Raw genomic sequence first — 115,343 nt, 5'->3', positions numbered from 1 at the left:
AAGGGAAGATAGTTTTTTTGTTGTATTATTCATTCTTACCAAAACTTCTATATCTTTCTATTCTAATATATACTATGGGAAGTAATTTTTCTTTTTAAGAACTTTTTCATTATTTTAGTTTTAGTAACTCTCTTTATTATAGCTGAGTTGGTAGTATAGTATTAACTGTGTAACGTATAAAAATATGGTGTGTTGATATGGGAAAGTTAATGATAAATACAATATTTCTTTGTTTACTTTTTTATTTTCATAAAGTAGCTTAAATTTTAAAAAAAATTGAACTTAGTATAAATTTTATTAGTAAAGTGTTTGTATTGTGTTATTTTTATACTATATTTATAAAGTAAATAATATAGCAGTGATAAATTGCATTGTTATTTTCAGTGTTTGAGGTTGGGGTATGAAAAAAATACTGAAAGGTATTATTATTTTTTCCTATGTTTTTTATCACTATTGTTAACTACTGTAATGGCATATGTACATAATTCTGGAAAGGGTATTCCATTTTCTTTTGATAATTTATGCAGTTTTTGCAGACTTTCTTTTATTTTAGTAGGAATATTGCCTCCACGTTCCTTTATGAGCCAGGAATCTTGGTGGTGAATCGGATGAGTGTCATTTTTGGGGTTTCCTATGTATATAACAAAAGATGAAATTTCTCCTCTAAAATTACATTGTACGGTAAATTTTTTTATGGAGTTAGCCATCTAAAATCCTTTTTTTGGAGGTGATTTTATGATAGGTGTAGGAGATGGTTTCCTGATATAATCTTTTTGTCTACTGATATTTTTTTTTTTGCTTTCGAGAAATCGAAGAACATCGACTCTGCTTAATTCTGATTCCTTTGCTACTTTCATTCCATGTTTTACCATAATATTAGCATGTGTTAGCACTTTTTTTACTAGTTCTAAATCACTATTCAGCATTTGAATTAGTGCTTGAAATACTTCTACTAAAGTTAGTCCATCAGTATTGATAACTTTATTTTTTGTAAAATTGATAGTTTTGTTGAGTTTGTGTTTAATACTGTTATTTGAACTTGTAGAGTTAATATTATTGGTATTTTGATCATTCATAATTAAAGTGTTATCAATAGGCTCTTAGGTTTATATTATATATATAAATATTCTACTAATTTATATATTATAATATTAGACATTTATTAACAATATGCTTTCTTATTTATATAAATTGATTGATAAAAATCAAGGGTCAATATCTATTAGTGACTTTATGAATGTTGTTTTATATCATAAAAAGTATGGTTATTATATGAATAAATCACCACTTGGTAAAGATGGTGATTTTATTACTGCACCTGAAATCAGTCAATTATTTGGCGAAGTAATTGCAGTTTGGATTATGTATACATGGGAAAAGTTAGGAAAGCCACCAAAATTTTCTTTAGTTGAACTTGGACCAGGTAGAGGAACACTTATTTATGATATATTGAGAGTTACTAAAAAATACAGCGATTTTTTTAGGTCAGTGAATGTTTACTTAATTGAGATTAGTCCTATTTTGCGAAAAATACAAGAGGAAAAATTAAAAGAATTAAGTATTAATTGGCATGTTGATATTAGTAACTTACCAGAGCAACCAACTATTTTTATAGCAAATGAATTTTTTGATGCTCTCCCTATGGATCAGTTTATATATTATAGTGGAAAGTGGTATGAAAAAAGAATAGCAAAGCAGAATAATGAGATGTTTTTTCAAAGCTTGATAACTAAGATTCAGAAAAAGAAATTGTATATTTTAATGTCAGCTGCTCAAGTAATAAATGGAAAATTTTTTGATGGTGCTGTAGTAGAGGTATGTTTAGCTGGGATTGAAGTGTTAAAAAAACTTGAAAAAAAAATAGTTAGTAATAAAGGTGCTGCCATAATTATAGATTATGGCTATGTATATCCTACATATAAAAGTACTTTACAATCTGTAGGACAACATAACTATAGTGGTTTTCTTGAGAATGTTGGTAATAATGATATTACTGCACTCGTAAATTTTCAAGCATTGAAGAGCTCATTAAGGTATGTAAATTGTGAAATTTTAACTCAAAGGGAATTTTTATATCTTTTTGGTATAAAGGAAAGGGTGCAAGCTTTAATAAATAATGTAAATGGTAAACAGAGGAATAAGATTTTTAATGAATTTTTAAGGTTAACTGAAAATATGGGTACTCTCTTTAAAGTAATGTTAATTAATAGTTAATATTGGTGTTACTTAAATGTTAGTAACGTGTTGTAATCTTCTTATACATTCATCTTTGCCAAGAATTATCATTATGTTAATGATTCCAGGTGCATCCATTATTCCGGTTATAGGGGCACGTAATGAGTGGTATATATTACTTGTTTTAATATTGTATAATTTCTCAAATTTTTTAATTTGAGAGGATAAAAATTTATTATTCCAGTTCTCACTACCAATTTTTGAGAGAAATGAAACAAGTAACTTGATTATATTGAGATTAAATTTAACAATTTGCTTAGCATCATTATTTAAATTAAGTGGAGGATCTTGAATGTAAAACTGTGCTAAGTCTAATAATTCAGTTAAATAACTTGCTCTTTTTTTTAATTCTGTTAGTCCTTGTAGTAAATAGTTCTTTTTTTTGTTAGTTAGAGTATTTTCTTTAAAAATTAGATTCATGATATCTTCATTATTCATGTTATTGATGTAGTAATGATTTAAATATTTTAGTTTTTTAAAATCTAGGTGTGCGGGTGAACGACCAATATTTTCTAAATTAAACCACTTTATTGCCTGCTCATCATTAATAATTTCATCATTTTTATGACTCCAGCCAAGTCTTAATAAGTAATTACGCATTGCCTTTGGTAATATTCCCATTTTTTTATAATCATGAATGTTTGTTGCACCATGTCTTTTGGATAGCTTATTTCCATCTTCCAGATGAATGAGTGGTATATGTGCAAAACGTGGAATATTAAAATCAAGAGCTTGGTATATTAGTAATTGTTTAAAAGTGTTAGTGAGGTGATCAGAACCACGTATTATATCAGTTATTCCGGCATCATGGTCATCAACTACTACAGCAAAGATATATGTTGGAGTAGTGTCAGAGCGTAAAATTACTATGTCATCAAATTGGCTACTATTTACTTTAATTTGGCCGTATACTTGATCATTAACAACAATATCTTGTATATTTGGTACTTTAAATCGAATAACTGGCTTCGCATTTGATGATATATTGACACATTTATGCTTATATACTTTGCCTTTTTTTTTAACTTGCTTTTCTGTAATTTTATTTTCAGGACAATAGCAGTGGTATGCTTTGTTTTTTTTAATTAGAAGATTTGCAACTTCAATGTACCTTTTTATTCTTTTTGATTGGTATACTATTTCCTCATCATAATTTATATTAAGCCATTTTAATCCATCTATTATCGCATCAATTGATTTTTGTGTTGAGCGTTTTTTATCAGTATCTTCAATTCTTAGTAAGAATTTGCCGTTGTGGTGCTTTGCATAGAGCCAATTGAATAATGCAGTGCGAGCTCCGCCAATGTGTAAAAAACCTGTTGGTGATGGGGCGAACCTAGTGATTATTCTTGTCATATTTATCTATATATAATGATGTAAATTATGATAGCTAGAATTCACACTTTTAACAATTTAGAATTTATTTTTCTGAAGAGTAAATTGCATTTGTTTTTAAAAATTATGGCTTAGATTTAATCTGATTGAGATAAGGTGTGTTATAGTTTAGTCTAATAATTTATTCTTTATTGTAAAAAAAAGAAATCAAGATAAATTTTTAAAAATTTATAAGAAAGGTATTACTTATATAGCTAGTATGGGCTTGATCAAGATGGAGTCAGTTCTTTCCTATAGATATAGGATAAAAAAGTAATTTGCTGTTTTGTTTCAAAAAAATTGAACGGAAAAAAATTTTTGAAAATTATATTAGAGAATAAAAAGGCAGAAAAAATTAGAAAGAAAAAAAAGATAAAGAGGTATTTTACCGTTCTATAATAAAAATTGTATTAAATGGATGATAGAGAATTTGATATTGTTATCTTCTTATTTTTTGTTCTCTCACAATATTTAGAAAGAATAAAATAAAGTGAGAGTGTAGGTATGAAGAGTCATTTTGTCTATGAGAAAAATTGTGTTTATCTCAGTTTTTTTATTTTTTGTATTGACTTTAGTAACTGATAGGATAGTTCTTGGGTTTATATTTTTATATATCGTTATTTAACTACAATGGATGGTAATTTGCGTTCTGTAAATAAATATAATGGCCATATTTGTTGTTATGTATTCTAAAAGGTTGGTAGATATATGTATGGGGTGAAATTGTTTGTAGGTAATAATATAAAAATTTGCTTTCGCAATTTGAGGGAGAGAATTTAGTAATTATGAGAAAAAAGTACTGTAAAATTTTAATAGCAAATAGGGGGGAGATTGCCTGTAGGATTATTAGAACTGCACGTAAGGTAGGTATATCTTGTGTATGTGTATATTCAGATGCAGATATAAATTCTGTGCATGTAAGACAAGCAGATGAGTCAAAATATATTGGTCCCTCACCTTCTTATTTAAGTTATTTAAATATTGAAAAAATATGTGAAGTAGCGGTTGAAACAGGTGTGCAAGCAGTACATCCTGGTTATGGTTTTTTAGCAGAAAATCCAGATTTTCCACGTGCTCTGCAAAAATATAATATAGATTTTATTGGTCCAAGTGCAGAAACGATGGAAGTGGCAGCTAATAAAGTAACAGCAAAGGAAGCGGCAAAGAAAGCTGGAGTTAATGCAATACCAGGATATATAGGTAAGGTCAGCAATGCTGCTCATGCAGCTAGTGTTGCTGAAAAGATTGGGTTTCCTATTATGTTAAAAGCTGTTTCAGGTGGTGGAGGTAAGGGTATACGAATTGTGAATTCAAAAGAAGAAATTGAACTAGCATTTACATTGGCAACAAATGAAGCAGAAAAAAGTTTTAAGGATGGAAGTATTTTTGTGGAAAAGTATATAGAGTTATCACGACACATTGAAATACAAATTATAGCAGATAAATATGGAGGTGTAGTATGTCTTGGAGAAAGGGAGTGCTCAATACAAAGAAATAATCAAAAAATAATAGAAGAAACTCCAAGTCCATTTATTAGTGAGAGAGTAAGAAAAGAAATGTATACCCAATGTATTTCTTTAGCAAAGCAAGTAGGTTACTTTTCAGCAGGTACTGTTGAGTTTGTTGTGGATAAGGATCAAAAATTTTATTTTCTTGAGATGAATACAAGGTTGCAAGTTGAGCACCCAGTAACAGAGTTTGTAACAGGAGTGGACATAGTAGAAGAAATGATTAGAGTTTCATGTGGGGAAAAATTGAGGTTTAGTCAAGATGATATTAAGCTTAATGGCTCTGCAATAGAGAGCAGAATTTATGCTGAGGACCCATCAAAAAAGTTTTTTCCTTCTAGTGGAAGAATAAAGTATTACAGTAAGCCAGATGAAAATGTTTTTATACAATCTTCTATGACTTCAATATCAAATACCACAATTAAAGAAAGAAATGAGTGGATTCCACCAGCATCATGTGCAGTTGTAACTGATGATGTTAATTTTTCATCAAAACGGTTGCTGTGTAAAGAGTTCAATAGTTGTATTAGAGTAGATGATGGAATTGTTGCAGGTTCAGAAATTAGTATATTTTATGATTCAATGGTTACAAAAATTATAACATATGGACAAGATAGAATAGAAGCAATTAATAAAATGCAAAAAGCATTATCTGAGTGTTATATAGAAGGAGTAATAAATAATGTAGAATTTCTTGAATCTATCTTCCATCATCCAAATTTTATTGCAGCAAAACTTTACACAAGATTCATTTCGGACCATTATCCAAATGGATTTCATGGTGACTTTATTACAGAAGAGTACATTAAGATATTTATTTTTGCTGCACTATATATACATTTAGAGAATGAGGAAAGGTGCTATTGTAAAGTAGGTAATATTAATATTGGGGCAATATCTACTACAGATAGTAGTATAAGAGATTTGTTTATAGTGAGAATAAATGATAACGAGTATTCCATAAACGCGAAGTATCAAAACAATGCGTTGATAACAGTATATAATCATAATATATATTCTATACTTGGTAAGTGGAAATTAAGTTGTAGGTTGCTATGTATTACAATCAATGATGATACAAGTCTAACTCTTAGAATAGGAAGAGAGGGTAGTAAACTTTTTATTAAACATGCTGGAATGCAAGCTGAGTGTTGTGTGTTGAAGCCTCATGTAGCTGAGTTAAATAAGTTTATATTAAACAATGAAACAGAAAGAGTTATGCTAGATGCAGTAAGGTCTCCAATATCTGGTTTGTTAGTTAAATTACATGTAGAGGTTGGAGATCGAGTGAGGGTAGGACAACCTTTATTTGTTGTGGAATCGATGAAAATGGAGAATATTATATGTGCTGAGTCAGAGATGGTAATAAAGAATATTCCCATTCAAGAAGGAAGAAATGTGCGGGTTGGTGATGTGGTTTGCTTTCTTAAATAACATAAAAAATATATACCTGATCCAAATAAGATAAATGAAAATATTTGATGGGCTATAGCGACAGCTATTGGTATATGTAATAGCAGAGTAGCTATCCCTAAAATTATTTGAACGATAACGGAAAGTAGCATAATATATGCAGATTTTATATTGGTATTTTTCATTGTGAGTATTATTGTCAGAACTAATATTATTAATGCTAGTGCTCTATGTATGAATTGTACTGTTGTTTTGTTTTCAAAGATATTAATCCATATAGGTTGTAAAGAAAATAAATCTTCTGGAATAATTCGTTCATTCATTAGTGGAAAGGTATTATAAGTTAAACCAGCATTTAGTCCTGCGACAAAAGCACCGAAGATTATTTGTATAGTCACTAAAGTCAGAGTAAGTGTTATATAGTATATGTTATAATTAGTATAATGTATGGCAAGTGGTATAATTTTTGTGTTTGGCATTGAAGTCTGGTTTTTATTGTGTGTCTGCTTGACATATTTGTTTAAGGTTAAATTTTTCTGATTTTGATATTTAGGAACTGAAATATTGTTTTTGTTAGTGAAGATTGTTTTTATATTGTAATATTTATGTAATGGTGTATATAATACTGGAGTTTGTATCTGGTAATCAAAAAATTGATATAATAATAATGCAAAAATGGCTAATGTTAATAGTAAGTGAAGTGCTAGTCTATAGTGACTAACGTAAGGTTCAGATACTAAGCCGCTTTTAACCATGTACCAACCGGTGAGTGCTTGTAATGTTCCAAGTAATAGTACTATAGATAATCTTATTGCTACTTTTTTAGATATTTTTCTATTCAGTAAGAAGTATATAAATGGTAAAATAAAAGCTAAACCTATTAACCTTGCAGCTAATCTGTGTATATATTCTATTAAGTATAGAATACGAAATTCTTCTGTGCTAATGCTATAATTAAATATTTTATATTCAGGTGTAGCTTCGTACCTTAATTTTTCTTGTAGCCAATCTTGTTCATTTAATGGTGGTAATGTTCCAGTAAATGGTTTCCATTCCGTAATTGATAGTCCTGCTTTTGAAAGTCTGGTGAATCCACCAATCCCTACCATGATAATTATCATAGTAGAACAGAGAAAGAGCCAAATAATTACAGGTTTTGATATTTTTTGTTTCATTGTTCTTGTTAATACTGAAAATGAATAGTAAGTTTTGTAAAGTGAGGAAAACTTAATACTGTGCAGCTGATTATAAACAGGAAGTATTATATAAAAAAAGTATAAAGGCATCTTTATTGATTAATAGAGTTCTTATTAAAAGAGTTAGTATGAATATAATATTATAGAATAGTATGAAATAGTTCATTAAAAAATAAGTTATTTTTAATAAAGGTAATAGTATAGATAGAAAAGTAAAAAATGTAAAGCTGTGATAGCAAAAAGGCTCAATAGCAAAATTTTTTTGATTTGAGTTCAGTCAGTATATTTGAAAAAATGATTTTGTGTTTTTTGAATGGATAATATAGTCTTGTATATAATTCCTAATTTACTATATGTTTACTAATCTAAACAAGTACGATTATTAATAATTTCTTAGTATTTCATTTAAAATTGATAATTATGTTGTATGTCATAGTTATAAAGTCTTAGATTTAGATTATGATTTTGTAGATTACTATAGCATTATAGAAAGTACTTTTTTTAAAATTTTTAATAAGAATGGTTTTCTATTATCTAGAGAGAGGTGTATGATATTCATTTTTTTGATTTTAATATAAGTATTAAAATCAGTTCATATATTTTAGAGTAAAAGGTTTTATAAAACCAACTATAATCATAATAATTAGTAATTTATCTTGTTATATATAACTAATTTATTATTATTTTATTAAATTGTTTTTATTCAGTGAGTTGAGTTCATATTATATATGATATACAATTTTTTTATTAGGTCATAAATATTGTGATTACGACTTAGTTGTTGTTATGGTTGAAGAATGAAGTACTTATTATTTTTTAAAATATTACGAAATATATTTTCCTCTTTCTCAAAAGCTTTAAATCTAATTTTGATTCTGAATAACTAAATTCAATACTCCATTGTTTTATCATTAACTGTTTTTAAGAAAAAAAGAAATAATAAAATACTGCAATAAAATATGTATAGGTAAATTTTTCATTTCGCTTGTTAAAGCATTTTGCAGTTAAAACTCTATATTAGTTAGAATTTTAGTTATAAGTTTAAATAAGTATAAATATTTAGCTATAAGTGAGAATGTTAAAATAAGGTGTAATACGTTTTTTTATTAGTGTTAAATTAAGATTTTAATAAAATTGATATATATTTTGTTGTATGCAGTTATATAGATAAGTGAATTTTGATCTAAAGATTTTTGTCTTAGCTTGCACTATTTTTAATAAGAAAAATATTATTTAATCTTGTTAAGAAACTGTATTAGGTTTACGGTAAAAAGCTTTTTTATTTTTTGTTCACTAAAATAAAGTTAATTCTTTTATATATTAAGTAGGAAATTATTATAAAATCTAATGTAATTTTTTGTTTAAATTGCGTGAAAGTGTGGATATAATTTTACTATTGTTATTGTCTTGATGCATTTGCATTGCTTTTTTTACGGCGTTAGCGGCTATATTTACTGTGTTAGCTTGTAAATTATCAATAGCTTTTTCAACATGATTAGTTACTTTTTTAAAGTGGAAGTAAGCATTTTCATTTAATGTTTGGTCTAGTTGTTGTCTATTGTATTTGATGATTCTATTGGCTTTATTCAGTACTTCATTCATTATTTTATTAATTTCCTCATCTAATTGAGTATATTTTTCAGAAGACTTTTTGTAATGTTCTAATACATCTTTTTTAAATTTTTCAATCTCTTTACTTATAAGCTTGCTATTATTGCGTTTTTTGTTAAGAGTATTTTTTATTGTTTTTTTTAGTGCCCTATATGAAAAGATAAAAGTTGCTAAAAAAGCAAGAGCAACAATTATTGATGGAGACATAAAAACCTCTAAAATTCTTTAGATATTAAGTTAGCAATAAACTCCTCTTCAATTTTAGAACTAGTTAGTTTATTATAGTAAATTGAAGCAATGTTAATAGCCATTTGTTTTAATTCATCAGTGTATTCAGATTTAAATTTGGCTATTTTTTCTTCTATGAGCTTATTCATTTTTTTATCTTTTTCTTTTATCGTATTTTTTACATTTGCTTTCATTTCTTCTACTTGGATAAATGTGTTATCTATGATTTTTTTGGCTTGTATTTTAGCTTTGTTTAAAGCTAAATTGTATTTGATAGTTTGACTTTCTATAAGTTGAAGAAGACGAATAGAATTGTTGAAAGAGTCTAATATTCTTTTATTTCTCATTTTTATTATTTCATCTAATTTTGGCAGAAATGAACTGCTGACTATAAAAAAGAGCAAGAAGAAAAAGATTGAAAACCAGAAAATTTGAGAGAAGAAAGTTGAAGTATCTAGTTGTGGCATATTAAACAGCAAATATTAGTAATAATGCAAGTAAAAATGCAAATAATCCCATTGCTTCAACTAAAGCTGCTCCTGTATAAACATATTTTTTCATCTTATCTTCTGATTCAGGGTTTCTTGCGAGTCCACTTAACATGGTAGCAAATATGTTTGCTACACCAATACCAGCTCCAAGCATGCCAAGTACACTTAATCCAATTGCTATAAACTTTAAAGCTATTAAATCCATATGTTACCTTTACAATTTTCTTTATTATATTGTTCATTATAAAATACCTACAAATGAAGTCAATTATTTTACTGCATCTGACAGGTATACACATGTTAAGGAAGTAAATATGTAAGCTTGTAAAATTGCAACAAACACTTCAAATCCTATTAAGGCAATTATAAATAAAAATGGTATAGGAGTTAGGATGAAATGCATATTCATAATGAATTCTGCTATTACTTTAATAATCGTATGCCCTGCAATCATATTTGCAGCAAGTCTAATTGATAAACTGATGGGTCTTGCGAGGTAGGCAAATAGCTTAATAAAAATCATCATTAAAGCAAGCCATGATGGCGTTCCTTCTGGCAGTAATATACGGAGAAATTTTATTCCTTTTTCTTTAAACCCAATAACAGTTGTATAAGTAAAAGTTACCATAGATAAGGCAAAAGTAACTACCACATGACTTGTGACTGTAAAGCTGTATGGAAGAATACCAACTAAATTACATGATAAAGTAAAAATAAATACTGTGAATATTAGCGAAGTGTACTTTAAGCCTTTGCTTCCAGTATTATTTTCTATTATTGAAATAACAAAATCATATATATATTCAACTGCGACTTGTAAATATTCTGGTGTTGCTGATTTATGTTTTACTCCTGAGAATAAGAAAAGTATAATTGAGACTGTTGAAATCAGCATGAAGAGAGATGAATTAGTAAAGTTTATGTTGTACCCAAATAACATGGGTAACTCTATTATTGTATATATTTTGAATTGTTCTAGTGGATTTAATATCATTTTTATGATAAAAGTTTAAGCTATACTAGCAGATAAAGTATATATTTTATGAGATGAAGTCAAGATTATATATGCTCTGTAAATATATAATCTCTAGTACAGCTTATTTTATTTATTTTAATTTACAATTTTATTAATATTTTTTGTATTTTTGATAAAATATATAGAGGTTATTTAAGTTTATAAGTAAATTAAGTTTTTTTAAGGATAGATTTTTTAGAAATAGTATATATTTCATCTTAAAAATTTGTGAGACTTTTAAATTTGTTTTAAATCTTTTTGAGGGTATAAATTTATTGTATCATTGAGTCCTATTTTTTTAGGAGTAATGCTTTAAGTTTTATATTAAAAATTCTTTTTGTATCGTGCGGTTGCAGAGTTGGCTGATATCAATAAAGGGGTAATCTTTAAAGTTTAGAATTTGTTTGTTATTTATAATGTAACTATTAATAATAAACTTAATAAAAAAAATTTTTATGTTATTTTGCTCACTGCTTTGAAAGCAGTACCTCTGTAAAGTAGTTTAAATAAATTGACAGTATTTATAAGAGAGTGTTTGTTAGCTGTTTTTTATGCAATAAAAATTTGAATTATATATTCAACAGTTTTCTTGTTAAGGTGCTCTCTTAAGTAGAGTATCTATAGTATCAAGTTAGATGCTTTTAATTAGGGTTGCTAGGCAAAATAACTATTTTTATATTTTTTGTCGATAAGATGGGATTTTATCTGTTTTTTTGTTTTGTAGTATTGATAATTTGAAAAATTGGTTGACGAAAATTTGTTGGTAATTGTATATATACTAGATGCCGGTTTAGCTCAATTGGTAGAGCAACTGACTTGTAATCAGTAGGTTGTCAGTTCAAGTCCGACAGCCGGCACTTTAATAAGTTAGATAGGAAATTAGATAAGTAATAAAGATCGTGTAATATAAAATTTTCTTTTTCTATATATATTTTAGAGTGTAAATTGTTTTGAAAAAGTTTTTGTTATAGCTAAGTTCTCTGTTTGAGAGGGTAAACGATTATGATCTTTATCTTGAAGGTTGATATTGAAGCTTTATATAAGTGTGAAAATTAAGTTGTTTTTTTATGGCTATTCTTGAAAAAGACATAATTTGAGATATCTATTTGAGTTTGTACTTAGATTATAGATTTATATTAAGATTGAGAAAATAGTGGTTTATTAATAAATTAGTTCATGTTTTTTATTCTATAGAGGATATCATTGATATATTAGTAAATCTTAATTGGACTTTAGAATCTTGTTATGATGATAATCAAAATAATGATAAGTTTATGATTAAGATACTTTACTGGCAGAAGTAAAGTTTCAATCTGTTGAGTATGGATTTCTAATTAGTATTAGTTATTAGTAAGTATTATTAAAGTAGTAGTATGTAGAATATACTTTTTTTATTAACTTGTATGTAATTTTTATATGAAAAATAAATGTATTGAGTATATGCATACTTTTATATAAATAAATTTAACTTTATTTTCTTAAAAGGGAAGTATAATTATGAAATTATACTACTTAAATTTTTTACACCACTATGTTTACTATTTTATTTGGTACAGTATATATAGCTTGAATTTTATTTTGATCAATTTTATTAGATACAGAGCTTATCGCTATTTTTTTTAATTCTTTTTCAGGTAAGTCAATTGCTACCTCAATTGTTGCACTTAATTTTCCATTAATTTGTACTGCTATAATTACCATTTCATCAATTAGTAGTGACTTGGCAGCTTCTGGCCAAGGTTGTAGATATAGCATACCTTTGCCTCCTATTTCTTGCCATAGGCTTTCTGCTAAGTGGGGTATAAACGGTTCAATTACTCTAATTAGTATACAGATGCCTTCATCAATTAGCGATTTTCCATCTTTTACATCTATTTTGGTTATTAAGTTTGTCATTTCACGAAATTTTGCTATTGCACAATTTAATCTATAGTTTTTTAAATCATCAGTAAGTCCATATAAGAGTTTATGCATTTTTTTTCTATGTTTTAGAAGTTTATTTGTAGTATTTTTACCTGGTGTTGTTTCAATATATGATAATATGTCTTCTTTTTGGTTTTTAATGTTGATTGCTTGAATTGTTGAGGGTTGATTTGTGATGACGATAGGTTTGAATTGCATTATCATACACCATAATTTATTTATATAGTGAGAACAGCCTTTTATACCTTCGTCTGACCATTTTATATCTTTTTCTGGGGGTGTATCGGATAGTACAAATAAGCGGGCAGTGTCTGCACCGTATTTTTCTATAATAAAGTTGGGGTCGATTATATTTTTTTTTGATTTACTCATTTTTTCAATCTTGCCAACTTGGATTTTATAACCTAGGGCTTCTAATTTTTTTGCTTCTTCAGGAAATAGCCATTTACCATTTTCATTTTTATAAGTTGTATGACAAACCATTCCTTGGATGATTAAAGTAGAAAAAGGTTCTTTGATATTAAAATAACCACATTTAGTTAAAGCACGACAGAAAAATCGTGAGTAAAGCAGGTGCAAGGTGGCATGTTCTATTCCACCTATGTAGTAATCTACAGGCATAAAATGATTACATGCATTTTCGTTAATGGATTTGTCTTCACTACAAAATGCAGCAAAGTACCAGGAAGATTCAAAGAAGGTATCGAGTGTGTCAGTTTCACGTTCCATTTGTTTTCCGCATTTTGGACAATCAGCAAATTTCCATGTTGGATGTTTGTCAAGTGGATTGCCACCGCTTGTAAATTCTATATCTGTTGGCAGAGCTATAGGAAGGTCTTTTTCTGGTACTGGGACAATACCACAATCTTTGCAATGTATAATAGGTATAGGACATCCCCAGTAACGTTGTCTTGAAATTCCCCAATCGTGTAAACGATAGTTTACAGTTTTTTTGCCTATTCCTTTTTCTTCAAGTTTTTGAATGATTATTTCTTTTGCTTTACTGGCCGTTAACCCATTTAAGAATTCAGAATTAAACATTACTCCATCACTACTACCGATATATGCTCCTTTTAAAGTTTCTATACTTTGTCCTTCTTCATGAATTACAGGAATAATTGGCAAGTTGTATTTCTGTGCAAACTCAAAATCACGCTGATTATGTGCAGGGCACCCTAAAATTGCATTTTCTCCATATTCCATCGATATAAAATTGACTACATAGAGTGGCAATTCTTTATTAAGAAATGGATGTTTTATATGTAATTCAGTAAAAATTCCAATTTTTTTATCATTTTCTCCCTTGATTTTTATACTTTTAATAAAGTCTTGTATTTTTTTGTTTTTTAAATTATCCATAATAGGATGTTCTGTTGTTATTGCACAAAAGGAAGCTCCAAATAAAGTATGAGGGTAAGTTGTGAAAATTCTTAACTTTTTATTCAAATTAATTATTTCAACTTCTATAGTAATTCCTTCAGATTTTCCTATCCAGCTTTCTTGCATTGCTTTAACTTTTTCTGGCCAATTTTTTAGTTTTTGTAGGCATTGAAGCAAATCTTCTGCAAAGTCAGTAATCTTTAAAAACCACTGGCATAATTTACGTTTTTCAACAGTTGCACCTGAACGCCAGCCTTTTCCGTCGATTACCTGTTCATTTGCAAGTACTGTTTGGTCTACTGGATCCCAATTAATCCATGACTCTTTTCTATAGATAAGGCCATGTTTTAAAAGATCCAAAAAAATTTTTTGTTCATGTTTGCAATAATTAGGATCGCATGTAGAAAGTTCACGCTCCCAATTGTAAGAAAGCCCTATAGACTTTAGCTGCATGCGCATGTTATTTATATTCTCTCTTGTCCAAGTTGCGGGATTGATATTATTTTCTCTTGCTGCATTTTCAGCTGGTAATCCAAATGCATCCCAGCCGATTGGATGTAAAACTTCAAATCCACACGCTCTTTTATAGCGTGCTATTACATCTCCTATTGTATAATTACGCAAGTGTCCCATATGAATTTTGCCAGATGGATATGGAAACATTTCTAATACATAGCATTTATCTTGTTTGCTATGCTTGTTTATAGAAAAATTCCACTTGTTTTGGAAAGATTTTTCACTTTTTTTGAAGTCATATTTCATATAAATTTAAACTTAATTACAGTTGATATGCATCAAAGGATCAACTGCTTGACCGTTACGTCGTATTGTGAAGCACATTTGTAAGTTTTTATCTTGTGTACTTAATTTTCCTGCAGATCCAATAATTTGACCCTGTTTTACTTTATCACCAATTTCAACATTTATATTTTTCAAATAGGAATATGTAGTCATGTAATTATCTTTATGTTCCAGTATAATTAAATTTCCATACCACCTAAGTCCTTTTCCTACGTATATTACTTTACCAGGTGCAGAAGCAACCACATTTATTCCACTTTGAGCAACGATTTTTATTCCATCTTTACATGTTTTATCAGAAGAAATAGCTGTACCTTTTACTGGCATTATAAATTTACAATTTTCTAAATTAATTTTTATATTTTGTGTATCTTTTTTATTTTTTCTGTCTATTTTATTTAGAGCTTTTTTATTTTCTTTTCTTATTAAAGAGTCAATCTCTTCCTTGATTAAATAGTATTCTCTTATATACTCTAGATCTCTTTTTCCATAAAATTCTTCTCCTTTTAATAGGACAGGTGCAGGTTTTTGTAGACTACAGCTTACTAGTGTTAATTGTAATATTAAGAACGAGATTATGCGTCTCATAAGTTTATTCAAAATAGTTTTAATTATCTTAATTAACATACTTTTTAAGACAGTGAGACTTTTTTTATTTTAGCATGTAGTTTTGTGTTTTTTGTATAATAGAGATAGGCTACCTACTTATTTTTTTGCAGTCTCTCATGGCTCTAATAACTGTTTTGCTTTTATATACTTTCACTTTGATAAAAGTTTTTAAATTATGAAAAAAAATTATTCTTTTTTTTGCTTTTTCTCACAGTAAGATTGGCTTGGAGTCTACTTACTAACTGTAGCATCTTTAGGTTTCTTTGTTTCTTCCCAAATATATTTTTCTCAATAGAAGCAGGGCTGCTATAAGGTAAATAAAATTCCATGTTGCTAAAGAAGCACCTAGAATATAATGAGGCCTATCACAAGATGGAGAATAATTAGGATTTAATAGCTTATTTTTGAGCTCTTCCATATTAATGTTACTACCACTTATTATTTCTTCTGTACAACCTAAAATATCATGAAATAAATGTAATTCAAGGCCTATATGATAAAAAGATATTACTGTACCTATCAGGTAATTACAAAACATTGTATAGATTAGGATTTTGCTATCCTTAAGCATATACAATGTTACAAGTAATCCTGTGATATAGTAAATTACCCGTTCATATATACATAGTTTGCATGGCAGCATATTAAAAAAATGCTCTAGCGAGTATGCAAAAATTAGAGCAAAGATACTTGATAATAAAAAGGCTACAGAAACTCTAGAGTGATTAGACATAATGTAAAGTAATTATTATAAAGACCTTTGGAAGAATAAAGTAAAATATTTATTTTACATAAGGGTTTTTATTCTTTTTTAAGAGAAATCTTACTGGTATGCCTTTAGTAAAGAAATTCTTTCTAAGATCGTTGATTAAGTAGCGTTTATAACTTTTATCAACACTTTCAGGTATGTTGCATATTAAAGAAAAAGCAGGAGGGTTAGTACCGGTTTGAGCGATGTACTTTATTTTAATTATTCTACCTTTTACAAGTGGGTGAGAATGGTTATTCAAAGCATTAATTAGCCATTTATTCAATTTTGAAGTGCTGATTTTTTTGTTTAAGAATTGGTTTACTTCAAGACATTTGTTTAGCACCTTGTTACAATGTATACTTTTTAATGCGGAGATTGTTATAATTGGTACATCCAATAGTAGTTGAGTTCTTTCTTGTTGTTCTATTAATTTTATTAGTTTATTTTTTTCGTTTTTATTTATTAAATCCCATTTATTTAAAACAATGATAATGCCTTTTCCTTCTTTTATTGCAATTTTACCCAGTGACAAATTTTGTTGCTCCATATCGATAATGGAATCGAGCATTAAAATTGCTACATGAGAGCGTTTTATTGATTCTATGCTTTTCTTAATGAATTTTGATTCTAGGTTGTCTACGATATTTTCTTTTTTGTAGATGCCTGCAGTATCTATGAAAGTAATTAATTCTCCATTATAGTTATATTTAATATCTATGGAATTACGTGTAGTTCCTGGTTCTGGGTTTGTTATTAGTCTTTTTTTTGCGAGTAAAGTGTTTAAGAAGGTTGATTTTCCAACATTAGGGCGACCAATTATTGCAATTCGAAGCTTGCTGGACTTATTGATTAGTAGTTCGGTATCTAGATTTAAATTTTTAATAGTATCAGATAGTGCATCGTAAAGGTCAATCATACCTAGATTGTGTTCTGCTGAAATATATATTGGACCTATAAAATCAAAAAATTGTAGGTAGTCAATATTTTTAGATTTATGACTTTCACATTTGTTTGCTATGAGTAATATAGGGTTGTTGGTTTTTCTTTTTAGCCATTTTGCAAATTTTTTATTTTGTTCATTTTGCACTTTTGCATCAACAAGAAAGAAGATTATGTTTGAATCAGATAAAGAAGATTCAATTTGTTCAATAATTTGTGATGAGAGATGACTTTGGTTGTCCCATCCTCCTGTATCTATAACTTTAAATTTTAGATCGCTAATTTTTCCAGTTTCTTCATGTCTGTCTCTTGTTACTCCTGAAATATTACTAACTATTGCTGCTTTTTTTCCTACTAACCTATTAAATAGAGTAGACTTGCCAACATTTGACAGGCCTACTATAGCAATTTTTAGCATAAATTAATAAAATATTAAAGTAAATTATAGTTGGAATTTTAAATTTAGCTATTGGCTTTATAAGTTTATGTTACTTTATAGGTAAAGTTTTTTATTTTAATTCTATAATATGAAAAGTGAAATAATTTTTATGTGAGTAGTAGGTAAGATATCAAGGTTTAGAGGTAGTTTTTGGAGCAGTGTAGGAAAATGTATTATGAGGGGGGACCTTAAAAAATTATGAATCTTGCACAATTAGGAATTAATGATATTTTGGTTCTGATTGGTTTAGCATATATTAAAGATTATTAATAAAGCAAAGTTGCTTATTGATAATTAAGGAGATATAAAATTTAAAGAAAGTGAATTGTTTTGGTATCTTAGAAGAAGTCAGCATACTTTCAGTAAGTACGCTAGCTATTATGGTCATTGCTTTTTTTAGATATCAATCTTAAGTTTTATACATATATCATTTTGTGTGGTGATATTATGTATACACCTCTTTATTTTTCTTAAAGAGAGGTATTTTTTCTTACTTTAATTTAAAGCTTAGCTGCATCTTTTGATTTTTACTAGTGATATAATTACTTGTTTTGCTCATAATTAGGATTTTAGAATTTTTTCACCAAGGTGCTATATATATAGCTTTATAAAAAGCTATAATAGCAACTAAATCTTCTCGAAGATGCAATAACCTTAAGGCAAGTTTTAAGAAAGAGGATCAGGAGGCAACTATGAACTTGTTTGTTTAATATATATAACTTTGTTAATCTCTTTTTATATTTATGGTTAACTGATTTTTTGTTGTAGTCTACTTTATTGATTGCTTCTTTCTATTCTGAATTGTTTTTTACTAATTTGATATTTTTTTAACTTTTGGTTTAAATGATATCAGCAAGCTTGTATTTAATACTTGGTGAAGTTATGTCGTAGTTTTCATTATTTTATACTGTAATATATTTGTTTTTTTATTTTAAGATTATGATGAATACTGTATAATACTTTTATGCGTTCTGTAAGTTCTATACTTATACTAATCTTCTATATATAGGTTAGCTATTATCTTTGGTAGTATGAATATTGTGACGGTTTTTGGGGAGATAATGCTGTGTATATATAAATTTATCTCTCTTTTTTTAAAAATTTCAACTGGAGTATATATCTCTCTTGTGTTAGTGATAGCAGGGTAATTTCAGTTTTTTTTTATTTTAACTTAACATGGGTGGGCTTTAGAGTATGTAGAAGTAATGTAACCAGCCATGCTTATACCTAAACATTATTGATTATACAATTTTTAGTATTAGCAAGGTTGGATGAGGAGTGGGACAATGATTTAGATCAGTAGGTAATCTTTTATTTTATATACATTACAATCTCTTTAAAATATAGGTCATGTTATCAGATGGTATTTTAGTAATATATTGTGAATGATATTTTTTTGCAAAATATTCTAAATGTTAAGAAAACTATATATTTATATCTTGGTCAGAAATTTCATGATTAGTGTAATAATTTCATTGTATGTCGTTGAGAAATTAAATACTATTCATCAGCGTGCGCACATTGTATGTATATTTTGGTTACCTATTTTTTCTGGTGCTTGTTTAGTAAGAAATTTCTAATAGTTGGAGAAATGGAGTGATTTGTGATGTTTTATATCAGTTACTGATTATTTTATACCTTAGGCAGTTTTGTGCATTCCTATTATTTTATAGTTTAGTTGTACTTGATTTTATGATTAAGTAAATATTTCTTTCTACTATATCTAATAATAAAAAATGTTTTTAGCTTTACTATTCTGCAGAGTATATTGATTGGCTTTAATATTACATTTATTTAAATTGAATTCACTTTAATAATTTTTATTCTATTGTATAGAATACAGTAATATTTTAATGTATTTTTTAAATATTGGCAAAGGGAAAGTAGAACAAAAAAATTATAAATTTATGTCTAAATTATCAATTATAATTGCACCAGATGAAAGATTAACTACATGTGCTAGTGAAGTAAGAGATATAGATAATGAAGTTAGAGAATTAGTATATAATATGTTTGAAACCATGTATGATGCGGAAGGTTTTGGTCTTGCTGCAGTGCAAGTTGGAGTGTTAAAGAGAATTTGTGTTATGGATGTTCAATTAGAAGACGTTGAAAAAAGTGAGTTAGTAGAGTATGAATTGGTTGGTAAATTTTGTATGATTAATCCTGAAATTATAGGATTGTTTGATGAACAAGTAATTCTTAGGGAAGGATGCCTTTCAATTCCTAAGCAAAATTATGAAATTAAACGTTCAAAATATTTGACTGTAAGATTTAAAAATTTGAATGATGAAATACAAATATTAAAAGCTGGTGGTTGGCTTGCGAGATGTATTCAACATGAGATAGATCATTTAAATGGTATATTATATATTAGACATTTGTCTAAATTAAAGTATGATATGGCTGTTAAGAAAGCACGAAAAGTTAAAAGACAGCTATGAGTGATGAAGATTTAGAATTGTTAAAATTTTATCATGAAGAGGGTATTGATTGTATTTTAACAGAAGGGGAAGAGGAAAAGAAAATGAAGGATAGAAAAAAGGATAGACTCATACGATCTGCTATTATTCAGGTTGAGAGGGGTCATCAAAAAAAAGAACAGCAATTCATGTTTTCAAGCGACTGGATAATTAAAGCGAGGAATCTTGCAAGCAGTTGTAATAGGGTGGATGAATTAAGAAATGCCGTTATGTCGTTTGAAGGTTGTGAAATTAAGAAAACCTCTACTAATACTGTTTTTTCTGATGGTAATCCAAATGCAAAAATTATGTTAATTGGTGAAGCTCCAGGTGTGAATGAAGATCTACAGGGTATACCATTTTGTGGTGCAAGTGGAATGTTACTTGATAAAATGTTGAGTGCGATAAATCTTGATCGTACTAAAGTATATATAAGTAATGTTGTATTTTGGCGTCCACCAGGTAATAGAAGACCTACTGACTTAGAACTTGATATATGTAGGCCGTTTGTTGAAAAACATATTATGTTAATTTCACCTCAGATTTTAATTTTAGTCGGGGGAATTGCATGTTATAGTCTTCTTGATAACACAAAAACTATATCAACCCTACGTGGTAAGTTTCATATTTATACTAACCAGTATCTATTTCGTTCAATTACTACAGTTGCTATATTTCATCCAGCTTATTTACTTCGTCAACCAGCTCAAAAACGTTTGGCTTGGGAGGATTTGAAGAGGATCAGAGAGTATCTTGATAGTAACTATATCAGTAGGTAGTATAGATAGGTTATTGGTGTAGAAAATGTAAATTATAATATAAAAGATTATGAATGAATTTTATGGGCTTTTCTTTCAAAGTGAAAAGTGCTTCCAATTCTAAATTTCTGTGAATTAAGTTCTAAAATTTGATAGAAAATTGAGATATTATTTTTAATGAAGATTATATAAAATATATAGTAAGCACATTATTTCAAAGATTTTTCTATATTTAGTTAAGCTATGCTAGTTTAAGAAGTTCAGCAAAGGATTGTAGCATTAATTTAAAATTTAAAAGTTAAAAAAATATGTGTTTTTCTCTATTTGATAGATTCTTTATACTAATGCTAGTGTTAACTAAATGAAAAAGTATTTAATTAAATTAATAATTATATAGCTATATAAATTTTACTCTGAGTTTACTGATGAATTGGATGTTTGGTAGACGTAATTTGGAGCTTCTTGTGTGATAATGATATCATGAACATGACTTTCTCTTAGTCCTGATGCAGTGATAGCAACAAATTTGCAATTTTTTCTCATTTCTTCTATATTCTTATTGCCAGTATACCCCATTGCAGCTTGTAGTCCGCCAATTAATTGATTAATTACTCCTGAAGCTGGACCTTTAAATGGTACTCTTCCTTCTACTCCTTGTGGAATTAATTTTAATTTTGAGTTTTTACTTTGGAAGTAACGGCTAGCTGAGCCTTTTTTCATTGCGCTAATGGATCCCATTCCTCGATAGTTTTTGTATGTCCTCCCCTTGTATGTAATAATCTTACCTGGACTTTCGTTAGTGCCTGCAAAGAGTGAACCAATCATTACAGAATCAGCACCGGCTGCAATAGCTTTTGCAATATCTCCTGAATATTTTATGCCACCATCTGCAATTAATCTTACTTTTCTTGCTTTACATACCTCTGCAATGTTTTGAATTGCGGAAAATTGTGGTACACCAACACCTGTAACTATTCTAGTTGTGCAAATTGATCCAGGTCCTATACCAACCTTTACTGCATCGACACCGACATCGATTAATGCTTCAGCAGCTTCTTTTGTGGCAATATTTCCACCTACTAATTGTATGTTGGGATACATGGTTTTTATTTCTTTTATTGTATTAATAACATTTTCGGAATGACCATGAGCGGTATCTATAATAATTACGTCAATTTCTTTTCCAATCAAAGCTTCGCATCTTTCAATACCATCTTTTTTGCCAGTTCCAATTGCAGCAGCAACCCTTAGTCGTCCTTTGCTATCTTTACATGAGTTAGGATATCTATTGTATTTTTTAATATCTTTAACTGTAATTAATCCTATGCAGCAAGAATTTTCATCTGTGACTAAAAGTTTTTTTATCCTATTTTCATGTAATAATCTCATTGCTAAAACACTATCAACTTCTTGCTCTCGCACTGTAATTAGCTTATCTTTTGTCATTACTTCAGAAACTTTTATATTTATGTTTTTATTTTCAATAAACTTTACATCTTTATTAGTAAGAATGCCGACCAATTTGTGTTGGTCTACTACAGGAATACCGGAATAGTTATGTTCTTTCATTAACAAAATTGCTTCTGCAACTGTTTTATCTGGGGAAATTGTAATTGGGTTATATACAATCCAGCTTTCATATTTTTTTACTCTTTTCACTTCTGAGACTTGTTTGTCTATTGACAAATTTTTGTGTATACAACCTATTCCACCATGTTGGGCAATGGTTATTGCAAAATCTGATTCAGTAACGGTATCCATTGCAGAAGATATAAGAGGAATATTGAGCTCTATATTATTTGTTAAATAGGTTTTTGTATCCACCTCACAAGGTAATATACTAGAGTGAGCTGGCAAGAGAAGTATATCGTCAAACGAATAACAAACTTCCATTTTTTTCATAGGCTTTATTTAAAGCTTATACGTCAATTAATTGAATTGCAATAGGGGGAAAAGGCTTTATAAATTGGCTTATAGTGTAAGGTGATTTAGTAAGGTGTATTTTATTATGTTTGTGTGTTATTTATTATAGTTTGTATTTAGTTTCTATTGATATAGTAAAGTGACTGTGATAGGTAAAATATTGATATATTATACATTATTTATCAATATTATGCTAGTATCTTTTTAGTATATTGGACTTAATAGTAAATTTGTTTCATATGATTTGTTTCATATGAAATGATAAGCAAGTAAATTATATCTTTAAAGAAAGATAAGAATTTCAACAATTATTTAAGATTTTTATGTTTTTATATTTAAATTTATATACTGTACTTTGAGATAATTGTCGTATGATTAATATATGAATATGTATTTTAATGATATTAATACAACGAGAATTTTTATTTCTAGAAGAATTACTATGAAACTTTATGTGGTGCATGAATGTTTAGATTATGTATGATTTTTTGTTTTATTTATTTTACTATATTTTTTAAAGTAAAGTGTCTTTGAATAGTAAGTAGTACTAATCATAACTTTATATTCTTTAAATAAGATACTTAATTTTATGTAAGCTACTTTTATTCTTGATAAAGTTGTAAAAGCTTTGGTGATAATTAAGATCGGCAATTATTTTTTTAGTTACTAATAATTCTTATTAGTTTAACTTTTAAAGTTATTTAGTATTGACATTATATATTTGGATGTTAAAGTGGGAGTAAGAAATTTTTTTGGGGGTTCATGATAACAGGAGGGAAAGAGAAGGTAGCTAGTAAAAATAATCCTACTCAACGTAAGAAGATTGAACAAAAAATGTATAAAGGTAAACCTGTAAGACCAGTTAGGTATATAGATCGTGATTTACATGTAAATTATATGTCTGCACAGTATAATGATGGTCATTTAGTTGAAGATGAGATAAGTGGTAATCCTATGAGATGGGAAGCTATGTAGTGGGTTTAAGTTTGTGGTTAAGATTACTATTAATTCTAAGGAGTATGAAGTAGAGTCTGGGTTTACTATAATTCAAGCTTGTGAAGTGGTAGGTATTGAAGTCCCACGTTTTTGTTATCATGAGCGTTTAGCAGTTTCTGGTAACTGTAGAATGTGTTTGGTTGAAGTTGAGGGAAGTCTAAAACCAGTTGCTTCTTGCGTAATGCCAGTTGTAGAAGGTATGGTTATCCGTACTGATAGCTCAAAAGTTAAGAGAGCTCGTGAAGGTGTACTTGAATTTTTGCTAATTAATCATCCGCTTGACTGTCCTATTTGTGATCAAGGAGGTGAATGTGATCTACAGGATATAACAATGGCCTATGGAAAAGGAATAAGTAGATTTAATGAATATAAAAGAGTTGTACCAAAAAAATATTTTGGTCCATTGATTGAAACTGCAATGAATAGATGTATTCATTGTACTCGGTGTATTAGGTTTCTTTCTGAAGTAGCAGGTACAAATGAACTTGGAGGAATTGGTAGAGGAGAAAATATGGAAGTTAGTACTTATGTAGAAAGGTATATTAAATCTGAATTGTCTGGAAATATTATAGATCTCTGCCCTGTAGGAGCTTTAACTTCAAAGCCTTATTTGTTTAGGGCCCGTTCATGGGAATTATCTCATTGTGAAACCATAGATGTACTTGATGCTGTGGGAAGTGCAATAAGAATTGACTATCGTGGTCTTGAGATTATGCGAATATTACCAAGACTCAATGAAGAAGTTAATGAAGAGTGGATATCAGATAAAACTCGTTTTGCTTATGATGGATTAAGAGTACAGCGTCTTGATCGACCTTACATAAAAAAAGGTAATAAGTTAGTTTCTGTTGATTGGAGTGAAGCTTTTGCTGCTGCTGCAAAAAAGTTAAAGAGTACGAAACCGAAAAAAATAGCTGCAATTGCAGGTGATTTAGTAGATTGTGAATCTATGCTTTTATTAAAGGAAATGATGTGTAAGCTTGGTTCATTAAATTTAGATTGCAGACAAGATGGGGCAAAACTTATGTCGAATAATCGTGGATTATATGTGTTTAACACTACTATTGAAAATATAGAAAATGCAGATTTATGTTTGTTTATAGATACGAATCCTAAAGTGGAGGCACCTATTATTAATGCACGTATAAGAAAAAGATATTTGCGAGGGAATTTTCCTATTGCAAGCATTGGTCCTGACATTGAGTATTTGTACTATGTTGAGAAATTGGGTGATAATCCTCATGTCTTAAATGAAATAATGGAGGGGAATCATAGATTTTGCAAATTGTTAAATGCTGCTCAAAATCCTATGCTGATTATAGGGCAAGATGCATTAACAAGAAGTGATTCTGAATCAGTTTTTGCTTTAGTTAGTTTAATTGCAGAAAAATTTAATGTGGTAAGAAATGATTGGAATGGTTTTAACGTTCTGCATAAAGCTGCAGCAAGAGTAGGTGGATTAGATATTGGGTTTGTTCCTAAAGAAGGTGGAAAAGATGTTAATCAAATACTTAAGCAAGCAGAGAGTGGTGAGATAGAGGTTGTTTATCTTCTTGGTGCCGATGAAATTGATACATCAAAGTTAGAAAATACATTTGTTATCTATCAAGGCCATCATGGTGATAAAGGAGCACATATAGCAGATATAATTTTACCTGGGGCGGCCTATACAGAGAAATATGCAACTTACGTGAATACTGAAGGTCGGGTCCAGAGAGCAAATTTAGCTATACTTCCTCCTGGGGAAGCAAAAGAGGATTGGTTGATTATTAAGAATTTGTCTCAATACTTGGATTTTTCCTTGCCATATGATAGTTTATTTGATGTGAGAAAAAAATTGGATACTATTGGCCAACAGTTTAAAAATATTGATCAAGTGATAAAAAATGAATGGGTTTTGATTGATTGTAGTCAAATTAGCTTAAGTAATCAGCCTTTTACTTTAAAGGAAAGTAATTTTTATATGACAGATCCTATAAGTCGTGCTTCAAAAATTATGGCAGATTGTACTAAGGCCTTCTATGAATATACTAGTTAATATTTTATTTATTTTAGTTCTGCTTCTTTCAATTTCATATTTAGTGTATTTTGAGCGTAAAATTATTGCTGCAATTCAATTAAGACATGGTCCAAGTGTTGTTGGACCTTTTGGGTTACTACAGCCATTTGCAGATGCTATTAAGTTGCTGGTTAAAGAGCCGATAATACCGTTTAGAGCAAATACTGTATTATTTATTATGGCTCCAATTCTTACTTTTTCTCTAGCACTTATTGCATGGGCAGTAATACCATTTGGTGCTAAAGTTGTTATAGAAAATGGACAGGAAATAGTAGTTCCTAAGGTAATAGCAAATATTAATGTTGGAGTTCTTTATGTATTGGCTGTGTCTTCTTTGGGAGTATATGGTATAGTTATTGCAGGATGGTCTAGTAATTCTAACTATGCCTTTTTAGGTAGTATAAGATCAGTTGCTCAAATGATTTCATATGAGATTTCAATAGGTCTTATAGTTGTTATAGTTGTTATTATGACTGGCACACTGAATCTAGGAAAAATGGTGGTAGTAAAGCATAATATGCCATTTTGGATTGATGTGTTACTTATGCCTATAGCAGTAGTATTCTTTATTGCGTTTCTTGCAGAAACTAATCGTCATCCTTTTGATTTACCAGAAGCTGAAGCAGAGCTTGTTTCTGGGTATAATGTTGAGTATTCATCAATACCTTTTGCTCTTTTTTTTTTAGGGGAGTATGCTAATATGATTTTGGCAAGTGCTATGATGACGATATTTTTTTTAGGAGGATGGTATCCTCCTATAGAGTTTACTTTACTATATAAAATTCCAGGATTAGTTTGGTTCATTTTGAAGATATTTTTGTTATTATTCATATTTATTTGGATTAGGGCAGCTATGCCTCGTTATCGATATGATCAATTAATGCGTCTTGGTTGGAAAGTGTTTTTACCAATATCTATATTTTGGGTAATCTTCATTTCAGGAGTGTTACTTTTTACTAAAAATTTGCCAGCTTAAAGTAGTAAATATATTTTATTAATTGCTTTTTTATAAAAGCTTTCTTTTTTAGTAGAAAATATTAAAGTCTTTATGTTATTACTTTATTTTAAGTTTCTTAATTTAAAGTTATGACTGATTGTAAAATAACTTATTTATTATTTTGACTTTTTCAAAAATAGCATGGCTCCTCGGGATGGATTCGAACCAACGACCAATTGGTTAACAGCCAACTGCTCTACCACTGAGCTACCGAGGAATAAGTCATGTCTTATAGCTTATCATTTTTAGTTTTGTTGTCAACAATTTTTTGTACTTTTATTGAAATTTTTGTAGAAATATAATTAATAAAAAATTATGGCTAGATGTTATTAATTGTAAGAGTTTAATTTAGGGATAAGATTTATTGTTAAGTAAGAAATATATGCTAATTGATACAATATTAGATATGAGTATAATGTGTGAGGAGCTGAGAGTAAAGAAGCCAAAGTTTATAGCTGTTGACACGGAGTTTATTAGGAATAATTTAACTTATTATCCTAAATTATCATTAATTCAAATTTCTTATAAAGAAAAGAGTTTTGTTATAGATGTATTAGCACCAGAGATTGATTTATCATTTATTAAGAAAGTTATGCTTGATCGAGAAATAATTAAGGTGTTTCACAGTTGTAGGCAAGATATAGAATCTTTATTTACTGTGTTTAAATGCATTCCTGCTCCTATTTTTGATACCCAAGTTGCTGCCATGTTTTGTCATTATTATTATGATTTTATTAGTTACTCAAAAGTAGTGGAGCAATATCAGGGAATATTGCTGAATAAAGTTAAAGCTAAGAATTCAGACTGGTTGAAGCGTCCATTATCTAAGGATCAGTTAGACTATGCAGTGAGTGATGTAGTGCATTTATATGATTTGTATCAAATATTGTATGATGAACTTGAGGGAAAAAATAGGATAAACTGGTTTCAAGAAGAGATGGAATCAGTAGTTGATATAAATAAATATTTGCATAGTCCTAAAGATGCATGGAAGAAGATTAAATTTGATTATAGGATAAATCCAAGATTAATATTGATTATTAAAGCAGTTAGCGAGTGGCAAGAGACTTTGGCACAGCGCTATAATATAAATCGTAATAAAGTAATTAATAATTCTATAATAGCTGGATTTATTGAGAGGAATGTGGAGCGTATTGATGAGATTCTGGACGATCTTAGAAGGAATGCGAAAAATATAAAGGAGGAAGATTTATTAGAATTTCTAGATATTTTAAATGAGAATGAGAGAGATTTTATGCAACAAAATTATGTTTCGTTAAACAGTTATGATAAGTCTGTATTTGATATACTCTCGGTTATTTTAGAAAGTAAGTGTAAAGAAAATGATATATCAAGGAAATTAGTTTCTTCAAAAGATGAATTAATTAGTTCAATATCTGGACATATAGATAAATTGTTCAAGGGGTGGAGGTATGATTTTTTTGGCAAGTCAGTTGAGTCGTTTTTAAATGCAAGCTCAAAATTTGAAATCTCAATAGTAAAATTTATAGATAGTATGAATACCATTAAAAGTAATTTGGTAGATTCAAGTTGTGAATTGAAATCAACTGCTGGGATTTAATGAATCTACTATATTTTTTACTTGAGAAAAAACAAATTTTTTGTTTGTACTAGTGTTAATAATAAAGTTGCTCATCCTTTTTTTTTCTTCAAAAGGTAACTGAATATTCATAATTAAATTTAGCTTTTCTTTGTTTATGTTACGTTTACTGAGTCTATGAAGTTGTATGATGCTGTCTGCATGAATGAGAACAATAAAGTTACAATAAAAATAGAATTTCGTTTCTAGTAAAAGAGGAGTGTCTAGGATTAAGAGTTTTTTGTTTGTTTTTTTTTCTTGAGTAATAAAAAACTCCAGCTTGTTTTGTACTGTAGAATGAACAAGAGATTGAAAGTGCTTCCAACTTTTATCATAAGCTAAAAAATATTTAGATAGCATTGTTCTATTTATTTCACCGTTTACTACTGCTATAGGAAAATTATCTTTTGCATAACTTATTATGTTATTATCTTTTTTATAAAGTTGATGTACCGTAAAGTCAGCATCGAATACAACAGCCCCAAGCTTTTTAAAGCAGTTGGCTACAAAACTTTTTCCTACTCCAATTCCACCTGTTAAACCTATAATCATGTAGTAAAAATTTTTTAGAGAAACTTGCTACAGTAGTTATCTTTAGATCTTGTATGTGTACTTAGATACTTAAATTTAACTGTATAGATTTTAATTTTGTCAAGAAAAAAATAAACAGCTATTGTTTTTTTAATAATTAAGTAGAATAGAACAAAAAATTATAGAGAAGCTTTGAGAGATAAGATAAAAAAGATAGTGATTTCAGGGAAAGAAGTATGGCCAATCATTGAGGGTGGTAAAGGTATTGCAATTAGTGACGGAAGATCAAGTGGAGCATTTGCTGCAGCAGATGCTGTTGGTACATTTTCAGGTGCAAATGCTAAACTTGTTGATGGTAATGGAGAGTTAGTGCCATTAATTTATAAAGGTAAAACAAGAAATGAAAAACATGAGGAATTAATTGAATATAGCATTAAGGCTGGTGTTAGTCAGGCAAAAATAGCAAATGAAATATCACAAGGTCATGGAAGGATACATATAAATGTTTTATGGGAGATGGGAGCAGCAGAACGTGTACTTCACGGTATATTAGAAAGAGCAAAGGGTTTAGTACATGGTATTACTTGTGGTGCTGGCATGCCATATAGGCTTGGAGAGATTGCAGCCAAATATCAAGTTTATTATTATCCTATCATTTCATCAGTACGTGCGTTTAAAGCATTGTGGAAACGTGCTTACCAAAAAATCTCTTCATTTTTGCTTGGTGGAGTAGTGTATGAGGATCCATGGCTTGCTGGAGGACATACTGGACTCAGTAGTAATGAAGATCCAATGTTACCCCAGGCTCCATTTGAGAGAGTTGTAGAATTGAGATCTTTTATGAGTGAGGTCGGTCTTTCTAAAGTACTCATTGTTATGGCAGGAGGAGTGTGGCATTTAAAAGATTGGGAACATTGGCTTGATAATTTACAAATTGGGCCAATAGCTTTTCAATTTGGTACACGTCCACTTTTGACTCAGGAAAGCCCAATTTCTATGAAATGGAAGAAGAAGTTATTGACTTTAGAAAAGGGTGATGTTTTTTTAAATAAGTTTAGCCCAACAGGATTTTACTCATCTGCAGTAAGAAATAATTTTATACGTGAATTGCAGGAACGGAACTTACGTCAAGTGAAATTTTCAGAAAATGCTAGTGAAGAATTTAATAGTGAATTTACAGTTGGTGTAAGAGGTAGAAGAATTTATCTGACTGCAAAAGATAAAAAACTAGTAAATATGTGGATTAAAGCAGGATATACAGAAGTAATGAAAACTCCAGATACAACTATTATTTTTGTAACACCGGATAAATTTATGAAGATAAGGCGTGATCAAATTAATTGTATGGGGTGTTTAAGTCATTGTTTATTTAGTAATTGGAAAGATCACGGCAATCACTCGACTGGTCGAAAGCCAGATCCACGAAGTTTTTGTATACAAAAAACACTGCAAAATATTATGCATGACGGTGATATTGAAAATGAACTTGTGTTTTCTGGGTATAATGTATATAGATTTAAGCAAGATCCTTTTTATAAGAATGGTTATATACCAACAGTAAGAGAATTGGTAGAAAGAATGTTAACTGGATATTGAATTATGTTCTTTTAGTAAGAATGTTAATTATTAAAATTAATAATGATTAATTTAAGATAGCACTTATAATAGTGAGTAAAATAGTACTTTTAGGTTTTATATCTAAGTTGTAATCACGATATAGGTTTAAATTTTTGAAATTTTTTATTATTACAATATAATACCAATTCTTGTTAAAAAAATATCATATTGCTAGTGTAATAAACATTTATACATAGAAAAAATATTATTAAAGTAAAAAGGATGAAGAAAAATTTTATGGGGAGGAGAACAGAATTTTATTTAATTTTAGGTGTAATTGTGCAGTGCTGTGATTGTATTGTATGAGTTGCTTTTTATGGTTTTGTATTTATTTTATCAGAAAAATAAAAAAGTTGAGAATTGAGACAAAGTAAATTGTTTGAATTATGAATAAAATATTTAGGGATATAATATAAAGTATAATTAGAATTATTTTTCTAACAGTTTTGATGGTAATTCGGCTATTAATTTTGTTTTATTATATGTGATTTAGTTTTTTAATCGATCATTCTTTTCTGGGTTGGTGGAGAGTAAAGTGGTAAGGGAGTTATGATATATAAGGTAACATAAAGGTATAAGGGTTTATAGTTTATTTTGATTTTGAGAAGAAATTAATTATTTGTATAGTTATCGTATAAAGTTTTATTTACTCTACAACATGTTTATTTATAATAGGTTAGTGAAAATAAACGGAGGGTCTTTAATTGAAGAAAGAAAGCTATTTTTTTAATAAAAAGTTGGAGAAAAACTTTTTAGAGAAAGCAATTAGAGTAAATCATGCTGGAGAGTATGGTGCTCTTTGTATTTATTATGGTCAAAGATTTATTTTTAAAAAATCTTCTATAATTAATAAGATAATTGAAATGGAAGAACAAGAAAAGAAACATTTCTACTATTTTAGAGAAAAAGTTAAAAATCAAAAAATTCGCCCTACTGTTTTGTTGCCAATTTGGTGTGTATTGGGGGTTTCACTTGGTGTTATAACAGCTGTAATGGGTAAAAAAACTGCTATGGCTTGTACTGCTGCAGTTGAAGAAGTGATTGAAAAACACTACGAAGAGCAAGTTTTGCATTTAAGAGATGGAGAATTAAGAGAAACTATAAATAAGTTTCGTAATGAAGAGTTAGAACACAGGGATATTGCAATTCAGCATGACGCTAAAAGCGCATTTGGTTATGAGATTTTATCTTTATTGATAAAAACAGGCTGCAAAGCTGCTATTTATTTATCTAAGCTGATTTAGCTAGTTTTTATTATTTTTTTTGTTTGGGGAGGGGAGTGGCTTATGGATTTGAATAAAGTGATTATAACAGTAGATGTGTTAAATGTAATAATTGAAATAGGTGCAAGTGCTGGGCATATAAAGTATGAGTTTAATAAGGATCTTGGATTGTTACAAGTTGATAGATTTTTATCTACTGCAATGATCTATCCTTGTAATTATGGATTTATACCAAATACTTGTGCAGGTGATGGTGATCCTGTTGATGTTTTAGTGTTGACTCAATATCCATTAGCATCTGGTGTTGTGATATCGGTACGTCCAATAGGAGCTCTACTTGCTGATGATGAAAAAGGAAGAGATGAAAAAATATTAGCTGTACCTATTTCTAGGGTTGATAATTATTATGATAATGTGGAGAATTATTCTGATTTACCTAGGAATTTGTTAGAGAAAATTTCCCATTTCTTTTTACATTATAAAGACCTAGAGAAAGGGAGAACAGTAACAGTTGGGGAATGGGTTGGTATAGAAGATGCTAAGAAAATTATTGAAAGTGCTATTGTGTAAAAAATTTTTGTGTAATGACTTATAGTTATTTAGTGTAAAATATGTAGTTAAAAGCATAAATAGGTTATGAAGTTTTGTATTATATGTTGTAAATTGAAATTTAAGATTTGGAGAGGTGGCCGAGTGGCTAAAGGCGGCGGTTTGCTAAACCGTTATATAATTAAATTATATCGAGGGTTCGAATCCCTCTCTCTCCGTGTATTGTTAGCATAATATATAGCAGTTGCTATGTCAATTTATTCCTTTCTTTGTTTGATTATATTAATGTGCTTAATTTTGTTGGATTATGGTATTAATTTCTAATATTGTTATTGAGTTTTATTCTGTTTTTATTGATTAAATTATAGTAAATCAGTGAATGTTAGTAACTTTATTAGATATAAGAAATATTAAAATTGATTTTTTTTATTAGAATACTTAGTAATGAAATTATATTGTTTTTATAGAGAGAAAGATTAAATTAGGTATAAGTTTTGCCATATTTGCCATATGGAATAGTTATCTTAGTACATATTTTGTAAAGTTGAATTATTTTATATTATTGCGTAGCGGTACTACAAATTTAATAAGAGTTTTGTTGAAAATAGAGAAATTGATGTTCGTACTCAGTATAAGATATTAAAGGATTATAGTTATATGTGAATAATTTTAATGAGTTTTTATAGGATTTAGAAAAAACTTTAAAAATTTGAAGATGGCAAATTAGTTATGATGTAGCATTTGTTATATTACTTAATTTATATGTAAATATAATATGTTTTATGTGCTTGATTAATGTATTAATAGACAGCTTTGGATTACAATAAGTGTTTAATTTTTTTTCATCTTTATCTATGCTTGATTTTTGTATAGGTTAATTATTTAGCTATAATAATCATTTTAATTGAGCTTATGCTTAAGGATATTTATGAGAAGTTTTTATGCTTATATTGTTGTCTATCTCATATTTAATTTGATAAGCCTATTTGCTATAGGGCAACAACTTAAAGAAAGAAAAATTGATGTAGATAAATTAGTTAGTTGTTTTATACCTGAAAGTATAGGTATAGAAGAGAATCTAAAGCAAGGCTTGTTACAGAGTATGATTCAGCAGATGAATGACCTAGAATTTTTTAAAAATGCAGTCGATATATTGAGTGTTGAAAAAATGCAAGATTTGAAAATTAGAAGAGAAGAGGAGAATGAAGAAGAGTTACAATACGGTAAGGATAAAGGTTTATTTAATCTTAGCAGTAAAAATCTGTCAAAGGGAAGTAAAAATGAAGTTACTTCCAATTTGCCAAGTCTAATTGGTGAAGAGATGAATAAAAGTCTTATTTTTCCTTTAAGTACTAATTTAGGTGAGAATGCAACTGATCTGCAACAAAAGGATCTACAAATCTATGAAGGGATTAATGTTGAGAAGGATGAGTTTTCAAAAAGTGATGCAGATAAATTATTAGAAAAAAAGAAATTATATGAACAAATTAAAAAAGAAGAAGTAAAAAAGCTTGCCAAAAGCCGTAATATAGAAAAACTTTTTGCTGCTAAAAAAGATGAAAGGAGTGTACGAGATGGAGAGAAAAATCCGCAAAAGTGGAAAAAATTAAGTAGCGAATCAGTAAATGAATGGCGTTATAAAAATGTGCAAAATGAATCAATATATAGAAGACAATATGATAATCTTAATGAGCATCTTCCAGTGACTATGTTTATTGCTGACTATAGTAAACAGCTTTTTTTTTGTATTAGAAAGAATAATTTAATTTGTTTGAGAGGGATTATGGGTGAACTAGAAAAGCTTGGATTAACAGTTCAAGAGATGTTGAAGTTTAGAAATAGGTTTGGAGATACTCCTTTAATTTATGCAGTTAAGAAGGGTGAGATAGATGTAGTACGTTTTTTTTTATTACAAGGTGCTGATCCTGAAGTAACGAATGATAATCTTCAGTCTCCTATTGATATAGCGATTAAAAGAACACGGGTTGATATGGTGAATGCAATTGCTGAAATGATACCATACTTTTTAGAGTATAAAAGAATAAATAATAAGGAAGATTTAGAAATGTATAATTGGGCATTAAAGATGAAAAAAGATAATAGATTTCATTGTGGTGAAAAAGATAATTAGGTTTTTAATATTGATTTTAGTTAGTAATTTGTGTCATGCAAGTGAAGTAAATGATAAAAAAGATCTAGTTACTGATTTTTTAAGTACTTTATATAAGATCAAATACGTATCTTATAGTAAAGAAGACTTTGCAAAATTTTTAGTGAAGTGCCATAAAGAAGGTATATTAAAAGATTTTAAAGGAAGTTTTGGCGCTAATTTAAATGGGGCTAATTTTAATCGATTGTATCTTAATGAGTCCATTTTTGATGGAGTTAGTTTGGTTGGTGCTGATTTTTCTTACACAGACTTATCAGGTGTATCTTTTATTAATGTTGATTTACGTGGAGCTAATTTTTCTAATGCTAATTTACAAGGTATCAGAATAGAAGGTACTGACTTGAGTTTTGCAAAATTTATTTTTGCAAATTTGACAAATATTGTATTTAGTCATTCTAATGTTAGTTATGCTGAGTTTGTCAGTTCTGATATTAAAAATGTGAAAATGCATAGTGTCACCGGGTTATATACTAATTTTTTTAATGTAAAAATGAATTTTTCTGACTTGTTGAATTCAAATATTAGTTATATAAATTTTAGTGATAGTGAGATAAGCAATACTATTGTACAAAGTAGCAATCTTGATAATGCAAATTTTTTTGGAGTAGATTTATATAAATTAAAAGTACAATTTTCCTCGTTAGAAGATACTATTATATATGGTACAGAGATAAAGGAATCAGATTTTACGGGTAGTAATCTTTCTAATGTTTATCTTAATTCTTCTGCTATAATTAGCAGTAATTTCAATAAGGTGAACTTAAGTAATGCACAAATTTCTTATGTGAGTAGTGATAGTTCAAGTTTTGTTCAGTCTATATTAAATGGTTCTAAGATAAAACACTCATGTGCTTTTGAGATGGCTTTTCAGGATGCTGATTTATCTAATATTAATTTAAGTTCTAGTGAACTAGATCAGGTCAATATTTCTGATTCTGATGTCCGTTATGGAAAATTTGATAATGCTAAAATTATAAATTCTGATATGAATGGTTCTTTTTTTGATTATTCATTATTTATTTCTGTGGAGATAAAAAATATTATAAATCTTTCTACAGTTTCTATGTATAAGGTTAAAGTACAGGGTTAGAGTTCTTAATTTCTAATAGTAAACTTTCTTATCAGAGAGTGAATTCTAGTGAAATAGAAAATTTGATATTTTTTTAATTTGATAATGATAGTTTAAACTAGTCTACTTTAGAAGTAACTAATTTTAGTTTTATTGGGAAAATTTTAAATTTTCTTTACTTGTGTGATAATACTTTTAAAAAACAGGCTTTTTGTAAATTTAGTAATTTGATAATTAATAATATATTTTTTCTTTTTAGAATATATAAAGGGTTGGTTATGGTATTGATTGGTAAGTTGTAGATTTATTTATTCGGTTTTAACGATAATGAAGAGGTAGGCTTTAATCTCTAATATAAGTAAGCAAGGTTGTTAATTTGAATAAGTTAATCTTTGTTGATTTAATGCTATTTTTAATAATTTTTCTTTATTGATTACTCTAAATTTATTGTGAATTCTGATTTGGTGTTATTTCGTTTTTTTAAAGTCTGATTGATTTGAGATGCTATATTAGAGGATTACATAGTTGAGTAAATAAATAATTTGTGATATTTTATAAAATATTTTGAGGTATGGAAATGGTTATAAAGGATGAGGTAGGATTGTTATTAATTTTATCTTCTCCTTCTGGAGCTGGGAAAACTACTATATTAGGAAAGTTACTTGATCAGTCAATCGATTTAGTTAGATCTGTTTCTGTAACTACACGCAAACCTCGTTCTGGTGAGATAAATGGAAAAGATTATTTTTTTGTTACTGAAGAGAAATTTCATGAGTTATGTAAGGCTGACCAAATGCTTGAGTACGCTAAAGTTTTTGGAAATTTCTATGGCATACCAAAAGATTTTATAAAACTAAATCTAAGTAGTGGAGTGAGTATTTTGCTTAGTATAGATTGGCAAGGAGCGTTTCATTTATTTAAGCATATGAAAGAAAAAATTGTAAGCATTTTTGTGCTTCCTCCTTCTATGGAAGAGTTAAGACTGCGTTTACAAAAACGTAATACTGATAGTGAAAGTGAAATAGAATACAGATTAGCTGCAGCTCAAAAGGAGATGGGTAAATGTAGTGAATATGATTATATAATAATTAATGATGATATTGATAAAAGTGTGGAGGAGATAAATTTAATATTAAAGAAAGAAAAGCTTAAAAGATCGAAAAAAAATAAATTGGTGGATTTGTTAAATATATTTTAAAATTAGTCTTCGGTATTATATATATTCTTTTCTTTTTCTAATCTTTCTTGTTCTTCAATGCAATATATAGCAAGCGGATTAGCTTTAAGTCTCTCGGCGCCTATTTCTTCTCCTGTTCTTTCACAATAGCCGTAGGTGCCTAATTTTATTTTTTCTAGTGCCTCCTTGATTTTTTCTTTTTTTTCTTTTCTGCGCTTAATTAATTTTTCATTTTCACTATCTTCATCAGAATAGTATGTGTTATTTTCTAATTCTTGCTTTTCTGTTTCATCAAGCATTGATTGTAGCTTTAAATTGAAGTATTCTAGTTGTTTTATATTCATGTATTCTTCATCCTCTGAAGGAGTATAGTTTTCTGGTAGTTTTATTTTTGGTAGTTCTTTCATAATTGAATTATTTCATAAATAATTAAAGCTATATTTTTTATGATAGAAAATTATATTATTTCTCAATAAATACTATAATTTATAATAAACATTTAAAAGCCTAGTATGATTGGCTTAATAAAAAAGTTAATAATAAGTAATAGTGATTTTATTTATATAATATGTATCTTTATTATAATGTTGAGCTTGTCTTCATTTTCTCTTGGAAGTAATAGTGAACAAGAAGTCATGTTAGCATTAATATGGATATGTACTACGTTTGTTTTGCAAATTTCTACAAGTAATTTATTTGCTTCTGATTATTATGATGGAATATTGGAGCAAATTTTCATACAACCTCTTTCCTCTAAGTTTATAATTGTCTGTAAAATTTTTACTCACTGGATATTGTTTGGATTACCAATTTCAGTAATTTCTTCTATATTTATTTTCATAGTTTGGGGTTGTGGTATTGAATATTCAATAACAGCTGGCTTATCTTTGTTACTTACTATACTGGTAGTAATTAATATTTCAGCTACTGGGAATGCATTAATGATTGGTAGAAATAATTTAGCATCAGGAATATCACAAATTCTCGTTTTGCCAATTATAATGCCAACTTTTGTGTACTTTAAATTACTAGTTCAGTTTAAGAGTTTGTCTTTAGGTATTCATATATTATTTGTTACTGCTTTAATTTTTATCATCTTATTGATTAATAGTACTATAGCTATTCACATGGCATTGAAATTTGCTATAGAGCAGGATTAGTAGGATTTATTTTTTTCTGTAAGAAATTTACTAGTAAAATCTAAATTTAAAATCTAAACTTACTAAGTATATTTCTGTAGATTCAGATCTACTTGATTTGGGTTTAAAATATTTTGCTGTTTTGAAGATTTTTTTTAACTCATTATAAAAGTCTTTATCAAATTCTCCTTGAAAGATTTTTACTACAAACTTACCGCCTTGATTTAGAAAATGCTTTGTAATGGTCAATGCTGCTTCACATAAAAGCATGATCCTGATATGATCCAATGATTTTATGCCGCAGAATTCTGGGGAGACATCAGATAAAATTACATCAAACTTTTTATTTTTAAATTTTTTCTCTAAAATTTTAAGATCATTTATGATATCGCATTCTATATATTCTACCCCATTAATCGGGTTTAATGGCTTTATGTCAATTGCAACTACATTTGCTCCTTTTTGAGATGCAACTTGTGACCATCCACCAGGGTGAGCACCAAGGTCAATAATTTTTTGTCCTTTTTGGAGTAATTTAAATTTATTATCTATTTCTATCAACTTGTACGCTGAGCGTGATCTATAGCCATCTTTGTTAGTTTTTTGTACATACTTATCATTTAAATGACGGTATAACCACCTAGTTGAAGATAATTTTCTGCCTTTAGCTGTTTTTATTTTAGTTTTTATTATTGCTATCTATAAAATCACTACTATTAAATTATATTATTTGTTCTCTTTTAGCTATTCTTTTACTAGTATAAAAATTTATTTAGTTATTTTGATAACTAGGATTAAAAAAAAAGATATAATGACTTCTCAAGAAAATGCTTTTTTATTATTTGTGTTATAATATGTTTTGTATCTTTTTAGTAATTTTTTTTAATTTTTATATTAATTTTTTAAAAGTGGTGGTCATTATTTTGTGTTGTAAAGCTACTTTTGTATGTTTTTTTGGTTACTGGAGTGTTAAACACTCTTTTTCTTTCTTTAAATTATAGTTATGCTTGTTAAGCTTAGCATTATTAAAAAATATTTTTTTACTCTTACTCAGTTATCAGTTGATATTTTTTGCACTCTTTTTACTGCTTTCTTCTAAATTTATTTGAGTGAATATATAATAATATTATTATCTTTTTTTTCTTTCTTTATTTTTGCGTGATTAACGTTTGCATTTTCATTAAATATGATTTTTTCTGTTTTCAGAAGAAATTTTACATATAAACTGATTATTTTGCTTGTTATTTAAATGTTATCTAAGTTTAGAAGTTTATGCTATTTGTCATTAAAAGTAATTTATAAACACTGATTGCATAATTATTTTTTGCTTCAACTAAATCTGAACGTGCTTTTAATAGTGCATTTTCAGTGTCTAAGAGTTCAATTTTGCTTTTTAAATTTAAATTAACTTCCTGTTTAACTTCTTCTAATGCAAAAGCTGCTGCCTTTTCAACCTTTTGACTTGCTTTGATAATAGTTTTTGCTATTAAAACATTATTCCAAGTTTTTATAACTTCTTTTTCTATATATTTTATTATTTCATAATAATCATAAGCAGATTTTTTTGCGTTCATTTTAGCTTTACTTATACTAAAAGTAGTAGTTCCTTTTGTCAAGATTGGGATATCAAGGGTAAAAGTAATGTTAGTAGTGTTTAAAAGCGTATTAAGGTTAATACTTTCATTTAAACTTTTACTTGCACTGAGATTCAAGGAAGGTAACCACTTAGAAATTTCAGAAATTACTGCCATTCCATCTGCCTTTTTTTTATGAATTGCTACTTTTAATGATAGGTTTTTGGTTTTTGCTAACTGCAAGCATTCATTTAACTCTGGGACAGAAGGTAATTTATCATTAACTTCAGAGAGCTTATCTGGATCTTCTCCAATTAAATGAGAATAAGCAATATTTGCTAGTTTTAATTTGCCTTCAGCATCAATTCTATCCAGCACTGAAGAAGAAAATTTTGCTTTTGCTAGTGAGACTTCAGTATTGGTAACTTCTCCGAGAGAGAAGCGCTTTTTTACTGCAGATAAATTCTCTAAAGAAACACGTTCTTTGTGCTCTTTTAATTTTAGTATTGCTGTTCTTTTTAGAACGTCAGTGTATACTTTTACAGCGTTAAGTGCAACTTCTTGCTTTGATTGTTGAAATAGTATCTTTTCTGCTTTAAGAAGATGACTTGATTGGTTAAATGTAGCAAAACTACCACCACCTATTACTTTTTGTCTTAATGTAAGGTGTTTTTCAGGTAAATTGTGTTTTTTATCATAAAAATTAAAATTACTGTCAAAATTATACTGTAAGTTAATATCTGGTAAAAACCCAGCTAATCCAGAAGACTTCAGTTGTTTTTCTATGCTTTTATACTGGTAAAGTTGAGATTTTAATTTTAAACTATTTTTAATAGCTTTATTTATAGCTTCTTCAAGATTGATTGCATAGCAACTTATACTACCAAAGACAACCATGAATATAATAATAAACTTAGACATTCTTTTACTATGATTATTTGGATATGTGCTAGATTATTAGCGTAAATTGTTTGGAAGTCAATACTAATATTATTTGACTCTGTTTTAAAGTTGAGTGTACTATGCATAGTATATATGTGTTTGAAATAATTTATGGGGACTTTTTTTTTGAAAGAAAAACAAATCAATAAAAGGTGGTTTATTATAGATGCAAACGGGTTAACAGTGGGAAGGTTAGCAGCATTTGTAGCAACACTATTGCGTGGAAAGCATAAACCTGAATATACACCTCACATGGATTGTGGTGATAATGTAATTATTATTAATGCTGAGAAAGTATGTTTTACTGGAAAAAAACTTAAAGAGAAAATTTATTATAGGTATACAGGGTATCCTGGTGGTTTAAAAAAGGCTACTCCGGATAATATTCTGAATGGTAAATTTCCTGAACGTGTAATGCAAATAGCAGTAAAAAGGATGCTTGATGATGGACCTATGGCACGTAAACGCTTTAAGAATCTGTACGTTTATTCTGGCTCAGAACATAATCATCAGGGGCAGCAACCTGAAAAGATAGATTTTGCTTCTTTAAATCGAAAAAATAAAAGGTAGTGAGGTCAAGATGGAAAATTCTATAGTAGATCAATCAGAAGAAGTAAATAAATTAGTTATTGATTCACTGGGGCGTTTATATGCTACAGGCCGAAGAAAGGAATCTGTAGCAAGGGTATGGATAAAGCCAGGAGATGGAAAGTTTAGTGTTAATCGTAAAAACGAGTTATTTTCTTATTTTAAGCGAGAATCTATATGTCAAATAGTAAGAATGCCACTTATCATAACATCTGTGTTAGATAAATATGATGTGTTTGCAACTGTAAAAGGTGGAGGGTTATCTAGTCAAGCTGGTGCCTTAGCTCATGGAGTGAGCAGGGCTTTAAGTAAAACAAATCAAAGCTTGCGTTTTATATTACGTAGTAAGGGATTTTTGACAAGAGATTCACGTGTTGTTGAGCGTAAAAAATATGGTAGGCATAAAGCTCGTAAGAGATGTCAATTTTCTAAAAGATAGTTATTTTATAGGGTGATACTTTTGTAGGCGTTATGTAAATGTTTTAAAAAAAGTGTATAATATATCCTAAATTTTCATGATAAATTTGGTTGACTATCAGTATGAATTAAATATGCTGTTTATGAATTTTTTTAATTAAGGTAATTTATGAGTAAAGAGAGTATAGTAAAACAAATATACGAAGATTTATCTAATCAAGGTATAGATATAACAATGTTAAATTTGGGCAAGATTCATGATGCTTGGATAAAAAGAATAAAAGGTGATCTAAAAAGGATAGGTAAAGTTCGTTTGCATAGATTAGGTACATTATCTACTGCTATAAGTCAGAAAAAACAATGCCGTAATCCTCAGAATGGTAAGATAATGACTGTTCCTGAAAAAATAAGAGTAAGATTTAAAGCAAGCCAAACTCTTTTAGGTCTTTTGAATGAAAAGGAAGTAAGGAGTAGTTAGTTAGATATTATCATTTTCATTTTTTTTACTGTGCTGTATAAGCTGTAAAATATAGCTTCGCTGATTAAGAAATGGCCAACATTAAGAGCTAAGATGTAAGGTATTTTTTTTATTTTTTTAGCGTGTGTACAGGTTATACCGTGTCCTGCGTGACACTCTATTTTTAGTTTGTTTATGTACTCTGCAGCATTATTAATTAGTTTTAATTCTTCCTCTGATGAATTGTTACAGTAATCTCCTGTATGAATTTCTATTATGTCAGGCTTTTTTTCTAGTTTTTCAAGGTATTTTAGTTGATTGATACTTGGATTGATAAATAGTGAAACTTTTATGCCAGTACTATGTATTTCTTTTATTATATTAGAAAGTTTGTTATACGTATTAATTATATCCAAACCACCTTCTGTTGTTAATTCTTCTCTTTTTTCTGGTACTATATTAATCGAATAAGGTTTTACTTTTTTTGCAATTTTAAGCATTTCTTCTGTAGCTGCAATTTCAAGATTAAGTTTAGTTTTGATATGTTTTTTTAAGTTAAATACATCTTCATCTTTAATATGTCTTCTGTCTTCTCGTAGGTGAACAGTGATAAAATCTGCTCCAGCATCGGTGGCTATTTCTGCTGCTTTTAATAGATCTGGATAAGAAGTTCCTCGTGCATTGCGAAGAGTTGCAATATGGTCAATATTAACGCCTAGTTTCATACTACCTCAAAAGTCATTTATAGATTATAATACATGTTATTAGTTTTTTTAATAGTCATTAATTTAATTAAGTAATATCATAGCTGGAAATGAGGTGAAATTACTGCTTGACAGGCTTATTGATTTCTTTACAATGAAAATTGTAAGGTATTTAATATCTTGTGCAGCTGGTAATGTATATCATATAGTTAGTATCTGAATTATTTAGTTTTTTGGTTAAAATATACTTATCAAAATAGGATAAGGCGTTATTTTCATGAATAAAAATTATCCATTACTTTTTTTGTATTTGTGAATGGGAGATTAGATATAAAGGTTTGTAAATATTGTTATTAAACTAAGATATTATTTTTAATGTACCATAAAAAGATTTATTGTGGCTGTATTTTAATATATATGTCAATAAGTTGTGTGTTTGATAAGTAATGAAGGTAATTATTGTTATAATAATGTTGTTGTTTAGTAATTATACAATGGCAAGTGAGAAAATAAGTTTAATAAATAAGAAAAAATTATCGCAGGGATATGTGGCTCCTGTTATTGTAGAAAATAATGTTATTATGGTAGATAAATATGGTGCTTTATATTCTTTTGATGTTGATAATTTAAGGATTATGAATTGGAAGTTGCGCTTTTCACAAAAAAAAAATTGGTAATATGAGTTTATCAAATTATGGAGATAATATTTTCTTTATTGTGAATAACATTTTGTATCTAATAGATGGAAGGACTGGTAAAATTCAATGGGAGAAAAAACTGAGAGCTCCAGTTAGAGGAAAGGGAGTAGTAATACATGATAAATTGATAGTATTAACTATTGATAACTATTTATATACCTTTAATATAAATGATGGTAGTTTAATTTGGGCTTACCAAAATGGAATTAATGAGGTTCGTGGTTTATATTCTATATCACCTGTAATTATTAATAATGAAATAGTGGTGCCATTTTCAAATGGCGAATTAATAGCTTTTGATGAAAGTGGTAAAAAATTGTGGGATCAAAAATTGTCTGTAAGTCTTTTAGATACACAGTTTACAGATATAACTACTACACCAAGAGTATTTAATGGTGTTTTAGTTGTTACAAATAATTCTTATGTATATGGTATTGACGTAAAATCAGGGAATATTTTATGGTCAAAATCATTGCAAATAAAAAGTTTATCAAATGTTGTACCATATTACGGTTTCTCTATTGCTACAAAAGAACAAAAAGATGGTGGTAGAATATTTATGATTACTAAAGATAATAAAATAATTGGTATTGATATAAAAAGTGGAGAAACGGTCTGGGTGTCTAATTTAGTAAAGAACAACAACGTGCAATTATTTGCTTTAATTATGTATGCCAATACGCTATGGGTAACAAGTAATAGAGGCTTAATTTTAATATTTACTTTTCCTGAATTAAAAAATATAAGAAAAATAATTGGAATACCTGGTAAGGTGTTTCATGCTCCAGTATTTTCTCGTAATAAAATATATATAACAACTGAGGGAAATGGTTCTTTTTCTTTAGAAAATAGGTTCATTTTTTATGACTGATTATTATGATCTAATTGTTATAGGTGGCGGCCCAGGGGGTTATAAGTGTGCCATTATAGCTGCAAAACTTGGATTAAATGTTGCTTGTATAGATAAAAACAGCGTTTTTGGAGGTACATGTTTGAGAGTTGGGTGTATACCTTCTAAAGCTTTACTTTATTCTTCTTATCAGTATGTTTATATAAAAAATAATTTGCTAAAACTTGGTATAAGAATCAAGGATGTAAGTTTTTCTTTAAAAAAAATGTTGGAATATAAGAATGCCATAATTAAAGAATTAGGGGAAGGAATAGAATACCTCTTTAATTTTTATAGAATTGCTAAAATTAATGGAATTGGAAAAATTACTTCTTTTAATCAAAGTAACCTTGAAGTTTCTGTTGAAGGTAAGACATTCAAAGCAAAGAATATAGTAATTGCAACTGGTTCTGATGTTAATTCTTTGTCAAGAATTAGTATTGATGAGAAAAATATTATTTCATCTACTGGTGCACTATCTATAACTGAAGTACCAAAAAGAATTGTTGTAATTGGGGCTGGAGCAATAGGGCTTGAAATGTCTTCTGTATGGAAGAGACTAGGGTCTGAGGTTATTATAGTGGAGTTTCTTGATAAAATTGCTACATCCATGGATGGGGAATTGAGTAAATCTTTGTTTTTTAATTTACAGAAGCAAGGTATAAAGTTTTTACTGAACACTAAAGTTGAAGAGATAAAACAAAGTGACAATTTGTTAAAAATAAAAGTTTGCTCCATTCAAGATAGTCAAGTAAGTGTTATAGAGGCAGATAAAGTGCTTGTTGCAGTAGGTCGTAAACCGTACGTTGAGGGCCTTGGTATTGATGATAGAATAAAAAGAAATAATTATGGTTTTATTCAAGTTAATAATAGGTATGAAACTAATATAAAAGGAATATTTGCAATTGGTGATGTAATTGGTGGAATAATGCTTGCTCATAAGGCAGAAGAAGAAGGAATGGCAGTTGCAGAGATAATAGCAGGACAGTCACCTCATATTGATTATGGAATCATACCATCTGTTATTTATACTCATCCTGAGGTTTCTTCAATCGGGAAAACCGAAGAGGAACTTAAAATTGCTGGTCAAAAATATAAAGTAGGCAAGTGTCAATTTGCTGCAAATAGTAAAGCAAAAATTCTTAATGATACCGTAGGATTTGTAAAAGTACTAACTTGTAATAAGACGGATATGATACTAGGTGTACATATTATAGGAGCATATGCTAGTATGTTAATTAATGAAGCAGCAGTTGCAATGGCATATGGTGCAGCAGCAGAAGATATTTATAGAATTTGTCACTCTCATCCTGATATAAATGAGACCTTTCGTGATGCATGTATTAATGCTTTCTTTAAAAAGGGGACTTAAATTAATATTAAAATCAGTATGATGGCTAGGTACAATGCTTTATTTACTTGGGATATTTAAAGTCATATTTAAGACTTAAAAAGTTTGGTGAGTTTTTTTTTGGTGTTTCATGTTGAAAATGAATATTGCTTTTTTTTGTTTGAGAGAGAGGGTAGTATGTTTGAATGAAGGAAAGATGAATTTAGTTTCATTGTTTGAGAATGGTATAGACAATATAAGATTTAACGCTACGTATTTGTCGGTAGTGGAAAATTTTTTAGTGTATAAAATGGTAGTACAAGATAAGCTAAGGTTATGTTCTTCTTATTTAACTAATTAGAGAAGAATTTATCTAAAGCATTGATCGATTTTATATAAAATTTTATAAAGGAATAAAAACTGTCACTTAAAAAGTTTTGATGGTGTTATGAAGTTTTGTCCTTGTTTGTTTTATATAAAAAAACTTTTTGCAAGACTTAAGAAGTAAGCAAGAGGATGTTTCTCTTTGAGAATATTATTATTAAGCATATACCATAGCGATTCTAGTTAATATTCAAGAGATTTAAACGTAGTATTTATCTTTATTGAGTGCTGATTATACAAATATAGTTTTGTATGAAGTTAAGTTTTTATAAATTGACTAACTTTACTATTTAGTAATTCTTACTTGCAGATGTTTATTTTATAAATCTTGTATGAGATTCAATATGTTTTATTTTGGGGCAGGTTAAATAGGTTATTTTAGTAAATATTGTTTTGTAAGCTTCTTTTTTAAGAGTACTTTTACTAAGTGTTTTTTTTACAAAATAACCGATAAATGATTTTGTATTTTTTGGAATTCTAATTTTATTTAAAAACTCAAATCTTTATTGCAGATAACCCCTTTAAAATTAAATTTATTTTTTTGTTAATATTAGTTGGCATCGTTTTGAGGAGGTTTTTTTTCATTATTTCTGGTTTAATAAATTAATATTATATTAAAATTCCTTTTGATTATATATATCAGCTATTACTTTAAGTCTAGAAATATATCTTATTAGTATGTTATATTTCATATATAGTTTATTATTTTTTGAATGGTAGGTAGTATTGAGACACTTTTTTTAACATGTAATATTTATTATTACTGGTAGTTATAGACTTTTGGAATAGATTTATTCAGCTTATTATATTTTTCTTTAAAACTATTGTAATGTTTCTTAGTACTACACACTCTCTATAGAAAGAGCATTAATCTTACTTTTTAATAGAGCTATTTTTACATGTTTCTTATTTTTAATTTTTAGGTTTTAGGTTTTGGTATTGACTCTAGAAACTTTTCTGCATCAAGTGCAGCCATACATCCTGTGGCTGCTGCAACTACTGCCTGTCTATATACCTTGTCTTGAACATCACCTGCAGCAAATACTCCTGCTTTACTAGTTAGAGTTGTACCAGGTTTTGTGATTACATAACCTTGCTGGTCTATTTCAACAAAACCTCTTAAAATATTTGTATTTGGTGTGTATCCAATTGCAATAAATACCCCATCTATTTTTAATTCTTGAGTTTTATTAGTTTTTGTTGATTTAATAATAATACCAGTTACTCTTTTTGGATTTTCTTCTCCAAGAATTTGCTCTACAGCATAATTCCACATTATTTTTATCTTGTCTTTTTTAAAAAGTCTATCTTGCATCACTTTTTCTGCTTTTAATTTATTGCGTCTATGTATTAGTATTACTTCTTTAGCGAATCGAGTTAAAAATATTGCTTCTTCAACAGAAGTATTTCCTCCACCAACTACAGCTACAACTTTATTTTTAAAAAATGCACCATCACAAGTTGCACAAGTTGAAACTCCATAACCTTGAAACTCTTTTTCACTTTTAAGACCAAGCCATTTTGCTTGTGCGCCGGATGCAATTATAATCGTGGCTGAGTAATAATTATTAATATTACCAAGAAATTTAAATCTATGTTCATTAGAGCTGTTAAGTTGTTCAATACTCTTTATTTCATCATCTACTATTTTTGCACCAAATTTTTCTGCATGTAGCCTATTTTGTTTCATAAGCTCTGGACCTTGTATTGAAATGAAACCAGGATAGTTTTCTACATTTGTAGCAATCGTAAGCTGACCACCAGGTTGCATTCCTGTGACTACGATTGGTTCTAAATTTGCGCGTGCCGCATATATAGCAGCAGCGTAGCCAGCTACTCCAGAGCCGATAATGAGAACCTTTGTGCTAAATAGATTCATCTATAATTCTTCACTATATGAATTCAAATAGTCAGCTACCCCTTCTTTGCTTGCTTGAATAGCTGCCTTTCCTTTTTTCCATCCTGCTGGACATACTTCTCCATATTCCTTATTATGCTTAATTGCATCAATAATTCTAATGAACTCATCGATATTACGTCCTAGAGGTAAATCGTTTATTGATTGATGACGTACAATAAACTCATCATCAATAATAAAAGTTCCTCTGAGTGCAATTGAGTGATCATATAATACTTCGTAGTCTCTTGATATAGACTTTTTAATGTCAGATACTAAAGTATAACTAATTTCTCCAATACCAGCCTCGTTTACTGGAGTTTCTCGCCATTTACAATGTGAAAATTTTGAGTCTATGCTTACTCCTATGACTTCAACACCACGTTTTGAAAAGTCTTCTATTTTATTACTAAACGATATTAATTCAGTTGGACAGACAAAAGTAAAATTGAGTGGGTAGAAAAAAAGAACAGCATATTTATCTTTTATATGCTTGCTTAGACAAAAATTATCAACTATTTCTCCATCAGAGAGAACAGCAGGAGCAGTAAAATCGATAGCAGATTTTGTCACAAGATTCATAATTAACCTCTTTAATTTTAGATGGTTATTATTCTATCACGTGATAAATTTATATGCAAGTTTTCTTTATTTTTCTTTAAAATTTATTTCTAATTTACTATTCTTACTAATTTTGGATATATCTTAAGCTAATAATGGGCCGTTAGGAATATTACTAATTATATTAATTTGATTTAATATCTTGTTAGTAGGGTAGAGGTAATTTTTTATAAATTCCTTATATATAGCAGTTAATTTATGTATATCATCCACTGATACGCATTCATTTACTTGGTGTGCAGTTTTATTGATCATACCGAATTCAATCACTGGACAAAAATTTTTGATAAATGCAGCGTCAGAGGTGCCGCCACTTGTACTCATCACAGCATCGATATTAGTGACTTTATTTATTGCATTAAGCATGATGTCAGTGTTTTTATCTGGAACAGAGAGAAAAACACCTCTACTATTATAAATATAGAGTTTATAATTTTCAGTTACACTAGAACATATTTCATTGATTAACTTGTATAAATTGTCAGGTGTTTGTATATTGTTATATCGAATGTTAAAATTTGCAACTATTAAATTAGGTATTAAATTAGTAATATTATTTCCTACGTCAATAGTAGTGACTTCACAATTTGAAGGCTGAAAATATTTGTTGCCTCTATCAAAGGTAGTGTTTCTTATTTTGTTCAATATTGACATCATTTTATATATTGGATTGTCAGCTAGGTCTGGATAAGCAACATGTCCTTGTTTTCCGTGACAAATTAATTTAAATGTTACAGATCCTCTTCTGCCTATTTTTATAGTATCACCTAATTTTTTACTACTGGTTGGTTCAGCAATAACACAATAGTCCATTTTTTTTTGGTTACTTTCCATCCATTCTAAAACTGCTTTTGTTCCATATTCTTCCATGCTTTCTTCAGCACTAGTAATTAGTGCACTTATAGAACCATTGAATTGGAATTTTTCTATAATAAAATTTACCATAGCAGCAATAAATGCAGCTATTCCGCTTTTCATATCAGCTGCTCCTCTTCCATATAATATCCCATCCTTAATTTTTGGATTAAATGGATCAGATATCCAATCTTTTAGTTGACCTGGTGATACAACATCGATATGTCCAGCAAAACATAGATTTGGCACTCCATTTATATATTTTGCATAGAGATTTTTAACCTTATCTTCGTTACTGCCAAACTCTAAAATTTCACACTTAAAACCACTTTTCTTGAGAATTGCTGCTATATGTTCTATTGCTCCATTGTCTTTTGGTGTTATACTCTTAAAAGAAATTAACTTTTTAGTTAGCTCTACAGGATCAATCTTCATACCAACTTTAAAATACTGAATACTATATTGTAAACATTCTATGCATTATTTAAAGCAAATATTACATCAAGCTAAACAAACCCTCATAGGGGAAATAATAGTAGATCATCATCTTGTTGATAATATACATGAAATATGCATGCAGTATGGGAATGACATTTTTTTGGTTGCGGATGAAAATACAGCAGAATTTTTAAGTAAAAATATATTTAATAAAATTTCTCACTTAATAATTCCTAGCAATATTATTAGACCTGTTACAAAGCCTTATGTTATTTTAAATACTTCTAAAATTTTATTATCTCAATTTTCTGATACCAAGATTAAGGAAAAAAAAGTATGGATTCCAGTGTCGAGTGCTAGAATGATATCAGGTAGAGAAGTTACTCTAAATATGTCTGCATCTCTTGAAATTGTTAATTTAGTTAGAAATAAGGCGAAGGATAGTGACCTAATAGTTGCACTTGGTAGTGGTACTATTAATGATATTTGTAAGTATGCAAGCTATCTTGAAGGTAAGAACTATATATCTTTTCCAACAGCTGCTTCTATGAATGGGTATACTTCTGCAAATGCTTCTATTTTAGTTGATGGGTATAAAAAATCTTTTGTGGCACATCTCCCAAAAGCAATATATATTGATACTAATATAATTACTAATGCACCACTACGCTTGACATTGAGCGGATTTGCAGATTTTATTTGTCGTTCAACAGTGCAAGCTGATTGGTTGTTATCTCATCTACTACTTGGTACAGAATATAATGAATTGCCTTTTTCACTTGTTCGTGATTTGGAAGAAATTTTACTTAGGGAGTATTTAGCGCTTGCAGAAAGAAGTAAAAAAGTGGTTTTATTACTTATGGAAGCTTTACTCATTTCAGGACTTGGAATGGTAATGTCAAAAGGTAGCTATTCTGCAAGTCAGGGAGAGCATATGATAGCTCACACAATGGAAATGGTAACAAGAGATTATTCTTCTTCATTACATGGTGAAAAGATTGCTGTTACAATGACTACCATGGCTAATTTACAAGAAAAGATATTATCAATGCACAATCCAATCATTAAACCAATGAATTATTTTAGTGTTATTCCAATATCGAATGCTAAAGTTCAGAAAGTGAATCAATATAGTACTACTTGGATGATGGAGTGCTTTGGTAATACTGAATTTATAAAAATTTTAAAGCGGAAACAAGTTTTGCAGCACAAAATTAAAGAGATTGTTCATAAAGAATGGAATAATATTTCTAGTTTAATTAGGCAAAATTTATTGCCTGCAAAACGTTTAAAAAAAATGTTTGAAGATTTGTCAATTCCACATTTACCAGAGCATCTAGGTTGGGATAAGGAGCAATATTGCAAAGTGGTTAGTATTGCATTTACAGCAAGAGACAGATTTACCTTTCTTGACTTGGCTCATTGTATGGAAGAAAGTAAAGTTTTGTAATTCAAAATAATTTTGAAAATGTTGATGCTTTCTTTGATTTTTAGTCTAGCAATTGTTTTATTCTATTCTTCAACTTTAAATTACTTAATTTAAATAGACTCAATTTATGAAAATGCTGCTTGCCTTACTTAAATATATAAGGATATTTAAGGGTACTTAATCTGAATAGATGGATACAGAGCTGCTTAATAAGCTTCTTAATGAATTGATTATAATTTTATACTTTTTTTTTTGTTAAAAAATAGTATTTAGCATTTGATATTAATAAGGTTACTTTTCCTTTGTCGAGGAGATAAACTGAACTAATACTCTTTCAATTAGTTGATAATTAAGATCAAATCATTTAATGAACTAATGGTTTTTTAAAAGCAGAGATTTTTAATCTAATATTGTTATCATATAGAGTATAGCTTGAAGAAAAGCAAAATTTTCTGTCTTTACATTATTAATCTGAAGTAAAATCTATCTTTATGAAAATTTTAAGATTTTTAGCATTTTCATTATTACAATGTCGGCGATAGTTAAAATGTATTTTGATTCTTTAATTTGTGAAAAGGAGAATACTGGGATTCAGTTTAGTAGTAATTTATGAAGCTTGGTGATAATTATGTTTATTATTTTAATAATTCTTTAGCATAGATCAGAAGCATAGATCAGAATTTTTCTTTCAGAAAAAGTGGTATTAATTGTTTTTTTGTATCAGTCATACTAATATTTTGTATATTTATTGTATACTTATAGTTTCTATATTTTACGAATTTAGAAATCATACTAAAATTAAATTTGTTTAAATCAATTACCAAACACTCAGCGCTTATAAGATTTCTTGTAACGTTCATATTGAAAAGTGAAATCACTGAGTGTTATAATTTTTATGTCTAATATTCTATATTGAGTATAGTTATTATATTGGTTATTTTAATTAAAGCAGGGTAATTTTAAATTTTTGCAGGTATTACTTATTACTTAGGTTCTAATTATATTTAGACGTATTTTGAATGCATATATTGTTTTTGTATAATCTTATTTGGTATTTGATATTTTTTCTTGTTAATGATTTATATACTATTAGTGTACGGTGAGTTTTTAGCTATGAAAGGTTTAGCCAAGTTTTTGTTTTTTTATTAAATTTGACTTATTTATTTTTACAATGAAATTTTCTTTTAGTTACTTAGAGGTAAGCAGATATTTGTTTATATTGAACTTTAAATAGTAACAAGAAAGACTTGAATTTTGTACTGATTTGCTGTATTAAAAATATGTAGTTTATACGTTGCTTTTCATGACACATTTTGTTACGGATAGGTGTATAAAGTGTAAGTATACAGATTGTGTAGAAGTATGTCCTGTTGACTGCTTTTATGAAGGTAAAAATATGCTTGTGATTAATCCTGATGAATGTATTGATTGTGGAGTATGTATATCTGAGTGTCCAGTAGATGCAATTGTCACTGATGATTCTATAAGAGATATTTTGGGATTAGATGAAAGCTTGTTAAGCAATGAACAAAAAAAAATTAAGTTATTTTATGATATAAATTTAGAATATTCACGGAGATGGCCAAATATTACAGCTAAAAAGCAACCCTTGAGTACTGCAGAAGAGTATAAGAAAAGAAGTGATAAAACTGCTTATTTTAATGAAAATCTAGAATAAGCCTCTTTAATTAAATTTAAAAAGAAAAAAAGTTTTTATTAGTATTTTATGCTAGTATGTTTTATTGTGAAAATTGATGTATTTATAACTTATGACATATCATAATATTAACTGTTTTGTACATTAATGAGTAAGTCAAATATAAAGTATTTTGTTGCTATTTACTTGCTGTGCGGGCAGTAAATTTAAAGAATCAGATTTTTGTAAATCTAAAGAGTACTTTGCTGTAATCATAGGCTATATACTAAAATAGAGGTAAGCTAATAAAAAATAAGATAATATTTTTTTGGGAAAATTCTTGAAAAAAAGAAGAAAAAGCCTGGTAATATACTAAATGTGTGAAAAAAAGGTGTCTTTGAATATGTAATTTTGTTTGTAATGTAGCTTTAAGTGATATATTATATTAGTGTAAATTTTGTAAGCTAATATTTATTGTATTTTTAATAAAGTTATTTATATAATATTAGCTAGTTTCTGTTTAAAAAAATTTGACTATTAAAGTATTCGTGAATTTACATGAAGAAAATGAAATTAAAAACTAAATCTTCTGTTAAAAAGCGTTTTAATCTTACAGCTAAAGGTAAGGTTATTTCTACTCAATCTGGCAAAAGACATGGTATGATTAAAAGGAGCAAATTTAATATTCGTAATCAGCGCGGTACGATTATTCTTGGTAAGTCTGACTCGCGTATAGTTAAACTTTATATACCTTATGGCATTAAAAAAAAATGGAGGTAAAAGCAAATGGCTCGAGTAAAACGTGGAGTTACTACTCATGCACGTCATAAAAAAATATTAAAGTTAGCTAAGGGTTACAGGGGCCGTGCAAAAAATTGTTATAGAGTTGCACTTCAAAGAGTTGAAAAAGCATTACAGTATTCTTATAGGGACAGAAGAAATCGCAAGCGTGATTTTCGTAATTTATGGATAATACGTATTAACGCAGCAGTAAGAAAGTATGGGCTTACCTATGGTAGATTTATACATGGGCTTATGCTTGCTGGAATTCACTTAAATAGAAAAATTCTTGCTGAAATGGCTGTTAATTATCAAAATGATTTTTCAAAATTAGTAGAAATTGTTAACACTAAGTTAGTAAAAAATTCTTAATTTTTAGAATGTAACATGAGAGTGATTTTCATGGGTTCATCTGAATTTGCTGTTGGTACACTAAATTTGCTATTCAAATCCAGAAATGACATAATAGCAGTATATACCAAGGCTCCCAAACCTTCAGGACGTGGACAGAGATTAACAAAATCTCCTGTTCATGCTATTGCTGAAAAACATGATATAAAAGTATGCACTCCTACTTCTCTAAGATCTTTGATAGAACAAGAAAGATTTAGAAACTTTAAACCAGATATTACAGTTGTTGTTTCATATGGATTGATGCTTCCAAAAGAAGTTTTAGATATTCCAAAACATGGTTGTATTAATATTCATCCTTCACTACTGCCTAGATGGCGTGGTGCAGCTCCTATACAACATACAATTTTAGCAGGAGACCAAGAAACTGGGGTTAGCATTATTAGATTGAATGAAAGGTTAGATTCTGGTCCTATTTTAAAGCAGAAAAGATTTGTAATTAAAAAAAGTGATAATTACAAGACATTGCATGATAAGTTGTCTATGTTAGGCAGTAACTTGTTGATGGAAATATTGAATGAAGTCGAAAAACAACAACAGGTTCCTTTAGAACAGGAGGGTGATAATGTATGCTACGCTAGTAAAGTAAAAGACTATAAAATATATGCAAATGATACTTGTGAAGTTGCCTATAGAAAAGTTAAAGCGTTTTACCCTAAGGCGTTTATTAAGATAGAAAATAAACGCCTTAGAGTACTAGATGCTGATTTTGAAATTAATCTTTCTTTGCCTTTAGCACAAGGTGAAATTATTAATGATAATATGCATATAAGCTTGAAAGGTGGAATTTTAATTCCTAAAATGATTCAAATAGAGGGAAGAACCCCTTGTAGAGTTACGGATTTTATCCGTGGTTTGAGATCAAGCATAGTGAAAAAGATTATAGAGTAAACTAAATTGCTGTATAGTTAATTTATGTTAGTAAAAAAGGAGTAGAGATAATTATTAATAATCTTACTTAATTAATATATGAAAGTAGACTTTCAAATGGATTATGGGAAGTTTTACAGTGAAATTAAGTTTAATTTTCTAACGAAAATTAGTTATACATTGGTTGTTTTATTTAGTTTATTGCATTTGCTTTTGTCTATTTTTTTTCTCTTAGAATTTGTAGAAAGTAAAAAGTAATTATTGCCCTTACCTATTGTTACAAATTGCCAGTTCACACTATATTTAATGAGTAATAATAATTTGCTTAAAGGTGTATGTTATAAAAAAGTAGGGTTTGTAATTTTCTTAATGTTTTTTGTGTTTGTTTGGTTTTGATCTGTTATTCATGTATTAAAATATTTAATATCTAGCTTAAAGGTGACTTCATATTAACATTAGTATTGATTGAAATTATAGCTAATTTTCATTAATTAAATGTTTTATAATGAAAGATTTTAGTAAAGAGTTTTTTTCTATTGTGTTGTTTAAAATTCTTATATACTATCTTTAAACCAATTATGAAAAATTAGTGCAGGACGCAATTTTAATTTTACAAAGTGGTAAATGTTTTTTAGGAAAATCAATAGGTAAAAGGGGTAAGAGTATAGGCGAGGTTTGCTTTACTACTGGTGCTACTGGTTACCAGCACATTATAACTGACCCTTCTTTTACTGATCAAATTATAATGTTTACTTTTCCTCATATTGGTAATATTGGAATAAATAGTAAAGATAATGAAGGAGAGAGGATTTTTGCAAGTGGTGTAATTATGCGTGAACTTTCTCCTGCATCTCATCCTTCTTCATATATTAATTTAAATGATTGGTTAAAGAGAAATAATGTTGTTGGAATATCAGGAGTTGATACTAGAGCTTTGACTAGACACTTAAGAAAACATGGGTATCAAAATGGAATGATATGTTCATTGATTTATCCTTTAGAACTTAATCCATGGATTTGTAATGATCAGACTGTTCAAGAAATAGTAGAAAATTTATTGAATGAATTGGTAAATATGAATCTCCAAATGGAATGGAAATAATTGATGCAGTCAGTAGTTTACATAATAATGTGTCTTCTGTAATTCAAGTAGATGACGTTGAAGTTCAAAATATTGAAAAATATAAAGTTATAATAGTTGATTTTGGTGTAAAATTTAGTATCACTTCACGCTTGGTAAAACTTGGCTGCACAGTTGAATTAATTAAACCAGATAGGGGTTTTTCTCAAAAGATATTAAATATGTGTCCAGATGGGATAGTATTTTCAAATGGTCCTGGTGATCCACAAAAGATAGGAGAGAACTTAATTTCAGAAATAAATGTTATTATAAAGTCTAAAATACCAATTTTTGGAATATGTATGGGTCATCAATTACTTGCAATTGCTTTAGGGGCAAAGACTACTAAGATGAATGTTGGTCACCGAGGAAGTAATCATCCAGTTTATAATGTGAGTAGCAAAAAAGTTGAGATTACTAGTCAAAATCATGGATTTGTTGTCGATCCATTTTTCTTACCAAGAAATATAAAAATTACTCATGTTTCTTTATTTGATAATAGTATAGAAGGAATAGTGGTGAAGAATTATCCTGTTTTTTCTGTGCAATATCATCCTGAAGGAGCTCCAGGTACACATGATTCACATTATTTGTTTAAATATTTTATTAATAATATTAAATTATATAAAATAAAATCTGCATAGTTAATGTTGTTCAAAGTTTTATTGTTGATTTTTTTGTTTTAGGAATTTATTATTAAATTTAATATAAAAATTAAGTTAAAATACTACCTAATATTTTTTTAATGAATTTTGTTGGTGGGAGGAGTGACCGAGTGGTTAAAGGTAACAGACTGTAAATCTGTCCGTGGAAGCGTACGTAGGTTCGAATCCTACCTCCTCCATGTTAATAATATGCGGGTATAGCTTAATTGGTAGAGCTCTAGCCTTCCAAGCTAGCAGAGTGGGTTCAAATCCCACTATCCGCTCTTTTTTTTATTGTATTTTTATAAAATTAATATATTACTATGATGTATTTGTATTTTTTTTGGTGAAAACTTTAAATTATGACGCAGATAGTAGAAGCATTTGGTAAGCCACATGTAAATGTAGGAACAATAGGACATGTAGATCATGGAAAGACTACATTAACAGCAGCAATAACTAAGTATTATGGGCGTTTTGTAGCATATGATCAAATAGACAAAGCACCTGAAGAAAGAAAAAGGGGAATAACAATAGCAACAGCACACGTAGAATATGAAACAGATAAGAGACATTATGCACATGTTGACTGTCCTGGGCATGCTGATTATGTAAAAAATATGATAGTAGGTGCAGCACAGATGGATGCAGCAATATTAGTAGTGTCTGGAGTTGATGGACCAATGCCGCAAACAAGAGAACATATATTACTTGCAAAGCAAGTTGATGTTAAGTATATCATTGTATATATAAATAAGGCTGATGTTGCTGATTACGATATGATTGGCTTAGTAGAAATGGAAATTAGGGAATTACTAAATAAATATGAGTTTCCAGGTGATGAAGTTCCCATGGTTATTGGATCTGCATTGAAAGCATTAGAAGATAAAGATAATGAATATGGGAAAAAATCAATAGAAAAGTTAATGGAAAAATTAGACGAATATGTAGCAATTCCACCAAGGCCTGTGGATTTGCCATTTCTAATGCCGATTGAGGATGTATTTTCAATACCTGGGCGTGGAACGGTGGTTACTGGAAGAATAGAAAAAGGAGAAATAAAAATAGGCGAAGAGATAGAGATAGTAGGTTTGAAGGCGACACGAAAGACAATATGTACAGGAATAGAAATGTTTAAAAAATGTCTTGATAAAGGATGTGCTGGATTAAATGTAGGAATATTGGTAAGAGGAATAAAAAGAGAGGAGGTAGAGAGAGGGCAAGTATTAGCAAAGCCAAATGTAATAACACCACATAAAAAATTTAAGGCCGAGATATATGTATTAAAAAAGGAGGAAGGAGGAAGACATACACCATTTTTTGAAAATTATCAACCACAATTTTATATAAGAACTACAGATGTGACAGGAAACATAAAATTGCTAAAAGGGAAAGAAATGGTAATGCCAGGAGATAATGTAAGTATAGAAGTAGAATTACAGGCACCAGTAGCAATAGATAAGGGGTTACGTTTTGCAATAAGAGAAGGTGGTAAAACTGTTGGTTCTGGTATTGTTTCTGAAATTTTGGAGTAGTTGGGGTATGAAACTAGATGGAGCAAGAGATACATATTAAAATAGAAGCTTTTGATTGTTCAAGGTTGGAGGAATATATTAGAAAATTTGTGCGTGAATTCAAGGATAAATTAAAACATTCTGGTACAAGATTATCAGGTCCAATTGCTTTGCCAAGGAAAAATTTTAAGTTTAATGTTAATAGATCTCCTCATGTTGATAAAAAATCTCGTGAGCAACTTGAACGAAGGACTTCTAAACGTTTAATTGTTCTATATAATCCTACTCCTACTATAGTACAAATGCTTGGAAATTCATCTTTTCTTTCTCCTCTGCCTGGAGTAGAAGTTGATTCGAAAATAAAGAAGGTTATAAAGTTTAGGAATAAAGAATGAAGAGAATAAGTTCGCTGAGAAGAATTGGTTTATTAATGAAAAATGTTGGTCATACTGCTATATATTCCGATAGTAGTCGTGTAGCTGTGACTTTATTGTATCTCGGTGATACCTATATTATTGATGTAAAAGAGCGAGATAAATGTGGGTATAATTCAATTATTTTAGGTACTGGAGATTTTAAAAATATTTCAAAGCCTCAGTTAGAATTTTTAAAAAAGAAGGGAATAAAAAGTAGATGTAGGCTATATGAAAGTAGGTTGAATAATCTCTCAGGAATAAGATGTGGTGAAAAAGTAGATATTGGTCATTTTGTCATTGGTCAATATCTAGATATTACAGGTTATTCGATGGGTAAAGGGTTTGCCGGCGTAATAAAGAGGTATAATTTTAGTGGACTTAGAGCTTCTCATGGTGTTTCTATTGCTCATAGGTCTCAAGGTTCTACTGGTCAATGTCAAGATCCTGGTAGAGTGTTTAAAGGTAAAAAGATGGCTGGTCATTTAGGTAATAGTAGAATAACTGTGCAGAATATGAAGGTATTGTTGATTGATTATAAAAATAGTGTTATTGCTATAAAAGGTAATAATGTTCCTGGGTTTAGAAATTCTTATGTTTTTGTGAGGGATGCGGTTAAAAAACCTTTACATAAGGATGTTTCTTTTTTACTTAAGTAGTATTGGCTGTTGAGTGCAAGTGATGTGATACAGTAGTTTTGTAAGTTAATTATGAAATGTAAATTTATTAATTTGTCTAGTGGTGATATGAGTGTTATTCAGCTTAATCCTCTAATATTTTTTGTTGAACGAAAATTGAATATTTTACACGATGTGGTTATATGGCAATTAGCAAAAAAAAGAGCTGGTACTCATAAAACAAAAGGTATTAGTGATATTTCTGGTACGACAGCTAAGCCTTATAGGCAAAAGCGTACTGGTAGGGCAAGACAAGGTAGTTTACGATCTCCTCAATTTAGAGGAGGAGAGATAGTTTTTGGTCCTGTTGTAAGGAGTCATGCATATTCTCTTAACAAAAAAGTGCGTGAACTTGGTTTAAAAATTGCTTTGTCTCTTAAGTATTTAAATAATCAGATAGTTATTCTTGATAGCTTAGATATTAATATAAAGAAAACATTTGAAGTACATGAATATATGAAAAAATTTAAATTTTCTTCTTTTTTAGTAGTTGGTAATTATGAAGATAGTTTATTACGGGCTACTAGAAATTTATACTATATAGATTTGATTAAACCTGTCGGGTTAAATGTTTTTGATGTGCTGAATCATGACTGTATAATGTTGACAAATGATGCTTTAAAGGATCTTGAAGGTAGATTATTATGATAGAGTATAATAATATAATAAAGTCTCCTGTAATTACAGAAAAGGCTTCTTTTTTAAAAGAAAAATTTAATAGATATTCTTTGTATGTTTTTGTAAATATAAATAAATTTAGAATAAAATTAGCAATAGAATCTCTATTTAGAGTTAAGGTTGCTTCTATAAATGTTGTCATGGTTAGGTCTAAGTATAGACGCTTTAAAGGTGTGTCTGGTTATGAAAAACAGAAAAAGAAGGTTTATTTTTCTTTAATTAATGGTCAAAAATTAAATATGATGGGTATTTAATGTGGGTATAAAGTTTCTTAACCCTGTTACTCCATCTTCCCGTGGAACTGTGTTGATAAGTAAGTCTGGGTTATCAAAAAATAGACCTGAAAAATCTCTTACGTTTGGTAAGAAGTCTAGTGGTGGGAGAAATAATTGTGGTAGAGTTACTACTCATCATAGGGGTGGTGGGCACAAAAAAAAGTATAGAATTGTAGATTTTAAACGTAATAGAGGTGATCAAGGTGTAGTTGAAAAAATAGAATATGATCCAAATAGGAGTGGTTTTTTAGCATTAATATTGTATAAGAGTGATAATACTAAATCTTATATATTGGCTCCACAAAATATAAAGCCAGGTGATTTTGTAATGTCAGGTGAGAGTGTTGATATATTATCAGGTAATTGTTTGCCATTAAGGTGTATACCTATTGGTTCTTTTGTACACGGTGTTGAATTGAAGCCAGGTAATGGTGCTGTAATTGCTCGGGCTGCTGGTTGTTATGCACAAATTATTGGTCATGATGGTAATTATGTTTTATTGCGATTAAGATCTGGTCAAGTTAGGTTGATTTTATCTGCTTGTAAAGCTACTATTGGTGTAGTGTCTAATTCTAATCGTAAAAATATAAAGTTAGGTAAAGCAGGAAGAAGTAGGTGGTTGGGAATTAGGCCTACTGTTCGTGGAGTTGCTATGAATCCAGTTGATCATCCTCATGGAGGTGGAGAAGGAAAAACTTCTGGTGGTCGTCATCCTGTTACTCCTTGGGGTGTTGCAACAAAGGGAAAAAGAACTCGAAAGAAAAATAAGTTTAGTGACAAGCATATAAAAAGTTTAAGGGGTTAGTTTATGAGTAGGTCTGCATGGAAATCACCTTTTTGTCATCCTTCTGTGCTGAAATTGGTGAATAGAGTTTTAAGAGAGGGTGCTTTTAATAAAGTGATAAAAATTCATTCTAGAGCGTCTGTCATTCTTCCTAATTGTTTAGGTTTAAAGTTTGCTGTTTATAATGGTAAAGATTATGTTCCTGTTAATGTTAATGATCAAAATATGATAGGTCGTAAATTTGGTGAATTTTCACCTACCCGTAAGTTTAATGGACATAGTGGTGATAAAAAGGCAGTAAGAAGGTGATAAGCAATGAGTATGGAAGAAGAAAAAAAGTGTATGATTGTTAAAGCTAGTTCTAGAGTTTTAAAATCAACTCCTCGTAAGTTAAATTTAGTTGCCGATTTAATACGTAATAAAAAAGTTTCTTTTGCTACTGTGCAATTGAAATTTTGTGAAAAGAAAGCTGCTTGTCTTATGGCAAAGGTGTTGAATGCTGCGGTAGCTAATGCTCAGCATAATTATGGTTTGGATGTTGATGGTCTATATATAAAGGAAGTGTTGATAGGTAAATCTTTTACTTTGCGTAGGATATATCCAAAAGCTATGGGTAGAGCTAGCAAAGTTGATAAATGTTATAGTAGTATAACTATCAAATTAGAAGGAATTGTATGATTTATAGGGATAAAATAGTGAGGTTAGAATATGGGTCAGAAGGTTAATCCTATAGGATTGAGGTTAAAGATAAATACTAATACTTGGGATTCAATTTGGTATGCTAATAAAGATTATAAAGAAAAATTACATCAAGATTTATCTATTCGTAGTTACATAAATAAATCTTTTAGACATGCAGGTCTTTCCAGGATAGTTATAGAGCGTAAAGGTGATTTGATGTCTGTAACAATACATTCCTCTAGACCTGGAGTTTTAATAGGTAAGAAGGGTTTAGATATTGAAAAGATAAAGCAGAAGATAGTTAAAAAAGTAAAAGATAATGTAGAAGTAAATGTAGTAGGAATAAAGAGACCTGAAATAGATGCAGCTTTGATATCAAATAGTATAGCACAACAATTAGAAAAACGAGTTTCTTTTAGAAGGGCAATGAAAAAAGCTATTCAAGGTTGTTTGAGAATGGGAGGGGGAGGTATTAAGGTAAGTTGTTCTGGTCGTCTTGGTGGAGCTGAAATAGCTCGAACTGAGTGGTATAAGGAAGGTCGTTTACCTTTACATACTTTGCGTGCTAATATAGATTATGCTTTATGTGAAGCAAAGACTGTATATGGTGTTATAGGGGTTAGAGTTTGGGTTTATATTGTTAATTAAGGTGTATAAAATGTTTATTCCTAAAAAAAGTAAATATAGAAAGGTATTTAAGGGAAAAATTAAGGGTAGTACAAAAGCTGGTGATACGTTATCTTTTGGGGATCATGGCTTAAAAGCTATAGAGGCGGGTAGGATTCAATCTAAGCATATTGAAGCTGTAAGACGTGTGATATCTAGAACATTAAAACGTTCTGGTAAAATGTGGGTAAGAATTTTTCCTGATATTCCTGTGAGTAAAAAACCAGCTGATGTGCGTATGGGTAAGGGAAAAGGTAGTGTTGAATTTTGGGTATTTAAAGCTAAGCCTGGTAGGGTGTTATTTGAAATTAGTGGTAGTGTTCCTGTACATTTGGCAAAATTAGCACTTGAAAAAGCAATTGCTAAACTTCCTGTAAGATGTAAGTTTGTATCTAATCATAGTTAAATGGGAAGTTTATATGAATATAGTTGAGATTAGGTCAAAATCCTCGAAAGAGTTATATGAAATGCTTCCAAATTTAAGGAAAGAATTTGTTAATTTAGTTTTTCAAAAAAAATTAGGACAGTGTAGTAATATTGTGCGTTTCGGTTTAATGAGGAAAAGTATAGCTCGTATTTTAACTGTATTGAATGAAAGAAAAATAAAGGGGATGAGGAATGCCTAAGAAAGTTTTATGTGGTGTTGTAGTTAAAGCTGAGTGTAATAAAACTGTAAAGGTTTTAGTGTTGCAAATATATAAGGATAAACTGTATAAAAAGGTTATAAAGAAATATAAAAAGTATACAGTTCATAATGAAAATAATAGCTGTAAGGCAGGAGATAGGGTTTTTATACAGGAGCATAGACCTATTTCTGCTACTAAAAAGTGGATTATTGTTTGAGTAGGATAAGGAATATTGTGGTATGATTCAAAAAAATACATTATTAGAAGTGGCTGATAATTCTGGTGCACGTAAAGTACTTTGTATTGGGTTGTTAGGTGGTAAGAAATTTGCGTCTGTAGGTGATATAGTTATTGTATCTGCTAAATCCATCAACTCTAAGGGAAAGATTGAAAAAGGTAAAATATATAGAGCAGTTATTGTTAGAGTGAAGAGTCGTATTAGAAAGTCTGATAATTCTGTAATTTATTTTTCTAGTAATGCTGTAGTTTTAATTAATAGTGAAGGTGAACCGCTTGGTACTCGGGTATTTGGTCCAGTAAAAAAATTGCCATCTGGTTTTTTTATGAAAATAATGTCATTGGCTGTTGAGGTTTTATAATGAGTGCAAAAATAAAAAGTGGTGATGACGTTATAGTTTTAACTGGTAGAGATAAGGGAAAAATTGGTAAAGTAATAAGAATATTAATACACAATGCTAGAAAAAGAGCAATTGTTTCTGGAGTAAATATATATAAAAGGCATGTAAAACCTAAAGCTGGTGATAGTGGTGGTATATTAGATAAAGAATTAACTATCGATATATCTAATATTGCAATATTAGATCCTAAGTATAAAACTTCAACTAGAGTAGGATTTAAGATTGTAGATGGTAAAAAAGTACGTTTTGCGAAAGTTTCTGGGGAAAGAATAGAGTAAGTATAGTTGATATGTTTAAAGAATTATATCGGGATAGTATAGTTCAATCCTTGAAAAATAAATTGAATTATAGTAATGTAATGCAAGTGCCTAGACTTATCAAGGTATGTATTAATATAGGGATCGGGGGGGATGCTGTTTTAGATAGTAAAACAATGAGTGAGCAGTTTAATTGGTTATATTTAATTACGGGACAAAAACCTGTTTTTACCTCTGCAAAAAAGTCTATTTCTGGATTTAAGATAAGAAAAGGTGCTATAGTAGGTTGTAAGGTGACTTTACGTAAAGATAAAATGTATGAATTTTTAGAGAGGTTAATATATATTGCTTTACCACGGGAAAAAGATTTTAGGGGATTTAGTGTAAGACAATTTGATGGAAATGGTAATTTTTCTTTTGGTATAAAAGAACATATCTCATTTTTAGAAGTAGATTATGATAAAGTAAGTAAAATTAGAGGTATGGATATCAATATTATAACGAGTACAACTAGTGATAAAGAAGCAAAGCAGTTGTTATTAGCTTTTAAATTTCCTTTTTTTGATTGATTGAAAGGTATAGTGTATGGCAAAAAAGTCTATAATACAGAGAAATCTTCGTAGAATTAAGTTATGTGATCAGTATAGAGAAAAGAGAAGGGAGTTAAAATCTATAATAAATAATAAAAGTATATCTATGGGTGAGAGATTTGCTGCTCAAAATAAACTGATTAAAAAATTGCCTAGAGACTCTTCTAAAATTAGGATTAGAAATAGGTGTATTTTAACTGGTAGACCAAGGGGAGTATATAGGAAATTTGGTTTATGTAGAGTTGTTTTGCGTGATTTATGTGCTTTTGGAAAAATTCCAGGAGTGACCAAGTCTAGTTGGTAATATGATATTTAAAAAAAGGGTATAATTGTGGCATGTTCTGATAGTATTGGTGATTTCTTGACAAGAATACGTAATGCTCAATCAGCAATGCATAGGACAACGAGGGTTTTATTTTCTAGAGTAAATTCTTCTATATTAAAGATTTTGAAAGATGAAGGATATATTCTTGATTATCAGAAAGAGATTATAAGTAATATTCCATTTTTTATTATAAAATTGAAGTATTATAAAAAATTGCCTGTAATTAGTGATATAGTTAGAATATCAAAACCTGGTTGTCGTTGTTATTCTAAATATAAAGACGTTGCTAAAGCTTATAATGGGCTTGGTATTTTTATTATATCTACGTCTAAAGGAGTAATGACTGATTATAGTGCACGTAAATTAAGAGTTGGTGGAGAAATTTTGTGTCGTGTCTTTTAAGTAAGGGAGGAAGTTTATGTCCCGTGTAGGTGCTGCACCTATTAATATACCTACTAATATTTTAGTTAAATATAATGATGGTAAGATATTAATAAAAAGTGCCAAAGCAGAAAGATGTCTTAAATTAGATAATAATATTATATGTTGTATTATTGGGAATCAATTGTTGCTTTCTATTGATCAAAGTAAGGGTAATTATGATGAAATAAAATCTATGTGGGGTACTTATAGAAGTAATATTAATAATATTATTAATGGTATGGTTAGTGATTTTTCTGTTGATCTTGAGATTAATGGTATAGGATATAAAGCAGAGTGTGATGGTGAGTATTTGACTTTATCCCTTGGTTATAGTCATAATATTAAGTATAAAGTTCCTAAAGATATTAAGATTGAATGTATAAAACCGATTTATTTAATGGTAAGTGGCATGGATAAACAAAAAGTATATATGGTAGCATCTGATATATGTAGGCTTAGAAAATATGATCCTTATAAAGGTAAGGGTGTTATAATAAAAGGAAAATTTGTATTACGTAAAGTTGTAAGCAAAAAAAATTGATTAGAATGAAAAGGTTATATAATTTTTTAAGTAGTTTTGAAAAAAGGAAATTACGTAATAGAAAGAAGCTTAATAGTTATGGTAATAAGCATTTACGTATATCTGTATTTAAGTCTAATAAGCATTTTTATGTTCAATTAATCAATGATGAAAAAGGAATGACTCTCGCTTCTGTTTCTACTTTAGATGCTAAAATTAGGGGTACATGTAAAGGTAGAGTTAATGCTGAAGCTGTAAGACAAGTTTCTTCTTTAATGATTGAACGGTTATCTAATATGAAATTAGAACAAAAACTGGTATTTGATCGTGGAGCATATAAATATACAGGGTTAATTTCTCAATTTGCTGAAGCTTTAAGAAGTTATGGGTTTAAGTTTTAGAGAGTTTTAATATGGTTGTAAAGAATTTACAAGATAATAATGATTTATTAGAGCTTTTAGTTTCTGTACGGAGAGTAACAACAGTTACAAAAGGTGGTAGGAGGTTTTCATTTTCAATTTTGGTTGTTGTTGGAGATGAGAAGGGTAGAGTAGGGTGTGGAATGGGTAAACATGCAGAAGTTGCTGAAGCTAGGATAAAGGCTGTAAATGCTGCAAAAAAATCAATGATTAGAGTGTATTTGCGTGAAGGTAGAACCTTACATCATGATATTAAAGCTAAGTTTTGCTCTGGCGAAATAGTTTTAAGGGCTGCTAGAGCTGGAACAGGTATTATTGCTGGTGGAGCGGTAAGATCAGTGTTTGAGGTGTTAGGTATAAAAGATGTAGTAGCCAAATCTACAAGATCAAATAATCCTCATAATGTTATATGCGCAGTTTTTGAGGCTTTTAGTGATATGTTATCTCCTCGTCAAGTTGCTAGTAAGAGAGGTAAAAAGATTAGCGAGATAGTTGGAAATAGGTAAGATGTGAATAATTTTATAAAATTAAATTATTTATTTAATAAATTATCAAAAAAAAGGAAGCCTAAGTTGCTAGGTAGAGGTATTGGTTGTGGTAAAGGTAAAACATCTGGTAGGGGGCATAAGGGTCAGAAGGCTAGAAGTGGTGTTTCTATAAATGGGTTTGAAGGTGGTCAACAGTCTATATATACTCGTTTACCTAAAAGAGGTTTTAACCCTGTACGTCAGAAAGTATGTTCAGTAATTAATGTAGGTGATGTGCAGCGTTTAATAAGGGATAAGAAAATAATGAAGGGTTCTGTTATAGATAAGCAAGTGCTGTGTAAATTGGGTTTTATAAGGTCTGTTGAAGATAAAATTAAGCTTCTTAATAAGGGTAGGTTAAATGATGAATGTGTATTTTATGTTGACTTTGCGTCGAAAGCTGCAAAGGAATCTGTAGTTTTAGTTGGCGGTAATGTAGAAGTAGTATATTAAATGAGCAGCAAGTCCGCATTTAATAATTTGGATCCTGCATTATTGTATAAAGGTGATTTATTAAAGCGTATATTTTTTACGTTAATTGCTTTAATTTGTTATCGTTTAGGTACTTATGTGCCTATTCCTGGGATTAATCTTGATGTTATTAATGATATTTTTCCTAAAGAAGCTTCTGGTGTCTTTGGGGTGTTTAATCTATTTTCTGGTGGTGCATTAGCTAGAATGACAATTTTAGCATTAAGTGTTATGCCATATATAGTTGCATCTATAGTTATGCAGTTATTATCTTCTATTGTTAAGGGAATTAATGAAGTTAAGAATGATGGAGAGTTGGGACGTAGAAAGATGAATTCTTATATATATTATATGACTATAATATTTTGTATATTTCAATCAGTTACTATTTTGATCGGGTTGGAAAGAATGAATAGAGAGGAAATATTAGTTGTTGTTGAACCTGGTTTTATGTTTCGTACAGTAGGGGCCTTTAGTCTTTTAGGTGGAACTGTATTTTTGATATGGCTTGGTGAACAAATTAGTGCTAGTGGTGTAGGTAATGGAATTTCGTTAATTATTTTTACAGGTATAATATCGGAGTTACATAGTGCTTTTTCAGCATTGTTAGCATTAAATAAGAGTGGTAGTATATCATTGTTTATTATCTTTTTTATTTTAGTAGTATTCTTTTTGCTATTGCTTTTGGTTATTTTTACAGAGTCTTCTTATAGAAAAGTTATTGTTCAGTATCCTAGAAAACAGTTTAAAAAATTACATAATGACGATTTTACTTATATACCATTAAAGATTAATCTATCTGGTGTAATACCAACTATTTTTGCCAATGCAATTTTATTAACTCCTATTTCGATTGCAAATTTCTATAAAGGGTATAAGTTTTCTAATTTTATTTTAAATTACTTTATAGCAAATAAAATAATTTATATTATAGCTTACTTGATACTTATAGTGTTTTTTAATTTTTTTTATACTAATTTTATATTTAATCCAGAAGAAAATGCTAATTTTCTTAAGAGAAATGGGGGTTTTATACCTGGTAGGAGACCTGGAAAACATACTTCTGATTATCTTCAAGAAATAGTTTTAAGATTAACATTCATTGGTTCTGTGTATCTGGTAATTATATGTGCTGTGCCTGAAATTATAAGATATTGTTATAATATACCATTTATTTTTGGTGGAACAAGCTTATTAATTATAGTTAATGTTGTTACCGATACTATTATGCAAATACAATCTTATATTTTTTCAAATAAGTATGATAGTTGGATAAAGAAATATGAATCTAAAACAAGGAAATTAAGATGATTCTTACGGTTTTTGGTCCTCCTGGTTCCGGTAAAGGTACTCAGTCGAACTTTTTAATAACAAAGTATAGTTTAGAGTTAATTTCAGTAGGAGATTTGTTAAGAAATATTATATCTAGTGATAGCGAGTTAGGTAAAGAGGTAAAAGATGTTGTAGAATCTGGTAATTTAATTCAGGATGAAGTTATATGTAAATTATTGTATGACCAACTTATACTGATGAATGATAATTTTTTATTAGATGGTTTTCCTAGGAATTTAAATCAAGCTTATTTTTTGACTAAAATTTTGCAAGAAAGATACAATAGAGATGTGGATATTGCTATTGAATTAGGAATTAATAATAAAGTTGCAATTGATAGATTAAGAAATCGTCTTGTATGTTTGGATTGTAAAGGTATATATAGTACATCTTTTTTTGGTAATGGTAACATTAGTGATAATAATCTTATTTGTATAAAATGTAAAAGTACAAAGTTAAGAAGAAGAATTGATGATTCTAATTTATCTGTGATTAATAAAAGAATAAGGGATTATTATGTACAGATAAAAAATTTACGTAGATATTATAAAGATAAGTTATTAATAGTTAATGCTAATCTTAATGTTATTCAGGTGAAGCAAGCGATTGAAAATAAAATTTCTTCTTGTAATTTAATTTAATTCTAGTTTATTGTATAGTTATGAGTTAAAGATTATTTTAATAGTTGGAGTATTATTAGTGCGTATTGCAGGTGTAAATGTTCCGGTAAAGAAATGTGTTCCTTTTGCATTAACTTATATATATGGTATAGGTATTGCTACTGCAAATATAATTTGCTATGCTTGTAAAATTAATAAGAATGAACGTGTTTTAGAACTGCAAAGTGAGGATATAGAAAGAATTAGTAGTTTCATTAGGAAGAATTATATTATAGAAGGTGAGCTTAGAAAAGAAATAGCTATGAATATAAAATCTTTGGTGGAAATGGGGTGCTATAAAGGAATAAGACACAAGAAAGGTTTGCCTGTAAGAGGACAAAGGACTCATACTAATGCTAGGACTTGTAAGGGTTATAAATCTCGTTTGTTTGTTTCTGGAAATAAGTAAAGTTTATTGTTATTATGGGTTTATGAAAAGGGTCGGAGCAATTGGTAAAAGTGTAAGGAAATTTGTTACTGGGGTTATTTATATTCGTGCGACTTTTAATAATACTTTTATAAATGTAACTGATGTTCAAGGTAATACTTTATACCAAACTTCTGTTGGTGCACATGGTTTTTCAGGTTCAAGAAAGTCTACACCTTATGCTGCGGGTAAAGCTTCAGAAGCTGCTGCAAAAATTGCAGTAGAAAAATTTGGTATGAAAGTTGTTTCTGTAATAATACGTGGTCCAGGTTTTGGAGCTGAAGCTGCTGTGAAAGCGTTGCAAGGTTGTGGGTTAACAGTAACCTCAATTGCAGATAAAACTGCAATTCCTCATAATGGATGTAGGTTAAGGAAAAAAAGAAGAGTATAGAATATTTTAGAAGGCTATTTTATGTATCGTAATGATAATATTAGTATTTTTAATAACTTAGGTAAATTAACTAGACCTAATTCAATTAAGGTATTACCAGGTGATTCAGATGAAAGAGGTGATATAGTACTTGAACCATTGGAGAGTGGTTTTGCTTTGACACTTGGTAATGCGTTAAGGCGTGTAATGTTATCTTCTCTTATAGGTAGTGCTGTTTATGGAATAAGAATTGAAGGTGTAACTCATGAATTTACTTCAATTCAGGGGATAAGAGAGGATGTGACTGATATAGTGTTGAATGTGGGTATGTTGAGATGTAAGTTAAATGGTATTTCCAATAAATGTCTAAATTTGAATGCTAAAGGACCTTGTCAAGTAGTGGCTGGGATGATAGAGACTGATGATCAGTGTTTTATTGTTAATAAAGATTTGTTAATATGTACACTGGGGCAAGATGTGAAGTTCAATATGATTATATATGTAGCTAGTGGAAAAGGTTATCTTCCTGTTACTAAATATAAAGAAAATGAACTTTTAAGGTTTGTTAATGGGCAAGATCTAAAGGGATTTATTCCAGTTAATGCTTTGTATAGTCCTATCAATAAGGTTTCATATAGAGCAGAGAATAGTCGTGTTGGTCAAGTTACTGATAAGGATAAACTGATATTGTCGATTGAAACTGATGGTACAATTTCTCCAAGTCAAGCTGTTGATTCTGCTGCAAGGATATTACAGGAGCAATTGCAGCCTTTTATTAGTTCTGATGTTGGTCATAAAAAATTACAAATTTCTTCTTCTAGTAGTTATAAAGATTTAGGTTATGATCCTATCTTATTGCGTAAGGTAGATGAAATGGAGTTGTCTGTTAGATCACATAATTGTTTAAAGAATGAGAATGTTATTTACATAGGTGATCTTGTTCAGAGAACTGAGAGTGAGATGTTAAGGACTGCTAATTTTGGTAGAAAATCCTTAAATGAAATTAAGGCAGTTTTAAATAATTTTGGTTTATCTTTAGGTATGAATATTCCAAATTGGCCGCCTAAGGATATAGATGAGTTAGCTAAGCAACATACTGATGAAGATTGAATAATATATGAAGCATGGAATAAAGAGACGTAAATTATCTCGTCGAACTGAACATAGATTATCGATGTTAAAAAATTTATCTATTTCTTTAATCAATCATGAGCAAATTGTAACTACTTTGCCAAAAGCAAAAGAACTGCGTCCATATGTAGAAAAGTTTATTACAATTGCTAAGAATAAAAATACTTTACATGGTAGGAGACTTTTACTTTCACGCCTTCATAATAATGAGTTGGCAGTGAACAAATTATTGACTATTCTAGCTAGTCGTTATCAAAATCGTAATGGTGGATATTCTAGAATAATAAAGCTTAATACTCGAAGGGGTGATTGTGCTTCGATGGCAGTAATAGAACTGGTTGATAGGGATACTACAGCAAAAGGTAAAGTTAATAATAAAAATAAAGAAGAAAATAGAATGATTGTAAGGGGTTAACTGTTATATGATTTTTGATGTAATTTGATTTTACTTTAATTAAAATTTAAAAAAATTTGATTTTTTGTTATAATTGTGATAATTATAAGTTTATATTTTTAGTTACAATAATGCTGAGGTTTTTTTTCTTGATTTTTATATTTATAGTGTTTGTTCCATTATCGGACGTTAATGCAAGGAAGTATATTAGAATCGTTGGGTCCTCAACTATTTTCCCTTTTATTTCGTTTATAGCTGAAGATTTTGGTCGTGTATTTTCTTTTAAAACTCCAGTTGTAGAGTCAATAGGAAGTGGTTCAGGGTTCAAGATGTTTTGTTCTGGAATAGGGGAGAATACACCAGATATTGCTACTTCATCTCGTCCTATAAAAGATGTGGAAAAGGAATTGTGTGAAAGGAATAAGGTGAGTGAAGTGATGGAGATTATTATTGGATATGATGGAGTTGTAATTGCAAACTCAAATCGAAGTTATAAATTTGATTTTACGAAAAAAGATTTGTTTGAAACTCTGTCTGCGTATTCACAAGAAAGTGGAAAGTTGGTAAGGAATAATAAAAATTTTTGGTTTGATATAAATCCAGCTTTACCAAAAACAGAAATCAAAATTTATGGTCCACATCAAAATTCAGGTACGTATAATACTTTAATTAATTTTATTATGCTTGACCAATACTCATGTATGAGTTCAAAAATTTTTAAAGAGAACTATAGTGATTTAGAAGAGAGAAGGAAAGCATGTAGTAGTATAAGAGATGATGGAAGGTATATAGAAGTTGGAAGTAATGAAAATGTAATAATACAAAAACTGAAAAGTAATGAAGATGCTTTAGGGATATTTAGTTTTAGTTTTTTGATAAGAAATCAAGATAAAGTACAAGGAAGTACAATTGCAGGAATTGAGCCAACTTATGAAAATATATCTTCGGGGAAATATATCCTAGCAAGACCTTTGTATCTTTATGTAAAAAAAGAGCATTTTAATACTGTTGAGGGGCTAAGAGAATTTATTAGAGAAGTAATAAATTTAATTAGTACTAAAGATGAATATTTGTCTAAGCTTGGTCTGATTCCACTTTCAAGTGGTGATATAGAGAAGGTTTTAATAAAAGCTCATGATATAATGTAATATCTTTTGCTTAAAAAGAGAATGGAGTTTATGAAAAGTTACTAAAGTTTGTAGGGTTTTTTATGTTTAATTATATTGAGAGTTTTTATTGTTAGATAGTTAATATATAAGAATAATAAAGATTTATATAACTACTTAGTTATGTAAGGGTGCTTGTTGTTTTATGTTTTTTTTGATTTGTGGATGAAGTGAGTTATTATGTAAAGTTTTTATAGTAAATAAAATTGCTTATGAAGATATGTTGATTTTAAGTTTTGTTTTCTTAGTATTTTATTTTGGTAAGTTTACTGCATATAATATACATTGTATAAATTAATTTTATTTATTTCAGTCTTAACTTTTTTTTTAACTTGATATAATATGTAATGCTTTTTATCTATAAGTTGAATTAAAATAGAAGATTTTGTTCATGTTTGAGGTTGCAAAATCTCTTTTGTTTTTTACTAACTTAATGCAAATTGATAAAGTAAAATTTAATGTAAATTTTGAGAGTGATAAGTTTTTATATAATTTAATTTATTAAGAAGTTTAGAATTTATGATTATGTTTTACTGTTTATTATAAATGAAAATTAATTTTAGTATTTAGAATAAGTGACTGTTATTATATAGTATAAACCTTTTAATTATAAGGTTGATGTAATTTTTATTATTTTTTTATACTAGCTATACTTTTATTATAATAATGTTTATATTATGTATGTATTTAAGAAAATAAGATTTCTAAATTTATTATTTATTTAAGCTTAAAAAACGTATATGATAATGTTATTTCACTTAAATCTTTTGTGCTATTATCATGCATTATTTCAGGGTCTATGTAAAAAGATACTGGCATAGCTGCTTTTTGTTTTGGTAATAGTGGTTGTTCTTCAAAGCAAAAGCAGGCAATTTTGTTAAAATATTTGCCTGCTTTAAAAGGTGTGACATTATATACTGCCATTCCAAATGAGGGACGGTTAGATAAATTTTTTGCGTGATAAAAAGCTAAGTTTTGTTCTCCTATATTTACATCAATATAGTTAGTTTCTGGATTAAATTCCCATGATAAATCTGGCATTACATTGGCATCGAAGTAGACCCTGATTTTTTGATTAGTTACATTTGTGGTGGTTGTATTGATTGTTTTTTTAGTCGTGCCACCATATCCGGTAACTTTACAGAAAGTGCTATATAGCGGCACTGATATATATGTAAGACATAGCATCAATATTACTAAGAGTATTAGAGATAAAATTGTGAAACCTTTATTATTCTTTTTTAAGAAAGAAAACATTTAATCTCTATTGTTAAATAAATGAAGTAGCCTGAGTAAATTGAGAAAGATATTGATAAAATCAAAATAAAGATTGGTTGCACCAAGTATAGCTAGTTTGGTAGCTGCAACTTCTGAACCATCGTTATATCTATAATAAATATCTTTGATTCTTTGTGCATCATATGCAGTTATCAAGGTAAAAATTATTACTGATATGAATGATATTGCAAAATAAAGAGGGGTACTTCCAAGAAATAAATTAACTATGGATGCAATAATTATTCCCCAGATTCCCATAATCAAGAAAGAACCCATGTTGGTTAGATCTTTTTTTGTAGCGTTACCATATAAGGCCATAGAGCTAAACATAGCTGATGTGATAAAAAATGCTCTTGCTATGTTTTTTGCAGTGTAAATTATAAAAATATGGGATAAAGAAAGTCCCATTAGGACTGAGAATAAGAAGAATATAGTAACTGTAGATTGAGCGCTCAAGTATTGGAGTCTGAAAGACATATAAAACACCATTGCTACTGGAGAAAACATTACTATAAGTGATAGAATAGGATTAGAATAAATAACCTGGAAAAGACCGAAGAACACAGTTAAAAATGCAACAGTACCGGTAACACCTAAAGCTATAGCCATGTAATTGTATACTTTGGTCAAATAGCTTCTAAGCCCAGCACTATAATAGATACCTTGAGAGTAAACATCTCGCTCATTTCTCATGTAAGACATAAATATAACTCCTTTTTATTCCTTAAATATTATTATAAGATAAGACTGTATCTTTATCAAGTGAAAAATTACTTTAATTATATTATAGTGGTAATTATATTATAGTGGTGTTTTAATGTAAACAGAGTATAATCCTATTGCTACTGCATTTGAAACATTTAAGCTATTAATTGAGTTTGATATTGGAATTTTTAAAAGATAATCACAATTTTCTTTAACTAATTTTCGTATTCCTTTTTCTTCAGAACCAAAAATGATTACTTTTTTTCCCAAAAAGCTTTTTATTTCATTTATATACTTTTTTGCATTGTTATCAAATCCATAACACCAATAGCCAACCTTTTTTAAATATTTTATAATTTGAACTATGTTTGTAACATGTATTAGGGGAATTATATCTAATGCTCCACTTGCTGCTTTTGCGATAGATGCATTTTTTTTAGGTGAATTGTGATATGGTAGAACTACTGCATCAACATTGAAACAAGCGGATGTTCTTGAAATTGATCCTATATTGTGTGTATCAGTGATTTGATCTAAAATGACTATAGTGGAGTTATTATTTGAATTTTGTGCTAACTCTTTGATGTTTAAGTTATGGAAAATAGGGGAAACTTTTAAAGCAATGCCTTGATGGTTAGCACTTTTTGGTAAAAAGTTATTGAGTATTTTATTTTTTACTAATTGTACTTTAATACACTTGTTATTTATATATTGCTTAATTTTTTCTTTATGTTTTTTGTAGAAATTTTCTGTTATTAATAGTTCTATACACTGCCTATTTTTATTTTTTAGTGCTGATATACAAGTGTGCTTTCCATATAGCCAAAAACTCTCGTTAATTTTTGATTTCATTAAATTTAGAATCTTAAATTTTATAAAATTAAGTAGCATTTTACTATATTTAATATTATTATAGAATAATAAGGTTGATTAGTCTATCTATGTTAGATGATGAATTGGATTGGGCAAAGAATGTTAAACCAATAAAATCTGAGAGAGTAACTTTAAGAAGTCGCTATAAAATAGATATAAAACCTGTAATTGATAGGGACATACCTTGTTTGCGAGAAGATTTTTTTAACATTAATAGTGGTAGTTTGCCATTTTGTCTTGACTATAACACAAAGTTAAAAATTGATAAAGGAAAATGTTTGATAAATAATAAGCTTGACTTACATGGTTATAGTATAGAGGATGCATACTCTAAATTAATAGATTTTATTATTGAAAATTATAAAGTAGGAAATAGGTATTTATTAATAATCACAGGACAAAGTAATATAGTAGGTAAAACGGAAATTATAAAGAATAATTTGAGTAAGTGGTTAAATAATAGTAAAATTCAGTACATGGTTTTATACTATCGACAAGCTATAAAAAGGCATGGTGGTAAAGGAGCTTTTTATGTTTTGTTAAGAAAAAATAAAAAGTTGAGGTCTTGATTTATTTTTAAAAAATTAAGTAAAATATTAACGTTTATATTAAAATGTATGGTATTTTTATATTTTCAGTGTTGAGGATGATTAAACTATTTTAAATTTATGCAACTATTTTTAGTTATGAAATATTTTAAAAAATTTATTTATTTTAAGGGAAAATATAATACTAAAACATAGATAGCATGAAAAGTTTAATATAAAAAATTAACCACATAATATTATTTTATTGTTGAATTTGCAAATGTTAAATAATTAAAATACTTTCAGTTTAATGAAAATGGGAAAACTGATAGAGTTTATAAGTAACTAGTCATTATTTTGTTATGCAAAATTCTTTTTAATTTTCATATATCCGGAGTAATTCTTGTGCGTTAGCCTTTATTAAAGTAGGACATTTTTTGCTATTTAATAATGAATGTAGTATTTTAATTGCGCCTTTAATGTCATTATTATGTATTTTTATTATAGCAATGGCTTCTTGGCTTGAATAAGGATATATTGTGCTTGATTTTAAGTTATTGATTTTATCTTTATCTATTTTTTTACCATAGAGAAATAAACTCATTATTTCTAAATATTGTGCTAATTCACGTAAAATATTAGGAACATCTTTATTGTTTGCTATATCATTGTAAATGAATATAGCATATGTTGATGTTGAATTTGAGATGTGATTGAATGCATTTTCAAAATTTGCTAAATATTTCCAGCTTGAGTCTACTTCTTCTAATAATTTAGTGTCTTTTTTTAAAAAAAATGTCTTATAAAATTTATTGCCTGCAATTGTAGATCGCTTTATGTTATTAGTATAGTGTAATAAATATAATATGATAGCAATTAGTACTGGCATCGATATCAATAACAAGATATATTTTTTCATAGTAATATTCTTAAATAAATATGTGTTTATATATTAATACTTTATGATTTGTAAAAACATATTGACACTACGTTATATCACATGATAATATTTTTTAAAGGTTGTTTGAATAGTTGAAGATTAAAATATTTCTAAAGTAGAAATAAAGACAGCAGTATAAAGCTAAATTATCCTATATTGGATTATTTGATATACCTTTAACTTTTTATAAGTTAAAGTTTAAATTTGAGAGTTTGATCCTGGCTCAGAATGAACGCTGGCGGCAGGCTTAACACATGCAAGTCGAACGGGATTTGTTATAGCTTGCTATAATATAATCTAGTGGCAGACGGGTGAGTAATGTATAGGAATCTACCTAGTAGTACGGAATAATTATTGGAAACGATAACTAATACCGTATACGCCCTACGGGGGAAAGATTTATTGCTATTAGATGAGCCTATATTAGATTAGCTAGTTGGTAGGGTAATGGCCTGCCAAGGCTATAATCTATAGCTGATCTGAGAGGATGGTCAGCCACACTGGAACTGAGATACGGTCCAGACTCCTACGGGAGGCAGCAGTGGGGAATATTGGACAATGAGCGAAAGCTTGATCCAGCCATGCCGCATGAGTGAAGAAGGCCTTTGGGTTGTAAAGCTCTTTCAGTGAGGAAGATAATGACGGTACTCACAGAAGAAGTCCTGGCTAACTCCGTGCCAGCAGCCGCGGTAATACGGAGAGGGCTAGCGTTATTCGGAATTATTGGGCGTAAAGAGCACGTAGGCTGGTTAGTAAGTTAAAAGTGAAATTCCAAAGCTTAACTTTGGAATTGCTTTTAAAACTGTTAACCTAGAGGTTGAAAGAGGATAGAGGAATTCCTAGTGTAGAGGTGAAATTCGTAAATATTAGGAGGAACACCAGTGGCGAAGGCGTCTATCTGGTTCAAATCTGACGCTGAGGTGCGAAGGCGTGGGGAGCAAACAGGATTAGATACCCTGGTAGTCCACGCTGTAAACGATGAATGTTAAATATGGGGAGGGTACTTTCTGTATTATAGCTAACGCGTTAAACATTCCGCCTGGGGACTACGGTCGCAAGATTAAAACTCAAAGGAATTGACGGGGACCTGCACAAGCGGTGGAGCATGTGGTTTAATTCGATGCAACGCGAAAAACCTTACCACTCCTTGACATGGAAATTGTACCTATTCGAAGGGATAGGGTCGGTTTGGCCGGATTTCACACAGGTGTTGCATGGCTGTCGTCAGCTCGTGTCGTGAGATGTTAGGTTAAGTCCCGCAACGAGCGTAACCCTTATCCTTAATTGCCATCGGGTGATGCTGGGGACTTTAAGGAAACTGCCAGTGATAAACTGGAGGAAGGTGGGGATGACGTCAAGTCATCATGGCCCTTATGGAGTGGGCTACACACGTGCTACAATGGTGGTTACAATGGGCTGCAAAGTCGTGAGGCTAAGCTAATCTCTTAAAAGCCATCTCAGTTCGGATTGCACTCTGCAACTCGAGTGCATGAAGTTGGAATCGCTAGTAATCGTGGATCAGCATGCCACGGTGAATACGTTCTCGGGTCTTGTACACACTGCCCGTCACGCCATGGGAATTGGTTTCACTCGAAGCTAATGACCTAACCGCAAGGGGGGAGTTATTTAAAGTGGGATCAGTGACTGGGGTGAAGTCGTAACAAGGTAGCAGTAGGGGAATCTGCAGCTGGATTACCTCCTTAGGCTTTGTGTATAATTTACTATATTTAATAATAGTGTTATTATGCACTATACTGCTGTCTTTACTTCTGCTTTGTTTCATTTTCTTATTCTAATTTTGGTATGGGTTTTATGAGTGATAGGCCTCTTTCTCCACATTTACATATATATAAAATACAGATTACTAGTTTTTTTTCTATTATACATAGATTAACTGGTATTTTTTTATTTTTTTTGTTAGTAGTACTTTCTTGGTATTTTATATTATATGTCTATTTTCCTGAACTGTTTATAGTAAGGTACTTAAATGTATTATTATCTGCTTTTATTGCTAAGTTAGCTTATATTTTATGTTTTGTGAGCTTTTTATACCATTTTTTTAATGGTGTTCGTCATTTATTATGGGATATGGGACTTAATTTAGAAATGACTGGTGTTTCAAGAAGTGCTATTTTAATAACAATAATACTTCTTCTTTCTACTATAACTTTTTTATTTATGTTTATATGATTCAGTCTAGAAATTCAATATATCGTTGGTGGGTACAACGTATTTCCGCAGTGATCTTGCTACTTTTATTTCCTTGGTTTATTTATTTATATCTTTCTACATTTTATACTAATTATTCTCTGTCTTTTAATGAAAAATTGCTTCTGGCTATTAGTCATCCTCTAGAACTTTTATTTTTTATTGTATTATTATTTTGTATTTTCTGGCATGCAGTTCTTGGAATGCAAGTAATATGCGAAGATTACATATACAGTATATCTATAAGAGTTTTTATAGTTACATGTATAAAGTATTTATCGAGTGCTACTTATATAGTTCTTGCCTTTACAGTTCTTTTTTTTTATAGGCGCATTTTTCTATTATGAATTATTGATTTTATGTTAATATATCGTTAAATGTATTAATTTTATTATTGAACTATATATTTATAGTAATTTTGGTAGATTAATATGATGTTAAAGGTACTCAAGAAAGTAGGAATAAGTTGTATACTAAAAATAAAAGGTCTATTTGCTTCATTTGAATCCCAGGCTGTTTATGTCAAAGATCTCAGAAAAGTGATAGTATATAAAGATGGGAGAAAGCTTAAATATCCAAAAAATTATGATCGTATTGTTAAGTTAGGTAAAATCATAAAGAGTGAGGATAGTAATAATGATAGTATGTATGAGCTTTGCTATGATAGATATAAGTATAATTTAATTTCTGTTGCAGAAAATGAAAAAGGAAATTCTTTTATAACGAAAGACGGTAAAGGTTATTTTACTATTAAATTTTTAGTTTATAAGGGTAAACTCAGTAAAGATGAATGTAATGATAATGATGATTATTGTGGATTTTATAAGCCATTTAAGTTTAAAAAAATTGATCTTGTAAAATATTTACCAGTTTTTGAGATTGATACTAGTTCACTTAAGTTAATTAATTCTTCTGTACTTACTAAGGAAGAGAAAAATGGAAGAGGTGAGGTTCATAAGGTGATTGATGAAAAAGGAAGAAATGGAGAATTGTTGTATACTAGTGATTATAAAAAACTTAATACTAGTTTTTTTGAAATTAGAGATCAAAATAATAATCTTGAATTAGATAAAAGTCTTATATCTGTTCCTATTGTTTTTATTGTGGGTTTAGTTAAGATTTGTACTAAGTTGCTAGCTTTTATTCCTATAAAATTAGGAAAGTGTTTAATAAGTAGGCAAAGTCCAGTTGTAAAGTCTTGTGGTTATCTTTTATTTGCTTTTGTAATAATAGTAAAAAATTTAGTAAATATGGGAGCTACTATATTAAAAGTTATAATTTTGTTATTTGTAGCAAACAAAGAAAAGTATGGTGATGCTTATTTAACGATGTGGAATTGTCAATTAAGTAAGTGCTGGGAAGAATTTATGAAGGATTTTAGTGTTATTAAAATTGAAGAGAGGGAAGAAAAATTAGGAAATATGGATAATAGAAAGATTATAGGTACATGGAGAGAGCTTAATGCTAAAAGGTTATTTATTGAAAAAAGCTTAAAGAATGAGATAAATGAAAGTAATGGAAGTATAAGTCAATCTAGAGAACAGAGCTTGAAGAAGGAGAAATTGCAAAATGAGATTAGTGAAGGAATGGCGGAGTTTAGTAGTCAGAGAAATAAGGATTTTTATGTTAGAAGAGAGAAAAGTAGGAGAGGTTTACATCAAAAGCAAGATACTATGCTATATATGCATTAGTTAGTGAGTGATGTTCTAAGTTAATATTTATTTTTACTTTAATTATTTTATAACAAAGTTTATATATATTATATTCTTAATATAAGTATTAGTTGTTCAATTTAAATTTAATTAAATATGTTTTATACTACCATGTAGTGGACTTTGACTTTTATTAAGTAGAATCAGTTTTAGAAAATATTTAGTTATAATGTTCTGTTTTAGGGGTTTTTGCTTTTTTTGTTAAAACTAAAAAGATGTCTATAGATGTTATAATTATTATGTAAGTGTATAAATGTTAGTGTGAATTATGGGAATTATATGTATTGCAGGAATGTAAAGTGTTTTAAAGTTGGTAGAGTTAGGAATAATAACATTAGCTGTAGAGCTACTGTTTTTTTAGTAAAATAAAAAAAGTCTATATAAATTAATCATGAATATAACTGTATCAATGTGTTTTAATTGGAAAGAAGATGTTATATTGTATGATAGAGAAGTTTTTTTAATGAAAAAATTTTATAAAAGGAATTTAAACATGTCATGAATGAGGTAAGAAAAATTTATTCTGATTTTCAAGTTTGTATTATGTAATATAAAATTTTTCTTAACTGGATAATGAGTTATGTTTATGTTATAAGATAATAAAGTTTATATATTTATTGGTCATTTTGGTATTTAGATATTTTTTGAGTTAAATAAGAGATTTGATAGTTAATTTATTAGCGTATAACTGGAAAAAAGTAAGTTTTAATACAATACGGAAGGGATAATGATTAAGGAGTTTTTACTAAAAAGAAGTTAAAGAAAAATTTTTTTTTAGTAAAATTTTAAGTTATAATGCTTAACTTCAAAATATTTCTAGAATGTCTATTGCTTTCGAAGTTACTATTGCTATTCACTATTTGCGGGCAAAAAATACTAGGTTTTGCTCTATAATGACTTTGTTTTCTGTTGTTGGTATTGCTCTTGGGGTTACTACATTAATAGTAGTAATGTCTGTAATGAATGGGTTTAGGGTAAAGTTGCTTGATTCAATACTTGGTATTGATGGTCATGTTAATGTTTTTTTTGATAAAAGTATGAATTCGGATTATCATACAGTATCAAAATCGATTGAAAAAATTTCAGGTGTATTAAAAGCTATTCCTATGATTAGTGATCAGGTGATTGTTGCAGCTAATGGTAAAATTGCGGGTAGTATAGTACGGAGTGTATCAGTTGAAAACTTGTTTTATAATACTTCTATTACGAATAATGTGATTATGGGTAATGTAAAAAATTTTGATGAAGGGATAATAGTAGGAGCTAGATTAGCAGAAGCTTTGAACATTAATTGTGGTGACAAGATTGTACTTATATTACCTGAAGGATTTGATATGTTATTTAATGTAATGCCGAGAATGAAAGAATATGAAGTTATAGCTATATTTGATATAGGTATGTTTGAGTATGATAGTATCTTAATATATATGCCCATAAAGTTAGCACAGGATTTTTTTAATTATAAAGAAGATAGTGTGCGAAATATAGAGGTATTTATAGATGATATTACTAAAGCAAGTGAGTTAGCACAGGTTATAGAAAAAGAAATAGGAATGAAAGCTGAAAGCTGGCAATCGCAACATATTCACTATTTTCATGCTTTAAAAACTGAAAAAAATGTAATGTTTTTAATTCTTGCTTTAATGATAGTGGTGGCGGCATTCAATATTGTTTCAAATTTAATGATAATGGTACAAGAAAAGAAATTAGCGATTGCAATTATGCGTACATTTGGTGCAACAAGTGGAAGTATCATGCGCATATTTTGTATTTGTGGTTTACTTATTGGTTTTATAGGAACTTGTCTTGGTTGTATTATAGGTGTTATTTTTTCCCTTAATGTTGAGAGTATTAGAGTATTTTTAGAAAATATTACTAATACTAAATTGCTTGATCCTATGATATACTTTTTCTCAAGTTTACCAGTAATATTAGTTCCCCAGGACGTAGTGAATATTTCTGTACTTGCATTATTATTATCATTTTTAGCAACAATTGTTCCTGCATTATGTGCGGCTGCACAAGATCCTGCAGAGATATTATGTTACGAGTGATATTTAGGTGATATATATTGATCTCTACTTTTTAATTGTAGATTGCTATGTTACTTAAGTTTTCTATTTAGAATAGAAAAGTAAAGAGTTTTTTTTCTGTTTAAAGAAATTAAAGTTTAATTATTGTGTATAAATATAATAAAGCCTTAATATTGGGTTTAAATTTGGTAGGTAGAGAGAATATATTAAATAAGTTGAAAGTTTTTCTAAAGTTTAAAAGGTAGTTTACTTAATTTTTTTTAATTGTATTTATGTGCTTTTGCTATCTTATTTCATGAATATCACTAATATAATAAATAGAAGCAAGGAATAAAAAAGGATTACTTCTTTTTAAAGCTTCGTTAATGTAGATTTTAGTTATATGGATTTCATAAATTAATAAAAACTTAAATAAATAGAGTGATAGGTATCTTTATTGAATAATTGGTTATAATTTATAGGGTTAATTTTGTAAACTACTTTTATTTTAGCGATTGTAATTTAAGAGCTTTATTTTTTTAATATAATAAAATAAAATCTTTTTAGTTAGTTTAAAGTCTTCTAAAGTATTTCCTTCACATCTTGCTGTAATGCAGCTTTGTGTGTTTGACACTCTAAGAAGCCACCAGCTTTTATTATTGGTATTGATTACCTTAATACCATCAAGCTCTGAAAATGTAATATTTTGTTGCTTTAATATTTTTTTAATTAACTCAATTATTTGAAATTTTTTTTCGTCTTTAACTGAAATTTTTATTTCATGAGTAATATATAGTTTTGGTAGCTCTTCAATTATTTGAGATAAACTTTGTTTTTTTTTAAGCAAGATGTCAATAGCTTTTATAGCAGAATACATTCCATCATCAAAACCTAGTTCAGAAAAGAAAAAATGGCCGCTTGATTCACCAGCAAATTTTGCTTCTTCTTCTAGCATTTTCTTTTTAATTAATGAATGTCCAGTAGCACAAGTAATTATTTTTCCTCCTAAATTGCTTACAAAATCATATGCTTTCATACTCATTTTTATGTTAGCAATAACTTTGCTTTGTGGGTATTCTTTTAATACTTCCCGTACAAAAATCATAAATAAGTGGTCATTGGAGACAATATTGCCTTTATTATCAATCAAGCATAATCTATCACTATCTCCATCAAGTGCAATGCCAAGATCACATTTATCTTTTTTTACGATATCAATTAATTGAGTGAGGTTTTTTTTTTCTATAGGATCTGGATCGTGTAGTGGAAATGTTCCATCTATAGAATTGTTAACTATAATGTGCGTATGGCCGGATAAGAATGTTTCAATATATCTTAGTATTCCACTTATTGGGCTATTTCCACAATCCCAGGCCATTTTTAGCTTTTGTGTTGTATTACTTTTTAATGCTCTTTTTAATATATGAATATATTCACTATATATATTCATGTTAATTAAATTTCCAATTTTTGTACTATTTTTAATTGGATTACTTATAATTTCTTTTATTTCCTGATCTGAATAAGTTTTTTTGTTGCTAAAAAACTTAAAGCCATTGTAATCACGAGGGTTATGTGAAGCAGTAATCATAATACCAAGATCTGCTTGCATGATTTGTGTTGCAGTGTAGAGCATAGGTGAAGAGCATAATCCAATGCGTGCAGCATTTGCTCCGGATAAAGTTAAGCCTCTAATAAGTTCTTTTTCTATACTTGGTGAGTTTATTCTGCTATCATAACCTATACAAACATTGGATACAGTTTGACCAAACTTTCTGCCTATCTCATATCCATCGTTTATTTGTAGGTCTTTGCCTACTATTCCTCTAATATCATATTTTCTTATGATAGTATTATCCATATATTGATTACTTAAAATGGTTACTATATAGTATTGCAAAGAAATACTCAAGTTTCTTTTCTATTTATTTATATAATGAGGTTAAATTTTAGTATACTTTAAATTATAAAAATATGTTAGAAAAGAAATTAAAAAACTAAAAATTATAAAGTTAATGTTAATATTAGATAGAGACAGGATGAAATATTTAGTAAAGTATATATAGAAGTGGATTTTTTTCTACAACACTTTACTTTTGATAAGTAGAGAGTAGTTAAATATCTTCATTAAAATTGGATAATCTTTTTATAATAATGTATTAGTTCTAAATTTTAGTGAAGTTATAAATAACAAAATTTTTTTTTGGAGGGAAAGTATTATCTATAATGAACTTGTAAAGTTTTGAGAGAGTATATTTTTGTTTAAATAGATGAGGAAGAAAATATATGAAAGCATGATAATATTTTATATATTGCTGTGTAGTAGGGGAAGGGTAGTTTAATGATTGTAAATAATCATATAACATAAAAGTTTAAGAAGTTTATTGTTCTAATTTTATAGGTAGGTATTATTAAATATATTGTGTGGTGAGGAGTTTATTTTTTTTGTATAAATGGGATAATAAAGAGAAAATAAAGAAAAATGGGGATATTTATTTATATTATTGTGATCAATTTTTATATTTATTCGACATTACTATTTTAAAAAGCAGTACTCAATAGATTGTAGAAAGTAAATTTTCATGGTTTATATGTGTTTTTAGTAAGAAAGCTAGCCTTAGCTTCTTATAAGAAGCGAAACTATTTTTCGATGAATTTATGGTATAATTTATTGTGTAAGTTGAGTAAGGATTAGTTTTTCAATTTTATTGAAGTAAAAAATTGATTTCCATTACGATAAATAAGTAGCATTATGGCTTTTTTGCTGTTTTGCTTTTTTGCCAAATTTATTTGATTTTGAAAATTTTCAACATTTTCTACATCATGCTCATTTATTTGCATAATGATATCTCCTTTTCTGAGATCACGTAGTGTAGGATTCTTATGGATATCCACATTAGTAATTATTATTCCTTTTATAGATGTATTGCTTTCCTTTAATTCTTTTGATAGATTTGAAATGCTTAAACCAGCTACATAATCAGATGTTGATAAGTTTTCTTCTTGATTATTATCTTGGCTATCATTTATAGATTCTCCAATAGTAATCCTGATGTTCATTTCTTTACTTTTTCTCAATAATTTAATTTGCACTTTTTTTCCAGGTTCAGTTCTTGAAACCATTTGAGGTAATTGTGCCATTCTATCAACCACTTTACCATCAAATTCTAGTAATACATCACCTACTTTGATGCCACCTTTTTCTGCAGGGCTACCTTTTACTATACTCGCAATTAATGCACCTTTTGTGTCTTTTAAACCTAAAGATTCTGCAAATTCTACTGTTATACGCTGAACTTGTACGCCAAGCCAACCGTGTTTTACTTTTTTACCACTTTTTAATTTATCAATGATTGGTACAGCTATATTAGAAGGTATAGCGAAGCCTATACCTACATTTCCTCCAGACTCAGATGGAGAATAAATAGCAGTATTAATACCTATAACCTTTCCATTTAAATCAAATAGTGGTCCTCCAGAGTTGCCTCTATTAATTGCAGCGTCAGTTTGAATAAATTCATTCATAGTACCAATGTTGATGTCTCTAGACCTTGCAGATATAATTCCTGTACTTACAGAACCACCTAAACCAAATGGGTTACCTATTGCCATAACCATATCGCCAACTCTTGCTTTATCAGAATTACCGAGCGTTACAAAAGAAAGGTCTTTATCAGCTTTGATTTTAAGCACAGCAAGGTCAGTTTTTGCGTCATAACCTAGAACTTCTGCCTTGAAATAAGTATCATCGTTCATAGTGACTGTAATATGTTGAGCGTTTTTGATGACGTGGTAGTTGGTGACTATAGTTCCATTTTTATCTATAATAAATCCAGATCCGAGTAGTATTGCTTCTCTGCTAATATTAGGATTTTTATCTGTAAAAAATTGGTCAAAGTACTCAAAGAATTCTCTGAAACCATCAAAAAAATCATTTCTTGGTAATGGAGCTCTAGTTCTATTACTATTTCCTTGCTTAATCACTTGTTCACTTGAAATGCTTACGAATGCAGGAATGAGTTCTTCTACTAGATCGGCAAGTCCTTGATTGCAATTATTATTGTATGCAGAAGATGGGATGGTATTGCTACTTACAGCCTTCTCTGTACTCCAAAATACCCTAGCATACAGAGAGAATGAAATTAAAAGACATAAAAATATAGATAAAACTTTACTCCTCATAAATTTTATTTCCATCCCCTATTAAAAATATCTAAGAAATTGTTAGTTGGTGAAAGTATAAACTTGGTGTTATTTTCAGTAAACGATTTACTGTAAGCATTCATAGAACGGTAGAAGTTAAAAAACTCTTCATCAGCTTTGAATACTTCATTATAAATTTTGGTTGCTTCAGCATAGCCACGCCCTCTTATTTCATAGGCTTCTTTTACTGCGCTAGCAATAATTTCCCTTTTTTGTTTATCGGCCTTTGATCTAATTTCTTGTCCTATTTGTTCTCCTTTTGCTCTTATTTCTTTTGCTTCTTTTTCTCTTTCAGTTTGCATACGACGGAATATTGCAGAACTATTTTCCTCTGGCAAATCTGCCCTTTTAATTCTTACATCTATTATTTCTATACCAAATTTTCTAGCTTCAAAGTAAACTCCACGCTGAATTAATTGCATGACTTCTGATCTTTTTTCATTTAGTAGATTAATTAATGAAAATCTTACTATATTTTCTCTTAAGTGAGCTTCTATAATTGGGTATAACCTTCTGACTAGTCCTAACTCATTTCTTACAGTTTGATAAAAAGTAATAGGATCTACTATTCTATATTTTGCATAAGCGTCTACTATGATACGTTTTTGATCTGCGGTTATTACTTCTCTTGGAGTTGTATCTGGACTTAGATCTAAAACTCTTTTATCAAAGGATTCTACATTATTTATAAATGGCAACTTGAAATATAAACCACTTTCTCTAATATCTCTCACAACTTTACCTAATTGTATAACTATTGCTTGTTCTGCTTCTTGCACTATGAATATTGAGTTAAATATGAAGATTGAGAAAATAGCAAATATAAGAACGCAAGTAACCTTAGTATTATTAAACATAATTATTTCTCCAAGTTTGTAAGAGGTAAGTAAGAAAACACACCTTTTAAATCATCAGTGATAACAATCTTATCTGTTTTATTAAGAATATTTTCTATAGTTTCAAGGTAAATGCGGTTCTTAACAAGGGAGGGATTATGCTTATATTCTTTATAAAGAGATAGAAAATGATTTGCATTGCCTTTTGCTTCATTTATTATCTCATTTTCATATGCTTCTGCATCTAGCTTTATTTTTATTGCTTCACCTTTTGCTCGAGGTATAACATCGTTACTGTAAACATATGCCTCGTTTATAATACGTTCTTTATCCGCACGAGCACTTTGTACGTCTCTGAATGAGCTAATGACTTTTTCTGGTGGGTCTATTTTTTTCATTTGTATCGATAATATTTCTATACCCATTTGATATCCATCAAGAATTTGTTGTAGTAGAACTTTAGTATCTATTGGAATTTCTTGTCTACCTTGGCCAAGTGCAAAAGAGATTGTGTTTTTGCCTATTATTTCCCTCATAGCACTTTCAGCAGCATTTTTAACACTGAAACCAGGTTTATAGTCTCGTACTTTGAATAAGTAATCTTTAGCGTCTCTAACGCGCCATTGGACTTCAAAATTAACGTTAACTATATTCTCATCTCCAGTTAGCATAACGCCTTCACCTCGATCTGCATCTCGCCCATAAGAACTACTTATCCCAATTTCTTCACGATTTACTTCTTTAACATTAACCTTAAAAACTTTACCAATAGGATAAGGGAAGTGATAACGTAAGCCAGGTGTTTCTGTATTAGAATATTTACCAAAAATAACCTCTATGCCTTCTTCGCTTGGATGAACAATATAGAAACCAGTGCAAACGTAGAAGAATAAAATAATGAAAAAAATGATTAAATAAGGTTTTTTATTGCCATTTCTTGTTAAACCAGTAAAAAAATATCTTATCTCAGATATAACTTTACCGAAAATATCTTCATTATTAGAAATTTTATTTTTTATTGGTTTCTTTCCTAAATTCCAAGGATTGTTTTCATCAAACATAACGACTAATTTATAACTAATACACTAATATACTCCTTATAGTAGAAAATTGCAAACCTATTTTATTTTATGGTAATTATAAGTATATTAAGGTATGGCTTTATATCTTCTTTATTTTTACATGTGATTATGGTTAGTTTTTAATTTTAAACTTTTTTTTTGCTTTATTTGTGCTGTTTTTTTGGGTGACTAAATTTTGATATAGTTATTGGAGTGCAAATTTTTTTATTGTATGTTTCTAGAGTAAAGAGTATTATTTTATTTTTTAAACTTTATGAATTTATTTTATTTATAAGTGTGAAAGTTGTTTTGTATAGTTATTTCATATATAATAATAAGCATTGAGATGGTTAAGTTACACTAATTTAAGAATTGAAGGTTTATAATTTGATGTGTTTAATTTAGTAGGAGGTTTATAATGTTAAGTAGCAATAGAATAGATCCAAGTGTTGTTAACATACAACTTCAGCAAAATTAGTAACACAGTAATTCTTACCTTTTTCGGATGTAACGAATGCAATTTTTAAAGAATGGGGTAAAGTCATTAAGAGATGATGAATAAAGCAGTACTTGGTTTGTTATAGGTATAGCTATGACAGTTGGAGCTGTTTTTTTATTGTATCTTCTCCGGTAATTACTGGTAGTGTAATGGTGGCCTTGCAACTGTAACATTTGCGGTGTTAGCACGATTTTATATAAATAAAATATCTCTAATCTAGATGAAATTTTATATTCTATAGAACAGTAAGGTCAAACTGTCGTTTTAAAGGCAGAGGAAAAAAAACAAAAGAATTTTAATGATGTAAAAAAAATGTTCATTAAGGAAGTTTTTGAAGACTAAACTGTTGTTGGTAACTTTGTTTTAACTGAAAAAATATTTTTTGAGTTGAAGGAAGAATATTAGAAAGAATTTATTTTATTAATGGTATTAAGGTTTCAAAAAGGATAAGTTTATCAATCAGTTAGAACAGCGGATAGGTTTTATTAATAATTTAAATGTTAAAAATTACATGTCTGTTAGCTCGTAATGATAACAATCTTTAATAAAATTTTTTTTGAGTTTAATTTAATGAAATTAATGAAACTGTAAAAATTATTAGAGAATGTAAGATAGAACGTAAGCTTTCTAATGTTATGGAAAACTTAATGGAGTGCAATTTAAGATATGCAAGTAGGAGAGGTTCAGGTTCAATACAATTTATTGGCGTAGATTGTTAGAAAATAGTTTGTCAAGTGTTGATTCTATAAAAACTGACAAATATTACTATGGTTTCTAATTTAGGTTCTAAAAGTGGTGTTGTAATAGTTGACTCTCATTTTTCTAGAAATGAATTCTTTTTCTGGTAATTTATTGATAGTCAAATAGATTTGGTTGGTTCTTCTTCAAAATCAGTTATGATGATTTGGTCAGGTGGCAAAGTATGAAACAAGCTGATTAAAAAAAGCATGTCTTTTGGGTGAAATAGTAAAACAATAACCTTTTACGAGTATGGTTGTTTAAAAAACTGACGTTCACTATATAAATCTATGTAAGTAATTATGGTTATAGTTTGGTAAGTAGGGTTATTCTCTTTAATTTTGAAAGGATGTTATGAGAAGTAACATCCCTTTTGATTTTATATTTTTTAGAGCTGAGTGGGTATTGAACTTAAAAAACATTTTTAATCTCATGTGTTTTAGAATATGAATTCTAATTTTAAGCAATTTAGATAGTAGGGACTTTATTGTTTAGAAACTTCTTTTTCATGAAATGCTTTTAAACTATAATGATGGGTATTGAAAGATACTTTAGTTTTATTTTTTCTTGATGAATTAACTTAAGTGAGTATATTCATAATATATTTAATTAATGTTATTTAATGAGTAATATAGTTTTAGTTTATACAACTTTTTCAAATTTAGAAGAAGCTAAAACTATTTCTGAAAAATTATTAAGTGAGAAATTGGTTTTCTGTGTAAACATATTTTCTCAGGTAAATTCTTTATATTTATGGAAAGATGAAATTCATAATAGTTATGAAGTAGTAACAATCATGAAAAGTAGAAGTGGCAAAGTTGATATGGTTATAAAAAAAATTGAAGCAATGCATTCTTATGATCAGCCTGCTATTATGATATTACCAGTAGAAAAGACAAATAGGGCTTTTACTGATTGGGTTAGTAATGCTATTAACTAAGATTGATGTATTGGGGTGTAGCCAAGTGGTAAGGTAGCGGTTTTTGGTACCGCCAGCGAAGGTTCGAATCCTTCCACCCCAGCCGTATCGTATATCTTGAAAGAGAATATGAAATGGTTATACTTTTTATAAGTTGAGAATATTGTATAGTATTTTGGAAATACCATTGTACTATGTTGTTTTTTGCTTATCACTTATCTTATATTACTCAGTGTTTTTACTTATTTTTTCCTAGTAGTTGAGATACTTACTTTCTAGGTTATTTTATAAAATGTAGCTTTTTTCATCAAGTATATGTTTATTGTGTGTTTGTTTGAGTATTATAAAGCCGTTGTTTGTGGTAAGTACAGAGGAAATTTTTGGGGTATTTTTCATATAAATTTTCTTATATATTATGAAGAGTGGTATATTTTTAATAAAAAGGTAAAAACAGATACTTGAGTTTTAATAAAAAAAAAGCGGGTACACTTAAAGTAAGTTATGGCAGTAAGGATAAGAGACTTTTTGTGTGGGTAATAAAGATTATTTAAGTATTTTATATTCTTAATGTACTTCAGAAAAATAAAAAATTATTCTTAGAGCAAGTAGCCTTTATTTTGCTACTTGTCTCCAAGTTTTTATTTACTTAAAATTCATTCATTCTATTCATACCACCTGCACCCATAGAAGATGAAGCATTTTCATCTTTATTTGGTATATCAACTATCATGGATTCAGTGGTAATTAATATACTTGCAACAGATATTGCTGTTTCAAAAGCAATACGAACAACTTTTGCTGGGTCAATAACACCAGCAGTAAATGCATTAGCATAATTCATAGCTTCAACATTATATATAAGTTCTTTATTATTTTGCTTAATCAAATAATCGATTATAACAGCAGATTCTAGACCAGCATTTTTGACTAATCTCTTAATAGGAACACTAAGAACTTTCTTGATAATATTTATACCTATTTGTTCCTCATCACCTGCACCTTTCAGGTTATCAAGAGCAGAAGAAGCATAAAGAAGTGCAACTCCACCGCCTGGAACTATACCTTCTTCAATTGCAGCTCTTGTTGCGTGCAACGCATCCTCAACTCTATCTCTACGTTCTTTAACCTCAACTTCAGTTGCTCCACCAACTTTTAATACAGCAACACCACCTGATAATTTTGCTAAACGTTCTCTTAGTTTCTCTTTATCATAATCAGAAGTTGAAGTTTCGATTTGAGACTTAATCTGCTCAATTCTAGCTTTCACTCTATTAGTAACTTTGTTTTCACTAACAATTGTGGTGTTATCTTTAGTAATCTTGACATTTTTAGCGATACCAAGGTCTTCAAGAGTTAAGTCTTCCATTTTAATTCCAAGTTCATCTTTTATAACATATTTAGCATTAGTTAATGCTGCTATATCCTCAAGCATCTCTTTCCTTCTGTCACCAAAACCTGGAGCTTTTACTGCAGCAACTTTCAGACCACCACGTAACTTGTTAATAACTAAAGTACTCAATGCTTCACCTTCAATGTCTTCCGCAATAATAAGTAGAGGTTTACCAGACTTAACAACAGCTTCAAGAATAGAAAGTAAAGGTTGAATGATATTAAGTTTTTTCTCTGTAATTAAGAGGTATGGATCATCAAGCTCTACAATCATTTTTTCATTATCTGTAATAAAGTATGGAGAAAGATAACCACGATCAAACTGCATACCAGTAGTGAGCTCAACTTCGAGTTCTTTGGAACCTTTACTTTCTTCAACAGTGATGACACCTTCTTTCCCAACTTTTTTGACGGCATCAGCAATATTACTACCAATACTTCTATCACCATTTGCAGAAATTATGGCAACTTGTGCCACTTCATCTATTTTCTCTAAAGAAATTGTGCGGGACATTGATGTAACTTCCCTTAGTACTACGTCCTTTGCTTTCTGCATTCCATTTTTAATGCTTACACGATCATTTCCAGCGGCAATTGATTTTGAAGCTTCCATTACCATACCGCTAGTTAATATTGAGCATGTTGTTGTACCATCACCAACTTTATCATTACATTGAGAACAACTTTGAGCAAAAACGCTTGTTATTGCAGCGTTTAGTGGTTTTTCAGGCTTAATACCTTTCATTACCTTATAACCATCTTTTGTAATTTCTGGTGCCCCATAAGGCTTGTTAATCCCTACTGTTTTTCCTCTAGGCCCTGCAGTTACTGCTACCGTTGAGTCTACTACTGCTGCAACTTCGCGAAAAGCTTGCTGTAACTGCTCACCTGATACTACTACATTAGTCATCTTTGTAACCTCATTAACTAGAATTAATAAAAAAATTAGAAAAATTTAACAAATTACTTCACAATGTGCTATGTTGTATTTTACTTTAAATTTTAAAAATTAAAAGTTTCTACTTAACGATAGCAAGTATATCGGACTCTTTCATTACGATAAACTTTTCATCACCATGTTCTATTTCTGTACCAGCCCATTGACGATAAAAAACTTTATCACCAACCTTTACAGTTAAGGATATACGCTCGCCACTTGAGTTGCGTGAACCTTCACCAATTGCTATAACTTCACCTTTAGTAGGCTTCTTTTCAGCACTTGATGGGAGCACAATCCCACCTTGTTTTTCTTCGCTGATAGGTTTAATTAGAACACTATCATCCAGCACATTTAAATTCACACTAGACATTTATTTCCTCATCAACAAATTGAACCATAAATTTATATAGGTACTAATAAATTAGATTTCAAGGGCCTTAAGCTTTTTAAAAATTGTAAAAGGCAAAGAATATTAATATTATATACTAAAATTTGAGTTATTATTAAGTTGTATGAGTTATATACCATTACGGAGTCGTAGTGTATTAGCTATATATGGGCCAGATACAAGAAGTTTTCTACAGAGCATTATAACAAACGATATTAGTAATTTGAGTAACCAAAGAGCTATTTATTCTTTATTGCTTAACTCTCATGGACAATATTTATATGATTTTTTTCTTGTTGAATATGGTAAATGTATTTTATTAGAATGTGAGAGTATTTACTTACAGCAGATGATTGAGAAATTGGATTTGCTTAAGACTTATCTCAGAGTGAAGATTAAAGATGTTAGTACACTATATAAGGTTGGAGTTTTGTTTAATACTAAATTAACAGAATTGAGTAATGAATCACGAATTATTTTTCAAGATCCAAGACATAAGTCTTTAGGGATGAGAATAATACATAAAGATGAAATAAAACAGCCAATTGGTGATATTATTCAATATGAAAAAGTTAGAATTCAAAACCTTATTCCAGATGGGAAAAAAGATATGGTGCAAAATTCGTCATTTCCATTACAATATTTGATTGATCAAATAAATGGTATAAGCTTTAATAAGGGATGTTATATAGGTCAGGAAGTTGTAAATCGAATGAGTAGACAAGAGATTTTCCGAAAGAAACTTTGTTTCGTTGAAGGGGATAATATACTTCCAGATATTGGCACTAAAGTAATAAATGAAAGTAATGAAAAAATAGGGGATCTTCGCTCTAGCGTAGGTAAAATCGGACTTGCATTGCTTAGTACAGGAAGAAACTATATTGATTTGTATGCTGCTGGGGTTAAGATAACTGTTCGCTAAAATGTTGAGGCTTTATTTTACAGTAACTTTAAGTAAGTAGCACATAACTAGTTATTAAAAGTATATTAGGATTATTTGATAAATTTTGATATTACATTATTTAAGTGAGATGCGAATTTATTTTAGCAAGAGCTTATTTTTTAATCTTAAAATTCATTGATAAAATCCAGTAAGAAGCTTTTAAGGTATTTTTTAGTCATTAAATATAGAGTTATGTGTTACTATAACTTTACAAAAAAAAATTTATATTTAGTTTAAGTGATTTTAATTAAACATTTAGTGAAAAAAATATTGCTGTTAACTTATTCAATGAAGGATTAAATAGTCAAGATTAATTTAAAGTTCTTTTTCTTTAAATTATTTGTGCTTTATGAATTTTTTACTATTTCTAGTATAGAAAGTTAGAAATGGATTATACTATTCAATATATTATTGATATGCTCACTTTTGTTGTGAATTAAATTAACTTTATTATTAGTATTTTTAGGATAAAGCATTTGTTAAAATATAAAAAAACTTTATTGGAAAATTGTTATTGAATACTGGTGCCTTTATAAATTTTTAATAAAGGTTAAACTATGAAAGAAATTTTTTGATATAATTTCAAAGATAATTTTGTTGTGAGATAGGTTAACGTAAACATAGTATTTGAGTCTGAAGCAATTTATGGACAGTCCAATTGATCTTAGAATTTTAATAAATTGTAGAGCAAAAGTTGGTTATATTAGAGTTAGTCATTATAAGTATACAAAATATAATCTAAAATGAAAATATGGATGTGCTGGTGAAAATTTGTTGGGGATTTTGGAGTAAGAAAATAGGGCTGAATATTAGTAATAACTTGGAATTAAGGAAGTAAATAAAAGGATAAATATAACTTTGATCTATACTATAAAATCAGTTAATTAAGTAATTTTAAGGTACGATGGAACAATTGACAGTAAGAATAGCTAAACAATAATGTGCTAGATAAATATAAAAAAAACAGTTCCTTAGCTTTTATTATTTTTGAGACTTTTGCTAGTAATAACTACTGTATCTGCAATTTTATCGTGCCAAGTTTGACAACGATTGTTAAAGTTTGACCATAAAAAGCCCAAAAATAATGGTGCAGCTGATAATATTATAGAAAAAAATCTTTTTGTTGCTTGTTTTGGGGTTATCCTTTTGAAGGTTTGTGCATCCACAACTCTGAGCCCAAGTAATAGTTTTCCAGGTGTAGCAGCAAATCTTGTCCACATATATGTGATATAACTGAAGAGCCCAATAAACTGGATTATTTGATTTATAATCAGTAATTTAATAAGTTTACTTTGAACTATCTTTTCCTCTATAGAAAGTGATATTTGTGTTTGATATTTTGCAGCAATTTGACTTAGTGTTTTGCTATCTTCTGAGTTTATGAAGAACTGATTTGAGATCTGGCTGCAAGATTGTAAGAATATAACAATAATAATTAGATCAAGTAATATTGATATATAGCGCTTAAGTCCTGTTATATAATATATACTATTTTTATCTTTTTTTACCTTTTTAAGGACATTTATGGAGGTAAAAATAGAAAATAGATAGTTGAACATTTTGTGTAACATAAATACATTTTTTGCTATTTTTAGTGTGCTCCTAGCCGGATTTGAACCAGCATGCCACTAGGGCAACAGATTTTGAGTCTGCTGTGTCTACCATTCCACCACAGGAGCCTTTAAATTCAATATAATTCAATATATGGAAACGTGAAATTAGTCAAATTTTTTTACCCTTTACGTCTTTTAAATGAGAATTAAATATTCTACAATAGTTAAATATTGTTTTGGAAGCTGAATAATGAATGAGTCAACTGATCTCATTGATTCAAGAGATATGAATAAGGGAATATGTAAGTTGCCATGTAACTTGGAAGCAGAGCAAATGCTTATTGGTGCAATGATTCGTGATAATAGGATTTGTGATGTAGTTGAAGATATAATTACAGCAGATAATCTTTATGATCCATTGCATCAAAATATTTTCATCCAAATATCTAAAATTAGAAAACATGGCATGGTTGCCAATGAATTAAGTCTTAAGATGTTCTTTGAAAACGACAAGGCGTTTGCTCAGTGTGGTGGTGTAGAATATCTTGCAAAACTTGCAGCAAAGGCAAGTATTGCACTTGATATCTATAATTTGACTAGAATAATTCGTGATGCTTATTTAAGAAGGTGTTTAATCAAGCTTGGGCAGGAAATAATAGATGCTAGTTATAGCTATGATATTGAAAATCATGCACAGGTGCAAATTGAGCAGGCGATGACTAAGTTGTTCAACTTAGCAGTAAAAAAGCAGAGCGAGAAAACGTATGTAAAACTTGCAAGTTCAGTTAAAAGTGTAGTTAAAAAAATAAGTACACTAAAAAATAATCCTGGAGCACTAGGGATTACAACTGGGCTGCAAAATTTAAATCAGCTTCTTGGAGGTTTACAAAAATCTGATCTATTAATTTTAGCGGCAAGACCTTCTATGGGTAAAACAGCATTGGCACTAAATATTGCACTTAATGCTTGTAAGATTTTGCAAAAAAGAGAAAGTGAGAAACACTATGTAGCGTTTTTTTCACTTGAAATGTCGGCAGAACAGTTAGCTACTAGGTTAATTACTATAGATTCAGGAATTAGTTATTATAGAGTATTAACCGGGAGAATTAGTAATTTTGAATTACATGAATTTATCAATGCCAGTTCAAAGTTATCTGAACTATCTTTTATGATAGATGATACTCCTGCGTTATCAATTAGTGCTCTTTGTACTAGAATACGTTTACTATATCAATTATATAATGTGAAGGTGGTATTCATCGATTATCTACAATTAATCAGGGGAACAACAAAAAGGAGTAATGAAAATAGAGTGCAAGAAATTTCAGAAGTGACTCAGGGCTTAAAGGCAATTGCAAAGGAATTAGATATTCCCATTCTTGCACTTTCTCAACTCTCACGTTCTGTTGAGCAACGAGATGATAAAAAACCACAACTTGCTGATTTGCGTGATTCAGGAAGTATAGAGCAAGATGCGGATATAGTGATGTTTCTTTATAGGGAAGAATATTATGAACTGAGAAAGCAGCCAAATGAAGGGAGTAGTAAACATCGAGAGTGGCAAGAGAAGATGGAGAAAATTAGAAACATTGCAGAGCTTATTATTGCTAAACAAAGAAATGGACCGATTGGTAGTGTAAAGTTATATTTTGATTCTAATCGAGGTACATTTAAAGATTACACGGCAAGGTATAATTTATAATCTTGCTTTGTAGAGTTTTTATTAAAGTTTTTTTACTTAAGAAGTACTGATTATTTTTTATAAAATTGACCATCTTTAAAAATATTTGTATTACTATATATAGTATAAACATTATATCTCAATTTTGCATTTTACGTTTTGCTATTTTGTTTTTATTTGTATCAGAAGTATTTTACTGTAGCTTTTTTATTGGTTTTAATTTTTTGGTTTTAGTAGTTCAATGAAGTTTGTTTCTTCATTATTGTTAGAGATGTTGTTTTTATTTAATAATATTGTGCTTAATATGTAAAATATGAACTCTAGTAAAAATAGAACTTTTACTAAAAATAAAGTGTTTGTTGTATTTAATATCAGAGAAAAGGAAAGGAATTCTGAGTTTTAAAAATTAAGAAAAGCTTTAAGAATTAGGATATCTTTTATAGAGCTTTTTGTTCAGTAATTAGTATAATTAGAAGGAGCCTAAGAATTGATTATCTGAATGAAGTAGTAAGTGTAGTTCATTGTTTTATTTATCAGATATATGGAATCTATATCTTAATTTAGTTAAGTTTATGTTTCAACTTCTTAGCTCATTTAATGTGAACATGTTTGATAATGTTGAAATTAACTAAATTGTCTAATTAAAATAGATAACTTATTCAATATTTTATAGAGAAATAAAGATGGTTATGTAATATATTTTATTCAAATGTTAACTTCAGAAAGATTGGCATAGGTTTAGGCAGTGTTACACCTGACCTCACGCATGCATTACATAGAGATTTTAAATTTCGTTGTTTTTTTGAAATTTGTAATTGGTCAAGTATTGTTTTTGCTGACTCGGGAATAATCGGCTGCAATAAAATACCGATTATCCTAATATACTCTAATAATTTATAAATCACTAAATTCATTTGTTTTCTATTAGTTTTACTCAGTGTCCAGGGTGTACTTTTATCTATATAAGCATTGGCTTCAGATGAGATATTAGTAATCAGAAGTATGATATGGTTAAATTCGTATTTTGATAGATGATGTGTAACTTGGTTAAGTATAATTTTGCAGTTGGGCAGAACTTCACGACCCTTAAGTAAATTTTTGTCTATTGTTGGTACAACTCCTAAACATTGCTTGTGTAAAAATGAGATTGTTCTTTGTACCAGATTGCCTATGTTATTTGTTAGTTCTGAGTTTATTCTGTTAACCATATTTTTTTTACTAAAGTTACCGTCTTGACTGAAGCTTATTTCTCTAAGGAGGAAATAGCGTAGTTGGTCAACACCAAACTCTTTAGCTAAGCTAATTGGATCTATAATATTGCCAAGAGATTTAGATATTTTTTTCTCTTCATTCAGCCACCAACCATGAACTGCAATTTGTTTTGGTAGTGGTAAATCTGCTGCAAGGAGGATTGCCGGCCAATATATAGCATGAAAACGTAATATGTCCTTACCAACTATATGGACATTGAAAGAGTTATTATTTACCCAAAACTTTTTATATTCCTTGTTTTTAGTACTAGAGAAGCCTATTGATGTAAGATAACTAGTTAATGCATCTATCCAAACATAGATTATGTGTTTACTATTGCCTGGTACTTTTATTCCCCAATTGAGACCAGTGCGGGAGATTGAAAAGTCAGTTAGTCCTGATCTTACAAATGATATTACTTCATTTTTTCTGCTCTCAGGAAAGATGAAATTTGGTTGATTTTGATATAATTCTAGTAATTTATTTTGCCAGTTTGACAAACGGAAAAAATAACTTTCTTCTTTTATCCATTGAACTTCTGAACCTGTTGGTGCCTTACCATTTATTAATTCTAATTCTTGATAAAATGTTTCATCGTGTACTGAATACCAGCCTGAGTAGGAATCTAGATATATTTGTCCTCTTTCTTTAAGTCTATTCCATAAAACTATTACTGCTTTCTTGTGGCGTTTTTCTGTAGTACGGATAAAGTCGTCATATTGAATGTTTATAAGCTCAGCTAATTCTTTAAACAAGATACTTACTGCATCTGTAAATTCTTTTGGCTGCATTTCTTGTACTTTAGCTGCTCTTTCAATTTTTTGTCCATGTTCATCTGTTCCGGTAGTAAATTTAACATCTTTTCCAGCTAGCTTGTTGAACCTTGCAATCACATCACATAAAAGAGAAGTATATGCATGACCAATATGTGGTTTATCGTTAACATAATACATTGGCGTAGTAATGTAAAAATTCTTGAATTCTTTCATTAATGAATATTTAAAATATAATTTTATTTACATTGAGATAAAAATCAATAAACTAACTGCTTGCTGAGCCACATAATATATAATTGACACCAACATTTTGAGTTAAATTCCACTCACGCTTTATCATGTTATACTCTATACCAGCCATGTTTTGTAGTGTTATATTATTTTCCCTCAGATGATTTGCAATTTCTGATGGTTTGAGAAATTTATTCCAATTATGCGTACCTTTTGGTAGCCAGTTTAATATATACTCTGCACCGATTATTGCAAAACAGAAAGATTTAATAGTCCTATTTATTGTAGATATGAATATCAGTCCTTCTGGTTTTAATAACTCTATCGCTTTTTTCATGAAAAGCTCTAAATTATCTACATGTTCAACGATTTCCATAAGCAAAACTACATCATATTTTTTATTATTACTTAACTCTTCAATGCTGGTATGTGTGTATTCTATATTTGATCCTACTTTTTTTGCATGTAGTCGTGCTGCTTTTATGTTTTTTTCGCATACATCTATTCCCATAACGTTAATACCAACACGTGCTATCGATTCTGACAAAATGCCACCACCACAACCAACATCAAGGAGTGATATTTCACTTAAGTCACATTTTTTTAACTCTTTTATATTTTCGATGATATAAGATACCCTCACGGGGTTCATCATATGTAGTGGTTTGAATTTACCATTCTCATTCCACCACTCATCTGTTATTTCAGCAAAATTTGACATTTCATCATTACTATAAGTTTTTGTGCTTTGTTTCTTATTAATACTACTAAGCTTATCAAGACGTTTTTTGTGTCTACTTTCTTTTGAAAATTTTGTTTCAAGGAATTGTTTAACTATATTCTTTGCTAACTCATTGGTAGTAAATCCTGCACCAAGGCATAGCACATTTGCATTACCATGTTCACGAGCCAATTTTGTAATTTCAACACTATCACATAAGGCAGCATAGATTCCTTCAAAACGATTTGCTACTGTGCTCATACCCAAACCTGTACCGCAGATTAATATTCCATAATTTGCTTTTTTATTTATTATATCTTCTACAACTTTAATAGCATAATCTGGATAATCTACACTTTCTTCTCCAGTAGTACAACCACAATCTATTACTGTATAATCTAGAGTTTTTAAATAAAGCTTAATCTCTGATTTTAGTTCATAGCCAGCATGATCTGAGGCAATTGATATTACATCTGACATATAAGAAATTATGACTTAAAAGCATTATATTATGAGTAATTTGTTTTATTTTTTTTGTCAAGTCATCTAGGTACATGATCTTTCAAGAAAATATTAATTTTAAAATTTAAAATGGTTTTTTATAGCATGGTATATATAATTTAAAAATTTTTCTACTGGGTTTTATTACTGATTTTTTAATGGAATGGGATTGTATAAATACTATAAAGTCACGGTTGTTATTATCTAATATAGTAAGTAAAAAAGTTAAGTTAGTGAAGAGGGGAGATAGTTTTGTTGGGCTTTGCCCGTTTCACAATGAAAAAACTCCATCTTTTTTTGTGAATGACATTAAAGGGTTATATTACTGTTTTGGTTGTTTAGCTTATGGTGATGTGTTTGAGTTTATTATACGAACTGAAAGCTTGAATTTTAAAGAAGTATTGAAAAAGCTGGCATTAGTTACAGGTATTGAGTTGCCTAGAGATCTTAATACTACTAAATCTGAGAAAAATAGAAAGCGATCTTCAGCACTGAATTTAGCTACAAATTGGTTTGTACAGAAAAATCATGAAGTAATATCTCATCTAAAACAGCGTAAAATTTTACCTAAAATCATAAATAAGTTTAAAATAGGTTATGCACCAAGCTCTGGTTTAAAAGAATATTTGAACTTTTTGGGGATTGAAGATGAAATTTTGATTGATGTTGGGTTAATAAATAAAAATTTTTGCGATTATTTTCGTAACCGACTGATATTTCCTATATATAACATCTTTGGTCAAGTAATCGGTTTTGGTGGACGTGCATTAAGTTCTAAACAGCAGCCAAAATATTTGAATAGTCCAGAGAATCGGCTTTTTAGGAAAAGAGAAAATCTATATGGATTGAACTTTGCTTTAAGCGAAATACTTAGAAAACAACAAGTGTTTATTGTAGAAGGATATTTTGATGTGATAGCATTTCATCAAGCAGGAATTAACAATGTAATTGCCACCCTTGGTACTGCAATTTCTATAGAGCAAATAAAGAATCTATGGAGATTTGCTAAGGAAATTTCTATCTGTATGGATGGAGATGATGCTGGATGTAGTGCTGCAATTAGAATTGCAGAATTTATTTTGCCAATACTTAGGCCTGGATATACATTAAAGTTTATAAATTTATCAAACAATAGAGATCCATATGACATATGTAATGAATTAAAGTTCAAAAAAGAAAATGTACTTTTTGTGCTTGATCATTCAACAGAACTACACTCTGAATATTTATGGCGTTATATAGTTAACGGTAGTAATTTACAAAGTTATGAAAAGCTTTCTCCAGAAAAATATTCAATTCTTGAGCACAAGTTTATGAAATATATCAATACCATCGGTAATAGTAGTATTCGGAGATATTATAGAGATTATTTTTATACTAAGGCTAATGAATTAAGAAAAAGCTTTAAAAAACAAATTTTTAATAGTAAAATTAGAACAATAAGAAGTGAATATCTTTATAATAAATCTCCAGAACTAATTGAGGCAGAACAAAATCAGGCCATAATTTTACGTATAGTAATAGAATTTCCTAAAATTTTACACTATCCTATATTTTTTGAGCAGTTTTCTCATTTTGAATTCAATGATATAAAAATGAAAAGCTTACAAAAGCATGTAATTAATATTGTAAATAGTGGAAATAAACTTAGTAAAGAAATTTTGTTGCAAAATTTTGAGCGATTCAGTGATGCTGAAGCTGTAAAGTTAGTGTTAAAAAAAACTAATATATTAAATAGCCAATTAAATGAAAGAAAATCAGCAGAAATTGTGTGGAATAATATAGTTTTGCTAAAAGAATTAAATATATTGCAAGAAAAAAAGATTAAGGCAAGACTCAGTGGCGATTTTTTTTTAGAAGAAAAGTTGATAAAACAAGTAAAACAAATAGAAAGTAATATATGGAAAATGCAGATGCAGTTTATTCAAAAATAAATGATATATTAAGTATAAAGCTACTTTTGACAAAATATTTCAATAGCCTCTTTAGCCACAGCATTAAGGTTATTTTTGACTTTAAAAGGTAATTTTTATCTATGAGTTCAATTCAGGAAAATTTAAGATATTTTTTAGTGAATTAAACAAAATTATAGTAGCGATGTTTTTAATAATGAAGTTTTTTGCATTCAGGTAAATTTACTTAAATTAAGCGGAATTGTCATTCTTGTTTTAAAGAATTAATTGAAGAGAGCGAAACCTAATCTATATTTTTATTTGGAATCTAATCTATTTAGTATTTATTATGGTTGTAAGTGAGTATTATTTTATTAGTAATACTAACCTAGTAAGAAATTTTGTGAGTATTCATTAAGGTATGTTGTAGAACAAATTTTTACTTCAGTAATTTTTTGCTACTATGTACTAATTTACTTATTTTATTTAAATTTGAATTAAGTGTCAAGAATTAAAATGAAGTTATCTATTTTGTAAATTGAATATATTTATATGATTTTAATACTAGTTTACAATGAGTCTTTAAATTCGTATTTTGTAAAGGTGAGTTACATTATTGAATAAGCTGTACAGCTGTTTATACAGTATTATTTTTGTGAAATAGATTGGATTTGGTTACAAAAAATGTGTTATTAAAATTAGTACTACTTGGTAAGTTGTTTAATTGATGCAGAGAATATTCGGAAAAATATGAAAGCTTTAACTCTAGTTATAGGGGAAATATGTTGCAAATATTAGAACTAAGTTTTTGAAAAATTTAGGTAACCGTGAAAAAATAAATAACTTATAAGTTAAAATTTATTAATTGAGTATGGTAGTTGATTTACTTTGAGGTAAAGTAAATTTAAAAAGGTTGTAGAGTAGAGCTAAACTTTAAAGTTTATTAATAAGATTATATTTGAAGGGATTAATTTTTATAGTTTAGATTTTAAAGAAAATGTGGGAGTGTTATCTCTGTTTAGAATCAAGAAAGTTTTGTTATTAATTTTTTAAGTTTAATCATTTTACTTTTACTTTGGTATTAAAGTATTACTGGTATAAAATTAAAATCGTTACATAGAAGATGAGTTATGAATACAGAATTTACTTTACAGTTATTTGAAAAATAATGTAATATAAAAGCTTGCTTAATTTAAGTGTAATTCGTCATGTGCAGTAAAGTTCTTTTCAAAGGTATACTAGAAAGTAAATAATTTTATTTATTTGATGAAGATACTCTAAATTTTTACTGAATTTTATAGAATCATAATTAAAATAAACTTTTGTTCAAAGTAGCTTTTAGCGTTTTGGTGATAATTAAAATTGTTAATAAATTAAATGTTTATGACTCTTTTATGAGATTACTTAGAAGTAATCAGAAGCTCAGTATAATGATATTTATTAAAGAGGGAAAAGTATATTAAAATCACATAATAAAAATGGCACAATCTTAAATTAATTTGCGTATTATTGGAAACTTTATTTTACTTAAAAATGTATTTTATTTTGTTTTTAAAATGTCTTAATTTATATTTGTTTATATTATATAGTGAATAGGTTGCTGCAAAAGCTTTACAGAATCATTTATTGTCTTTACCGTGCTCTAATTGATACGATTTATAATGACGGAATGGAACATGCAGGATACTTATCATTTTTGATTTTATTGTCGATATTTCCTTTTCTTATAGTTTTAATGGCTTTAGCATCGACGTTTGCGAATTTTTTAGATCAATATATCGGTTGGTCATTTATAATTGATAATATACCCCAAGATATTTTGGCATCTTTAATGCCACGCATTGAAGAGATAATATCAGGTCCTCCACATAGCTTACTGACTTTGGCAATTGTAGGAGCTATTTGGACTGCTTCGTCAACAGTTGAAGGGCTTAGAACAATCTTAAATAAGGTCTACAAAGTTCCTGTTTCTCCTCCTTATGTTTTAAGAAGGATACTTAGTATATTGCAGTTTTTAGCAATTACATTTATTATCACTTTAACCATAATATTCTCTGCATCAGTACCAATGCTAATAGTTTTATCCTATCATGGACTAGGTTATATAAAATATCTTCTTATTGAATTTGTACTTTTCATAGTAGTTTCTTGGCTATATTTTATGTTGCCAAATATAAAGCAAAATCTATTAGATGTATTTCCTGGATCTTGTATGGCTATTGTGCTTTGGACAATTTCTGCTTTGGTTTTTAAGCAATATTTAAAAGCTTCTTTTGTTCAACTAGATTTAATATATGGAAGTTTAGGTGGTGTAGTAGTATCGTTGCTATTTTTTTATGTAGTGAGTTTAATTTTTATATATGGAGCAAAGTTTAATTTTCAGTTAAAATATTTTAATTGGTTTAGCTCAAGGAGAAATAGTGGGTAGATTAGAAGGTAAGATAGCTTTAATTACTGGAGCTTCAAGTGAGATAGGTTCTGCTGTTGCAAAAAGATTTGTCAGAGAAGGTGCATATGTAATTTTAGTATCAAGGTCTGTTGATAATCTTAGGCCCCTATATAGTGAAATTGAAAAACTTGAAGAATTTAAAGAAGGTTCTGTAAAGTTGATTAAGCTAGATCTTTTAGATTTTGAAAATGTAAAGATATTAGCAAACATGATGGAGAGTTTAAAATTGTCAGAGTCTGGAGCACTTGATATATTGGTTGCATGTATTGGGATTTTAGGTAAATTAAGTCCTGTTCATGATTGTGAGCTTGAAGAGCTACAGAATGTAATGAATACAAATTTCACTGCTAATTGGTACTTGCTGAAAAACTTAGATCCTATACTAAAAAAATCTAATTCTGGGAGGGTAATATTTGTGACATCAGAAGTAACAATTTTTCCATCTTATTATCCATATTGGATACCTTATGCTGCAAGTAAAGCTGCACTAGAAATCATGGTAAGAATATATGCGTCTGAAACAAAGCATACAAAATTGTGTGTGAATGCTGTATATCTAAAAGGTGTTACTGATAGTGAGATGTACAAGCAAGTCTTTCCTGGAAAAGATGTACTTAAGTTAGTGTTACATGATAAATTAACGGATAGGTTTGTAGAATTGGCCTCTGAAAGTTGTGAAGTATCAGGGGAAATTTTGCCATTGAACAAATTTGTTAAATAAATTGTATTAGCATTACTTTTTTTAATAACTAAAACTTTATAAATTATTTGTATTTTTCATCTTTATGAACTAACAGTTAATAAAAAATTCCATTTATATAATTAAAGATTGGTAGTATTGTTTTTAAAGTAAGTATTACTTTCAAAGTATGCCAAAGTGCACAGATATAGAATCTATATTAGTCATAGGAGCGGGTCCAATAATTATAGGTCAGGCGTGTGAGTTTGACTACTCGGGAACTCAAAGTTGTAAAGTATTAAGGAGCGAGGGTTATAAAGTCATTTTAGTGAACTCTAATCCTGCAACTGTAATGACGGATCCTGAGTTTTCTGATGTAACATATATTGAACCTATACTACCTGAGATAGTAGAGAAAATTATAGTTAAGGAAAAACCAGATGCAATATTACCAACGATGGGTGGACAAACAGCTTTAAATTGTGCAATGAAGCTTGCAGATGATGGAATATTAGATACATATGATGTAAAATTAATTGGTGTAAGTAGAGAAGCAATTAAAAAAGCAGAAGATAGAGAGCTATTTCGTCAGTCTATGGATAGGATAGGGTTAAAATATCCTAAAAGTATGATTATAAAGAGTCAAGGGCAGATAAAAAAAGCTTTAGATTATATTGGATTACCTGCAATTATTCGTTCATCATTTACTCTTGGTGGTACAGGAAGTGGTATAGCATATAATAAGGAAGAATTTTTTAAAATTGTAGAAAATGCTATAAAAATTTCACCGATAAATGAAGTTCAGATAGATGAATCTGTTATCGGTTGGAAAGAGTATGAAATGGAAATTATTCGTGATTGTAAGGATAACTGTATAGTAGTTTGTTCAATAGAGAATATTGATCCTATGGGAGTTCATACAGGTGATAGTATTGCTGTTGCTCCTGCTTTAACTTTACGTGACGCGGAATATCAGCAAATGAGAAATGCATCTATAGCAGTACTGAGAGAAATTAATGTTAGTGCTGGCGGTGCAAATGTTCAATTTGCAGTCAATCCTAAAGAAGATGGTAGTCTTGTTGTGATTGAGATGAATCCAAGGGTTTCTCGTTCTTCTGCGTTTGCTTCGAAGGCAACAGGCTATCCTATAGCAAAAGTTGCAACTAGGCTTGCCATTGGCTATTCTCTTGATGAAATATGCAACGATTGTATACCAACTATAACTGCTGCATTTGAACCAGTAGTTGATTATGTTGTCACTAAAATTCCTCGTTTTGAATTTGAAAAATTCAAGGAGACAGATTGTGAATTGTCAACTTCCATGAAATCAGTGGGAGAAGTAATGTCTATAGGACGTACTTTTAATGAATCGATACAAAAAGCTTTTCGTTCACTTGAAATTGGTCTTACAGGATTTGATGAAGTATTTTCTAAAGATACGGATATTGATTATATCAAATCTCAATTAGCAAAATTGCTACCAAATAGATTACTAATTGCTGCTGATGCAATGCGTCATGGGATAAGTATAGAAGAGATCAATTCAATTACAAAATATGACCCATGGTTTTTACAGAATATACAGCAAATTATTTTAGCTGAACAGAAGATTAAAGAAGCTGGTTTGCCTAAAGCTGCACATGAGATATTAGAACTAAAAAAGATGGGTTTTTCAGATGCAAGATTGGCAAATTTGAGTAATAATTTTATTTCTATTGTTGAATTGGCTGACACTGGAGTTCAGATGCAGCTTCCAATTTTAAGTGTTAGAACAACGTTGAATCAGATTGAACAGGTTGAAGTAATAAGAAAGAAATTTAATATTAACCCAGTTTATAAACACATAGATACTTGCGCAGCTGAATTTGAATCTTGTACTGCTTATATGTATGGATGCTATGAGGGAGGGGAAGTTATAAGTAAGGCAGAATGTGAAGCAAACGTTTCTAGTAGAAAAAAAGTTGTTATTTTAGGTAGTGGGCCGAATCGTATTGGTCAAGGTATTGAGTTTGACTACGCATGTGTGCATGCAGTTTCCGCTGCTAAAGAAATGGGATATGAAACAATAATGATTAATTGTAATCCTGAAACTGTTTCAACCGATTATGATACTGCTGATCGTTTGTATTTTTCTTCATTAATTGAAGAAGACGTACTTGAAGTATTAAGTAAAGAGCAGGAAGATGGTATATTAGTGGGTGTTATAGTTCAAATGGGTGGCCAGACACCTTTAAAATTAGCTAAAACATTAAGTAAAAGAGGTTTTAATATTTTAGGTACATCTTTTGATTCTATAGATCTTGCTGAAGATCGCATGAGATTTAGAAACCTTGCTTCACAACTTAATTTAAAACAACCAGGGAATTCCATTTGTTTTTCAGTGAAAGAAGCATTATCTAATGCACAGAAGATTGGTTTTCCATTAATAGTTAGGCCGTCTTATGTTTTAGGTGGTCAATCTATGTCAATTAAGTACGATATTAATAGCTTTGAAGAATATGTTCTTAATCAACCTAGTATTTTTGAATATGGGGCATTGTTGCTTGATAAGTTTTTAGTGAATGCAGTTGAGATTGATGTTGATGCTGTGTGTGATGGAGAGAAAGTTTTTATTGCAGCAGTGATAGAGCATATTGAGAAGGCTGGAATTCATTCTGGTGATTCAACTTGTTTGATACCAGTAAACACGTTAAGTAATAGAACTATAAAGGAAATTGAACTTCAAACTGAAAGGATAGCTCTTGAGTTAAAAGTAAAAGGCTTAATAAATATTCAATTTGCTATTCAAGAAGATGATATATATATACTTGAAGTGAATTTAAGGGCTAGTCGTACAGTTCCTTTTGTTTCTAAGGTAATCAATATTCCTATCGCAAAACTTGCTACTCAAGTTATTTTAGGTAAAAAATTAGACCAACAAAAAAAGACTATTGATTATTTTGCAGTCAAAGCTGCTGTTTTTCCGTTTTCCCGTTTTTCGGGAGTTGATGCCCTGCTTGGTCCTGAGATGAAATCAACAGGAGAAGTGATGGGAATTGACTTATCCTTTGAGGCTGCACTTGCAAAAGCATATATGGCTGCAGGATATAAGTTACCAACAGAAGGTAAAGTTCTGATTTCAGTGACAGATGATGATAAAGAGTATGTATTGTCAGTTGCGTTAATGTTAAAAGAACTAGGTTTTGAAATATATGCTACCAAAGGTACAGCTTTATACTTAAATAATAATGGTGTAGCTGCAAAAGTTGTGAATAAGGTGAGAGAAGGTAGGCCTCATATAGTTGATATGCTTAGAGATGGAAAAATAAGTTTGCTAATTAATACTTCAAAAGGTATAAAATCAATTTCTGATAGCAAAGATATTCGTAGAACTGCTATTTTGCAAAATATAGTTTGTAGTACTACAGCCTCTGGTAGCAGAGCACTAGTGCTTGCAATTCAATATTTAAAAAAAAGTAAGTTAGAAGTAAGGTCATTGCAACAGGTACAGAATATTTAGAGGTTAAAAGTAATATAATTTTTGATATTTTTGAGTATAACTTGTCTTACTTTGTAATTAGTTAATGAGAGTTATTAGATTGTGTTAAATTAATGAAACTTGCAATTAATTGTATGTTTAAGTTTGACAGGAAAATAATCTAATAAATTTTAGAATGCATAAAAATTTACGCGGGAGTGATGAGATTTGAACTCACGACCTCATGCGTGACAGGCATGCGCTCTAAACCAACTAAGCTACACCCCCATATTTATTGATGCTTTAATTCAGGGTATAATGATTGTGCTTTATTTGTCAATATTTTTGTTTGCACTTTGGTATCTTTTGTATTATCATGTAAATAATTTAATCTAAAATATAATTTATATAATGCCCTGCTAGGGTTATTTCATGAAGATGAGCTATTTTAAGGAAAATTAAAAATATGGTAAACTTACCTGAAATCACTATACGTGATTTGGCTGGATCTGGTGTACATTTCGGTCATAAAGTTAGTCGATGGAATGCAAAAATGGCTCCATATATCTATGGAATACATCAAGAAAATCGTATACATATAATAGATTTAAGGAAAACATTACCGTTATTACAGGTAGCAATGAAAGCTTTATATGACGTTGCGTTTCAAGGGGGGAGGGTTTTATTTGTTGGCACAAAATTTCAAGCTCTTGATATTATTGCAAGTGAAGCAATTCGTTGTGGTCAGTATTACGTAAATTATCGTTGGCTAGGTGGCATGCTTACTAATTGGGGTACTGTTTCTTCTTCAATAAAAACTTTAATTCAATATGAAAAAATTTTGAATGATGAAAATAACGTTTTAACAAAAAAGGAATTAGGAAATCTTGAAAAGAAAAGACAAAAGCTTGATAAGGCACTAGGTGGTATTAGGGAAATGGGAGCAATTCCAGATATTGTGTTTATTATTGATACAAATAAAGAACACATTGCAGTTAAAGAGGCTGAAAAATTAAAGATTCCAATAGTTGCAGTACTTGACACGAATTCTAATCCAGATGATATTACTTATCCTATACCAGGAAATGATGATTCAAGAAAATCAGTAGAATTATATTGTAGGTTAGCTGCTGACTGTATATTGGCTGGAATAGAATCTAGTTTGATGAAATCTGGGGTTAAGGTTGGTGATATAAAGGGTAATGAATTTATTCAAGAAAAGGGAGATGATGGTGTTGCACAAACTCAAAAGGAGTATAGTAAAGTTTATAAAGAAGATAGAAAGGAGATAGTAACAAATGAAAATGAATTTAGATAGAATAAGGGAATTGCGTGATAGAACAGGATTTGGTTTAAGTGATTGTAAGAGAGCGTTAGTAGAGTGTGATGGTGATATTAAAAAGGCTATTGATAAGTTACGTATGGTAGGGTTTACTAAAGCTGATAAAAAAGTTGATAGGGTAATCTCAAATGGTTTAATTAGCATGTATTTAAATAAAAATCGTGGTGTATTAGTTGAACTGAATTGTGAAACTGATTTTGTTGCAAGAAATGAAAAATTTATTAAGTTGATTTTAAACTTAGTATCAATCGCTTATCAAAAACGCTGTACTAGTATTCGAGATTTGAAAAATGCTAAGTATGAAGGTGTTGGTACTGTGCAAGAAGCTATTATAAGTAATGCATTTATTCTTGGTGAAAGAATGGAGTTAAGTAAGCTTTGTTACTTAGAAATTGAGGATGGGATTGTTGCTGGTTATGTGCATGGTGATATGTGTGATTTAGGTAAAATTGGAGCCTTGGTTGCATTGCAGTCATCAGGTGATCAGTTAAAGTTACAGGAAATTGGAAAGCAAATAGCAATGCATGTAGTTGCTATGAAACCTGAGGTTCTTTCTATAGATGATTTAGATTATATAAAGTTGAATAATGAGCGTTCTGTAGTTGAAAAACAAGTAAGTAGCTTAAGTAAGCCTGAAAAAGTTACAAAGAAAATAGTAGATAGTCTAATGACTAAGTATTATGAAGAAGTTGTTTTATTAGAGCAGAAATTTATTAAAGATAATAAGATAAAGATTTCTGATTTTTTAAAATTAAGTGAATTGAGTGTAAATTCTTCTATAAAATTATCTGATTATAAGTTGCTCATTTTGGGTAGTGAAAGTTAAGTAGTAGAAGTGGCTGCTGCAACAAATAGAAAAAGTAAAGTAAAGTATTCTAGAGTGTTGTTTAAAATTTCTGGTGAAGCTTTGATGGGATCTAGATCTTTTGGTCATGACATGGAAGTAATAGATAGGTTATGTAAAGGTGTAGTTGATGTTTACGAACTTGGAGTTCAGGTATGTATTGTTGTTGGTGGGGGAAATATTTTTCGTGGTGTATCTGCTTCTTTAAGCAGTTGTGAAAGAGCAAAAAGTGATCATATTGGAATGCTTGCAACTGTAATTAATGCTTTAATTTTGCGAAACTTTTTGGAAAAGAAATCGGTAGATTCTAGAGTATTATCTGCAATACCTATGGCCACCATATGTGAGCCTTATATAAGGGAAAAAGCTATTAATCATTTAGAAAAAGGTAGAGTAGTGATTTTTGCAGCTGGTATTGGAAATCCATTTTTTACTACGGATACAGCTGCGGCCTTACGTGCTATTGAGACAAATTGTGAGGTTATTTTAAAAGGTACTCAAGTGAATGGTGTATACTCTTCTGATCCAGGAGAAAATAAAGATGCTATAATGTATGATAAACTTTCTTATACAGATTTATTAACACGTGATTTGAAGGTTATGGATGCATCAGCTGTCTCTCTTGCACGTGATAATTCTATTCCAATTATAGTTTTTTCTCTAAAAAGGGAAAAAATAGCTAATGTTATTAAGGGTTTTGGTACTTATACTATAGTTTCTGATTGTCAACGATAGATAATTTATGTTAAATGAAGTAAAAATTCAGACGGAAGAAAGGATGTTAAAAACTATTCAGTCATTTTTTAATGATATTAAAGGTATACGTACTGGTAGAGCTAATGTATCATTACTAGATGGCATAGTAGTAAATATCTATAATGGGCATCAAAAGTTAAATCAAGTTGCAGGTATTTCAGTTACAGATAGTAAAACTTTATTGATTAAAGTTTGGGATATTGATATTATAGGTAAAGTAAAAGATGCTATATTAAATGCTAATTTAAATTTAAATCTTATTGTCGAAGGTAGTGTTATACGTATAGCTCTTCCTGATTTGACACAAGAGACCCGTGAAAGATTAGTAAAATTGTTATATCAGTTTGCTGAAAATGCACGTATTGCTATTAGAAATATACGTAGGAATGTTATGGAAAAAATGGAAAAAATGCAGGAAAATAAAGAAATTTCACAAGATGATTTTCATGATATTAAAAAGCAAATACAAAGCATTACTGATGATAGTATTAAAAGGATTAATAGTGAATTATCTACTAAGGAAAAGGAAATATTATATCGTTAGGTGATTAATACAGTAAAGACCGTTAGTTATAAGCAAATACATTGCTTTTGAGTATTTTATGTGGATAGTTGATGTATAACTATTATGGATGTTATACCTTGAGGGTAATTTTGCTACAGTAGTAGTATTGGTATTTTACGGTGTGGTGGAACTTAGCTTTTGATTAATGTAACTTCATTGAAAATATTGTGTTATAATATAAAGGATGGCTGCTTTTGATGATTAATTTAGTATGCCTATTAATTATAATTAAGTTTTTTTTTGTTCTCGTATCAAGGTATTGTGTGACTCTTTTTAGACGTCAGCTAAAATTTGAAAAATTTTATTTAAATCAAAAAACAACCTGACTTGAGTTCAAATGTTAAATCTAGAATCTCTGCCTAAACATTTAGCAATCATAATGGATGGTAATGGTAGATGGGCAAATAAGCATGGTAGGATAAAAATTGATGGTTATAGAAAGGGTAGTGAAGTTGTATATGATATTGTTAAGTATTGTATAACTTTAACCATACCATGTTTAACTTTATATGCATTTTCTATGGAAAATTGGCTCAGGCCTAGAGAAGAAATCGATTGTATATTTGATTTGTTTTACTTTGCTCTAACTGATGAGGATAAAGTTAATTTTATTTGTAACTATGATATTAAATTAAATTTTGTTGGAAATTTGAATTTGTTGCCTCAAAAAATATTTGATCAAATAAAAAAGGTAGAAAAAATGACGTGTAAGAATGATGGTTTATTACTGACTGTAGCGGTTAGCTATGGAGCAAAGCAAGAAATTATACATGCTGTAAGCAATCTTATAAAAGAGAATATTCATTTTATATCAGAAGATAGATTTGAAAAATTTTTATATACTAAAGACCTGCCTAAATTAGACTTGTTAATTCGTACTGGTGGTGAAAAAAGGTTAAGTAACTTTCTATTATGGCAAGCAGCTTACGCTGAATTATATTTTTGTGATACTTTATGGCCTGATTTTTCTTGTCAAGATTTGAGTATAGCATTAGAAGATTATGCGAGAAGAGAAAAAAAATATGGCAGATAATAATTTTATAGTGAGAATATTATCTTCAGCAATAATATTGCTTGTATTTTCTTTTGCTATATATTTCAATGATTTATCGTTTTATTTACTGATTTTTTCAATAGCAGTTCTATCTTCTTTTGAATGGTATAATCTCACTCAAGGCAACAAAATCTTATATATTTTTGCTTTATTATTGATTGCACTACCAAATGCTTCATTAATATACTTATATAATCTTCCACAAGGAAAATATGTATTAATATGGCTCATCTTAACTATTTGGAATATTGATATTGCGGCATATTTATTTGGTAAAAATTTTGGTGGAGCTAAAGTTTTTCCAATTATTAGTCCTAGAAAAACTTGGTCAGGGCTTTTTGGTGCAATCTTGATTGGAATAATATGTACAGTTTTTGGGTCAGTATTTTTAAGTCTATTTTCAATTTTTTATTCTCCAATGATTGGAATTGTAGTTGCTATTCTAGCACAGCTTGGAGATTTTACTGAATCACTTATTAAAAGAGTTTACAATGTTAAAAATAGTGGAGGTATGATACCTGGTCATGGAGGGGTATTGGATCGTATGGATAGCTTTATTTTTACTGCTCCTTTTATTGCTATTTATGTCA

Annotated in this window: 104 protein-coding genes, 8 tRNA genes, 1 rRNA gene and 3 pseudogenes (1 of these 116 running past the window's edge); 79 read left to right on the top strand and 37 right to left on the bottom strand. The window is 29.1% G+C overall.

The window, feature by feature from the left end; all coding sequences use genetic code 11:
• Positions 1 to 425: 425 nt before the first annotated feature.
• Both GOY14_RS02710 and GOY14_RS02705 read right to left on the bottom strand, forming a co-directional pair.
• Positions 426 to 707 (bottom strand): DUF2610 domain-containing protein, encoded by a 282-nt coding sequence (locus tag GOY14_RS02710; protein ID WP_175809747.1) that lies wholly within the window; start codon positions 705 to 707, stop codon positions 426 to 428.
• On the bottom strand, positions 708 to 1,076 hold the full coding sequence (locus GOY14_RS02705; RefSeq protein WP_175809746.1) for a hypothetical protein: 369 nt from the start codon (positions 1,074 to 1,076) through the stop codon (positions 708 to 710). It lies immediately after the preceding gene.
• Positions 1,077 to 1,170: 94 nt separating this feature from the next.
• Between GOY14_RS02705 and GOY14_RS02700 the strand changes: the two genes are divergently transcribed.
• Complete coding sequence (locus GOY14_RS02700) at positions 1,171 to 2,214, top strand: class I SAM-dependent methyltransferase (RefSeq protein ID WP_175809745.1); 1,044 nt, start codon at positions 1,171 to 1,173, stop codon at positions 2,212 to 2,214.
• Between the two features lie 12 nt (positions 2,215 to 2,226).
• Here the strand turns inward: GOY14_RS02700 and gltX are convergent, their stop codons facing one another.
• A complete protein-coding gene (gltX, locus tag GOY14_RS02695; protein ID WP_175809744.1) occupies positions 2,227 to 3,591 on the bottom strand; it encodes a glutamate--tRNA ligase in 1,365 nt (454 codons plus the stop codon).
• 800 nt (positions 3,592 to 4,391) lie between these two features.
• On the opposite strand from gltX, the gene GOY14_RS02690 reads away from it, so the two are divergent.
• Entirely contained in the window at positions 4,392 to 6,551 is a 2,160-nt protein-coding gene (locus tag GOY14_RS02690; RefSeq protein WP_255419713.1) for an ATP-binding protein, read from the top strand.
• Here the strand turns inward: GOY14_RS02690 and GOY14_RS03370 are convergent.
• The 5 genes from GOY14_RS03370 to GOY14_RS02665 form a co-directional block, all read right to left on the bottom strand.
• A complete protein-coding gene (locus GOY14_RS03370) occupies positions 6,500 to 7,705 on the bottom strand; it encodes a COX15/CtaA family protein (RefSeq protein WP_175809742.1) in 1,206 nt (401 codons plus the stop codon). The genes GOY14_RS02690 and GOY14_RS03370 overlap by 52 nt on opposite strands.
• 1,365 nt (positions 7,706 to 9,070) lie before the next feature.
• The gene (locus GOY14_RS02680) at positions 9,071 to 9,544 is read right to left on the bottom strand and encodes a hypothetical protein (protein ID WP_175809741.1); all 474 of its coding nucleotides are present in this window, start codon (positions 9,542 to 9,544) and stop codon (positions 9,071 to 9,073) included.
• Positions 9,545 to 9,552: 8 nt separating this feature from the next.
• Positions 9,553 to 10,032: a F0F1 ATP synthase subunit B family protein gene (locus tag GOY14_RS02675; protein WP_175809740.1), complete on the bottom strand. Its 480-nt coding sequence runs from the start codon at positions 10,030 to 10,032 to the stop codon at positions 9,553 to 9,555.
• A 1-nt stretch (position 10,033) separates the two neighbouring features.
• Entirely contained in the window at positions 10,034 to 10,261 is a 228-nt protein-coding gene (locus GOY14_RS02670) for a F0F1 ATP synthase subunit C (RefSeq protein WP_175809739.1), read from the bottom strand.
• A gap of 63 nt (positions 10,262 to 10,324) precedes the next feature.
• Positions 10,325 to 11,050 carry a F0F1 ATP synthase subunit A gene (locus tag GOY14_RS02665; protein ID WP_175809738.1) on the bottom strand — a complete coding sequence of 242 codons (726 nt, stop codon included), beginning with the start codon at positions 11,048 to 11,050 and terminating at the stop codon, positions 10,325 to 10,327.
• 805 nt (positions 11,051 to 11,855) lie between these two features.
• On the opposite strand from GOY14_RS02665, the gene GOY14_RS02660 reads away from it, so the two are divergent.
• Positions 11,856 to 11,928, top strand: a tRNA-Thr gene (locus GOY14_RS02660).
• A gap of 664 nt (positions 11,929 to 12,592) precedes the next feature.
• Here GOY14_RS02660 and leuS read toward each other — a convergent pair.
• From leuS to der, 4 genes are all read right to left on the bottom strand, one after another.
• Positions 12,593 to 15,136: a leucine--tRNA ligase gene (gene leuS, locus GOY14_RS02655; RefSeq protein WP_175809737.1), complete on the bottom strand. Its 2,544-nt coding sequence runs from the start codon at positions 15,134 to 15,136 to the stop codon at positions 12,593 to 12,595.
• 12 nt (positions 15,137 to 15,148) lie between these two features.
• A complete protein-coding gene (locus GOY14_RS02650; protein ID WP_255419680.1) occupies positions 15,149 to 15,763 on the bottom strand; it encodes a murein hydrolase activator EnvC family protein in 615 nt (204 codons plus the stop codon).
• A 274-nt stretch (positions 15,764 to 16,037) separates the two neighbouring features.
• A complete protein-coding gene (locus GOY14_RS02645; protein ID WP_175809735.1) occupies positions 16,038 to 16,517 on the bottom strand; it encodes a disulfide bond formation protein B in 480 nt (159 codons plus the stop codon).
• Between the two features lie 49 nt (positions 16,518 to 16,566).
• Complete coding sequence (der, locus tag GOY14_RS02640; RefSeq protein ID WP_175809734.1) at positions 16,567 to 17,892, bottom strand: ribosome biogenesis GTPase Der; 1,326 nt, start codon at positions 17,890 to 17,892, stop codon at positions 16,567 to 16,569.
• Positions 17,893 to 19,820: 1,928 nt separating this feature from the next.
• Here der and def point away from each other — a divergent pair.
• Together def and GOY14_RS02630 are read left to right on the top strand one after the other, a co-directional pair.
• Positions 19,821 to 20,357 carry a peptide deformylase gene (gene def, locus GOY14_RS02635; protein ID WP_175809885.1) on the top strand — a complete coding sequence of 179 codons (537 nt, stop codon included), beginning with the start codon at positions 19,821 to 19,823 and terminating at the stop codon, positions 20,355 to 20,357.
• Complete coding sequence (locus GOY14_RS02630) at positions 20,354 to 21,154, top strand: uracil-DNA glycosylase (RefSeq protein WP_175809733.1); 801 nt, start codon at positions 20,354 to 20,356, stop codon at positions 21,152 to 21,154. Before def ends, GOY14_RS02630 begins: the two co-directional genes overlap by 4 nt.
• A 387-nt stretch (positions 21,155 to 21,541) precedes the next feature.
• Here the strand turns inward: GOY14_RS02630 and guaB are convergent, their stop codons facing one another.
• Positions 21,542 to 23,035, bottom strand: a complete 1,494-nt coding sequence (gene guaB, locus GOY14_RS02625; RefSeq protein ID WP_175809732.1) for an IMP dehydrogenase — start codon at positions 23,033 to 23,035, stop codon at positions 21,542 to 21,544.
• Between the two features lie 783 nt (positions 23,036 to 23,818).
• Between guaB and GOY14_RS02620 the strand changes: the two genes are divergently transcribed.
• Genes GOY14_RS02620 through nuoH form a run of 3 tightly spaced genes read left to right on the top strand, consistent with a single transcriptional unit; the run spans position 23,819 to position 27,087 of the window.
• The gene (locus GOY14_RS02620) at positions 23,819 to 24,031 is read left to right on the top strand and encodes a hypothetical protein (RefSeq protein WP_175809731.1); all 213 of its coding nucleotides are present in this window, start codon (positions 23,819 to 23,821) and stop codon (positions 24,029 to 24,031) included.
• Positions 24,032 to 24,044: 13 nt separating this feature from the next.
• Positions 24,045 to 26,090 (top strand): NADH-quinone oxidoreductase subunit NuoG, encoded by a 2,046-nt coding sequence (gene nuoG, locus GOY14_RS02615; RefSeq protein ID WP_175809730.1) that lies wholly within the window; start codon positions 24,045 to 24,047, stop codon positions 26,088 to 26,090.
• The gene (gene nuoH / locus GOY14_RS02610) at positions 26,074 to 27,087 is read left to right on the top strand and encodes an NADH-quinone oxidoreductase subunit NuoH (RefSeq protein ID WP_175809729.1); all 1,014 of its coding nucleotides are present in this window, start codon (positions 26,074 to 26,076) and stop codon (positions 27,085 to 27,087) included. The genes nuoG and nuoH overlap by 17 nt, the downstream gene beginning before the upstream one ends.
• Positions 27,088 to 27,250: 163 nt before the next feature.
• Here nuoH and GOY14_RS02605 read toward each other — a convergent pair.
• Positions 27,251 to 27,325 (bottom strand) — tRNA-Asn (locus GOY14_RS02605).
• Between the two features lie 165 nt (positions 27,326 to 27,490).
• On the opposite strand from GOY14_RS02605, the gene GOY14_RS02600 reads away from it, so the two are divergent.
• On the top strand, positions 27,491 to 28,690 hold the full coding sequence (locus GOY14_RS02600) for a ribonuclease D (protein WP_175809728.1): 1,200 nt from the start codon (positions 27,491 to 27,493) through the stop codon (positions 28,688 to 28,690).
• Here GOY14_RS02600 and coaE read toward each other — a convergent pair.
• Positions 28,673 to 29,260, bottom strand: coding sequence for a dephospho-CoA kinase (coaE, locus tag GOY14_RS02595; RefSeq protein WP_175809727.1), 588 nt, complete (start codon positions 29,258 to 29,260; stop codon positions 28,673 to 28,675). The genes GOY14_RS02600 and coaE overlap by 18 nt on opposite strands.
• A gap of 171 nt (positions 29,261 to 29,431) precedes the next feature.
• Between coaE and GOY14_RS02590 the strand changes: the two genes are divergently transcribed.
• The 7 genes and pseudogenes from GOY14_RS02590 (at position 29,432) to gmk (ending at position 37,065) form a co-directional block, all read left to right on the top strand.
• Positions 29,432 to 30,835, top strand: coding sequence for an NAD(P)H-dependent flavin oxidoreductase (locus GOY14_RS02590; RefSeq protein WP_175809726.1), 1,404 nt, complete (start codon positions 29,432 to 29,434; stop codon positions 30,833 to 30,835).
• A gap of 725 nt (positions 30,836 to 31,560) precedes the next feature.
• Entirely contained in the window at positions 31,561 to 32,100 is a 540-nt protein-coding gene (locus tag GOY14_RS02585) for a demethoxyubiquinone hydroxylase family protein (protein ID WP_175809725.1), read from the top strand.
• Positions 32,101 to 32,142: 42 nt separating this feature from the next.
• Positions 32,143 to 32,649 carry an inorganic diphosphatase gene (ppa, locus tag GOY14_RS02580; RefSeq protein WP_175809724.1) on the top strand — a complete coding sequence of 169 codons (507 nt, stop codon included), beginning with the start codon at positions 32,143 to 32,145 and terminating at the stop codon, positions 32,647 to 32,649.
• Positions 32,650 to 32,758: 109 nt separating this feature from the next.
• Positions 32,759 to 32,846 (top strand) — tRNA-Ser (locus GOY14_RS02575).
• Between the two features lie 710 nt (positions 32,847 to 33,556).
• Positions 33,557 to 34,759: an ankyrin repeat domain-containing protein gene (locus GOY14_RS02570; RefSeq protein ID WP_175809723.1), complete on the top strand. Its 1,203-nt coding sequence runs from the start codon at positions 33,557 to 33,559 to the stop codon at positions 34,757 to 34,759.
• Positions 34,752 to 35,962 (top strand): annotated as a pseudogene (locus GOY14_RS02565) (pentapeptide repeat-containing protein); the annotation flags it as partial. The gene GOY14_RS02570 and the pseudogene GOY14_RS02565, both read left to right, overlap by 8 nt.
• A gap of 482 nt (positions 35,963 to 36,444) precedes the next feature.
• Positions 36,445 to 37,065 carry a guanylate kinase gene (gene gmk / locus GOY14_RS02560; protein WP_175809884.1) on the top strand — a complete coding sequence of 207 codons (621 nt, stop codon included), beginning with the start codon at positions 36,445 to 36,447 and terminating at the stop codon, positions 37,063 to 37,065.
• Positions 37,066 to 37,067: 2 nt separating this feature from the next.
• On the opposite strand, the gene GOY14_RS02555 is transcribed toward gmk, so the two are convergent.
• Positions 37,068 to 37,451, bottom strand: a complete 384-nt coding sequence (locus GOY14_RS02555; protein ID WP_175809722.1) for a TraR/DksA family transcriptional regulator — start codon at positions 37,449 to 37,451, stop codon at positions 37,068 to 37,070.
• Between the two features lie 105 nt (positions 37,452 to 37,556).
• On the opposite strand from GOY14_RS02555, the gene GOY14_RS02550 reads away from it, so the two are divergent.
• Positions 37,557 to 38,204: a heme exporter protein CcmB gene (locus GOY14_RS02550; protein ID WP_175809721.1), complete on the top strand. Its 648-nt coding sequence runs from the start codon at positions 37,557 to 37,559 to the stop codon at positions 38,202 to 38,204.
• Positions 38,205 to 38,234: 30 nt separating this feature from the next.
• Here the strand turns inward: GOY14_RS02550 and GOY14_RS02545 are convergent, their stop codons facing one another.
• Positions 38,235 to 38,861 (bottom strand): RlmE family RNA methyltransferase, encoded by a 627-nt coding sequence (locus GOY14_RS02545; protein ID WP_255419712.1) that lies wholly within the window; start codon positions 38,859 to 38,861, stop codon positions 38,235 to 38,237.
• Between the two features lie 584 nt (positions 38,862 to 39,445).
• Positions 39,446 to 40,678, bottom strand: coding sequence for a TolC family protein (locus GOY14_RS02540; protein WP_175809720.1), 1,233 nt, complete (start codon positions 40,676 to 40,678; stop codon positions 39,446 to 39,448).
• A gap of 132 nt (positions 40,679 to 40,810) precedes the next feature.
• Here GOY14_RS02540 and rplM point away from each other — a divergent pair, with 132 nt between their 5' ends.
• The 3 genes from rplM (at position 40,811) to GOY14_RS02525 (ending at position 42,182) form a co-directional block, all read left to right on the top strand.
• The gene (rplM, locus tag GOY14_RS02535; protein WP_175809719.1) at positions 40,811 to 41,269 is read left to right on the top strand and encodes a 50S ribosomal protein L13; all 459 of its coding nucleotides are present in this window, start codon (positions 40,811 to 40,813) and stop codon (positions 41,267 to 41,269) included.
• 10 nt (positions 41,270 to 41,279) lie between these two features.
• Positions 41,280 to 41,726 carry a 30S ribosomal protein S9 gene (gene rpsI / locus GOY14_RS02530; protein WP_175809718.1) on the top strand — a complete coding sequence of 149 codons (447 nt, stop codon included), beginning with the start codon at positions 41,280 to 41,282 and terminating at the stop codon, positions 41,724 to 41,726.
• Between the two features lie 147 nt (positions 41,727 to 41,873).
• The gene (locus tag GOY14_RS02525) at positions 41,874 to 42,182 is read left to right on the top strand and encodes an HU family DNA-binding protein (protein WP_175809717.1); all 309 of its coding nucleotides are present in this window, start codon (positions 41,874 to 41,876) and stop codon (positions 42,180 to 42,182) included.
• Here GOY14_RS02525 and GOY14_RS02520 read toward each other — a convergent pair.
• A complete protein-coding gene (locus GOY14_RS02520) occupies positions 42,179 to 42,886 on the bottom strand; it encodes a pyridoxine 5'-phosphate synthase (RefSeq protein WP_175809716.1) in 708 nt (235 codons plus the stop codon). The two genes, GOY14_RS02525 and GOY14_RS02520, sit on opposite strands and share 4 nt — an antisense overlap.
• Before the next feature lie 425 nt (positions 42,887 to 43,311).
• Here GOY14_RS02520 and GOY14_RS02515 point away from each other — a divergent pair.
• The 3 genes and pseudogenes from GOY14_RS02515 to GOY14_RS02505 all read left to right on the top strand — a co-directional run bounded on the left by GOY14_RS02515 (position 43,312) and on the right by GOY14_RS02505 (position 46,143).
• Positions 43,312 to 44,434, top strand: a pseudogene (locus tag GOY14_RS02515) (outer membrane protein assembly factor BamB family protein).
• Positions 44,427 to 45,824 carry a dihydrolipoyl dehydrogenase gene (gene lpdA, locus GOY14_RS02510; RefSeq protein ID WP_175809715.1) on the top strand — a complete coding sequence of 466 codons (1,398 nt, stop codon included), beginning with the start codon at positions 44,427 to 44,429 and terminating at the stop codon, positions 45,822 to 45,824. Before GOY14_RS02515 ends, lpdA begins: the two are co-directional and overlap by 8 nt.
• Before the next feature lie 118 nt (positions 45,825 to 45,942).
• Positions 45,943 to 46,143 carry a hypothetical protein gene (locus GOY14_RS02505; protein ID WP_218938844.1) on the top strand — a complete coding sequence of 67 codons (201 nt, stop codon included), beginning with the start codon at positions 45,943 to 45,945 and terminating at the stop codon, positions 46,141 to 46,143.
• 942 nt (positions 46,144 to 47,085) lie between these two features.
• Here the strand turns inward: GOY14_RS02505 and trxB are convergent.
• The 3 genes from trxB to dapE all read right to left on the bottom strand — a co-directional run bounded on the left by trxB (position 47,086) and on the right by dapE (position 49,974).
• Positions 47,086 to 48,045, bottom strand: coding sequence for a thioredoxin-disulfide reductase (trxB, locus tag GOY14_RS02500; protein ID WP_175809713.1), 960 nt, complete (start codon positions 48,043 to 48,045; stop codon positions 47,086 to 47,088).
• A complete protein-coding gene (locus tag GOY14_RS02495) occupies positions 48,046 to 48,645 on the bottom strand; it encodes a peroxiredoxin (RefSeq protein ID WP_175809712.1) in 600 nt (199 codons plus the stop codon). It lies immediately after the preceding gene.
• 123 nt (positions 48,646 to 48,768) lie between these two features.
• Positions 48,769 to 49,974, bottom strand: coding sequence for a succinyl-diaminopimelate desuccinylase (gene dapE / locus GOY14_RS02490; protein WP_175809711.1), 1,206 nt, complete (start codon positions 49,972 to 49,974; stop codon positions 48,769 to 48,771).
• Positions 49,975 to 50,014: 40 nt separating this feature from the next.
• Here dapE and GOY14_RS02485 point away from each other — a divergent pair, with 40 nt between their 5' ends.
• The 36 genes and pseudogenes from GOY14_RS02485 (at position 50,015) to GOY14_RS02310 (ending at position 72,812) form a co-directional block, all read left to right on the top strand.
• The gene (locus GOY14_RS02485) at positions 50,015 to 51,427 is read left to right on the top strand and encodes an iron-containing alcohol dehydrogenase (RefSeq protein WP_175809710.1); all 1,413 of its coding nucleotides are present in this window, start codon (positions 50,015 to 50,017) and stop codon (positions 51,425 to 51,427) included.
• A gap of 1,282 nt (positions 51,428 to 52,709) precedes the next feature.
• On the top strand, positions 52,710 to 53,084 hold the full coding sequence (locus tag GOY14_RS02480; RefSeq protein ID WP_175809709.1) for a ferredoxin family protein: 375 nt from the start codon (positions 52,710 to 52,712) through the stop codon (positions 53,082 to 53,084).
• 516 nt (positions 53,085 to 53,600) lie between these two features.
• Complete coding sequence (gene rpmI / locus GOY14_RS02475; RefSeq protein ID WP_175809708.1) at positions 53,601 to 53,822, top strand: 50S ribosomal protein L35; 222 nt, start codon at positions 53,601 to 53,603, stop codon at positions 53,820 to 53,822.
• A 6-nt stretch (positions 53,823 to 53,828) separates the two neighbouring features.
• Positions 53,829 to 54,194 carry a 50S ribosomal protein L20 gene (gene rplT / locus GOY14_RS02470; protein WP_175809707.1) on the top strand — a complete coding sequence of 122 codons (366 nt, stop codon included), beginning with the start codon at positions 53,829 to 53,831 and terminating at the stop codon, positions 54,192 to 54,194.
• 15 nt (positions 54,195 to 54,209) lie between these two features.
• Positions 54,210 to 55,124 carry a methionyl-tRNA formyltransferase gene (gene fmt, locus GOY14_RS02465; RefSeq protein ID WP_175809706.1) on the top strand — a complete coding sequence of 305 codons (915 nt, stop codon included), beginning with the start codon at positions 54,210 to 54,212 and terminating at the stop codon, positions 55,122 to 55,124.
• A 568-nt stretch (positions 55,125 to 55,692) separates the two neighbouring features.
• Positions 55,693 to 56,867 (top strand): annotated as a pseudogene (gene carA / locus GOY14_RS02460) (glutamine-hydrolyzing carbamoyl-phosphate synthase small subunit).
• Positions 56,868 to 56,984: 117 nt separating this feature from the next.
• Positions 56,985 to 57,067 (top strand) — tRNA-Tyr (locus GOY14_RS02455).
• Positions 57,068 to 57,079: 12 nt separating this feature from the next.
• Positions 57,080 to 57,151, top strand: a tRNA-Gly gene (locus GOY14_RS02450).
• A gap of 78 nt (positions 57,152 to 57,229) precedes the next feature.
• On the top strand, positions 57,230 to 58,402 hold the full coding sequence (gene tuf, locus GOY14_RS02445) for an elongation factor Tu (RefSeq protein ID WP_175809394.1): 1,173 nt from the start codon (positions 57,230 to 57,232) through the stop codon (positions 58,400 to 58,402).
• A gap of 17 nt (positions 58,403 to 58,419) precedes the next feature.
• A complete protein-coding gene (gene rpsJ / locus GOY14_RS02440) occupies positions 58,420 to 58,776 on the top strand; it encodes a 30S ribosomal protein S10 (protein ID WP_175809705.1) in 357 nt (118 codons plus the stop codon).
• Positions 58,773 to 59,453: a 50S ribosomal protein L3 gene (gene rplC / locus GOY14_RS02435; RefSeq protein WP_175809704.1), complete on the top strand. Its 681-nt coding sequence runs from the start codon at positions 58,773 to 58,775 to the stop codon at positions 59,451 to 59,453. The genes rpsJ and rplC overlap by 4 nt, the downstream gene beginning before the upstream one ends.
• Before the next feature lie 51 nt (positions 59,454 to 59,504).
• Positions 59,505 to 60,119 (top strand): 50S ribosomal protein L4, encoded by a 615-nt coding sequence (gene rplD / locus GOY14_RS02430; RefSeq protein WP_175809703.1) that lies wholly within the window; start codon positions 59,505 to 59,507, stop codon positions 60,117 to 60,119.
• Positions 60,116 to 60,403, top strand: a complete 288-nt coding sequence (locus GOY14_RS02425; protein ID WP_175809702.1) for a 50S ribosomal protein L23 — start codon at positions 60,116 to 60,118, stop codon at positions 60,401 to 60,403. The genes rplD and GOY14_RS02425 overlap by 4 nt, the downstream gene beginning before the upstream one ends.
• 1 nt (position 60,404) lies before the next feature.
• Positions 60,405 to 61,229, top strand: coding sequence for a 50S ribosomal protein L2 (rplB, locus tag GOY14_RS02420; protein ID WP_175809701.1), 825 nt, complete (start codon positions 60,405 to 60,407; stop codon positions 61,227 to 61,229).
• 3 nt (positions 61,230 to 61,232) lie between these two features.
• Positions 61,233 to 61,517: a 30S ribosomal protein S19 gene (gene rpsS, locus GOY14_RS02415; RefSeq protein ID WP_175809700.1), complete on the top strand. Its 285-nt coding sequence runs from the start codon at positions 61,233 to 61,235 to the stop codon at positions 61,515 to 61,517.
• A 12-nt stretch (positions 61,518 to 61,529) separates the two neighbouring features.
• Positions 61,530 to 61,886 carry a 50S ribosomal protein L22 gene (rplV, locus tag GOY14_RS02410; RefSeq protein ID WP_255419676.1) on the top strand — a complete coding sequence of 119 codons (357 nt, stop codon included), beginning with the start codon at positions 61,530 to 61,532 and terminating at the stop codon, positions 61,884 to 61,886.
• A gap of 30 nt (positions 61,887 to 61,916) precedes the next feature.
• Entirely contained in the window at positions 61,917 to 62,537 is a 621-nt protein-coding gene (gene rpsC / locus GOY14_RS02405; RefSeq protein WP_175809699.1) for a 30S ribosomal protein S3, read from the top strand.
• 10 nt (positions 62,538 to 62,547) lie between these two features.
• Complete coding sequence (gene rplP / locus GOY14_RS02400) at positions 62,548 to 62,961, top strand: 50S ribosomal protein L16 (protein ID WP_175809698.1); 414 nt, start codon at positions 62,548 to 62,550, stop codon at positions 62,959 to 62,961.
• Between the two features lie 13 nt (positions 62,962 to 62,974).
• The gene (rpmC, locus tag GOY14_RS02395) at positions 62,975 to 63,181 is read left to right on the top strand and encodes a 50S ribosomal protein L29 (protein WP_175809697.1); all 207 of its coding nucleotides are present in this window, start codon (positions 62,975 to 62,977) and stop codon (positions 63,179 to 63,181) included.
• Positions 63,174 to 63,398 carry a 30S ribosomal protein S17 gene (gene rpsQ, locus GOY14_RS02390; protein ID WP_175809696.1) on the top strand — a complete coding sequence of 75 codons (225 nt, stop codon included), beginning with the start codon at positions 63,174 to 63,176 and terminating at the stop codon, positions 63,396 to 63,398. The genes rpmC and rpsQ overlap by 8 nt, the downstream gene beginning before the upstream one ends.
• A 22-nt stretch (positions 63,399 to 63,420) precedes the next feature.
• Positions 63,421 to 63,780, top strand: a complete 360-nt coding sequence (gene rplN / locus GOY14_RS02385) for a 50S ribosomal protein L14 (protein ID WP_175809695.1) — start codon at positions 63,421 to 63,423, stop codon at positions 63,778 to 63,780.
• Positions 63,780 to 64,097, top strand: a complete 318-nt coding sequence (gene rplX / locus GOY14_RS02380) for a 50S ribosomal protein L24 (RefSeq protein WP_175809694.1) — start codon at positions 63,780 to 63,782, stop codon at positions 64,095 to 64,097. The genes rplN and rplX overlap by 1 nt, the downstream gene beginning before the upstream one ends.
• An 11-nt stretch (positions 64,098 to 64,108) precedes the next feature.
• A complete protein-coding gene (rplE, locus tag GOY14_RS02375; protein ID WP_175809693.1) occupies positions 64,109 to 64,645 on the top strand; it encodes a 50S ribosomal protein L5 in 537 nt (178 codons plus the stop codon).
• Between the two features lie 16 nt (positions 64,646 to 64,661).
• Positions 64,662 to 64,970: a 30S ribosomal protein S14 gene (gene rpsN / locus GOY14_RS02370; RefSeq protein ID WP_175809692.1), complete on the top strand. Its 309-nt coding sequence runs from the start codon at positions 64,662 to 64,664 to the stop codon at positions 64,968 to 64,970.
• A gap of 27 nt (positions 64,971 to 64,997) precedes the next feature.
• Complete coding sequence (rpsH, locus tag GOY14_RS02365; RefSeq protein WP_175809691.1) at positions 64,998 to 65,393, top strand: 30S ribosomal protein S8; 396 nt, start codon at positions 64,998 to 65,000, stop codon at positions 65,391 to 65,393.
• A 16-nt stretch (positions 65,394 to 65,409) separates the two neighbouring features.
• Complete coding sequence (gene rplF, locus GOY14_RS02360; protein ID WP_175809690.1) at positions 65,410 to 65,955, top strand: 50S ribosomal protein L6; 546 nt, start codon at positions 65,410 to 65,412, stop codon at positions 65,953 to 65,955.
• A 5-nt stretch (positions 65,956 to 65,960) separates the two neighbouring features.
• Entirely contained in the window at positions 65,961 to 66,335 is a 375-nt protein-coding gene (gene rplR, locus GOY14_RS02355) for a 50S ribosomal protein L18 (protein WP_175809689.1), read from the top strand.
• Positions 66,336 to 66,346: 11 nt separating this feature from the next.
• Positions 66,347 to 66,859, top strand: a complete 513-nt coding sequence (gene rpsE, locus GOY14_RS02350; RefSeq protein WP_175809688.1) for a 30S ribosomal protein S5 — start codon at positions 66,347 to 66,349, stop codon at positions 66,857 to 66,859.
• Between the two features lie 3 nt (positions 66,860 to 66,862).
• Entirely contained in the window at positions 66,863 to 67,333 is a 471-nt protein-coding gene (gene rplO / locus GOY14_RS02345) for a 50S ribosomal protein L15 (protein ID WP_175809687.1), read from the top strand.
• Positions 67,334 to 68,662 (top strand): preprotein translocase subunit SecY, encoded by a 1,329-nt coding sequence (gene secY, locus GOY14_RS02340; protein WP_175809686.1) that lies wholly within the window; start codon positions 67,334 to 67,336, stop codon positions 68,660 to 68,662.
• Positions 68,659 to 69,324 (top strand): adenylate kinase family protein, encoded by a 666-nt coding sequence (locus GOY14_RS02335; RefSeq protein WP_175809685.1) that lies wholly within the window; start codon positions 68,659 to 68,661, stop codon positions 69,322 to 69,324. Before secY ends, GOY14_RS02335 begins: the two co-directional genes overlap by 4 nt.
• Before the next feature lie 40 nt (positions 69,325 to 69,364).
• Complete coding sequence (gene rpsM, locus GOY14_RS02330; RefSeq protein ID WP_175809881.1) at positions 69,365 to 69,751, top strand: 30S ribosomal protein S13; 387 nt, start codon at positions 69,365 to 69,367, stop codon at positions 69,749 to 69,751.
• Positions 69,752 to 69,773: 22 nt separating this feature from the next.
• Positions 69,774 to 70,160: a 30S ribosomal protein S11 gene (rpsK, locus tag GOY14_RS02325; RefSeq protein ID WP_175809684.1), complete on the top strand. Its 387-nt coding sequence runs from the start codon at positions 69,774 to 69,776 to the stop codon at positions 70,158 to 70,160.
• Positions 70,161 to 70,181: 21 nt separating this feature from the next.
• Entirely contained in the window at positions 70,182 to 71,249 is a 1,068-nt protein-coding gene (locus GOY14_RS02320) for a DNA-directed RNA polymerase subunit alpha (RefSeq protein WP_175809683.1), read from the top strand.
• A gap of 7 nt (positions 71,250 to 71,256) precedes the next feature.
• Positions 71,257 to 71,685: a 50S ribosomal protein L17 gene (gene rplQ / locus GOY14_RS02315; RefSeq protein WP_175809682.1), complete on the top strand. Its 429-nt coding sequence runs from the start codon at positions 71,257 to 71,259 to the stop codon at positions 71,683 to 71,685.
• Between the two features lie 110 nt (positions 71,686 to 71,795).
• On the top strand, positions 71,796 to 72,812 hold the full coding sequence (locus GOY14_RS02310) for a substrate-binding domain-containing protein (protein ID WP_175809681.1): 1,017 nt from the start codon (positions 71,796 to 71,798) through the stop codon (positions 72,810 to 72,812).
• A gap of 735 nt (positions 72,813 to 73,547) precedes the next feature.
• Here the strand turns inward: GOY14_RS02310 and GOY14_RS02305 are convergent.
• The 3 genes from GOY14_RS02305 to rlmB all read right to left on the bottom strand — a co-directional run bounded on the left by GOY14_RS02305 (position 73,548) and on the right by rlmB (position 75,665).
• The gene (locus tag GOY14_RS02305; RefSeq protein ID WP_175809680.1) at positions 73,548 to 74,087 is read right to left on the bottom strand and encodes a cytochrome c oxidase assembly protein; all 540 of its coding nucleotides are present in this window, start codon (positions 74,085 to 74,087) and stop codon (positions 73,548 to 73,550) included.
• Positions 74,088 to 74,810, bottom strand: coding sequence for a Bax inhibitor-1/YccA family protein (locus GOY14_RS02300; RefSeq protein WP_175809679.1), 723 nt, complete (start codon positions 74,808 to 74,810; stop codon positions 74,088 to 74,090).
• Between the two features lie 99 nt (positions 74,811 to 74,909).
• Positions 74,910 to 75,665, bottom strand: a complete 756-nt coding sequence (rlmB, locus tag GOY14_RS02295) for a 23S rRNA (guanosine(2251)-2'-O)-methyltransferase RlmB (protein WP_175809678.1) — start codon at positions 75,663 to 75,665, stop codon at positions 74,910 to 74,912.
• Between the two features lie 89 nt (positions 75,666 to 75,754).
• On the opposite strand from rlmB, the gene GOY14_RS02290 reads away from it, so the two are divergent.
• Positions 75,755 to 76,255 (top strand): Smr/MutS family protein, encoded by a 501-nt coding sequence (locus tag GOY14_RS02290; protein ID WP_175809677.1) that lies wholly within the window; start codon positions 75,755 to 75,757, stop codon positions 76,253 to 76,255.
• Between the two features lie 334 nt (positions 76,256 to 76,589).
• Here GOY14_RS02290 and GOY14_RS02285 read toward each other — a convergent pair whose 3' ends face one another.
• Complete coding sequence (locus GOY14_RS02285; protein WP_255419675.1) at positions 76,590 to 77,102, bottom strand: DNA polymerase III subunit delta; 513 nt, start codon at positions 77,100 to 77,102, stop codon at positions 76,590 to 76,592.
• 251 nt (positions 77,103 to 77,353) lie between these two features.
• Between GOY14_RS02285 and GOY14_RS02280 the strand changes: the two genes are divergently transcribed.
• From GOY14_RS02280 to GOY14_RS02260, 5 genes are all read left to right on the top strand, one after another.
• Positions 77,354 to 78,856: ribosomal RNA gene (locus GOY14_RS02280) — 16S ribosomal RNA — on the top strand.
• A 109-nt stretch (positions 78,857 to 78,965) separates the two neighbouring features.
• Positions 78,966 to 79,343 (top strand): succinate dehydrogenase, cytochrome b556 subunit, encoded by a 378-nt coding sequence (gene sdhC, locus GOY14_RS02275; protein ID WP_175809675.1) that lies wholly within the window; start codon positions 78,966 to 78,968, stop codon positions 79,341 to 79,343.
• On the top strand, positions 79,340 to 79,708 hold the full coding sequence (sdhD, locus tag GOY14_RS02270; protein ID WP_175809674.1) for a succinate dehydrogenase, hydrophobic membrane anchor protein: 369 nt from the start codon (positions 79,340 to 79,342) through the stop codon (positions 79,706 to 79,708). Before sdhC ends, sdhD begins: the two co-directional genes overlap by 4 nt.
• A gap of 87 nt (positions 79,709 to 79,795) precedes the next feature.
• Positions 79,796 to 81,052: a hypothetical protein gene (locus tag GOY14_RS02265; RefSeq protein ID WP_175809673.1), complete on the top strand. Its 1,257-nt coding sequence runs from the start codon at positions 79,796 to 79,798 to the stop codon at positions 81,050 to 81,052.
• 842 nt (positions 81,053 to 81,894) lie between these two features.
• Positions 81,895 to 83,127 carry a lipoprotein-releasing ABC transporter permease subunit gene (locus GOY14_RS02260; RefSeq protein WP_175809672.1) on the top strand — a complete coding sequence of 411 codons (1,233 nt, stop codon included), beginning with the start codon at positions 81,895 to 81,897 and terminating at the stop codon, positions 83,125 to 83,127.
• 466 nt (positions 83,128 to 83,593) lie between these two features.
• On the opposite strand, the gene GOY14_RS02255 is transcribed toward GOY14_RS02260, so the two are convergent.
• The 4 genes from GOY14_RS02255 to hflK form a co-directional block, all read right to left on the bottom strand.
• Positions 83,594 to 84,946, bottom strand: coding sequence for a phosphomannomutase/phosphoglucomutase (locus GOY14_RS02255; protein ID WP_175809671.1), 1,353 nt, complete (start codon positions 84,944 to 84,946; stop codon positions 83,594 to 83,596).
• Positions 84,947 to 85,776: 830 nt separating this feature from the next.
• The gene (locus tag GOY14_RS02250; RefSeq protein WP_175809880.1) at positions 85,777 to 87,267 is read right to left on the bottom strand and encodes a DegQ family serine endoprotease; all 1,491 of its coding nucleotides are present in this window, start codon (positions 87,265 to 87,267) and stop codon (positions 85,777 to 85,779) included.
• Between the two features lie 5 nt (positions 87,268 to 87,272).
• Positions 87,273 to 88,145, bottom strand: coding sequence for a protease modulator HflC (gene hflC / locus GOY14_RS02245; RefSeq protein WP_175809670.1), 873 nt, complete (start codon positions 88,143 to 88,145; stop codon positions 87,273 to 87,275).
• Positions 88,146 to 88,147: 2 nt separating this feature from the next.
• Positions 88,148 to 89,185 carry an FtsH protease activity modulator HflK gene (hflK, locus tag GOY14_RS02240; protein ID WP_175809669.1) on the bottom strand — a complete coding sequence of 346 codons (1,038 nt, stop codon included), beginning with the start codon at positions 89,183 to 89,185 and terminating at the stop codon, positions 88,148 to 88,150.
• A gap of 1,859 nt (positions 89,186 to 91,044) precedes the next feature.
• On the opposite strand from hflK, the gene cutA reads away from it, so the two are divergent.
• Together cutA and GOY14_RS02230 are read left to right on the top strand one after the other, a co-directional pair.
• Positions 91,045 to 91,362 (top strand): divalent-cation tolerance protein CutA, encoded by a 318-nt coding sequence (cutA, locus tag GOY14_RS02235; protein ID WP_175809668.1) that lies wholly within the window; start codon positions 91,045 to 91,047, stop codon positions 91,360 to 91,362.
• Positions 91,363 to 91,373: 11 nt separating this feature from the next.
• Positions 91,374 to 91,444 (top strand) — tRNA-Gln (locus GOY14_RS02230).
• A gap of 543 nt (positions 91,445 to 91,987) precedes the next feature.
• Here the strand turns inward: GOY14_RS02230 and groL are convergent.
• Entirely contained in the window at positions 91,988 to 93,640 is a 1,653-nt protein-coding gene (gene groL / locus GOY14_RS02225; protein WP_175809667.1) for a chaperonin GroEL, read from the bottom strand.
• A 109-nt stretch (positions 93,641 to 93,749) separates the two neighbouring features.
• The gene (locus GOY14_RS02220) at positions 93,750 to 94,031 is read right to left on the bottom strand and encodes a co-chaperone GroES (protein WP_175809879.1); all 282 of its coding nucleotides are present in this window, start codon (positions 94,029 to 94,031) and stop codon (positions 93,750 to 93,752) included.
• A 151-nt stretch (positions 94,032 to 94,182) separates the two neighbouring features.
• Here GOY14_RS02220 and ygfZ point away from each other — a divergent pair, with 151 nt between their 5' ends.
• Positions 94,183 to 94,980: a CAF17-like 4Fe-4S cluster assembly/insertion protein YgfZ gene (ygfZ, locus tag GOY14_RS02215; protein WP_175809666.1), complete on the top strand. Its 798-nt coding sequence runs from the start codon at positions 94,183 to 94,185 to the stop codon at positions 94,978 to 94,980.
• Between the two features lie 992 nt (positions 94,981 to 95,972).
• Here ygfZ and GOY14_RS02210 read toward each other — a convergent pair.
• Positions 95,973 to 96,572, bottom strand: coding sequence for an RDD family protein (locus GOY14_RS02210; protein WP_175809665.1), 600 nt, complete (start codon positions 96,570 to 96,572; stop codon positions 95,973 to 95,975).
• Between the two features lie 26 nt (positions 96,573 to 96,598).
• Positions 96,599 to 96,680 (bottom strand) — tRNA-Leu (locus GOY14_RS02205).
• A 124-nt stretch (positions 96,681 to 96,804) separates the two neighbouring features.
• Here GOY14_RS02205 and GOY14_RS02200 point away from each other — a divergent pair.
• Complete coding sequence (locus GOY14_RS02200) at positions 96,805 to 98,256, top strand: replicative DNA helicase (RefSeq protein WP_175809664.1); 1,452 nt, start codon at positions 96,805 to 96,807, stop codon at positions 98,254 to 98,256.
• Positions 98,257 to 98,936: 680 nt separating this feature from the next.
• Here GOY14_RS02200 and metG read toward each other — a convergent pair.
• Together metG and ubiG are read right to left on the bottom strand one after the other, a co-directional pair.
• On the bottom strand, positions 98,937 to 100,475 hold the full coding sequence (gene metG, locus GOY14_RS02195) for a methionine--tRNA ligase (protein ID WP_175809663.1): 1,539 nt from the start codon (positions 100,473 to 100,475) through the stop codon (positions 98,937 to 98,939).
• Between the two features lie 52 nt (positions 100,476 to 100,527).
• Entirely contained in the window at positions 100,528 to 101,694 is a 1,167-nt protein-coding gene (gene ubiG / locus GOY14_RS02190) for a bifunctional 2-polyprenyl-6-hydroxyphenol methylase/3-demethylubiquinol 3-O-methyltransferase UbiG (protein ID WP_175809662.1), read from the bottom strand.
• 179 nt (positions 101,695 to 101,873) lie between these two features.
• Between ubiG and dnaG the strand changes: the two genes are divergently transcribed.
• The 4 genes from dnaG (at position 101,874) to carB (ending at position 110,234) form a co-directional block, all read left to right on the top strand.
• Positions 101,874 to 103,649, top strand: a complete 1,776-nt coding sequence (gene dnaG / locus GOY14_RS02185) for a DNA primase (RefSeq protein WP_175809661.1) — start codon at positions 101,874 to 101,876, stop codon at positions 103,647 to 103,649.
• Between the two features lie 1,555 nt (positions 103,650 to 105,204).
• On the top strand, positions 105,205 to 106,035 hold the full coding sequence (locus GOY14_RS02180; protein ID WP_175809878.1) for a YihY/virulence factor BrkB family protein: 831 nt from the start codon (positions 105,205 to 105,207) through the stop codon (positions 106,033 to 106,035).
• On the top strand, positions 106,028 to 106,777 hold the full coding sequence (locus GOY14_RS02175; protein WP_410543568.1) for an SDR family NAD(P)-dependent oxidoreductase: 750 nt from the start codon (positions 106,028 to 106,030) through the stop codon (positions 106,775 to 106,777). The genes GOY14_RS02180 and GOY14_RS02175 overlap by 8 nt, the downstream gene beginning before the upstream one ends.
• Positions 106,778 to 106,925: 148 nt before the next feature.
• Positions 106,926 to 110,234, top strand: coding sequence for a carbamoyl-phosphate synthase large subunit (carB, locus tag GOY14_RS02170; protein WP_175809660.1), 3,309 nt, complete (start codon positions 106,926 to 106,928; stop codon positions 110,232 to 110,234).
• 171 nt (positions 110,235 to 110,405) lie between these two features.
• On the opposite strand, the gene GOY14_RS02165 is transcribed toward carB, so the two are convergent.
• A tRNA-Asp gene (locus GOY14_RS02165) sits at positions 110,406 to 110,480 on the bottom strand.
• Between the two features lie 178 nt (positions 110,481 to 110,658).
• Between GOY14_RS02165 and rpsB the strand changes: the two genes are divergently transcribed.
• From rpsB to GOY14_RS02135, 6 genes are all read left to right on the top strand, one after another.
• Positions 110,659 to 111,510 (top strand): 30S ribosomal protein S2, encoded by an 852-nt coding sequence (gene rpsB / locus GOY14_RS02160; RefSeq protein ID WP_175809659.1) that lies wholly within the window; start codon positions 110,659 to 110,661, stop codon positions 111,508 to 111,510.
• Positions 111,491 to 112,360 carry a translation elongation factor Ts gene (tsf, locus tag GOY14_RS02155; protein ID WP_175809658.1) on the top strand — a complete coding sequence of 290 codons (870 nt, stop codon included), beginning with the start codon at positions 111,491 to 111,493 and terminating at the stop codon, positions 112,358 to 112,360. Before rpsB ends, tsf begins: the two co-directional genes overlap by 20 nt.
• 84 nt (positions 112,361 to 112,444) lie before the next feature.
• Positions 112,445 to 113,113 (top strand): UMP kinase, encoded by a 669-nt coding sequence (gene pyrH, locus GOY14_RS02150; RefSeq protein ID WP_410543573.1) that lies wholly within the window; start codon positions 112,445 to 112,447, stop codon positions 113,111 to 113,113.
• A 7-nt stretch (positions 113,114 to 113,120) separates the two neighbouring features.
• Positions 113,121 to 113,678 (top strand): ribosome recycling factor, encoded by a 558-nt coding sequence (gene frr / locus GOY14_RS02145; RefSeq protein ID WP_175809656.1) that lies wholly within the window; start codon positions 113,121 to 113,123, stop codon positions 113,676 to 113,678.
• Between the two features lie 358 nt (positions 113,679 to 114,036).
• Positions 114,037 to 114,732: a polyprenyl diphosphate synthase gene (gene uppS, locus GOY14_RS02140; RefSeq protein WP_175809655.1), complete on the top strand. Its 696-nt coding sequence runs from the start codon at positions 114,037 to 114,039 to the stop codon at positions 114,730 to 114,732.
• On the top strand, positions 114,722 to 115,343 hold the 5' portion of the coding sequence (locus GOY14_RS02135; RefSeq protein WP_175809654.1) for a phosphatidate cytidylyltransferase. The gene runs 5 nt beyond the window's last position; the window shows 622 of its 627 coding nt (coding positions 1–622); it begins with the start codon at positions 114,722 to 114,724; its stop codon lies off the right edge, out of view. The genes uppS and GOY14_RS02135 overlap by 11 nt, the downstream gene beginning before the upstream one ends.

Origin of the sequence: Wolbachia endosymbiont of Dipetalonema caudispina (assembly GCF_013365495.1) — a bacterium.
In the GTDB taxonomy this organism is placed as follows: domain Bacteria; phylum Pseudomonadota; class Alphaproteobacteria; order Rickettsiales; family Anaplasmataceae; genus Wolbachia.
The sequence above is the reverse complement of the archived record's forward strand: the minus strand, read 5'-3'. Positions and strand labels throughout refer to the sequence as shown.

Bases quoted from the DNA above. Each gene is read 5' to 3' on its own strand.
- GOY14_RS02525 (WP_175809717.1), top strand. From the start codon at position 41,874: ATGAGTAAAGAGAGTATAGTAAAACAAATATACGAAGATTTATCTAAT.
- GOY14_RS02675 (WP_175809740.1), bottom strand. From the start codon at position 10,032: ATGCCACAACTAGATACTTCAACTTTCTTCTCTCAAATTTTCTGGTTT.
- rplM (WP_175809719.1), top strand. From the start codon at position 40,811: ATGGGGACTTTTTTTTTGAAAGAAAAACAAATCAATAAAAGGTGGTTT.
- GOY14_RS02335 (WP_175809685.1), top strand. From the start codon at position 68,659: ATGATTCTTACGGTTTTTGGTCCTCCTGGTTCCGGTAAAGGTACTCAG.
- sdhC (WP_175809675.1), top strand. From the start codon at position 78,966: ATGAGTGATAGGCCTCTTTCTCCACATTTACATATATATAAAATACAG.
- rplC (WP_175809704.1), top strand. From the start codon at position 58,773: ATGAAGAGAATAAGTTCGCTGAGAAGAATTGGTTTATTAATGAAAAAT.
- GOY14_RS02200 (WP_175809664.1), top strand. From the start codon at position 96,805: ATGAATGAGTCAACTGATCTCATTGATTCAAGAGATATGAATAAGGGA.
- rplP (WP_175809698.1), top strand. From the start codon at position 62,548: ATGTTTATTCCTAAAAAAAGTAAATATAGAAAGGTATTTAAGGGAAAA.
- rlmB (WP_175809678.1), bottom strand. From the start codon at position 75,665: ATGAAATCAAAAATTAACGAGAGTTTTTGGCTATATGGAAAGCACACT.
- GOY14_RS02665 (WP_175809738.1), bottom strand. From the start codon at position 11,050: ATGATATTAAATCCACTAGAACAATTCAAAATATATACAATAATAGAG.
- leuS (WP_175809737.1), bottom strand. From the start codon at position 15,136: ATGAAATATGACTTCAAAAAAAGTGAAAAATCTTTCCAAAACAAGTGG.
- GOY14_RS02620 (WP_175809731.1), top strand. From the start codon at position 23,819: ATGATAACAGGAGGGAAAGAGAAGGTAGCTAGTAAAAATAATCCTACT.
- secY (WP_175809686.1), top strand. From the start codon at position 67,334: ATGAGCAGCAAGTCCGCATTTAATAATTTGGATCCTGCATTATTGTAT.
- lpdA (WP_175809715.1), top strand. From the start codon at position 44,427: ATGACTGATTATTATGATCTAATTGTTATAGGTGGCGGCCCAGGGGGT.
- rpmC (WP_175809697.1), top strand. From the start codon at position 62,975: ATGAATATAGTTGAGATTAGGTCAAAATCCTCGAAAGAGTTATATGAA.
- GOY14_RS03370 (WP_175809742.1), bottom strand. From the start codon at position 7,705: ATGAAACAAAAAATATCAAAACCTGTAATTATTTGGCTCTTTCTCTGT.
- cutA (WP_175809668.1), top strand. From the start codon at position 91,045: ATGAGTAATATAGTTTTAGTTTATACAACTTTTTCAAATTTAGAAGAA.
- GOY14_RS02645 (WP_175809735.1), bottom strand. From the start codon at position 16,517: ATGTCTAATCACTCTAGAGTTTCTGTAGCCTTTTTATTATCAAGTATC.
- GOY14_RS02550 (WP_175809721.1), top strand. From the start codon at position 37,557: ATGATTGGCTTAATAAAAAAGTTAATAATAAGTAATAGTGATTTTATT.
- dapE (WP_175809711.1), bottom strand. From the start codon at position 49,974: ATGAAGATTGATCCTGTAGAGCTAACTAAAAAGTTAATTTCTTTTAAG.
- gmk (WP_175809884.1), top strand. From the start codon at position 36,445: ATGGTTATAAAGGATGAGGTAGGATTGTTATTAATTTTATCTTCTCCT.
- GOY14_RS02265 (WP_175809673.1), top strand. From the start codon at position 79,796: ATGTTAAAGGTACTCAAGAAAGTAGGAATAAGTTGTATACTAAAAATA.
- tuf (WP_175809394.1), top strand. From the start codon at position 57,230: ATGACGCAGATAGTAGAAGCATTTGGTAAGCCACATGTAAATGTAGGA.
- hflC (WP_175809670.1), bottom strand. From the start codon at position 88,145: ATGTTTAATAATACTAAGGTTACTTGCGTTCTTATATTTGCTATTTTC.
- tsf (WP_175809658.1), top strand. From the start codon at position 111,491: ATGAAAATGAATTTAGATAGAATAAGGGAATTGCGTGATAGAACAGGA.
- trxB (WP_175809713.1), bottom strand. From the start codon at position 48,045: ATGAATCTATTTAGCACAAAGGTTCTCATTATCGGCTCTGGAGTAGCT.
- GOY14_RS02290 (WP_175809677.1), top strand. From the start codon at position 75,755: ATGTTAGATGATGAATTGGATTGGGCAAAGAATGTTAAACCAATAAAA.
- rpsJ (WP_175809705.1), top strand. From the start codon at position 58,420: ATGGAGCAAGAGATACATATTAAAATAGAAGCTTTTGATTGTTCAAGG.
- coaE (WP_175809727.1), bottom strand. From the start codon at position 29,260: ATGATTATAGGTTTAACAGGTGGAATTGGAGTAGGAAAAAGTTTTGTA.
- nuoH (WP_175809729.1), top strand. From the start codon at position 26,074: ATGAATATACTAGTTAATATTTTATTTATTTTAGTTCTGCTTCTTTCA.
- GOY14_RS02540 (WP_175809720.1), bottom strand. From the start codon at position 40,678: ATGTCTAAGTTTATTATTATATTCATGGTTGTCTTTGGTAGTATAAGT.
- rplQ (WP_175809682.1), top strand. From the start codon at position 71,257: ATGAAGCATGGAATAAAGAGACGTAAATTATCTCGTCGAACTGAACAT.
- GOY14_RS02285 (WP_255419675.1), bottom strand. From the start codon at position 77,102: ATGCCAGTACTAATTGCTATCATATTATATTTATTACACTATACTAAT.
- GOY14_RS02555 (WP_175809722.1), bottom strand. From the start codon at position 37,451: ATGAAAGAACTACCAAAAATAAAACTACCAGAAAACTATACTCCTTCA.
- GOY14_RS02495 (WP_175809712.1), bottom strand. From the start codon at position 48,645: ATGAATCTTGTGACAAAATCTGCTATCGATTTTACTGCTCCTGCTGTT.
- GOY14_RS02680 (WP_175809741.1), bottom strand. From the start codon at position 9,544: ATGTCTCCATCAATAATTGTTGCTCTTGCTTTTTTAGCAACTTTTATC.
- GOY14_RS02520 (WP_175809716.1), bottom strand. From the start codon at position 42,886: ATGAAACTAGGCGTTAATATTGACCATATTGCAACTCTTCGCAATGCA.
- guaB (WP_175809732.1), bottom strand. From the start codon at position 23,035: ATGAAAAAAATGGAAGTTTGTTATTCGTTTGACGATATACTTCTCTTG.
- fmt (WP_175809706.1), top strand. From the start codon at position 54,210: ATGAGAGTGATTTTCATGGGTTCATCTGAATTTGCTGTTGGTACACTA.
- metG (WP_175809663.1), bottom strand. From the start codon at position 100,475: ATGAAAGAATTCAAGAATTTTTACATTACTACGCCAATGTATTATGTT.
- ppa (WP_175809724.1), top strand. From the start codon at position 32,143: ATGGATTTGAATAAAGTGATTATAACAGTAGATGTGTTAAATGTAATA.
- GOY14_RS02250 (WP_175809880.1), bottom strand. From the start codon at position 87,267: ATGAGGAGTAAAGTTTTATCTATATTTTTATGTCTTTTAATTTCATTC.
- ygfZ (WP_175809666.1), top strand. From the start codon at position 94,183: ATGAGTTATATACCATTACGGAGTCGTAGTGTATTAGCTATATATGGG.
- GOY14_RS02570 (WP_175809723.1), top strand. From the start codon at position 33,557: ATGAGAAGTTTTTATGCTTATATTGTTGTCTATCTCATATTTAATTTG.
- rpsN (WP_175809692.1), top strand. From the start codon at position 64,662: ATGGCAAAAAAGTCTATAATACAGAGAAATCTTCGTAGAATTAAGTTA.
- GOY14_RS02480 (WP_175809709.1), top strand. From the start codon at position 52,710: ATGACACATTTTGTTACGGATAGGTGTATAAAGTGTAAGTATACAGAT.
- pyrH (WP_410543573.1), top strand. From the start codon at position 112,445: ATGGGATCTAGATCTTTTGGTCATGACATGGAAGTAATAGATAGGTTA.
- GOY14_RS02705 (WP_175809746.1), bottom strand. From the start codon at position 1,076: ATGAATGATCAAAATACCAATAATATTAACTCTACAAGTTCAAATAAC.
- rplE (WP_175809693.1), top strand. From the start codon at position 64,109: ATGTTTAAAGAATTATATCGGGATAGTATAGTTCAATCCTTGAAAAAT.
- rpsI (WP_175809718.1), top strand. From the start codon at position 41,280: ATGGAAAATTCTATAGTAGATCAATCAGAAGAAGTAAATAAATTAGTT.
- GOY14_RS02505 (WP_218938844.1), top strand. From the start codon at position 45,943: ATGAATATTGCTTTTTTTTGTTTGAGAGAGAGGGTAGTATGTTTGAAT.
- GOY14_RS02260 (WP_175809672.1), top strand. From the start codon at position 81,895: ATGTCTATTGCTTTCGAAGTTACTATTGCTATTCACTATTTGCGGGCA.
- rpsE (WP_175809688.1), top strand. From the start codon at position 66,347: ATGGTTGTAAAGAATTTACAAGATAATAATGATTTATTAGAGCTTTTA.
- GOY14_RS02630 (WP_175809733.1), top strand. From the start codon at position 20,354: ATGAGTGATGAAGATTTAGAATTGTTAAAATTTTATCATGAAGAGGGT.
- sdhD (WP_175809674.1), top strand. From the start codon at position 79,340: ATGATTCAGTCTAGAAATTCAATATATCGTTGGTGGGTACAACGTATT.
- GOY14_RS02700 (WP_175809745.1), top strand. From the start codon at position 1,171: ATGCTTTCTTATTTATATAAATTGATTGATAAAAATCAAGGGTCAATA.
- GOY14_RS02425 (WP_175809702.1), top strand. From the start codon at position 60,116: ATGATAGAGTATAATAATATAATAAAGTCTCCTGTAATTACAGAAAAG.
- gltX (WP_175809744.1), bottom strand. From the start codon at position 3,591: ATGACAAGAATAATCACTAGGTTCGCCCCATCACCAACAGGTTTTTTA.
- rplX (WP_175809694.1), top strand. From the start codon at position 63,780: ATGAGTGCAAAAATAAAAAGTGGTGATGACGTTATAGTTTTAACTGGT.
- rpsQ (WP_175809696.1), top strand. From the start codon at position 63,174: ATGCCTAAGAAAGTTTTATGTGGTGTTGTAGTTAAAGCTGAGTGTAAT.
- GOY14_RS02650 (WP_255419680.1), bottom strand. From the start codon at position 15,763: ATGAGACGCATAATCTCGTTCTTAATATTACAATTAACACTAGTAAGC.
- frr (WP_175809656.1), top strand. From the start codon at position 113,121: ATGTTAAATGAAGTAAAAATTCAGACGGAAGAAAGGATGTTAAAAACT.
- carB (WP_175809660.1), top strand. From the start codon at position 106,926: ATGCCAAAGTGCACAGATATAGAATCTATATTAGTCATAGGAGCGGGT.
- GOY14_RS02305 (WP_175809680.1), bottom strand. From the start codon at position 74,087: ATGTTTTCTTTCTTAAAAAAGAATAATAAAGGTTTCACAATTTTATCT.
- rplV (WP_255419676.1), top strand. From the start codon at position 61,530: ATGGAAGAAGAAAAAAAGTGTATGATTGTTAAAGCTAGTTCTAGAGTT.
- groL (WP_175809667.1), bottom strand. From the start codon at position 93,640: ATGACTAATGTAGTAGTATCAGGTGAGCAGTTACAGCAAGCTTTTCGC.
- ubiG (WP_175809662.1), bottom strand. From the start codon at position 101,694: ATGTCAGATGTAATATCAATTGCCTCAGATCATGCTGGCTATGAACTA.
- der (WP_175809734.1), bottom strand. From the start codon at position 17,892: ATGCTAAAAATTGCTATAGTAGGCCTGTCAAATGTTGGCAAGTCTACT.
- dnaG (WP_175809661.1), top strand. From the start codon at position 101,874: ATGGAATGGGATTGTATAAATACTATAAAGTCACGGTTGTTATTATCT.
- uppS (WP_175809655.1), top strand. From the start codon at position 114,037: ATGTTAAATCTAGAATCTCTGCCTAAACATTTAGCAATCATAATGGAT.
- rplF (WP_175809690.1), top strand. From the start codon at position 65,410: ATGTCCCGTGTAGGTGCTGCACCTATTAATATACCTACTAATATTTTA.
- rpsS (WP_175809700.1), top strand. From the start codon at position 61,233: ATGAGTAGGTCTGCATGGAAATCACCTTTTTGTCATCCTTCTGTGCTG.
- GOY14_RS02485 (WP_175809710.1), top strand. From the start codon at position 50,015: ATGCATTATTTAAAGCAAATATTACATCAAGCTAAACAAACCCTCATA.
- GOY14_RS02255 (WP_175809671.1), bottom strand. From the start codon at position 84,946: ATGGATAATACTATCATAAGAAAATATGATATTAGAGGAATAGTAGGC.
- GOY14_RS02210 (WP_175809665.1), bottom strand. From the start codon at position 96,572: ATGTTACACAAAATGTTCAACTATCTATTTTCTATTTTTACCTCCATA.
- rplD (WP_175809703.1), top strand. From the start codon at position 59,505: ATGAAATGTAAATTTATTAATTTGTCTAGTGGTGATATGAGTGTTATT.
- rpsK (WP_175809684.1), top strand. From the start codon at position 69,774: ATGAAAAGGGTCGGAGCAATTGGTAAAAGTGTAAGGAAATTTGTTACT.
- rpsB (WP_175809659.1), top strand. From the start codon at position 110,659: ATGGTAAACTTACCTGAAATCACTATACGTGATTTGGCTGGATCTGGT.
- rplN (WP_175809695.1), top strand. From the start codon at position 63,421: ATGATTCAAAAAAATACATTATTAGAAGTGGCTGATAATTCTGGTGCA.
- rpsC (WP_175809699.1), top strand. From the start codon at position 61,917: ATGGGTCAGAAGGTTAATCCTATAGGATTGAGGTTAAAGATAAATACT.
- rpmI (WP_175809708.1), top strand. From the start codon at position 53,601: ATGAAGAAAATGAAATTAAAAACTAAATCTTCTGTTAAAAAGCGTTTT.
- GOY14_RS02710 (WP_175809747.1), bottom strand. From the start codon at position 707: ATGGCTAACTCCATAAAAAAATTTACCGTACAATGTAATTTTAGAGGA.
- rplT (WP_175809707.1), top strand. From the start codon at position 53,829: ATGGCTCGAGTAAAACGTGGAGTTACTACTCATGCACGTCATAAAAAA.
- GOY14_RS02300 (WP_175809679.1), bottom strand. From the start codon at position 74,810: ATGTCTTACATGAGAAATGAGCGAGATGTTTACTCTCAAGGTATCTAT.
- hflK (WP_175809669.1), bottom strand. From the start codon at position 89,185: ATGTTTGATGAAAACAATCCTTGGAATTTAGGAAAGAAACCAATAAAA.
- GOY14_RS02670 (WP_175809739.1), bottom strand. From the start codon at position 10,261: ATGGATTTAATAGCTTTAAAGTTTATAGCAATTGGATTAAGTGTACTT.
- GOY14_RS02600 (WP_175809728.1), top strand. From the start codon at position 27,491: ATGCTAATTGATACAATATTAGATATGAGTATAATGTGTGAGGAGCTG.
- def (WP_175809885.1), top strand. From the start codon at position 19,821: ATGTCTAAATTATCAATTATAATTGCACCAGATGAAAGATTAACTACA.
- rplR (WP_175809689.1), top strand. From the start codon at position 65,961: ATGAAAAGGTTATATAATTTTTTAAGTAGTTTTGAAAAAAGGAAATTA.
- GOY14_RS02310 (WP_175809681.1), top strand. From the start codon at position 71,796: ATGCTGAGGTTTTTTTTCTTGATTTTTATATTTATAGTGTTTGTTCCA.
- GOY14_RS02320 (WP_175809683.1), top strand. From the start codon at position 70,182: ATGTATCGTAATGATAATATTAGTATTTTTAATAACTTAGGTAAATTA.